Below are 115,343 nucleotides of genomic sequence, written 5' to 3'. Positions count from 1 at the left end.
GGTACTTCGTGCATTTCATTATATGAAAATTATGGATATGTGGGGAAATGTTCCTGTCGCTCTTGAAGTCTCTCAAAGTCCTTCCAATCTGGCGACTAAACCCCGTAAAGAGGTCTTTGATTTTATAAAGAAAGAGCTGGAAGAAAATGTACCTAAACTGCCGCTCACTTCCGAACAAAATATCGGACAGGTGTCCATGGCTGCCGGATACGCCATGATGGCCGAGCTGTATCTCAATGCGGAGAAATGGAATGGTACCCCTATGTGGGATGAATGTATTGCTGCATGTGATAAGATTATCTCCGGACAGGCGGGCGGTATCGGAGGTGCTCCGAAGTTGTCTCCGGATATTAATACATTATTTGCGAATACCAACAGTGCCAATCCGGAATCTTTATTCCAGTTTCAGTATAGCCGTAAAGCCGGATTTACATTTGACTGGGGAGGTTTCTTTATGGGGTATGATTATATGAAAGAAGCATTGGATGTAGGATATGGAGGCTGGAATGCATTTGTGGTCATTCCTACAGCATTTGATGCCTATGCAGCCAATGACATCCGAAAGAAAGACTGGTTTCTGTATGGACCACAATATAAGTATGGAACAACTACACCCGTGTTGGGCACAGAGGAATATTCCGGCAAGCCGCTATCATTTGTTAATTCTATTCGTAGAGAAAGTGAAGGAGATCTGACCAGTGAAGGAGGAATGGCTAAAGGGGAAGAGAATTCCGGAGCACGCTTTAATAAATACAAAAGCGGTCGTCTGAGCGATGTCAACTATCAGGAGAACGATTATATTCTGTATCGGCTTACCGAGATCTATTTTAATAAAGCGGAAGCATTGATGCGCAAAAATAACGGAACGGCAACAACAGAGGCTGTGTCGTTAATCAATGACTCGAAGAAAAGAGCATTTTCCGCTGCGGATTGGCCTGCAGTTCAGTATTCTGTAGCTACGCTTACATTGGACGAGTTGCTGGCGGAACGTGGAAGAGAGTTTATCTTTGAGGGTAAAAGACGTACAGATCTGATCCGCTTTGGTAAGTATACTACCGCTACCTGGTGGGATCATAAACCGGTAAACGATGTCAACAGAGAGTTATATCCTGTGCCTCAGGCACAATTGGCCATTAATCCCAATCTGCAACAAAATCCCGGATATTAGATAATCGGATCTGTTTTTATTAAAAAGAATCGGGTACCTGCGCAGTGATGCGGGTACCCGATTTTAGTTTATATTCTTATGCTCAAGTATGCAAAGCATTTGCTGCTTTCCTCACCCGGAATAGGATGTATACACCAATAGTATTCTTCTTACAAGCTTTTCTCGACAAGCGCTAATGCTTTATCCAATTGTTCTACTGTAACAGTCAGATGCGGACGGAAGCGTATACTTTTGTCACCACAACCCAGAATAAGAAGCTTATTGTTCATAGCACGCTTCACGAATTCATCTCTTTGCTGCTCTGTCTGGAAATCAAACGAAGCCAGAAGTCCTTTTCCTCTTACATTAGAGATTTGGCTGTGGCTCTTGGCGAGCTGTTCCAGTTTTTCCAGTAAATATTCACCCAGACTTTCGGCGTGCTGAACCAGATTTTCCTGTTCGATGACCTCCAGTATTAATTTGAAGCGCATCATGTCGACAAGATTTCCTCCGAAGGTGGAATTAATACGGCTGGATTCTTTGAATACATGCTTTTCGACACGGTCAAATTTCTCACGATGTGCCAATACACCACAGACCTGAGATTTTTTTCCAAACGAGATCAGATCCGGAATAATTCCGTAATGCTCATATGCCCACATTTTCCCCGTTAATGCAAGTCCTGTCTGTACTTCATCCAGAATCAATAAAATATCATGTTCATCACATATGCGTCTCAATTCCTGAAAGAACTCCGTACGGAAATGGTTATCACCGCCTTCAGCCTGAATAGGTTCCAGTATCAGACAGGCTATGGCATCCGGATTTTTGGCAATAGCGGCTTCTATTTCCTGAATAGCCTTTTGCTCTGTTTTTATCGTCTCAGCAATACTTTCTTCTACTAATGGGAAGTGAAGCTTAGGATTCGTAATCCTCGGCCAGTCAAATTTCGGGAAATACATGTATTTCCTTGGATCTTTTGTGTTAGTCAGGGATAAAGTATATCCGGTACGACCATGAAAAGCCTGTTTGAAATGTATCACCTGATTGCCTTCCTGTTGTATACCACGTGAGATGTTTAATCTGGTCTTCCAGTCAAAAGCAGCTTTCAGCGCATTTTCAACAGCAAGTGCACCTCCGTCAATAAAAAAGCAATAACTTAATTCCGCAGGAATGGCCACACGCTCGAAGGTGTCTACAAAATCCGCAAATTCTGTGGGATAGATATCCGAAAGAGCCAGCTTATTGATAGCAACTTTTTTTAACAGATCGCTATTCTTAACGATATGCGGATGGTTATAGCCGATAGGCGAAGAGGCAAACATGCTGAACATATCCAGATATTCATTACCCTCGATATCTACGATATAGGAGTCATGTGACTTTTCCAGATCTATCACTAACGGGAGTCCGTCGGCCAATATATGTTTTGCTAATCTCTCGTGTACTGTCGCTTCTTTTATCATAATCAGTATTTAAAATAGGGTTATTCGTTTATAGATCAAACTTGATGCCTTGTGCCAGCGGTAGTTCTGTTGTATAATTAATCGTATTTGTCTGTCTTCTCATGTAAAGTTTCCAGGCGTCCGAGCCGGACTCACGTCCTCCTCCTGTTTCTTTTTCACCTCCGAATGCACCCCCGATTTCGGCTCCCGAAGTTCCGATATTGACATTCGCAATACCACAGTCTGATCCTTTGTTGCTCAGGAATAATTCTGCTTCGCGCAAGTTGGAAGTCATGATAGCTGAAGAAAGACCCTGTGCAACATCATTTTGAAGCGCTATAGCATTTTCTACATCACCACTATATTTGATAAGATAAAGGATAGGAGCAAATGTTTCGGATTGTACAATATCAAAGTGATTTTCTACCTCTGCGATGACAGGCTTTACATAGCATCCACTTTCATATCCTTTGCCTGAAAGCACGGCGCCCTCTACCAATATTTTACCTCCCTGTTCCTTTACTTTGGCAATCGCTTGTGTATACATGTCTACAGCCTGCGTATCGATCAATGGTCCCATATGATTCTTCACATCCAATGGATCTCCGATTTTGATCTGTTTATAGGCTGCAACCAGAGCGTCTTTTACTTTTTTGTAGATATCTTCGTGGATAATCAGCCTTCTTGTGCTGGTACAACGCTGGCCTGCAGTTCCGACAGCTCCGAATACAGCACCTATAATAGTCATCTTCAAATCTGCATTCGGGGTTACGATAATTGCATTATTACCCCCAAGTTCCAGTAAAGATTTTCCAAGACGCTCTGCTACCGTTACCGCTACAGCTTTACCCATACGGGTAGATCCTGTTGCCGATACCAGTGCCACACGTTTGTCTGCACTGATCCATTTACCGATTTCAGCATCTCCGCTTACTACAGATGAAATGCCTTCAGGAAGATTATTCTTTTTCAGAATATCCGCAATGATATGCTGACAGGCGATAGCACATATCGGTGTTTTTTCACTCGGTTTCCACAGCACTACATCTCCGCATACCAGAGCCAGAGCCGCATTCCATGCCCATACTGCTACCGGAAAATTGAAGGCTGTAATAATTCCTACAATACCTAACGGATGATATTGATCATACATGCGGTGTCCCGGACGTTCTGAATGGATCGTATTGCCATATAGCTGACGGGACAATCCAACTGCAAAGTCACATATATCGATCATCTCCTGTACTTCTCCCATTCCTTCCTGGTATGATTTCCCCATTTCGTAGGAAACGAGCTTGCCCAAAGTCGGTTTTAAAATACGTAACTGCTCACCCAACTGGCGGACGATTTCCCCACGCTTTGGTGCCGGAATATCTTTCCAGGCCAATGCCGCTTTCTGTGCCGTTTCTATAACTTTATCGTATTCTTTACGTGTTGTACAAAGCACTGCAGCAATCTCTTTACCGTCTACAGGAGAGAAAGATGTGATTTTATCGCCTTTGGCAAACCATTTCGTCCCGGTAGAAGTGCCCGGATTTTCAGATTTAATGCCTAACAGGTCTAATTCTTTTTTGATCATGGATATAATTGTTATTCGTTTGTTTTTTAAAATTAGGGAATTATTTTCTGAATTTATAATGATTTCATGAATAATATTTGTTTCTAAAGAAGTCTTAATATTTCCTATCTTTAGTTTTATATTCATTTTTCAACATATGAAATATCCATGTAATGCAGACTGCACAAACACCAATGAATATAATTTGGATATTCCATATGGCCATTGAAAATCAAATTATAGACATATGAAAGAGGTCGATTATTTTCAGATAGACGAGTTACTGTCAGAAGAGCAGCTCATGATACGCAATACTGTTCGCGAATTTGTGAACAAGGAGATCCGCCCGGTCGTAGATGAGGCAGCACAGCAGCATAACGATATACCCGGCCTGATGCAAAAACTGGGCGTAATAGGTGCGCTCGGACCCTATATTCCACAAGAATACGGAGGAGCCGGACTGGATCAGCTTTCTTACGGACTGATTATGCAGGAGTTGGAAGCCGGAGATTCGGCTGTCCGCTCTGCTGCTTCTGTGCAGTCTTCTCTGGTTATGTTTCCGATCTACACCTATGGAAGCGAGGAACAGAGGCGTAAATTTCTGCCAAAACTTGCCACCGGAGAACTGATTGGAAGTTTTGGACTCACGGAGCCCAACCATGGTTCTGACCCCGGAGCAATGGAAACCCGTCTGTCCAAAGACGGGGACGGGTATATACTCAATGGAGCCAAGATGTGGATCACCAATGCTCCTGTGTGTGATCTGGCAGTCGTATGGGCACGGGATGATGAAGGAAAGGTAAAGGGCATTATTGTAGAAAGGGGGATGACTGGTTTTACCACACCCGAGACGCATAATAAATGGTCGCTGCGGGCTTCGAAGACAGGAGAGCTTATATTTGAAGATGTACGTATACCGCAAGCCAACATACTTCCCGAAGTCAGTTCTATGAAAGGGCCTTTGTCCTGTCTCAATTCAGCGCGTTACGGCATATCATGGGGAGTCATAGGTGCAGCAGTAGATTGCTATCAGACTGCTCTTCGCTATAGTCTGGAGCGACAACAATTCGGAAAACCTATTGCATCTTATCAGTTGCAACAAAAGAAACTGGCGGAATTCTTAACTGAAATTACAAAAGCACAGTTGCTGAGCTGGAGATTGGGTGTACTTAAGAATGAAGGAAAAGCGACCCCGCAACAAATATCTATGGCCAAACGTAATAATGTGAATATGGCACTGCAGATCGCCAGAGAATCCAGGCAGATGCTTGGAGCAATGGGCATCGTGGGTGAATTCCCGATCATGAGACATATGATGAATCTGGAGTCAGTTATTACCTATGAGGGCACACATGATATCCATCTGTTGATAACAGGGCAGGATATAACCGGGATCAGTGCTTTCTGAGAGTTGATAAAGTTTATAGGGTTGATAAAGTTTATAAGTGTAATATCTTAATTGTGCCAGTTGGCGTTCCCAGCCGACTGGTATTTGGGGCAAACCTACCCGGGTAGCCTGGTCTGAAAAGAAGTATAAATTAATATTAATACCCTGCGTCAGTTGGCGTCCCCGCCAACTCGTATCAGAGAGTGTTACGTGAATTGAAGACTGATTTATGAGTAGATGATATCTAATTTATCAGGATCAGTTCTGTTTTAAATTATATGAAAAGATCCTTAAAAAGTACGTTCTCCGGGGAGCTTATAAAGCTTGCGTCTGTTAATCCTGCTGATCTTTCATCTATTACAGAGAATATGGCTGATTCGGTTTATAATAAGTTCTATTGGGATTATGCTGCTCAGGAAAATAGGATAAACGGGTATCCGGCTATTCTGGTTCCAATAATTATGCAGGAAAATATAAATTCATCCTTAGTATCGTGTGGCTGTCTTTCAGCATAATTATGAAAAAGATGATATAATAGTCAGTTTCAGGGATTATCATCCGGAAGAACAAATGGTCATAGCCCGTATGGCTGCCCGGGAAATACCGGCTTATCCCAATAATTTTTTAGAGTTTTATGATCTTCTTGCGGGTGATTTTAGCGGACATATTTTACATTTAGATAAAGATCTCAAAGGTATACGTCTTGCCAAAGTAACGGATAATAAGATTGTAAAATACTTAAATACTCCTTTTTCCGATCCGGCAGACGAGAATCCTTTAATTGTCTATCCATATGAAGATATATTTACCGGAACTGACAAAGAATGTCAGGTGCAGATAGCGTATCCGGATCTTGAAATATCTTATACCAGAGAGCGCTTTACAGGTACTGATCCGGTTGGGCAGGTGGGTTCTAATCTGACAGGTATGGTCATATACGGTATGGCAATAGGTATGCGGATTACGGCTAATTACACTACTATCTGGCATACGCAGACTATTCCGGTTAGTTGTTCCCTGAGTTCGGGAGGTGAGGGCATCAGCGCAGGCGTTGGCTCCGGTGGTCTGCCCGCTCCGGCAAACCCTCTGGCAGGAGAAGATTGTTGGGCAAAGAAACGTATACAAAAAGCAATGAGTAATAAGCTCAAGCTGGATTCCGTCATGAATGCATTAGGATCTGATGGGAAATCTGTCGAAGCAGGTTATAATATGACCGTTAAAGACCTAAAGAAACGGGAGGAAAGTAAGATCTCCGGGATTTATAATGATGGTGATCGCAGGAATGTGCATGTCCCTTTTACCTGGGATGCCTTACAGGGCTATGTGCTGCACTCTACACATAGCCATCCGGGAGGAATGCCTCCTTCTATTCAGGATATTTTTATTGTGGGACATAATGCATTTAATGTATCCAAACATCCATTGGCAGCTGAACAAAGCTATAAGGCAATCTTTCAGGAAAACTATACGGATGTGATAGAGGCGGGTGAGGGTAAGTTTTATGCCATTACCATCTCAAATATTGATAATCTGATCAGTCGGACTTCGGGGTATTCCGTAAGTGCCCGCATAACTAATCTTGATGTAGCGCTCAGACATTATCGAATGTATCAAAATGGTAGATCCGAAACATCGGAACTTCGGTTAAATTTTCTGCTTAAAACGTATGGAGATGTGATCCGTATTTATGTGGGACAAAGGGATCATAATGGTGATCTGCAGGAACTAAACAGATTGGAGCGGATAGGTGATAGTATATCTTCGCAAGCAGTAAACTGTGATCCCTGATCGTAATGGAAATTAATTATTATATTACATATATGAAAAAACATTTTATTTTAATAATTCTTGCTTCATTCTTAAGTTCTGTAAAGGCTCAGGTTCAGCAGATTGAAGATTTTATACAGTTATATAAACCGGATCCGGAAACCTTTTTAACCGGTTTTATACCTGCAGGTTTTGTTCGTATTACTCCTGCACAGGCTCTTGGAGTGATTGATACATTTTTTATGGAAAATATGGGAGAAAAAACCGGTCCAGGTTATACTACATCAGAAGTTAGCTATTATAAAAAAGGTAATATTGTGATGTCTTGTGGCGTATATAATGATTCTATCAAATGGCATATTCAGGAGAATATCAGGGTTCAGGAAATGGAAGGCTCTCCGGGTACTACACAACCTGTATCTCCGACAAAGAAATACTGGAATCCTTATAATGGATTTAAAGACACAGGGGCATATCTGGTGGAAGATTACGTACTGGATGCTTTTGGCTTACTGGATCTGGAGGGCAAAATCTGGCCGGGGATGACGAGTGAAAAACGAACTAACAATACATTGGAGGTTGGCTACGCATATCCGACAATAAGTCCAATGTGGGCATACCCGGTACTGGTTGCTTTTGATAAAGGATATAGATATAAGATCGAAGTCCGGGTGTATACCGTCAACAGCAATCGGCAGGAAGCTGTAGATACACTAAAATGGATTGCCGGGCATATGGAGATTGAAGTAGATCTCCCCGAGTAGCCTGGTCTGATAAGATATAAATTAATATTAATACCCTGCGTCAGTTGGCGTCCCCACGAACTGTTTGGATAATAATTTAGCCATTGAGCGGATATAAAAAACATTTTTGATACCGAAAGTTTTCACAAGATGGCATCGGATCTACAGCAACAGCAACAGAAAACGGTTCAGTTTTTGTCTTAAAGTCTTTATCGCTTTACCAAGATGTGCTTCTACCGTCTTTTCTGATATATTCAGTGCTGCAGCAATATCCTTTTGAGACATGTACTGTTCACGGCTCATCCGGAAAACAAGCTGACACTTTTCGGGTAATTCACTGATACTCTTATTCAGAATTTCCTTCAAATCCAGAAAGGCTAACCACTCCTGAGTAGAATCATCGAGGTTACGGGAAGTGATACTGTCTGCATATTTCTGTTGATGGTAAAGCTTGTCCATTACCTTAATAATACGGTATTTGACAGATGTTGCCAGATAGGCATTAAGACTTGTGTTGATCTGAAGATTCTCTCTTCGGTTCCACATAGACACAAAAATCTGTTGTACAATTTCTTCTGCCTCTTCCGGATCATGAAGTTTCTTTGCGGCAATATAAAAAAGTCGTTTCCAATACCTCTTATAGATTTCTGTAAAAGCAGCATGCTCACCCCGCATCAGTGCATTGATCAGGTCAGAATCAGTATATGCAGAATAATTGGTCATGATCTTTGATGATCCATTTTCAATACAGTAGAAGTCACTGTGCAAATCTGCACAATATTTTGAAAATAATCTAAGAATATTATCCCAGGGATATATTAATTTTCTGAAAATTATATCCTCCATATCAAGAAAAAGATAAAATAATTTAAAACCGAGTAAGGGATTTGTATTTCACAGGATACATACTATTAAATAAGGCTAAATATGGAGACTCCGCAAGATCAGGACAAATATAAAAAACTCGCCTCAAAATGGTTGGATAAGACAATTACGGAAGAAGAAATCCGGCAATTCAACCAGTGGTACGAACGTGACCCGGATAAAGTCGTAGAAATTCCGGATTTTTTCGCGGAGCACGAGGAGCAGCTGGAAACCAGGATATTCGACCGTATAAATGCACAAATAAATACGGTACGTATCTATCCCTTGTGGAAACGTATCAGTATCGCAGCTGCTGTTGTACTGTTGCTGAGTGTCTGTCTGTATGTATACAATTACAGCGGATCTCAACATACAGATATTGCCCGGATTGCCCCACAGGACAGTATACTTCCGGGTAAGAACGGTGCAACACTGACCTTGGCCGATGGAAAGAAAATAAACCTTTCGGATGTAGGGACTGGAGAGCTTGCTATGGAAAATGGTACACGTATATCCCAAACAGAAGACGGTCAGCTTCTGTATGATGCCGGATCTGCAGATCAGCACGAAGCAGGGATGAATACGTTAACTACGACTAAAGGAGAAATGTATATGATGATATTACCGGACAAATCTAGGGTCTGGCTCAATGCAGCCTCATCTCTGACGTTCTCACCAACAATTAATAAGCACAGCTCGCGGGAAGTAACCCTGACAGGTGAAGCCTACTTTGAAGTGGCCAAGGATAAAAATCGACCATTTATCGTGACGACAAAACAGCAGAAGGTAACGGTACTGGGGACACATTTCAATATCAGCAGTTATCCGGATGAAAAAGAGGTTAAAACTACACTGATAGAAGGATCTGTTAAAGTCAATAATCTTTCTTCCAAAGCTTCTATCATACTCAAACCGGATCAACAATCCGTCGTAGTGGGAAGCAATATACAAGTTCAACACGCTGATGTAGGTGAAATACTGGCATGGAAAAACGGAGATTTTGTTTTTGGAGGAGAAAGTTTTGAAAAATCAATGCATAAAATAGAACGGTGGTATGATGTAGAATTTGTGTATAAGGACCCGGATATAAAAAATATAATATTAGATGGATGGGTTTCAAGAAAAAGCACACTTACTGAAGTGTTAAGGAAGATCGAACTTGCCGGAAATGTAAGGTTTAAGAGGACAGGAAGGAGGATTCTGATTGTAAAATAAAAACGAAAAAAGGAATAATAAAAGAGGTCAGAAGTGCAGCAAACACCCCTGACCAAAAGGTAGATATCAATTATAAATGCTAAAACACTTAAGCTTCGAACCTGTAAGTGCTTTTACTAACTAATACTTAAAGCAAATGTATAAAATTTACACCTATAAATTGATTTTTATGCGTCTTAGCACTGTCTTATTATTTCTGTCTTTTATGCAGATCTGTGCAGCAACATATGGGCAAAAGGTAAAATTGCGTGAAAAGAACAGCTCTGTAAAAGATGTCTTGTATAAAATAAGGCAACAGACCGGTTATGATTTTTTGTTTGACAGACATCTTGTCGAAGAGCTGGAAACTGTAAACATATCAGTTAAAAATACCGGTCTGGATGAAACTATGAAGAGGCTTCTGGCAAACACAGGACTGACATATACCATCGAAAATAAATTTGTGCTGATTAGAAAGAAGGTTACTCCGACGCTAAATAAAAATCTGCCAGATATACAGCAAATGGATGTACGTGGGCGGGTAGTAGACTCTCTGGGTAATCCTTTGCAAGGAGCGACTATAGCTGTATTTCATCAAACCTCTTCGGAAAATGCCCAAACAGGAGATTTTTCGATGACGGTTAAAGGACGCATGGCTGCTGCGGTTACAGATAAAAACGGGGAATTTGTGCTTCACAATGTGGCTGAAAATATGATGCTTTCCATTTCTTATATTGGTTATGAAAATTATGTCACCAAACCGGCGCCTAATGTGGGAACTATACGCCTGAAGTTAGCAGGAAGACTGGAGGAAGTGGTGATCAATACCGGCTATCAGCATATTTCGAAGGAACGTAGTGCGGGTTCGTTTGCAAAACCGGATATGGGAGTATTGGCCAACAGAGCTACAAGTACAAATGTGCTTCAGCGTATGGACGGTCTGGTACCGGGACTGGTGATTAATAACTCCCCTACAGATGGTAAACAACAGTTTCTGATCCGGGGATTAAGTACATTATCTACAACAGATAATTATACCAATGCCTCCCCTTTGTACGTCGTGGACGGAATAGCGGTAGCAGATGTGTCTTCTGTCAATCCACAGGATGTACAGGATATATCTGTACTGAAGGACGCTACAGCATCGTCTATCTGGGGAGCCAGGGCATCCAACGGAGTAATTGTGATTACCACCAAAAAAGGATCAAACAACCAGAAACTGCGAATCACATACGATGCTTTTGTCAATATACAGGGTAGACCGGATATCAGCTATTTTCCGGTACTGGACAGCCGGCAATATATACAGGCTTCCAGAGAAACCTTTGACCCGGAAAATCTTTTTTATAATCCAAATATCAACGTTTTCATAGAGGGGACAGGTTATACCCCTGATCGTCAGGTTCAGTGGGACGCTTTCCGCGGACTAATCTCTGCAGCGCAAAGAGATGCGAAGCTAGACAGTCTTGCAGGCATCAGCAACCTGAATCAGGTACAGGATATTTTTTATCGTCCGCAAATACTGACCAATCATACGCTTTCCTTGTCGGGGGGTACAGACATATACAGTAATTATACCTCTCTGGCTTATACCGGCAATCAGGACTATACACCAGGCCACAGGGACAATACATTTAAGATTAATACCCGTAATGATTTTAAAATTAACAGCCATATCAAAGCATTTTTCATTGCGGATCTGACCAACCAACGTACGGGTTCCAACCGGACGGTTTCACCAGATAACCGGTTCCTGCCGTATCAGCTGTTCCGGGATCCTTCAGGTAATAACATAGATATGTCTTATTTAGGCATTCTTCCCGGAGAAGCTATGCAGCCTATTGAAGATTTAACTGGCCGGAGTTTGCGATATAATCCGCTGACTAATGCGCTCACAGGCCGCAACACTGGTAATTTATTTATTGCCCGTATCATCTCTGGTCTTACAGTCGATCTGTACAAAGGACTGCGTTATGAAGGAGTATTTGGCTATATCAGAGGAATAAACCGAATGTCAAGCTACGATGATAATACCAATTATAGCCAGAATATACAGCTGCTACGTTTTGCTCAGAATACGGATGGAACGATCAGATACAACCTCCCCAATACCGGAGGCCGCTACGCTGTATCCAATAGGCTAGATGAAAACTGGACACTACGTAATCAGCTTGTTTATGCTTATACTTCCGGGAATCAGCTTCATCAGGTAGATGCATTGGCGGGTTATGAGGAACAGGAACAAAAGAATACCAATAGCAACAGTATAGTATACGGCTATGATGAAAATTCACAGGTATCAGCATTGTTGGATTACTATCTGTTGAAAACTACAGGAATAGCCGGAATAATACCTTCATTCGGTGGCAATGCCAAATTAAATGAAGAACCTTTCAGACAGTCTGAAGCTCTTTTCCGTTTTCGGTCTTATTACAGCAATGTGGGATACACTTTTGGCAAGCGATATACCGTCAATACCAGCTGGAGACAGGACAAAAGCAATCTTTTCGGGATCAATAAATCAGCACAGCGCAGGCCGGCATGGAGTGTGGGCGGAAAATGGACACTTAGTAATGAGGCATTTATGAAAAATGTCAGCTTTGTCAAGGAGCTGTCAGCCCGGATGACCTATGGCATCGGTGGCAACTCGCCTGTGCCAGGCAAAAGTGCAAATCAGGATATATTTCTGCCCGTATCCAACACGCTTGTCGCTGAGGGACAGGGGTATACATTGTTTACTGCAGGCAATAAAAACCTGACCTGGGAGCAGACCCGTACGCTGAATGCAGGTCTGGATTTCGCTATTTTTGACCACAGGCTGAGTGGTTCGCTGGATTACTATAAAAAAAAATCAACAGATCTGATCGGGCCGCTGGAAGTCAATCCGTTGACAGGTATTACAACTATTGTAGGCAATGTGGGTAGTATGTCCAATACGGGTATAGAAGCCGCTATACGTTCCGTAAATATCCGTAATGCAGATTTTCAGTGGAACAGCTCCCTGAGCCTTTCCTACAATAGAAATAAGGTTACGAAAGTAAGTTCACTAATCATTCTTAATACTGGGATAAATAAAATCATGACCCACTACTGGGCTGGTTCTCCTGCTTTTTCTGCATTCGCATTTGATTATGCCGGTCTGAATGCCGAAGGGAATCCCTTGGTCAGACTTGCAGATGGCAGTGCTTCGCCAGGTATGGACGATGCCGGGACGCCAAAGTCAGAGGATGTCGTGTTTATGGGCGTGTTCCAGCCAGCCTGGAGCGGAGGCTTATCCAATACTTTGGGTTATAAAGGTTTTTCCCTGAATATCAATATGGTGTACAATCTGGGACATGTCATGTTTCGGGATATGAACCGGACATACAGCGAATCTTTTTCAGGAAACGGCTTTATCGCAAGCCAGAATTTTCAGGCAGGAAATCTGCATGCTGATTTTGCAAACCGCTGGCAGAAGGCGCAACTACGATATATTGCTGCTTTACTTTTATCCGCCTTATTTGCGCAGAAAGGAATTGTTCTTAGAAGGGAAGCTGGACAGTCCGCACGAACTGCAGGATGCATATACAGATTACCAGATGATCCTTAAATATTATCCGGCAGGCAAAGTCAAAAGTGAAGCACTCGGCAAAACTATAGTGAAGGTGCTTGATCAGGCGAAAGACCTGCCGGTAGTAAAACCTCTTATGGAGGAACATATTGCTAAATATGCTGATGCCGCTACTGCAAAAATGCTTTTGGAGAAGTATGCGACAATGGATAAATTATCTTCCGGCAAAATGGCTCCGGAGTTTACTTTAAAAAGTCTGGAAGGCAAAGATGTATCCCTGAAGGATTTCAGAGGTAAGGTGGTGTATATTGATTTCTGGGCTAGCTGGTGTGCCCCGTGCAGAGGCGAGATGAAGAATGGTGCCCCTAAACTTCATTCACGGTTCAAGGACAATAAGGATGTAGTATTTCTGTATATAAGCCTCGATAGTAAAATCGATGCCTGGAAAAAAGCAATTGATGAAGATAAAATAGAAGGCGTTCATTTGCTTTCACAGGCTACTTCAGGAGTGAATACACCAATAGCTAAGGCATTTAATATTTCGGGTATTCCACGTTATGTGATTATTGATAAGGACGGTAGAGTATTTGACAATGATGCTCCAAGACCAAGTGAGGATATTACCTATGACAAAATAACGGAGGCGCTTAAAATTCAATAGCATAAAATAAAAGATAGGACTAGGAGCCGTTCCCACTTTGAAAAAAGGGGGGCGGTTTTAATTAAGCGTTGTCATGATGTATATAATAAGGGACTGATTAATTTTTCAGCCCTTTATGTATTGCAGATACATCCGGTATTTTTGTATTTTAGGACTTTCCATAAAAACAAAACCTGATGAAAAGAAAAGTATTCCTTTATATATGTACTGCTTTGTTAATGGCCGGAGGTTGTTCCGTAAAGAAAACCAAAGAAAATACGGATACATCGACACAGGAATGGAAGTCCCTGTTCAATGGCAAAGATATCAATGACTGGAATGTCAAGATTCACCATCATGATTATGGAGTCAATTATGGTCATACCTTTCGCGTTCAGGATGGTGCTATCCAGGTCCGATACGATGAATATGGAGATTTTAATGAGCAATATGGCCACCTTTATTATAAGACGCCTTATTCCTATTATCATCTTAAACTGGAATACCGGTTTGTAGGAGAGCTTCATCCCGGAGCACCTGATTATACCTTACGTAATAGCGGCGTCATGTTTCATTCGCAGGATCCGGCGACCATGCCCAAAGAGCAGGATTGGCCAATCTCGGTGGAGATGCAGTTTCTGGGCGGGCTGGGAGATGGAAATCCCAGACCGACCGGTAATATGTGTTCACCCGGAACGCATGTTATATATAAAGGAAAGATCGCTGCTTCCCATTGTCTCAATTCTACTTCTAAGACCTATGACGGAGATCAGTGGGTGAGTGCGGAACTGATTGTACTTGGAGATTCGCTGATTACCCATATTATTGAGGGCGATACTGTCTTGCAGTATTCCAAACCACAGATCGGAGGTGGAGTTGCCAATCGTTATGATCCCAAGATCAAAATTGACGGTCAGTTGTTAAAGAGTGGATTTATTGCCCTTCAAAGCGAAGGACAGCCGGTAGATTTCAGAAATATCCGTATAAAGGACCTTTCTGCTGAGTACAGGCATTAATCCGCTGTGACGAAAGCAAGAAGGCCTGCCGGAGCATTATATAAGCTGTTTTGATTGTTTGTAGATAGATTCTTTAATTTTATACTTCAAGTTATCAGATAGTTAAGATTATTATGAAAAAAAGCTTTGAAAAAGGTTTGGAAGTAATGTGTTTAAAGTTCTACCTTTGCACCACTCCGCAAGGGAGGGACGGTTGTTTCGCAAGGGACGACACTTGAAAAAAGGAAGTTTAGAATAACGGGAGGGCATATTTTTTATAAAAAAGATTTGTGTATACCGAAAAAGATTTCTACCTTTGCCATCCCTTACGGGAGCTAAGCTGAGCGGTTTCGGATAGAGATCGGGAGGTGGAAAAAAAGGGAAAGAAAGAGCCAGAAAATATTTTCACAAATATTTTGGAAGTTTAAAAAAGATTTCTACCTTTGCAGTCCCTTCAGAAACGAAGGAAAAAACAAGATCAAAACGGGCGCAATGCCTGCTTGAAATAGAAGCTGAAACGAGAGTGGAAGCGCGAAGTTCTTTAAAGAAATAATCATGTAGCGTAACGAGTAGTTGATTAGTCAACGAAAGTTAACAAACAATCAACCAAGTCAATTCAGGTTAGAAATTAACAAAGACAATTCTAATTATTTTTATTGATAAATAGTTAGGTGTCGAACAATTCATTATTACAATGGAGAGTTTGATCCTGGCTCAGGATGAACGCTAGCGGCAGGCCTAATACATGCAAGTCGAACGAGATTATCCAGCTTGCTGGATATGAAAGTGGCGCACGGGTGCGTAACGCGTGAGCAACCTACCTCTGTCAGGGGGATAGCCCGGCGAAAGTCGGATTAACACCGCATGACATTATAGATGTGGCATCACATTATAATCAAATATTTATAGGATAGAGATGGGCTCGCGTGACATTAGCTAGTTGGAGAGGTAACGGCTCACCAAGGCAACGATGTCTAGGGGCTCTGAGAGGAGAATCCCCCACACTGGTACTGAGACACGGACCAGACTCCTACGGGAGGCAGCAGTAAGGAATATTGGTCAATGGAGGGAACTCTGAACCAGCCATGCCGCGTGCAGGATGACTGCCCTATGGGTTGTAAACTGCTTTTATCGGGGAATAAACCTACGTTTGTAAACGTAGCTGAATGTACCCGAAGAATAAGGATCGGCTAACTCCGTGCCAGCAGCCGCGGTAATACGGAGGATCCAAGCGTTATCCGGATTTATTGGGTTTAAAGGGTGCGTAGGCGGTTCTTTAAGTCAGAGGTGAAAGACGGCAGCTTAACTGTCGCAGTGCCTTTGATACTGAAGAACTTGAATGCGGTTGAGGAATGCGGAATGAGACAAGTAGCGGTGAAATGCATAGATATGTCTCAGAACCCCGATTGCGAAGGCAGCATTCCAAGCCGTTATTGACGCTGATGCACGAAAGCGTGGGGATCGAACAGGATTAGATACCCTGGTAGTCCACGCCCTAAACGATGATAACTCGATGTTGGCGATAGACAGTCAGCGTCCCAGCGAAAGCGTTAAGTTATCCACCTGGGGAGTACGCCCGCAAGGGTGAAACTCAAAGGAATTGACGGGGGCCCGCACAAGCGGAGGAGCATGTGGTTTAATTCGATGATACGCGAGGAACCTTACCCGGGCTTGAAAGTTAGTGAATGATCCAGAGACGGATCAGTCCTTCGGGACACGAAACTAGGTGCTGCATGGCTGTCGTCAGCTCGTGCCGTGAGGTGTTGGGTTAAGTCCCGCAACGAGCGCAACCCCTATGTTTAGTTGCCAGCACATAATGGTGGGGACTCTAAACAGACTGCCTGCGCAAGCAGAGAGGAAGGTGGGGACGACGTCAAGTCATCATGGCCCTTACGTCCGGGGCTACACACGTGCTACAATGGTCGGTACAGCGGGCAGCTACACAGTAATGTGATGCCAATCTCTGAAAGCCGATCACAGTTCGGATTGAGGTCTGCAACTCGACCTCATGAAGTTGGATTCGCTAGTAATCGCGTATCAGCAATGACGCGGTGAATACGTTCCCGGGCCTTGTACACACCGCCCGTCAAGCCATGAAAGTTGGGGGTGCCTAAAGCATGTAACCGCAAGGAGCGTGTTAGGGCAAAACCGATAATTGGGGCTAAGTCGTAACAAGGTAGCCGTACCGGAAGGTGCGGCTGGAATACCTCCTTTCTAGAGTACTTGAATTGGTGCTCGTTACGTATACACATGATTAAAGAAAGACATTAAGAAGAAAGTACCCATCCCAAGAAAAAGGAATGGAGTTACCGAGAGAGATTAAGAAAAAGCTAGTCCCGTAGCTCAGTTGGTTAGAGCACTACACTGATAATGTAGGGGTCAGCAGTTCAAATCTGCTCGGGACTACCACACAAGCCGGGGAATTAGCTCAGCTGGCTAGAGCATCTGCCTTGCACGCAGAGGGTCAACGGTTCGACTCCGTTATTCTCCACTAAAGAAATGTGTTATCGAGTGATAGCATGGTAAGTTTCTTAACGAGTTCTTTGACATATTGAAAGAAAAAAATTACAAGAGAAGACAACAGTAGAGACGTTTTCCATTAATTTGGAGAACACAATACAAGCATCACCATAGTAGCAAAAGGGCTATGCGTGAGAAGAAAGTAAATAAGGGCACACGGGGGATGCCTAGGCTCTCAGAGGCGAAGAAGGACGTGATAAGCTGCGATAAGCATCGGGGATTGGCAAATGCGACTTGATCCGATGATTTCCGAATGGGGCAACCTAACATACTGAAGGTATGTTGTATAATACGCGAACGCGCTGAACTGAAACATCTAAGTAGGCGTAGGAGAAGAAAATAATAATGATTTCCCAAGTAGTGGCGAGCGAACGGGAAAGAGCCCAAACCATAATTGTTACGGCATTTATGGGGTTGTAGGACCACGACGTTGTATTGACCGTATGAAGTAGAAGCAGATGGGAAGCTGCACGATAAGGGTGATAGTCCCGTATACGTAAAGAGGGTCAGCATAGTGGTATCCTGAGTACCGCGGGGTCGGAGACGCCCTGTGGGAATCCGGCGGCACCATCCGCCAAGGCTAAATACTCCTGAGAGACCGATAGTGAACCAGTACCGTGAGGGAAAGGTGAAAAGAACCCCGAACAGGGGAGTGAAAAGAACCTGAAACCGTGTGCTTACAAGCGGTTGGAGCAGAGTGATTCTGTGACAGCGTGCCTTTTGCATAATGAGCCTACGAGTTACTCTTGTCTGGCAAGGTTAAGTGGTTCAGCCACGTATCCGAAGCGAAAGCGAGTCTTAATAGGGCGCATAGTCAGATGAGGTAGACGCGAAACCTTGTGATCTACCCTTGGGCAGGTTGAAGTTGCAGTAACATGTAATGGAGGACCGAACCGATAAACGTTGAAAAGTTTCCGGATGACCTGAGGGTAGGGGTGAAAGGCTAATCAAACTGGGAAATAGCTCGTACTCCCCGAAATGTTTTTAGGAACAGCGTGAGAGTTTAGTTTGATAGAGGTAGAGCTACCGATTGGGTGCGGGGGAGTCAAATCCTACCAAATCCAGACGAACTCCGAATGCTATCAAATATATCTTGCAGTGAGGCTTTGGGTGCTAAGGTCCAAGGCCGAGAGGGAAAGAACCCAGACCATCAGCTAAGGTCCCCAAATATACACTAAGTTGAACTAACGAGGTCCGGTTGCCCAGACAGCTAGGATGTTGGCTTGGAAGCAGCCATTCATTTAAAGAGTGCGTAACAGCTCACTAGTCGAGCGGCCGGGCGTGGATAATAAACGGGCATCAAGTGTATTACCGAAGCTATGGATTATATACAAGAGTATATACTGGTAGGGGAGCATTCTATAGGGGGCGAATCGTCATGGTAATGTGGCGTGGACTTTATAGAAAAGCAAATGTAGGCATAAGTAACGATAAGGCAGGTGGGAAACCTGCCCACCGAAAGACTAAGGTTTCCTGATCAACGCTAATCGGATCAGGGTTAGTCGGGGCCTAAGGTACACCCGAAGGGGGACAACCGATGGACAACTGGTTAATATTCCAGTACTTTTTATAACTGCGATGTGGTGACGGAGTAGTGACACTGCCGCGAACTGACGGAATAGTTCGTTAAAAGGCGTAGGTATTAGAGATGTAGGCAAATCCGCATTTTTAGCTGAAACCCAATAGTACAGCAAAGCTTCGGTGGCGCTGATAGAGCAGGTAAGCAGACTTCCAAGAAAACCCGCTAAGCTTCAGGTTATAAAAACCCGTACCGTAAACCGACACAGGTAGTCGAGGAGAGAATCCTAAGGTGCTCGAGTGAATCATGGCTAAGGAACTCGGCAAAATGGCCCTGTAACTTCGGGAGAAGGGGCGCTTCCTCACGAGAGTGAGAAGCCGCAGTGAAAAGGCCCAGGCGACTGTTTAACAAAAACATATGGCTTTGCAAAATCGAAAGATGAGGTATAAGGCCTGACACCTGCCCGGTGCTGGAAGGTTAAGAGGGGATGTCATCGCAAGAGAAGCATTGAATCGAAGCCCCAGTAAACGGCGGCCGTAACTATAACGGTCCTAAGGTAGCGAAATTCCTTGTCGGGTAAGTTCCGACCTGCACGAATGGTGTAACGATCTGGGCGCTGTCTCAGCCATGAGCTCGGTGAAATTGTGGTATCGGTGAAGACGCCGGTTACCCGCAACGGGACGGAAAGACCCCATGCACCTTCACTATAGCTTAACATTGGAATTGGGTACAGGATGTGTAGGATAGGCGGGAGATGTTGAAGCGGCTTCGCCAGGAGTCGTGGAATCAACCTTGAAATACCGCCCTTTCTGTATTCGGTTTCTAACTCGATCAAGTCGAGGACATTGTTTGGTGGGTAGTTTGACTGGGGTGGTCGCCTCCAAAAAGGTAACGGAGGCTTTCAAAGGTAAGCTCAGTACGCTTGGTAACCGTACGTGGAGTGCAATGGCATAAGCTTGCTTGACTGTGAGACCGACAAGTCGAACAGGGTCGAAAGACGGACATAGTGATCCGGTGGTTCTGTATGGAAGGGCCATCGCTCAAAGGATAAAAGGTACGCTGGGGATAACAGGCTGATCTCCCCCAAGAGCTCATATCGACGGGGAGGTTTGGCACCTCGATGTCGGCTCGTCACATCCTGGGGCTGGAGAAGGTCCCAAGGGTTGGGCTGTTCGCCCATTAAAGTGGCACGCGAGCTGGGTTCAGAACGTCGCGAGACAGTTCGGTCCCTATCTGTTGTGGGCGTTGGAAGTTTGAGTGGATCTGATCTTAGTACGAGAGGACCGGATTGGACAGACCGCTGGTGAACCTGTTATGCCGCCAGGTGTACGGCAGGGTAGCTACGTCTGGAATAGATAAGCGCTGAAAGCATCTAAGTGCGAAACTAGCCACGAGATGAGACTTCCTTATAGGGTCGTAGAAGATGACTACGTTGATAGGTTGTAGGTGTAAAGGTAGAAATACCATAGCCGAGCAATACTAATAGCCCGAAGCTTTCTCAAGCAGATAACACTGTTGTCTTCCTCTTTAATTATTTCTTTCAATATAATGTCATTGATGTTATTGTGGCTAATTAGAGTTAGTTATTATATAATATCAAAAAAGTATTCAGGTGCCTATATCGGCGGTGTCTACCTCTTCCCATTCCGAACAGAGCAGTCAAGCCCGCCAGAGCCGATGGTATTGCCGTAACAGGTGGGAGAGTAGGTCGGTGCCTTTTTTTATACGAAAGCCCTTTCTGGAAACAGATAAGGGCTTTTTTGTTTTCATAGGGTAGAACCAAACCAAATAGCCAACACAGCTTCAACAAAAGCTGGTGCGAACGTGTCGCTCGTACCCATGTAATACAGACACAAGCAACGCTACGCTTATGCTTGCGCCAGCGTTAGTGACAACAGTTTGTCCGAGATGTTGTTCTATCTCCTTTCGAGGGAGAGAGGTTAAGATCTGCTATTCTTCCTTCTGAGTTATGGAATATAATGTAAAGTAAAACGCAGAATGGAAATTAACGCAAACGATTGTGCGAATTAGTCAAACGATTGCATTCATTTTTTTGTTTTTAATTCATTTTCCGTCACGTATAATTGTATTGTCATTAAGCAAATGACACACGAACAACCATTATAAACATAACCTTCAATGTTTTCGGAAATTCGTTCATAAATTGACTGTTTAGTTTGTTTTAAAATAGGTGATTTTAAAGGGATTCTTCGGGATCCCTTTATTTTTTCAGTAATTTGAAAACATATTACTGTTATCTCCATAAATAATTCTGTATTTTGTAGTAATGAAATTGTCTGCCGGAATTCAACTGATCTTTTTAATAGCAAGCCCGCTTGTTTACTCCTGTGTTGGTAAGTCTAAACCTATGGACAAGCTTTCTTTTGAGAATGATGCACCACATTGTATTGTAGGTATTCCCTCCAGATTCTCAGCTGTAAGTGATACAGCTGCTGAAATCATTAGTATACGAGGAGCCGATGATGCGAAAATGGTTAAAATAGAAGGAGGTAGCTATGAAATGGGATCAGCTGATTTTGAAGATGCAAAGCCTGTTCATAAGGTAAATGTTAAATCTTTCTGGATGGATGAGCATGAAGTCACGAATGCTCAGTTTACCAAATTTGTACAGGCTACCGGATACATAACAGTAGCGGAGCGACCGTTGGATCCCCATGATTTTCCAGGCGTGGATCCGGAAATGCTGAAGCCGGGCTCTGCTGTATTTCATGCTCCTAAAGAGGTTCGCGGGTTGAATGATCCTTTGCAATGGTGGTCTTATATTGTAGGTGCCAATTGGAAACATCCGGAAGGACCTGAAAGTACTATTAAGGGAAAGGAGAACTATCCCGTTGTACATATCGCATATCAGGATGCCGAGGCTTACGCCAAATGGGCAGGCAAACGTCTTCCAACGGAAGCGGAGTGGGAATATGCTGCAAAAACGGCTAATTATAACAATGAGAAATATTATTGGGGTACTGAAAAAACGGAAAATGGGAAGTGGGCCGCAAATATCTACCAGGGAGAGTTTCCCATAAAGGATACCGGTGAAGACGGCTATGTGGGAGCAGCTCCTGTAAAATCTTATCCGGCTAATACTTCAGGACTGTATGATATGGAGGGAAATGTCTGGGAATGGTGTTCTGATTTTTATCGTCCGGATTATTATAAAAACAGTTCGGAAAGTAATCCGGCCGGACCTTCGGATTCTTACGACCCTCAGGAACCCGGAGCTGTAAAACGTGTACAGCGTGGCGGTTCTTTTCTGTGTAACGATATGTATTGTGAGCGCTACAAAGCGGGTAGCAGAGGTAAGGGAGAGGTGAATAGCCCTACTAATAATGTAGGATTCAGATTAGTGAAAGATATAGATTAGCTATTGAAAATTAACGCCAAAAAAAAAGGGTAGCTCATGCGAGTTACCCTTTTTTTGTATATATCCGTTCTTATTTACTTAAGAACATTGATTTTTTAGCATAAAGCTCTCTGAAGTAGGCATCATTCAGGTCTTTAATAAAGCGTATTGCTTCACCTGTAGACTTCATTTCAGGGCCTAATTGCTTATCTACTTCCGGGAATTTGGAGAAAGAGAATACCGGCTCTTTAATTGCATATCCTTCTAGCTTGCGTGTAATGGTAAAGTCTTTCAATTTGTTTACCCCCAGCATAACTTTTGTTGCAATATTGATATATGGTACATCGTAAGCTTTCGCAATAAAAGGTACTGTACGTGATGCGCGAGGGTTAGCTTCGATAACAAATACATTTTCATCTTTTACGGCAAACTGTATGTTTAATAAACCTTTTACATTCAATGCCTTTGCTAATTTCTTAGAGTACTCTTCCATTTTATCCTGTACATTCTGGGATAAGCTGAATGGAGGTAATACTGCAGAAGAGTCTCCTGAGTGGATTCCGGCAGGTTCGATGTGTTCCATCATACCGATGATGTGTACCTCTTCACCGTCACAGATTGAATCTGATTCTGCTTCTTCGGCACGATCCAGAAAGTGGTCAATCAATACACGGTTACCAGGTAAGTTTTTCAGCAGATTAACGACTGCTTTTTCAAGATCTTCATCATTGATAACGATACTCATTCCTTGTCCTCCTAATACATAAGACGGACGAACAAGTACCGGATAACCTACCTGATTTGCTACGATGATAGCTTCTTCTGCTGATTCCGCAACTCCGTATTTCGGGTAAGGAATATCCAATGATTTTAACAGGTCTGAGAAACGGCCACGATCTTCTGCAAGATCCATATCCTGGAATGAAGTTCCAATGATCTTAACACCAATAGCTTCTAATTTTTCTGCCATTTTCAATGCCGTCTGACCACCCAACTGTACGATTACCCCTTCAGGTTTTTCCAGTTCAATGATTTCACGCACATGTTCCCAGAAAACAGGCTCGAAATATAATTTATCAGCCATATTGAAGTCTGTAGAAACTGTTTCAGGGTTACAATTAACCATGATTGCTTCATAACCAGATTCTTTAGCTGCTAATAATCCATGTACACAAGAGTAATCAAATTCTATACCCTGACCGATACGGTTAGGACCTGAACCTAACACAACGATTTTTTTCTTGTCTGAAATAATGGATTCGTTTTCTTCTTCAAAAGTAGAGTAGTAGTATGGTGTCTGTGCCGGAAATTCTGCAGCACAGGTATCTACCATTTTATATACTCTGTTAATGCCTAGTTCTTTACGACGGGCATATACTTCATCTTCTGTAACATTTCCTAATAACCAGGAGATCTGAATATCAGAATATCCTTTTTGTTTCAGGGTCATGAAGAAATCCTTAGGGATATTGTTCAACTGGTAGCGGCGAAGCTCACCTTCCAGCTGTACTAATTCCTGAATCTGTACAAGGAACCATTTATCAATCAGCGTTGCTTTGCGGATAGACTCTAAAGGTACTCCTAATTCAAATGCATCTTTAATATGAAATAACCTGTCCGCGCTTGGGTGCTCCAGACTGTCCATAATCTCTTCAAGATTACGGCTTTGTCTGCCATCTGCACCAAGTCCTGCACGGTTGGTTTCCAGAGACTGTGCTGCTTTCTGAAGCGCTTCAATGAAGGTACGGCCTATTGCCATTACTTCACCTACCGCTTTCATCTGCAGACCAAGCTCTTTATTTGCTCCTTTGAATTTGTCAAAGTTGAAACGAGGTACTTTGACGATTACATAATCTAATGTCGGTTCAAAGTACGCTGAAGTTGTTTGTGTAATTTGATTTTGTAATTCATCCAGATTGTATCCGATCGCCAGTTTAGCTGCAATCTTAGCAATTGGATATCCTGTAGCTTTAGATGCCAGAGCGGAAGAACGGGATACACGAGGATTGATTTCAATCGCGATGATTTCTTCGTTTTCAGGATTTACAGAGAACTGTACGTTACATCCTCCGGCGAAGTTACCAATGGAACGCATCATTTTGATTGCCTGATTACGCATGTCCTGATAACAACGGTCACTCAGCGTCATAGCCGGAGCTACTGTGATAGAGTCTCCTGTATGGATACCCATCGGGTCAAAGTTTTCGATTGTACAGATAATGATTACATTATCGTTAGTATCACGAAGTAACTCTAATTCGAATTCTTTCCATCCTAATACGGCTTGTTCTACCAGTACTTCGTGTGTAGGAGAAGCATGAAGACCTCTGTTAAGGGCTGCATCAAAATCTTCTTTTTTGTGAACAAATCCACCTCCGGTACCGGCAAGTGTATAAGAAGGTCTGATAACCAGCGGGTAGCCAATTTCTTGTGCTGCTTCTTTTCCTTCTAAGAAGGAGTTTGCAATTTTGGATGTGGCAACACCTACACCGATATCAACCATCAACTGACGGAAAGCTTCACGATTTTCAGTTTTTTCAATTGCTGCAACGTCGACACCGATGACTTTGATATCGTACTTTTCCCAGATACCGCGCTCGGAAGCTTCGATACATAGGTTTAATGCTGTCTGTCCGCCCATAGTAGGCAATACAGCGTCGATGTTGTGTTTCTGAAGGACTTCTTCGATGCTTTCGCAGGTCAAAGGAAGCAAGTACACATTGTCTGCTACGACTTTGTCTGTCATGATCGTAGCAGGATTGGAGTTAATAATGGAAACCTCAATACCTTCTTCTTTCAAAGATAAAGCAGCTTGAGATCCGGAGTAGTCAAACTCACAAGCCTGACCGATAACGATAGGACCTGATCCAATAATTAAAACCGATTTGATGGAAGTGTTTCTTGGCATTTTTGTAGTTCAAAAAAATTATTTTCTAAAACGATCTTGAGCAAAACAATCAAAATGCTATCCGGAGAGAGGGGAGTATTCCGACTGCTTTGTCGGAGTGCAAAGTTACATTTTATATTTTAAAAAAGTTGATTTATTTTCAAGTTTAACTCCCTGATACAAAATACAAAAAAGGATGGAAATTTATTTCCATCCTTTTTTGTATTTAATATATAAGTACTTCGTCTGTAAAAAGATAGCCTTTCATACTGTTAGGGGCTTTTATACGCACAAATCTCGCAGCCTGGCTTTTGGGTAATTTTAATTCAAATTTTTTAAATTTCAATTTCGGATCATCTGTTCCCACATCATTTTTTACAGTTCCGATTTCCCGGAAAGTTTTTCCGTTATCGGAGATAAGTACGGTAAATTCTCCAGGGAAATAAACACCTGGTCCCGGAACCTGCATGAAATTCATGGCCACGCTTTTAATTTCCTCTCTTCGTTCAAAATCTACTGTAATGTCCAGATCTTTGGTAAAACCCTGCCACTCACCGTCCCCATAGCTTAATCCACCTTTTTTACCGTTGGTTAATGTCAACTCCTTTTGGGCCGGATAGCCGTCCCAGCTATTTTGATAAATAACTGTTTTCCCTATAGCTTTGTGCACGTCTACTTCTATGCTTTGTACCGGACCTACACGAACAGAATCGATAAACATAGCTGCCGTGAGTGTCGTCGGTATGGTAAGATCAATTGGTTGCGTATAGGTTGTCGATTGCGCTGTAGGAACTGAACCGTCGATTGTATAATGTATATCCGGATTGATCTGTTCTGTATTGATGCTGATCAGGTTACTGTATCTTTTGTTATTGAACTGCACATCAAACCCGACATTGTAGGACGGACGATAGTAGTTCACTTCCAGCTGTTGCAGAATTTTATAATGGTTTTGCAGTCTGGCTTTGAAATCTTCCCAGTTTTTATCCTCTTTTTTAGACCAGACAATTTCAGAAAGAGCTAATGCCCGTGGAAATGCCATATATTCTACATGCTGATAAGTCGGCATGTACTCCGCCCACAGATTGGCTTGCGCACCTAATACATGCTTTGCTTTATCGCCGCTGATGGTTGATGGTACAGGATCATAAGAGTAGACTTTTTCTATTGGCAAATAACCACCGATCGCTTCCGGCTGTGTACGCGGATCTGTCTGATAGCTGTCGAAATATAAGTAGCCACCCGGAGTCATAATAACATCATGACCGGCATTTGCAGCTTTAATACCTCCGTCTTCTCCACGCCAGCTCATCACTGTAGCTCCTTCGCTCAATCCTCCTTCCAAAATCTCGTCCCATCCTAAAAGCTTGCGGCCTTTCGATTGCAGATACTGATCCATCTGTCTGATGGCATAGCTTTGAAGTTCTTCCTCATTTTTCAGTCCCTCTTTTTTCATGAGCGCCTGATCTTTCGGACAATTTTTCCAGTGCTCTTTAGAAGCCTCATCGCCACCGATGTGTATATAGGTGGACGGAAATATCTGGATGACTTCGTCCAGTACATTTTTGAGGAAAGTGAATGTTTCCTCATTTCCTATACACAATTCTCCTTGTGTATAAGGCTTACCGGAACATGAAAGTTGTGGAAATACAGCCAGAACCTCTTCTGAGTGTCCCGGCATTTCTATTTCCGGAATAACCGTAATGCCTTTTCGGGCAGCATATGCGACCAGTTCACGAGCCTGATCTTGTGTGTAATATCCTCCGCTGGCATTTGCTGTCCCTTGCTCCACATACTGACGTCCGTTATTCCACCATTCTTTCCAGCTGGAATGTGTACGCCAGGCTGCTTTTTTTGTCAATTCGGGATATTTAAGGATTTCTAATCTCCAGCCTGCACCATCTGTAAGATGCCAGTGGAGTCGGTTAAATTTGTAAATGGCCATGACATCTACAAATTTCTTTAATGAGGCAAAAGGCATAAAATGACGTGAAACATCAAGCATTATTCCTCTGTATCCAAAGCGTGGGCTATCCTGGATTTCAACCGAAGGCACGATTTCAGGTTGATCCTGCAGGTAGGCCATTTGTATCAGCGTATAGATCGCATTTATCATCAGCGCAGGAGTCTTAGCCTTCAGCACAATTCCATTGTTATCAATATCGATGTGATACGTATTGTCACCGATCTGGTCTGTGCTAAGTCCCGTGATCAGTCTGATGCCGTTTTCAGGCGTTTTCTTTACTTTTTTGATTTTTTCTATGGTATATCCTTTTATTGCGGGATGTTCGGCTAATAAACCTGCGACTTCCTCAAATTCAGGAGATACATATAAGATAGGTTGACCCGGAATAGTATAGCTGCCTACGTGATATGTAATTCGATTCGGTTTGGGAATAATGTTCAGCGTTTTGTTTTGAGCTAAACCTGTGAGTGGCAATAAAAAGAATAAAAGAAGTGTATTAAGGATAATTCGAAACATGTCAGTAATAGCGTTTTTTGTTACAAATATCTTAAATTAGGTTCTAAAAAGCGACTTTGCGCATAAATAATTAACTGTAAAAGGAACTAATTGTTTTATGATATTATTCAAACAATTTGAAATCTCTGATTTATCCGAATATTCCTTAACTTTGTGCTATGATTGAACTTCCAGTTATTCCGGTAACCCCGACGCAGAGAAGACCGGATTGGTTACGTGTAAAGTTGCCTGTAGGCAAAGAATACAGACATGTACGAAGTCTTGTTGATGAGCATAAATTACATACGATCTGTGAAAGTGGTAACTGTCCTAATATGGGTGAATGTTGGGGAGCCGGTACAGCGACCTTTATGATTTTGGGAAATATTTGTACCCGTTCATGTTCTTTCTGTGCGGTGGCTACGGGCAGACCGTTGCCGGCAGATCTGGATGAACCTAATCGTGTAGCAGATTCGGTAAAACTGATGCAGGTGAAACATTGTGTTATTACATCTGTAGACCGTGACGATCTGAAAGATGGAGGGTCAACAATCTGGGCCGAAACAATCAATGCAATTCGCAGAGAAAGTCCTGAAACAACACTTGAAACTTTAATTCCTGATTTCAAGGGCCAGTGGGACAATCTGGACCGTGTGCTTGCAGTACGTCCTGAGGTTGTGTCTCACAATCTGGAAACTGTACGCAGACTGACAAGAGAAGTACGTATACAAGCTAAATATGACCGTTCACTGGAATGCCTGAGAAGAATATCTGAGGCTGGTTTACGGACTAAATCAGGCATCATGCTGGGACTGGGAGAGACGGAAGAAGATGTGATCGAAGCTATGCAGGATCTGTATGATGTAGGTGTTCATATTCTTACTTTGGGACAATACCTGCAACCTACAAAAGCGCATCACCCGGTTATCGATTGGATTACTCCGGCACAATTTGATAAATATAAAGAGATCGGACTGAAAATGGGATTCAAATATGTAGAATCAGGACCATTGGTTCGTTCATCATACCATGCTGAAAAGCATTTATTTGATATGCAATAAGATCTTGATCTGCAGATACAAAAATATACCCTCTCCTTAAACCGAGAGGGTATTTTATTTATATACAACACAACAATTTCTGTTAGAGGTTGAACAATACTTTTACTATCGCCATACGACCACGAAGATCGTATCTGTTATCCGACAACATATTGGATGAAACGGTATAGGTTTGAAAAGTTTTGATATTAGCCAGATTACTCATATCCAATTCCAGATCTGTTTTCCACTTTTGAATGCGGTATCGTGCAAAGAAATCTACAAATGTATAATTGATATCTCTCATCAAAGGCTGGTGAGTATAATGGTGTCTCATACTGAACCGTAAGTAGGCATTTTTGAAAGGATGAACAGGAAATCCTATCACTTGTGTAATTCCGGTAACCTGTCTGTCGAAACCATCTTCTGCCTCTCTTTGTCTGCTGATATTCCAGTTAATCGTACCGGAGTAAGACAGGTTGTAATTCTTCCATATCTTAGCTTCAAATCCAGGTTGAACTACATAACTGGTATTACGGAATGGTAAAAGTGCATCATTAAAAAGCTGATTATAATCTGAAAGATTCCATGATACTTTAACCTTGACAGTACTTGCCAGACGAAATAAGTACTTATCAAATCCAATATAACCTGAATATGCCAGTATCTTATTGTCCATAGGCACCAGTACCTCTTCCGTAATATTATTACTGACCCGTGAGGAAATAATTGTGTTGGATACAGATTGACTATAATTGAGTCCGGCATTGACAAAGAGTATTTTTGTGATTCTGTTAAAATTGTAATTCAATCCGATATTATGACTCTGACTTTCATTAATTTCAGATTGGTTCTGACTCAACATCCGGTAGTTCCGGACCAGCAACCCCCTGTATACATTTGTAATTCCACCAAAAGAATTGCTGAAGTTGTAATTTAGGCTGATTTCATCTTCCTGCATTACTTTCATTTTGAATTTAAAAACAGGATTGAATAGCACATCGTTTCTGTTTTTCTGAAGATCAAATCCGGGATCAGAAAAAGAGGTGATCTGATAGGCAAGGGGCAGAGAAAGCATTGCCTCCATTCGGTTCTGTTTCCATTCATATTGTGCATTGACATAAAATTTGTTGCGAAGCCATGTCATATTATTGCCCAGCTGCCCTTCGGATTGCATAGCCTCCGTTTCCGTCTGACGAAGCAAAAGATCGGATCGCAGATGTTGCCTGTCATTGGAAATTCCGGCTTCATAGAGTTGCCGGATTTTAGATTTGGATATCCGATAGCCTGCTGATAATGTATTATAGAGTGTTGGGACTTCGACTTTTTGATGAGTAGCACTGTAATGCTGACCAGAATTTAATACATCCGGAAATATTCCCGGCTGTATATTCAGAAACTGGGGTTTATTACCATAAGTAAAGGACCAGTTAAACTCTACGATATGTCTGTTTTTAAATTCCGGGACAAAACTTAGCTGATTGGATATTCCTCGTATAGTATGCTGCCGGTTCTGGTCTATAGACTGTGCATTGCTTAGTAATGCAGCAATGCCATTCTGTTTTTCATATTCAAAAGACAGGGTATTGTTGATATACTTTTTCTCTATATTTTTACTGAGTGTAAGCCGTATAGCACTCATAAATTTTTCGGTCTCTGTATGTTGTGACTCATCAAAAGATGCTGTCCCGGTTTCTGAATAGTATGCAGTCTGCCCTCTGAAAGATCTTCTTTCTTTATCATACAAAGCCTGAATGTTTGATTTGAGCTGCAGGTCATTTTTCAAATTAAACAGATTATTGGTGTTTAGGGCTCCGGTGTTATTGAAGTAATACTGTTGTTTCGATATCGGAGGAGGACCTATTGTGCCAAGAGACAATAAATTATTGACACTGGAATTTCCGAGTTTTGAAAATATGGATGCCTGATTATATCCAATCAGGTCTGCTGTGAGATCTTTACCGGTATTGTTGCCATTGAGAACATTCAGCATTTTATATTTCTTATTAAACAGAATACTGTTCAACTCAGAATCGTACTGTTTGGGAAATCCTCCCCCAAGTTTTGCCTGCCCGGTCAGTTTGAGTCTGGCGTCATCCTTTATCAACAGATTTATCGCAACCTGATCGGTAAATCTTTTGTTTTTTAATACTTTCAGGTGCTCATGGTTATTGAGCACCTGAATATCCTGTACCATTTTATACGGAATGGTACGTGTCCCGATTGCATATCTGTCATCAAGCAAATCGTCTCCGTCTATGTAAAAGTTGGAGATTGATTTCCCCTGATATTTGATCTGCCCCGATTCACTGACTTCCATTCCCGGTATACGTTTGATGACATCACCAATAGAACGGTCTTCTTCTTTCGCAAAAGATTCTACATTGTAGGAAAGTGTATCTCCTAATTTCCGGATTTGTGGCCGGCTTTTGACTTCTACATCCTCCAGTAAATGTATTTTCGGAATAAGAGTAACCATCAGATCAATAGCTCCTTTATGGAGCTTCTGTCTGAATTTATCATAACCCAAATGATTTATTTCCATGATCAGATCTTCCGGAGGACGGGTCGTTACGATCGTAAAATTACCTTCTGCATTTGTGGATTTGAATGCGATTATCTTATTTTCTGCAGATAGGAGATTTACGCTTGCATACGGTATTTTTTGCTTACTGTTCGCATCTGTAACTGTCCCTGATATCTTGTATTCCTGCGCCATACATCCCATACGAAGCAACCATAGAAATAACAAAAGAATGAGTTTTTTCATTTATGGAATCAGTTCGATAGGGTTGTTTGTGATTTTAGAAGGTTTATAATTATCATCCTGCTGAACATTTACACTTTTTATTTTGGACATATCCATTTCTCCGGATGCTTTTGCGCTTGTGGCGGATACGGAAATACTGTTGCCGGATACACTTACACCTGCAGAATTTTGCCTTTGCGCCTGTTTAGCTTGTATATATGCCTGTGGATTAGCCTGAAAAGCATCTTGAATTTTCTTAATTTCCTTGAGATTTGATTTGACCGCATTTGCCGGTAACTCTACATTCAAGAGACCGTTGTCTAATTTGTCAAAACCCGAATATTCAAATATGACCTCTTTTTTATCGTCATAGGCTTCCAGAATAAGCCCTGGTAATCCCTGTAATTTCCATGGACCGAATGAAAAGGGTAATTCTGTAGTGAACCAGGCTGTATAGTTTCTGCCTTTGTAACTAGTCTGTGCTTTCTGAGCCTTGTAACCACCAATTTCCCGTGTTTCATCCACTATATTCCAATCCATTTCCGGCCACTGGGTATCTACCAGAAATTTGTCACCTGCTACATCCTTAAGTTCAGTTATCTTGTGCTCATGAGGACGTAAATAATAAGATTCCTGAGTAGGAGAGGTATTGCGGACAATTTTCAGATTACCGTCAAATGCAGGATTATCCATTTGTTTTTTTATATCTTCCTGTGCCCGGTTTGAAGAATAAGAGGTGAAGTAACTCGAATTCTTACCGAGATATAAAACCATCTCATCACGCCGGAACTGTTCCCGATGGCTGGTATCATTGACGTGTTTAAAAAGATAGTGTGCTTTCGCAAGTGCAGGTTCTGTCTGTTGCGCATGGGCATAGCTTAGTAAAAATAACCCAATTAAAAATAAGTATGATTTTTTCATAATATTACATTTATATCGTAAATATACGAAATTATCGTAATTATGAAATTATTTTGAATTTCTTATTCATTTTGTCCAGACTGCACTTTTAGGAGTAGCAACGGATAGCTATTGGATAGTCTGTATATCTTGGATATATTTGAATGAATTAATGAATATGCTCTATGAAATTTAAAATAAGCTTTGCTCTTTTTCTTTCCCTGTGTTTTTTCACCATCAGCCAGGCGCAGTCAAAAAAAATACTTGTGCATACAAATTATGGTGATTTTAAGGTATTGCTATACGATTATACACCGCATCACCAGCAACTTCTTCTTGATGCTATACAAAGCGGAGTATATACAAATGCACAGTTTAATCGTGTAATCTCAGATTTTGTCGTGCAGGGTGGAGAGCTTGACGAAGATATTCTTGCAGAAGAAGCCAAATCTCCTTCAAAACTACCTGTTCGTCTGGCTCCCGAATTTGATACACGAGCTTTTCATAAAATTGGAGCATTAGGAGCGGGCAGAGATGACAACCCTTCAAAATCCTCATTTTTAAATCAGCTCTATTTTGTTGTAGGGAAGAAAGTAACTGTACAGGACCTTGATGCATTGGAGGCAAAAAAGGGAATTGTATATAGTAAAGAACAACGGGAAGAATACCTCAGGAATGGCGGACAGCCGAGGCTCGATCATGATTATACGGTATTCGGAGAGATATATGAAGGACTGGACGTCATCCTCAAGATCAGTAAAGTCAAAACCTCGTCTGCAAATCTGCCTGTAGATAAAGTAATATTTTCCCTTACTGTCATCGAATAACAGTTGTACTGAATTTATTAATCGCTAAAGTATTTACCTGTGTCCATGCCCAGAAGATGGTTTCAGATTAGTCTTTTTAATTTTGCAATTGCTGCAGGTATGGGACTGGTATTGCGCTATGCTGGTGTATTTCCGATTGGCAATATCAATTTTAAGTTTCTTTTGCACGGACATTCTCATGGTGCTATGCTGGGTTGGATTTACCTTGCATTGACTGCATTGATTTATGATCGTTTTGCAGAACAAAGTAAACAGTCTGAAAAATCCTTTAAGATACTGTTCATTGTATCCCAGATTGCTGTAATTGGAATGTTTATATTCTTTCCTGTTCAGGGATATGCTGTCTATTCTATCATTTTTTCTACTTTACAGCTGTTATGCAGCTATACATTTGTGTATCTGATCTGGAAGTTTCGAAAAAGAGAACATAATGCCGGATCAACGCTGTTGAAGACGGCATTGGCATTTATGCTGATTTCGACATTAGGCGTATGGTGCCTGGGACCTGCTGTTGGATTGATGGGGAATACTTCTGCGTTTTTTCAGATCGCAATACAATTTTTTCTACATTTTCAATTTAACGGATGGTTTGTGATAGCTGTATTGGCTATCGCTTTCTATTTCTTCAGGATAGCGTTTCAGGCAAAGGATTGGAAAGTTTTTTACATACTGTTGCTCTTGTCTGTAGTACTTACCTTTGCTTTGCCACTGAGTTGGTATCTCAAAAATCCACTGTTGTATTGGGTGCATACCGTTGGGATATTGGCACAATTAGCCGCATTTGTAATTCTCTATCGTTCGGTACGTTTTCAGGTGTATGGAATTTTAAAAACATATTCAGCAACAGAGCGTATTCTTTTTATTTATAGCGGACTGACATTGTTCATAAAAATACTCATTCCTTTCCTGTTGTTGTACCCTCCAATGATGGAGATTGTACATTATATAAGACATCTGGTTGTAGGTTTTATACATCTTCTGATGTTAGGGACGATCAGCGGAAGTCTGCTGTTATTCGCAATGAGATCCGGCTGGTTGAATATTTCTTCATATGGCGTCAGATTTTCAAGTTATCTGCTTATTATTGGCTTTACCTTAACAGAAATACTATTGCTGTTGCAGGGTTTAAGTATTTATATGGGCTGGCCTTTGGTGCCTTATTATCCTTTCCTTCTTTTCGGTGCCAGCATTGTTCTCTGTGTCGCTGTTTTACTACTTTTTATGTTTTCTTTTATTCCAAAAAGCCAATACAAAGAATCTAATGTTAAAGTTTAGTTAATTGCCTGTTTGTCAATGATCGGGGAGCTGTGTGTGGCATTTGTTTTGACCGGATTATTTCAGTTTAATTCTTAAAAATTAGAGTTATGAATCTCTCAAATTATTTCAAAAAAATGGCAGCAGTTGCTGCTATGGTTTCTGTGTTTGGAATTGCAACAAGTCAGGCACAACAGACTACCCCCGAGAAAGCGGTAAAAAAATCTGAGCAAAAGATAAAATCTGCCTCAGATAAATCAAAAGAAAAAGCAAAACAGACAGCAACAAAGGAAAAGGAAGCCGCAAAAAAGGTGACCGAAACAGCAAAGAAAGAACCGGCAAAAGAAAAGACTAAAGCTGTGAAAGCTGAAGAGTCTACAACAAAGAAGGCCACTACAAAAGCTAAAAAAGAAGTAGCCGCCGCTAAAAAAGAAACGGCATCTTCGACAGATAAGTTAAGTGGTGAAAAATATAATGGTCATCAGGTGTATGTAGGTCCTAAAGGTGGAAAATACTACATCAATAGTAATGGAAATAAAACATATATCAGCCAAAAGTAGTCTGATATACATACAGGAAAATGCGGCATGATCATATGCCGCATTTTTTATAAATAGCTATTTCCGGATGAATACAGTCTCTCCTGCAATTACCGTCTGTATAACCTTAGTTCCTCTTAGTTCCTGATTAGGAATCTGCATAATATCTTTATTCAGAATAACAAAATCTGCATCTTTTCCTTTTTCTATACTTCCACGCTGTTTTTCCTGAAAGCAGGAATAGGCTGCCCAGATGGTCATACCTCTTAAGGCCTGCTCACGGCTGATGGCATTTTCCATTTGAAATCCTCCCTGCGGGAAGCCTTTAGCATCCACACGTGCCACAGCAGCATGAAATCCATAAAGCGGATTAAAATGTTCTACAGGGAAGTCGCTTCCCAAGGCAAGCATGCCATACTCTTGCAGAAGATTTTTGTAAGCGTAGGCTCCTTTTAGTCTTTCCTCTCCTAAGCGGTCTTTAGCCCAGTACATATCTGATGTAGCATGTGTAGGCTGTACAGACGGAATAATATGGAATTGTCTGAATTTGTGAAAATCTCCGGGTGCAATGATCTGTGCATGCTCTATCCGCCAACGGCGGTTGATATTGTCTTTTAAATATTTTCCATACACATCTAATATAATCCGGTTAGCCGAATCTCCAATAGCATGTGTGTTGACCTGAAACGGGCTGTTTGCCAATTGATGGATCACTGTATCAAATGCCGCAGGACTATGTAACAGAAATCCTTTTGTAGGAGCATCATGATAATGCGCGAGGAGGCAGGCTCCTCTGGAACCCAAAGCTCCGTCTGCCAATAACTTAAAAGAACGGATTGTCAGCCGGTCTGTATCGTATACCCCGTCTTTCAGGTAATGGCTTATATTCTCCGGATTAGCTGCTATCATCGCATAGTCTCTGATCTTAAGTTCATTTCTCTTGTAGAAATCTTTCAGCATCCCGAGCTGTGTATGTGTGAGTCCGGCATCAACAATAGAGGTCAGCCCTACAGATAAGAGGGAGTCCTGAGCAACCTGTAATGTTTGCAGAACAGCAGATTCTTCCGCCTCCGGAATCTGCTTACTCACCAGATCCATGGCATTGTCCACGAGTATGCCATTCGGAATGCCGTTTTCTCCACCTATCAGTCCTCCTTCGATCGTGCGCACTTCTGTGACTTTTGCCATACGAAGAGCCTGCGTGTTAACTACAGCAGCATGATAGTCTACACGGGAAAGGTATACTGGGATATCAGGAAATGCTTTATCTAACAGTTCTTTCGTTGGAAACTTCTTATCCTTCCAAAGATTTTGATCCCATCCTCCTCCGATAATCCACTTTTTTTCGGGGCGTGCCTTATGATAAGCCTGTAGCCGGGTTATTACTTCTTCAAATGATTTACTTCCCATCAGATCTACCTGATCCAGCAATTCCCCAAGTAGGAAAAAGTGAGCATGAGCATCGTAAAATCCGGGATAAATGGCTTTGCCGTTTGCATCGATCTCTTCTTTTGCCGTATACTGCTGCCGGATAGTTGTACCTGATCCTATCGCTATAAACTTGCCGTCTTTTACGGCGAAAGCTTCTGCAACTGTAAATGCGGAATCTACAGTATAGATTCTGGCATTGTATACAATCAGATCCACCTGGTTGGTCTGTTTGCAACCGGACAGAAGGAATAAACTAAAGACACAATAAAGGTAAATGCTTCGCATATCATAAGGTTTGATCTTACTAAAATACAAATCATTGGGATACAATACGATGTGAATGGGAGTTTATTGCAATTAAAGTCCGGTTTTTTTTTAAGATACAGTATTAATGCACACTAAACCTTTTCAAAAAAACGTTGTCTATGATAAGCGCTGGTTTCTGTATAACCGGTTGGCCTTTAATGATTTCTTAATATATAAATGTAAGGATCAAGTTGTAAATTTATACAGTTAAAAACGCCTCCTATGAAAGTTATGATAAGAATTGCTGTAGTTCTGTTTATTTTTCTTTCTTTTCTTCCGGAAAGTTACGGTCAGGAAGTGAAAGTGAAAGGCAGTTTCCCATACAAACAACAGGGGCTTACTGAAAAGGAGGCAATAGTACATTTGCTTAGCCGGTTTACCTACGGTTTTGATGAGCAACAGATCGAAAAAGTAGAAAAGCAGGGATTGGAAAAATGGTTTAGACAACAGCTTGAGGGCAATATCAAGGACGATCGGCTGAATAATCTAATGGGTAATTATGCAGATGTATTATTAAGCAATCGTGCGATTGATTCGCTATACCCACGCTCAGCTCGTGTGAGAAGGCAGGCTGTCAATGAAGGTTTTATTTCAAAAGATTCTATAGATAACAGCAAGCAGTCTTACAAAGATGCGATTCGAAAATTTATGGAAGTCAAAGGTTACAGGCCTGAAAACGAATTAAACCGCCAGTTTCTGGCTTCTAAAATAGTACGTGCTGTATATAGTCAGAATCAGCTTCGAGAAGTAATGACCGATTTCTGGTTTAACCACTTTAATGTATCCTTTACCAAAGGACAGGCAGCTCCGTTTATTCCCAATTATGAAGCTTATGTTATCAGACCTAATGCCTTAGGTAATTTTCAGGATCTTCTTCTGGCGACAGCGAAAGCTCCCGCTATGCTGATGTATCTGGATAATTTTTCCAGCGTAGCTGATAATCCAAAGAGCAAAGGAAAAAAGGGACTTAATGAAAATTATGCACGCGAACTGATGGAACTACACACATTGGGTGTGGATGGAGGATATACGCAAAAAGATGTCACAGAAGCTGCACGTGTTCTGACAGGCTGGACGATCTATCCTATGCAAGGGTATGGAAACGTACAAAAAGAAAATATCGCTAACAATAAAAATAACATAGCAGATGGTGATTTTTTGTTTCTGGCTAACCGGCATGATAAGGGAACAAAAACAGTACTAGCGCATACTTTCAGTAATAGGGGGTATGAAGAGGGTGTGGAATTATTAAAAATGCTGGCATCAAAACCGCAGACTGCAGAATTTATCGTTCGTAAGCTTGCTGTTCGGTTTGTATCTGATATACCTTCTCCTGAATTGGTAAAGCGTATGAAAGATACTTTTCTGAAAAACAACGGTGATATTTCAGCTGTATTGACAATGATGGTGTATTCTCCGGAATTTTGGGATAAGAAAACTATTGATCAGAAAATAAAAACGCCTTTCGAGTTAGCAATCAGTGCGGTCAGAGGACTGGATGCAGATGTGAATAATCCTGTCAAGCTTAATAACTGGGTAACCCGAATGGGGGAACAGAAGTATCATTATATCGCACCGACAGGCTTTCCGGACAAATCAGACTATTGGATCAATACGGGTGCTTTATTGAACAGAATGAATTTCGGACTATCTTTTACTTCGGAAAATAATTCGGGAGTAGATGTTGATCTGATGCGAGTAACAGGTGGCAGAGAACCAGAAAGTGCTGAACAGGCACTGGAAGTATTTGGTCGTAAGCTTTTGCCGGAAGTGGATATGGATGTGCTGAAAAAGAGACTGACACCTTTACTGACACAACAGGATCTGCATGAGAAAGTATCAGCAGCCTCACAGAAAAACAGAGAGAAAAGCATGATGCAGGATGATCGTGCACAAGAACAGAAGATAAGTGCTAAGAGTAAGAATCAGACTAATGCTATGCTGGCACAGATTGTAGGACTTATTATAGGTTCTCCGGAGTTTCAGCGGCGATAATAATCGAAAAGAAGATGTTAAACAGACGGGCATTTTTAAAAAATTCAGGGTTGGGTCTATTTGGAATAGGTCTGATGGGGGGTATTCCGGCTTTTTTAGCGGAAGCAGTTGCCAGAGAAAAATTATTGAACCCCTACAGCAAGCGTAAGGTGATGGTCTGTATTTTTCAACGTGGAGCTATGGACGGCTTGATGGCTGTAACACCATTTCTGGATACACATTTGCAGGCTGCACGTCCTGATTTATTTTTATCGGCTGCAAAATCAGAAGGAGCATCAGCTCTGATTGATCTGGACGGAAGATACGGGCTGCACCCCGGGATGAAAGCATTTGAGGAAGTCTTCCGTGAAAACCGGCTGGCAATCGTTCACGGAATGGGATCACCTAATACCACACGTTCTCATTTTGATGCGCAGGATTATATGGAGTCCGGTACTCCTTTTGAGAAAAATACCAGCAGTGGATGGTTGAATCGTGCGGTTGGATTATTGGGACACGATAGTCTGACTCCTTTTTCAGCCGTCAGTATCACAGCAGCGCTACCCCGTTCATTATATGGTGAGCATGAAGCATTAGCCATCAGCGACATTAAAAATTTTAAGATACAGGGTAAAGGTGTGACCTTTAATCAGAATGCAAAGAGTTTTGAAGATCTGTATGATAATACGGTAAATGAGGTGTTACGTGATACCGGGAAGGAAAGCTTTGAAGCAATGAAGATGCTGCAAAGTAACGCGGTTAAAAATTATCAGCCTGCCAATAATGTAACTTATCCTGGAAGTAACCTGGGTAAGTCTTTGAAGCAAATTGCACAATTGATCAAAATGGATGTAGGGCTTGAAGTCGCCTTTACGGAAAGTAATGGTTGGGATACGCATTTCAATCAGGGAAAAGATACCGGTATTTTTGCCCGTAATGTTGCTGATCTTTCCAATTCTATAATGGCTTTCTGGAAAGATATCGAAGCATATCAGGATGATGTCACCGTCATGACAATGACTGAGTTTGGCCGGACCGTACATCAGAATGGAACAGGAGGAACCGATCATGGACGCGGATCCTGCAATTTTATTCTGGGGAATCAGGTGAATGGTGGAAAAGTGCACGGAAATATGGATGAGCTGGCAAAAGAAAATCTGGAAGATGGAAGAGACCTTAAAGTGACAACGGATTTCCGGGCTGTCTTTTCAGAGGTTGCCGACAGGCATCTGAAGTTAAATGATGATAAAATATTATTTCCCGATTGGAATGGACAATCTATCGGTCTAATGAAGGCATAATGTTTGCTTGGTCATGAGAAATAATATTAAATTATGATCAGATTTATTTTTTCTTCGATTCTTTTGATGATGAGTTTCACCTTACAGGTATCTGCCCAACAGACATTACCTGTAAAGCGGCCTTTGCTTGTCCCTTTTCAGGTAAATGGAGAATATGGGTTAATGGACACCCTGGGTAATGAAGTTAAAGCACCGGGTTTTTGTGTATCTGTTAAAGTGTACAGAGATTTTTCTTACTATGTCATTGTAGATAAAGACGCCAAAGACAACTATTTCTATTGGCTTATGGATACGCAGACTGGCAAGCCTGTTAATATGGGAACCCTCAAGGATAGCAGTCCGTTAATAATTGTCGGTGACATTGCCTATTACCATTTTGAAAAGGATAATAAGACTGTAATCGCTTCTCCGGTGAATCATCAAAGTTTTACACTGGATAAGATTTATTCCAGAATAGAAGCGTTTAGCATTTATGATTCGGCTAGAAAAAATAAGACACAATACCTTGCTGTATATGATACAGATAGAAAAGGGAGAATTATTTCAGTGGCAGATCAGTTTCGAAAAGTTGCAACAATCCCTCCATTTGAAAAATTAGAACTTATCAGTGCTACCCTTGATGAAGGTTATTCACGTTATACCTTTCCGGTAGGCTTTGCTGTAGACGAAATTGTTCCAAAAAAAGCTCCTGTTACACCCGTGAAAACTGCCGCAAAGGGTAAAGCTAAGAAGTCAGACAGGCTGGAACCTCCTGAAGCAATTAAACCACCGGAAATGTACAAGCCGATAAATATGGATGGGCAGGATGAAAACTGGAAAGCCGTTATCTATGATAATCAATTAGTCCGTAAAGGAGAAAGCTTAACGACTGATTCGGCATTAACTGCTCTTTTTGGAGCAAAAGTAAGATTGTCCCGCAATATTCCCGGAGATATATCTGCGGGCTCAGGTATAATAAAGGCCGGAATCGGAGGCAATCAGGGTGAAGAGCTCAATGATGAATTTGCAATCAGACAGCTTACAAAGGAAGTATCAGGCGGGGCATATCGTGAAATCCACTACTTCGGACATATAAATAAGGATAATACCTTTACTGAACTGATCTCTCAGGATGAGGCTCAGTTTAACTGGGCCTATCAGAACAATTCCCCGTTGCTTTCTATCCGTTACTATAAAGATGGAGGAAAGGTAACAGCCTATTTTGATTTCAATGGTGCGGTATTACCAAAAAATAAATTGATGGTGCCGGCAAAATATTATACGGGCAGCATGAGCCCTTACCTATTCTAAGAGAAACTAAAAAGAAACAAAAAAAGCTGTTCCACAATTGCGGAACAGCTTTTTTGTTTCAAAAATCAAAATAGATGATCTAGCAGTACTCGTCAAATGCAGCAACCAGATTGTCTGCAATCATTTGTGCCGGGCGACCTTCGATCATATGTCTTTCAATCATGTGCACCAATTTACCGTCTTTGAAAAGAGCCATTGCCGGTGAAGACGGCGGGTAAGGCAACATGTATTCACGTGCTTTATCTACAGCATCTTTTTCCATACCTGCAAATACAGTGACCAGTTTGTCAGGATGTTTTTCATTTTTTACAGCAGCTTTAGCAGCAGGTCTTGCATTTGCAGCAGCACAACCACATACGGAGTTTACAACTACAAAAACAGTTCCTTCAGAAGGAATTGCTGAATCTACTTCTGCAATGGTCTTTAACTCCTGGAAACCAGCATCCGTAAGCTCCTTACGCATGGGTTCAACTAAATATTCTGGATACATTTCTTCTCTTTTTAAATTAAATATCTACAAATATAAGGCACTTATACTCCCCCGTCAAGTTTATACTCTCAAATGAATGTCAGATTTGTAAATGCCAAAAAGCTAATGTTTTGAATTGACTGTCGTTAATGGTATTTTTGTATTCTAAATTTTAAAAGAGAAAATTATTATGTCATCAATAGAAAGCACGTACGTACCGTACAAAGTTAAAGATATCAGCCTTGCAGAATGGGGTCGTAAAGAGATTGAACTGGCAGAAGCTGAAATGCCGGGTTTGATGAGCTTGCGTGAGGAGTTTGGGGCTGCCAAACCACTTAAAGGAGCTCGTATTGCAGGATGTCTGCATATGACTATTCAGACAGCGGTATTAATAGAGACTTTGGTCGAGTTGGGAGCAGATGTGACCTGGTCATCCTGTAACATCTTTTCTACCCAGGATCATGCTGCGGCTGCTATTGCAGCAGCGGGTATCCCTGTGTATGCATGGAAAGGCATGAATACGGAAGAATTTGACTGGTGTATCGAACAAACCTTATATTTCGGAGAAGATCGTCAGCCCTTGAATATGATCCTGGATGATGGTGGTGACCTGACAAATATGGTTTTTGATAAATATCCTGAACTTATCAGCGAAATAAAGGGATTATCAGAAGAAACGACTACAGGTGTTCACCGTCTGTATGAGCGTATGAAAAACGGAACATTGCACCTGCCTGCAATCAATGTGAATGATTCGGTTACGAAATCCAAATTTGATAATAAATACGGTTGTCGTGAATCATTGGTAGATGCTATTCGTCGTGCAACAGATCTGATGCTGGCTGGTAAAGTTGCCGTAGTAGCTGGTTATGGAGATGTGGGTAAAGGATCTGCAGAATCTCTGCGTTCAGCGGGAGTACGCGTTATCGTAACGGAAATTGATCCGATCTGTGCACTTCAGGCTGCAATGGAAGGATTTGAGGTTAAGAAATTCGCAGATGCAGTAAAAGAAGCTAATATCGTGGTGACTACTACCGGAAATAAAGATATCGTTCGTGCTGAGCATTTCAAAACAATGAAGGATAAAACTGTAGTATGTAATATCGGACACTTTGATAATGAAATTGATGTAGCCTGGTTAAATACGAACTACGGTAATACCAAGATTGAGATCAAACCTCAGGTTGATAAATACACTATTGATGGTACTGACATTATTTTACTGGCAGAAGGTCGTTTAGTAAATCTGGGATGTGCTACAGGACACCCTTCCTTCGTGATGTCGAACTCGTTTACGAATCAGACGCTGGCCCAATTAGAATTGTGGACTAACACGGCTGCTTATGAAAATAAGGTGTATACGTTACCAAAACACCTGGATGAGAAGGTTGCACGTCTTCACCTGGCAAAAATCGGTGTGGAATTAGATACGTTAACGGAAGATCAGGCTGCCTATATCGGGGTTACGGTTGACGGCCCTTATAAAGCGGACGCTTATCGATACTAAGAGATTATCCTAATATAAAAAAGAGCTTCCTCCGAAAATTAAGATGAAGCTCTTTTTTTGTTAAGTATGTGATAGGATTACGTATTCTTCTATCGCTTTCAATGCATTTTGCAACCGGTCTTCTCCTAATCCTGAAATAAGTTTGTATCTGGCTCCTAAGCTGTTGAGCTCTTTTTTCCAGACCTCCAAGAAATGTTCCCGTTCATTTGGAAAATCACGCAGAGGATCATCCTCCCAGGGCAGATCTATATCCATAAGCAGGTACAGGTCGTACTCTCTGCATGTGATCTCATTTTTAACTTCATCCGGTGTCTCTCCAAACAGGTAATCGCACCATACTTTGACGGTCAGGATCGTAGTGTCGCAGATCAGGATATGATGTTGAGAAAGTGGAATAAGGCTGTCTTCAAGAGCAATCTGTCCATAATACATATTGACTTCATCCTGCAGCGTATATTCATTTTTTAGATTTTTACAATATTCGCGGGCATACTCCGGTACGCATACTGTATTGAAATGTCGGGCTATGGCTTGTGCAATGGTCGATTTTCCTGTAGATTCGGGGCCTACCACTGCTATTTTCTTTAAAATCTGATTCGCCATTCTTTATATTCCTCTTAATAGAGACAAATATATAAGAATAACTGTTCTTTATTGACCCTTTGACGGAATGCATATATATTTGATGAAAAATCTCAGACTAATATGCCTGTTAATTATTCAACCGACAAAAATATTATCGCTGTTTCAGATCCGGAGTATTCTGTTTTCGGATTTAGTATACTTCTCCTCCTGAGTGTAATTTCTGGTATAATTGTACTGATTCTGATTATTTCAGGCCTTGTAACTGGATTTGATATTATTTCTGTAATTGTTATATGTGTATTGCTGGGATGTAGTATCTATATGATTCGTATGTTATTATGGATACGTTACGGTAAAGAAATACTTGATATCTCTGATAAGCATCGACTGATTTACATTGCAGATTATCGTTACTTTAAGGATACACAGCCAGCTATTTCTTTACGTGATTTAAATATTGAATTTGTACCTGTAGCTGAGGATGAGAAGATAACCTTGCTTTTTCATAAGGATCAACAGAAGATACATACTGTTCATCCTCTTTCTTTAGCGGAAGCGCAGGAAGTGAAAACGGTCATATTATCCAGTTCAGGTAGTTAAATACGTCTTTTTCCAGTCTTTATAGCCTTTCCAGGCAATGAACGCGAAAGCAAGATACAGCACTGCTGTCAATAATAAATCCTTATGATAATAAAGCGGGATATAACAGATGTCTACAAATACCCACAATAACCAGTTTTGGAGTACTTTCCTGGTCATCAGGAATTGAGCTACAAAACTTACGGCCGTACAAAAGCCATCTATATAAGGTACATCGGAATTGGTCTGATAATCAAGGAAGGTTCCGAGAGCTGCTGTCAGAAGAATAATGATAGCCATTGTCTGTACCATCTGACGGTTCGTAAAACTTACAATAGGTTTGTCAGCTTCTCTTTTTCTTTTGATCCAGTAATACCAGCCGTATACAGCCGTTCCTAGAAAATAAATCTGTAATACCGCATCTCCGTAGAGTTTGCTATGGTAAAAAAGGTAGGCGTAGATAGTTACACTGATAATGCTGACAGGCCAGTTGAGGATATGTTGTCTGGCAGCAAGATAGACGCAGAGGAATCCGGTAATTGTGCCTATCCATTCGAGTAAAGAAGTCTGGACAAACTGCCGGGCAATTTGTTGAAAAAAGTCTTGCATACCTCTATTGCTTATCGCAGATAAAGATACAAAGTAAAGTTAGAAATCCTACTTTATACGTTACTGTACCAGTTTATTGGCACAATTTGTACTGGCGAAGGACTCCGGTTTTGCCTTAAACACAAATCCCATTCCCATAATATAGCCCATGGCTTCTTTGAGTGCAACGTTGGATTGGAAATTTGGATTGGTGTTGATGTCGGCGTGGACTTCGAGATCCACATGGTATTGATCGAGGAGGGGGCAGAGGTGGTAGGCGATTTCTATGGATTTCTGAACTTCAAGAAGCATCCGCTCTTTAATGCTCATGAGGTGGGTTCGCTTGTCTTTATGAATGAACATGAATCCGCCTTTGTGCTCTCGGAGGAAGACGATGACGGTAGCGAAGTCGATGGTTCCTCGTTTGACCTGAGAGTCGGTGCCGATGTAAACCTTGAGTTTGTTGCCAAGCCTCGTTTCCCGGGCTATGATTTCTTCAACGGCATCTGTAATAGGAATGCGAATATATTCGCCATTGTATTTTTGCCAATTCATAAAATATAAATTTTAGTGGTGAAAAAGAACGAATGATATAATAATATAAATGTAAGTGTTGTGTGTTGATTTTTAACATTTTAACTGCTAAATAATTGTTAATTAATTTCGTGCTTAACGTAAACTTCACGCTCTTGTTAGGATCAGTAGTTGCTGTGTTTTACTCTTTGTTTCCATACGCCAGGTCTCCTGCGTCTCCCAGTCCCGGTACTATATATGCTTTGCTCGTCAGTTCATTATCCACTGCTCCGATCCATAGTTGTGCTTCCGGAAGAAAGGCTCTGACGTGTTGTACTCCTTCTTCAGATGCAATCACCACGGCTATATGCAACTCTTTGATATTATAATCAGCAAGAAGGTCTTTGCAACACAGGACCAGACTACGGCCGGTGGCCAGCATGGGGTCTGCAATAATTACCACACGATCATCCAGATTCGGCGTATTGGTGTATTTTTTATGGATTTCGAACTCTCCGCTTTTCTTGGTGTGTCTGTATGCTGCAATAAATGCATTATCGGCCTGATCAAATACATTCAGAAATCCCTGATGAAAAGGAAGTCCTGCACGTATAATCGTTCCCAATACAGGATAATCTGAAGGAACATGTGTGTCAGCAACACCTAAGGGAGTATCTACAAAATGCTGACGGTATTCTAATGTCTTGCTGATCTCGTAAGCCATAACTTCACCTATACGTTCGAGATTGCGTCGGAAGCGCATTCTGTCCTGTTGGATTTTTACATCTCTGAGCTCTGCAATATATTGGTTGGCAATGCTGTTTTGCTTTGTAAGAATAGTCACCATAATAGTTGTGTTGTTTGTTACTCAATATACACAAAAAAATGAATTATTGTTTGCTACTGCTGGGATTTGGTACTTCGATAAGTTGAGAAAATTGCGTATTTTTATGTTTTATAGATGTACGGCAAATGAAATTCAAATTAACTTCCGAGTACCAACCAACCGGGGATCAGCCCCAGGCTATTAAAGAGTTAGTAGCAGGTGTGAATGATGGTGAAACATATCAGACTCTTCTCGGTGTTACAGGTTCGGGAAAGACGTTTACCATTGCAAATGTAATTCAGGAGACACAAAAGCCGGCACTGATTCTCAGCCATAATAAAACACTGGCGGCACAATTGTATGGAGAATTTAAACAGTTTTTTCCGGAAAACTCCGTGAATTACTTTGTGTCGTACTATGATTATTACCAGCCCGAAGCTTTTATTGCTTCTTCCAATACGTACATTGAAAAAGATCTTGCCATTAATGAAGAAATAGAAAAGTTGCGGTTAGCCACGACCTCTTCTTTAATGTCGGGCCGCAGAGATATTGTTGTTGTATCTTCTGTATCCTGTATTTATGGTATGGGGAATCCAGAGGATTTTTCCCGTTCTATTTTCCGCTTTGCAGTAGGAACAACTATCAGCAGAAATGCATTTCTTCACAAATTGGTGGAGATATTATATTCGCGTACAACTGCCGAATTTAAAAGAGGTACTTTCCGTGTAAAAGGAGATACTGTAGACGTATATCCTGCCTATCTGGATTATGCGATTCGGGTGTCCTTTTTTGGAGATGAGATTGATGAATTGAGTGCAATCGATCCGGTCTCTGCCAAGACAATTAATAAAATGGAAGATCTGGCCTTGTTTCCGGCCAATCTGTTTGTCACCCCTAAGGAAAAATTTACCCAATCAATCTGGGCTATTCAGGATGAATTGATGCAGCGTAAAACTCAACTGGAAGATGAAGGAAAGATGCTGGAAGCAAAGCGCCTGGAAGAGCGTGTCAACTATGATCTGGAAATGATGCGTGAACTGGGGTATTGCTCGGGGATTGAAAATTATTCCCGTTTCTTTGACGGCCGCCAGCCGGGAATGCGCCCCTTTACATTACTGGATTATTTCCCGGATGACTACTTATTAGTTATTGATGAAAGTCATGTTACTATTCCTCAACTTCGTGCTATGTATGGAGGTGACCGTTCCCGGAAAGTATCATTAGTAGAATATGGATTCCGTCTGCCGGCCGCGTTGGATAACAGACCGCTTAATTTTCCGGAATTTGAGTCGTTGACCAATCAGACCATATATGTTTCTGCTACTCCTGGTGATTATGAGTTACAGCAAACCGAAGGTGTGGTTGTGGAGCAAGTGATCAGACCTACTGGATTGTTAGATCCCGTTATTGAAGTACGTCCGGCTATTAACCAGGTGGATGATTTTCTGGAGCAGGTCGATAAAACAATTCAAGAAGGCGGACGTATACTGGCTACTACTTTAACGAAACGTATGGCGGAAGAACTGACCAAATATATGACTCGCCTGAATATTAAGGTACGCTATATCCACTCCGAGGTGAAAACCTTAGAACGTGTGGAAATCCTGCGTGGTCTCCGGCTTGGCGAGTTTGATGTATTAGTCGGCGTCAATTTGCTTCGTGAGGGACTGGATCTTCCGGAAGTGACTCTGGTAGCTATTCTGGATGCAGATAAGGAAGGTTTTTTACGTTCGGAGCGTTCTCTGATACAAACAATAGGGCGTGCTGCCCGTAACGATAAGGGACGTGTTATTATGTATGCAGATAAGATGACGGACAGTATGCGCATCACTATAGAGGAGACAAACCGACGTCGTGAAAAGCAGATGAAATATAATGAAGAGCATCATATTACTCCACGCACAGTAGGTAAGACAAGGGAAGAAATAATGGAACAGACTTCTGTTGCGGATTTCAACGGTATGGAACCTAAAATATATGTGGAACCTGATCCTACAGTAGCTGTGGCGGCTGATCCGGTGATGCAGTATCTGAGTGAGAAAGATCTTAAGAAAGCTATCGAAACAACTAAGAAACGTATGGAGAAAGCAGCAAAAGAAATGGATTTCCTTGAAGCCGCCAAGCTAAGAGACGAGATGTTCTCGCTGGAAAAGGCATATGATGACCGCTTTACTTCCTAATAGTTGTTTGTTGATATTTAATTTTTAATAGCGAAATAATTTGAAATTAAGATAAATTTTTAATACATTTAAATTATTATTGCTGTTGTATTCTTGAATAACTGTCGTTATTCTTTCAGGGTAATTCCCTTTTAAGCCAGGACTTTTTAATCAAAAATATGCTGTTATCTGATAGACATCAGATAACAGCATATCTGCACACCCTATTATTTTACTTTAAGTCTGTTTTGAATTATGAAAAGAAAAGCAAAACTTTATTTTGGACTATTTATCATATTGCATGTATGCTATTCATGCCGCAAATCGGGTCCTGTTCCGGAAGTAAGAGAAACCCATCGTGTAGATTTTGTACTGTCCGGTTTTACAGCCTCTGTTTCTTCTCTGGATAATGGACTGAAACTTCTGGCAAACTCCGGAAGCAACGTGCTATCAGAGCAAGCTTTATATTTCTGGTCCTTTAATAACGGTACTTTGAGACCTGATCTAGCATTAAATGAAGATGGAGTCCAATGGACTGTAACACCCAATAATGTTGATTTTGTAACGGGAAAGGCTTATGGGGAATATAATGCCGGACGTGCTGCGTCTTTTAGAGGTGTAACACAGATAGAGATCGCTATACCCTTGAAAGACGTAAAATCTTTAAATCAGTTAGCTTTTAATGCCTCGGGGTCAGATACTGGCCCTAAAGCATTGGATATCTTATATTCTGTGGATAATGGACTTACGTTTGTTGCGCTGCTTTCGGACTATGATATTAGCAGTATAAAGGGAACGGCCTGGGGAGATATTACTGCAGACCTGACCAAATTGCAGCGAACTGAAGAAATCCAGAAAATCATCTTCAGGCTTGTTTTGAAACGGGGTAACAACAGTCAATTCAATGAAAAAACGGGAACTATCCGAATTGATAATATGCGGCTTTCAGGATCTTATGATGGAAAGATTGTAACCGTAAACCCTCTTTTACGAAACTTATATTACCATATTTTCAACAGACAGGATCGCAAACTTGTAGCTGAAGGAAAGATAGAGCTTGAAAGAAATGCATTGGAAATGAACTTGCCTCTGACGCTGGCATCCGGAAGTTATGATGTCTCATTTATTTTGAGTCAGGCAGTTAAAACGCTGACTCTACCGCGCACGATCAAAACCGCGGATGATTATTATCTGTATAATACTTTTGATAATTCTGATAATGAGGTTTTCGGTGAAAGGATCATGAGCCTGGAAGTGGGGGAAGATCTGAAAGTTCCTCTGGTATTACAGCGTTATTATTCTCAGGTGAAATTTGAATTTACAGATAAAGCTGATCTTTCCGGAATCGGAAAAATAGAGATTGTACAGGAACACGAACTGCCCTATTATGTGCCTTTTAGTGAAGCCAGATTTCCGGATTTGTCCGATGGATCAGTTATTATATTTTATCCTGAATTTGGAAAAACACAACCTGAGCTGCAATTCAATCAGTTTCTTGGTTATCTTCCAGTTGCCAGGGACATAGGATATGCCCTGAAAGTATATAATAAGGATAATAAAATTATACGGGAATTTTCTGTTTCCTCTACATTAAAGCATAATATGAGATTGACGTTCAAGGGAATGTTACTGGAAGGCTTTTCATCTAATGCTAACTTTGCAATTCAGCTTAATGAGGAATGGGGAAAAGATGTGGAACAAAAATTTTGAGACTGGTTTCCGGATAAATACATAGGAGTTATGTAGCATTTGGCAGATGTTGTACGTTTTATGTAAAAAAACCTACTAATATGAAAGTGATCCAAAACCTATTTTTTGCTTTTCTGTCCTTGCTGTTATTCTCCTGTGAAAAAAGTGAAGAAAAACAGTCATCTGCTGAACCTGTTACTGTTTCGCTTATAGAACGAGCTGATGGATCTGCTAAAACTCTCCATTTAATTAATAAAACGGTAAAGATCTTTAATTGTGGTAATTATTACCTGCACAGCGATTTTAAACTGCAGAACGCAACAATTGTTCTAAATTATTATGATGTCAAGTCTCCGGATGTCTGCCTGACAAGTCTGGGACCTGCAGTTTCTCAGTTTGATTTGGTGAATCTGGAAAATAAAAGTTACCCTGTAGAGGTAAACATAGGCGGACAACAGATCAAGGGAAAACTGGAGGTGACAGCTTCTGATTATACATTGACCCTTCCTGAGCAGCAAATGGTAAAAGTGCTTTCTCCGAAACTGAATCGTCTTCCTGCTAATGTTATTTTTGGTTTTGTCAGAGCTACAAAAGAGAAAGCTGCGATTGTTGATCAGTTTTTAGCTGACTTGCAAAACAAAGGTGCTGTTGCTGTGCAATTACCTTCCGGAAAGTATACCATGTTTGAAGTGGATAATACAGGCAAAGTGATTATGGATCTCAGCGGATATAATTTAGCAAAACCATTTGCGTTGACTTACCAGGGTGATGTCGAGACATTAAAGACTTTGGTTAAAAGCTATAAAACAACTCATGGAACTGATTTTGATACTGAAATCCGTTTTTCGGATGGTACGGAGATTTATTCCTTTAAGCTGTAATTCTTCAGAAAATTTTATATTAACTGAACCTCACAGCCCTGCTGCTGGTATTCTTACCAACAGCAGGGCTGTGATTTATTTTATCCATTCTTTTACATATTTTGCTTGTTTTGTGTCTTTAACTTTTTAATTTTAGGGATTAATGTAAGGCAGAGATAAAAGAGCGGAGTAATAAAATGAAAAAACCTATACTGGTTGTCAAGTTTGGTTCAGCGGCAATCACATCAAAAGACGGTGAAATAGATGAACGAATTGTGTTGGAGATTGCACGGCAGTGTGCTGATTTGCAACAGAAATATAATATTGTACTGGTATCTTCGGGTGCTGTAGCTGCCGGTAAACGATTCTTGCCTAAATATTCCGGTACACTTTCTGAGCGTAAAGCTGCTGCAGCTATAGGAAATCCATTGCTGATCCGTACATACAGTACTTATTTCCGCCCATACAAAATTGCATTGGCTCAAAGCCTTTGTGAAAGGCAGCATTTTGCGAACCGGGATCAGTTTTTACAGTTGAAAAGTACGTATGAAGAACTCTGGAAAAATAATATTATTCCCATCGCCAATGAAAATGATGTCGTCAGTAATAAGGAGCTGAAGTTTTCCGACAATGATGAATTGGCCACATTGATTGCAGTCGGATTTGGGGCAGAACAGATTTTATTCAGTACTTCAGTGCCCGGAGTACTGGATGCCGATGGAAGAGTAATAGCGGAGATTAAAGTCGTTGATAAAGAAGCCTTGTCTCTTGCCAGAAAAGATAAATCTTCTGTAGGGCTTGGAGGAATGACTTCTAAGCTCAATTTTGCGCGCTTAGCGAGTCAGATGGGAATCCGTGCCGTTATTTTCAGCATGCAGACAGAAAATGGACTGCTGAAAGCTGTAAAAGGAGAGACAGGGACGGTCTGTCTTCCGCAGTCTAAGCGGGTGTCTTCTCGTAATAAGTGGATTGCCAGCGGCAGTCTGATCAAAGGCGAGGTACGTGTTGACGGCGGAGCGGTGGAAGCCCTTCAAAAACGTAAAAGTTTACTGGCAGTAGGTGTTAAAAATATTATTCAGGGGTTTGAAGCAGGAGAAGTATTTCATATCTCGGATGAAACGGGATTGAAAATCGCTGTGGCAAAAGCCCGGATAGATGCATCCGCTCTTACAAAACTGGATCAGAAAAAGAATGTAGAACTGGCGCATGCCAATGATATCGTACTCTTATAACGTGGAAAATATTACCTCACAGCTATTGGCTGCCCGTGCGGCAACCCAGGCTATTCAACATATTCCTGCTGAGAAAAGAGCGCAGGTACTTATTCAACTGGCAGAAGTGCTGGAACAGCATGTTTCCGAAATTTTAGAGGCCAATCAAACGGATCTGAATGCCATGGATAAAGAAGATCCTAAATATGATAGATTGCTCCTGACGGCAGAACGTATAAACGGATTATGCTCCTCTTTACGTGAAATAGCCTTATTGGAAGATCCTACAGGCAAGTTACTTTCTTCTAAAAGACTGGAAAACGGACTGTTAGTTGAAAAGAAGACAGTCGCTTTAGGTGTAGTCGCAGTAATCTATGAGTCCAGACCTAATGTATCTATAGATGTGGCAGCACTTTGTATCCACTCAGGTAATGTGTGTCTGTTGCGTGGCGGTAGTGATGCCTGGCATACCAATACGGTGCTGGTCAAACTTATCCGCAAGGTGCTGACTGATATGTCTGTTGATCCGGCGGTAGTACAACTTCTGCCGACCGACCGTAAATTTGTAACCGAACTGCTGGAAGCTACAAAATATGTGGATATTATTATTCCGAGAGGCTCGCAGTCACTTATTGATTTTGTGCGTAATCATGCTAAAGTACCCGTTATAGAAACCGGTGCGGGAGTGTGCCATACGTATGTGGAGACTACAGCAGATCTGGATAAAGCTGCAGCTATCGTTGCAAATGCGAAGATTAGTCGTCCTTCTGTCTGTAATGCTCTGGATACGGTATTGGTGGATCGGGAGATTGCAAATACGTTCTTACCTAAGCTGGTAGATGCTTTTTCAAAAGCGGAAGTAGAAGTTTTTGGTGACAATACTGCTTACGAAGTGTTAAAAAAGGAAAATTATCCATTTTTAAAGCATGCAGAAGAGTCGGATTTCGGTCGGGAATTTTTAGATTTGAAATGTTCAATTAAAGTATTGGATAACACGGAAGAGGCATTGGATCATATTGCTTTGTATTCTTCCCGGCATTCAGAATGTATTATCTCGAATGATGCGGAGAAAATTGAACGGTTTATGAATAGTGTCGATGCTGCGGCTGTGTATGCCAACGCCTCTACACGATTTACTGACGGTGGAGAATTCGGACTTGGAGCAGAGATCGGTATCTCTACTCAGAAACTTCATGCCAGAGGTCCTTTTGCTTTGGAAAAATTGGTTACGGAAAAATGGTTTGTGACCGGAGACGGACAGATCAGATAAGTTTAAAAGATAAATGGGAATTAGATTTGAGAAAGACTCGTTGATGAATTGGATGAACGAGATTGGTAAGTACCTTCGATTGATCAAAGATAAGTTTACAGCCTTTGACGAACCGGAAGATCCGGATTTTTTTGATAATGGATACAGTACGTTTTTCGGAAAAGACAGAGTTTTTTTTCTGAATCAGACTGCTGAATCCTTACAGGCTTATTTTCAGCAGGAGCTGGAAGTAGAACAACTTCGTCCACTGGCTCTTATTCTGATGAACGATGGTCTTCACACTGCAGATATAGAACAACAAAAGAATCTGCTGACTAAAGCGAAGCAAATATTGAATTATGTGATGTCACAGACTTCGAGTTTTGCTTTTGAGGATTATTCTTATTTGTCAACGATAGACAGTAAGCTCCGTTAAAGTTAGTTATGTCTTCCTGTTCTATCAGGAAGACATAACAAAAATCCAGGTTAAACCTACTTTGACCTGATTATTCAGCTGTTTTTACAAAACATCTGTACGTTTGCCATCCCAGCTGACAGCTTTGACTGCAGTTGCTCCCTCTGGTATATGTACAATAGTCTGCGTAGCGTCTGCTGATCCGGCTCCTACAAAAGCAATTTTAACTAATTTGTCTCCTGCGAAAGTTTCAAAGGCAACAGCATTCTTCCATTTGCTGTTATCAACGATTATCTTTTTATTTTCTTTTGTATACCCGGAACCTTTTGTGCCGGATAGGGCTAACTTATTTTTGTAGCTCAGTACACTATTGGCTGTAATGTAATGAAGCACGGGTGTGTTTGGTTTCGGATATTTGGCTGCGTAACTCTTCACTTGTTGAATATCATCTGGAGTAATGGTCATTTGCGCACAGGTATAATCATCTACCCACAGATCTATCGGGATCAAAAGTCCTGATTGTTCAAAGAAGTCTGTCAGATCAAGTTTTGCCGCATCACACGCATTCTTTATAAATTCAAGCTGATAATAAGCGTCTGGTTTATCTTTTGTTGTGGGCGCATTAATGGCTTTTGTGAAAATGTCACCGTAGAAGTTTTTGTTTTTCCATGCATTTCCTTCTCCTGCAACATTGAAGTATAATTGTAACTGCCAAAGAGGTACTAATTTAACAAAATGATCTCCCCCCCAATCACGCGGACGCTCTCTGTCCCAGCGGTCCGGGCCAGCCTGTGTCAGCCAGGGTTGGCGGTGTATAAAGGCCGACTCCATATAAGAAGTAATACGACCTCCGATCTTAGACTCATCATAATCTTTTAACTTTTCCCGTTCCAGCTTAGGTTGATTTTGATTATAGATATATTGTGTCCAGACAGAATAAATGTTATTTGTAACCTCGGTAGTTCCTACCCATTTCATATTTGGCCGAACCTGATTTACATGTCCAAATTCATGTGCTACACCCCAGGAATTTTTTCTGAGCCCTGCAACACTGGCAACATCTTTCATTGTATTGTTATGAAAAGCTGCTCCAATACCATCTGCATGCATAAATCCTTTCCATATAACACGTCCAAACATTCTGTTTTTCGGAATACGATTTGTTTGCTTAAGCCCCATCAGCTCATGTTGTATACCGATAATGGAGTCGTAAAGTTTAACCAGTTCAACACCCTGATGAGCAGCATTGGCTTGAAGGGATTCAACGGCATAAGCCAGTTGCACTTGTTTCCCGACAATATCCAGTACAGGCGCTGTCGCATTCGCCAGTAAGCTGTCCCAGTCTTCATTGCTGTGTTTACTGATATCAAAGATGCCATTCACTTTTCCGGAAAGGATATGTATTTTCACTTTGTTGTTACCAGCCTTGTCCGGAGTAAAATATTGAATGTAGGAATTTCCTTTATTTTCTATTTTAAAGGCATTATAGCCTTGTGTTAGGGGATAATCTTTTTGTTTAAATTCCTCATCATCCCAGTTGGTTACACGTAATGAAAGTTGGGTAGCATTTGTTTTTTCGACCCATAAAATGGCTGAATCTCCTGCTGAAAAGTAGATGCCTGTTGGATTTTCATATTGAGAGTAAGGGCTTGTCTTAAGTTTCTTTGCTAATGTCTGGGGAGATTCGTAATTGTTATATTCACGGTAGCGTTTATCCAGAGGATAGGTTTTAGTATACAATTGAGTGGCTACGTTTTTAAGCGCAGGATTCTGCAGCAGATCGATCTGTTTTTCGCCGATATTCTTTTTTAGCGTGGTCAAAGAAGCATCTTTGAAAATATCAGCTGGTCTGTTCTGTGCATAAGCGATACTGATCAGGGAGAGGCAAGTAATAAGTAGTCTTCTCATAATAGGTTTTGGAACTTTGAAAATCAAATATATCTAATCTGTTTTCAATTTTGTGCAGTCCGTTGCTGATCAATCGATTGCACTATTTTACTCCCGCAGAGAAAAGCATCTGAAGGCGCTGGTCTTCTATAAAAAGTAGTGTTCCAGTACAGATAGTAGTGCCGGAATACCCGGATTTCTGTTTTTTGGATTCCATATTAACGACAGTTGACTACGTTGCGGAATATCCTGCAGATCAATAAAATTGACGGGGACATCATAGCCAATCCGGAGAGAGCTGGGGACTATAGCTACACCCAGACCTTTTTCTACTAATTTGAATATACTAAGTGCGTTAACTGTTTTGTGATGTACATTGGGCACAAATCCATGATCCCCGAATATGCTCATAACCAATTCGTAATAAGCATTGCTGTAATCTCTCGAAAATAAAATAAAAGCTTCATCTCTGAACTGCTGCAGGGAATGGAAGTTGTCTTGTTGAATAGGATAATCTTTGGGAATAACCAGTGAAAAAGGTTCCTCTGTGATTTTTTTCAGAACTAATCCGCTGCTGGGGGTATCCATCCGAACAAAACCAAAATCAAGTTTATTATGCAGCAGGTATTCAACCTGTGTATTATTGGGAAGCTCATTCATGGCAACTTCAATCAAAGGATGTTCCTGATCCAGCTGATAAAGCAGGTCAGGCATGATGCTTTGAGCTGCTGAACCGATAAAACCAATGGATAGTTCTGTGATCTTGCCTTCTGCTCTCTTTTTAATTTGGGTTTTGATATTATCCAGTTGATTAAGCAGAATGTCAACCTCTGATTTGAGATATTGACCTGCATTTGTGAGTTGCACGGATCGTTTTCCTCTTTCAAATAAAACGGCGCCATATATTTCTTCCATCTGTTTGATCTGCCGGGTCAGCCCCGGCTGGGAAATAAATAAGCGTTCGGCAGCTTTCCTGAAATGCAATTCTTCCGCAAGTGTACGGAAATAGATAAGGTGTCTTAGTTCTATTTGATTACTCATGGTTATCAATTGTTGATAATATTGGTATTTCTAATTATCAAATATAGCAGGTAAATTTGATAAAGGACAATTTATAGTTATGCATATTTATTATACTGTATGCATATAATCTATTATAAAAACTACATAACGATATGATTAAGCCACTATTTCATTACGGAGAAGATCATCTAAAGGTTTCTACAGCCTTGGCGATAAGCAATGGACAATATACAGGTATACTTACTGAGGAAAGTCGTGAGCGTATCAGGAAGAGTGCGGGATTAGTAGAAAAGATCGTGTCTTCAGATCGTATTGTTTACGGTATTAACACCGGTTTCGGACCGCTTTGTACTACGTTGATCAGTCGTGATGATACCCGATTGCTGCAGGAAAATATTCTAAAGAGTCATGCTGTTGGAGTGGGGGAGCCTATTGATGTTGAATTATCTAAACTCATGCTGATTCTGAAAGCGCATGCTTTGGCCAAGGGATTCTCAGGAATTCAGGAAAGTACCATAGATCGTATTATCTGGCATATTGAACATGACGTAATTCCGGTTGTACCTAAGCAGGGATCTGTAGGTGCTTCAGGAGATCTGGCTCCTTTGTCACATTTGTTCCTGCCTCTGATCGGTTTAGGGAAGGTGCATTACAAAGGTGAGATACGTGCAACAGGAGAGGTGCTTGCTACATTTGGCGCAGAACCTTTGCACCTGGCTGCAAAAGAAGGTCTTGCACTGATCAACGGAACGCAATTTATTGCGGCTCATGCGGTCAAAGGGGTAGAAAAATTTCATCAGGTACTGATGCAGGCGGATTTGATAGCAGCTTTGATGCTGGAAGGATTGAATGCATCTATAAAACCATTTTTCAGTGAATTACACGAGCTAAGAGCTTATGCGGGTAATCAGTTTGTCGCAGATACCATTTATCATTTACTGGAAGGGTCTGAGATTGTCACCTCTCATGCCAATTGTTCGCGCGTACAGGATCCTTATTCCCTTCGCTGCATTCCTCAGGTTCATGGTGCTTCACGTACCGCCTGGCTACATCTGAAAGAACTGGTGGAAACGGAAATCAATTCTGTAACGGACAATCCTGTGCTGATTAATGAAGATCTGACCATCAGCGGTGGAAATTTTCACGGGCAGCCTTTGGCAATGGTCATAGACTATGCCTGTCTGGCAGCTTCCGAAATCGGAAATATTGCGGATAGAAGAGTATATTTATCATTGGAAGGCGATACGCCTAATGTTCCTAAGCTTCTGTTGCGTTCTACGGGACTGAACTCTGGTTTTATGATTTTGCAATATACTACAGCTGCTCTTGCAAGCGAAAATAAAGGACTTTGTTTCCCGTCAAGCGCAGATAGTATTCCGACATCTCTGGGCCAGGAGGATCATGTGAGTATGGGGTCTATAGGAGGCAGGAAATTGCTGCAAGTGCTGGATAATGTGCAAAAGATACAGAGTATAGAACTATTGTGTGCTGCACAGGCGCTGGATTTCCATCATCCGCTGAAACCTACACCTGTTGTGGAAGCTGTACACGCACATGTGCGGTCAGTAATTCCTCATCTGGAAGAAGATCAGGCTATGTCAGAAATTATGGAAACAGCACAGGCACTGACATACTCCGGCGAACTGGTAGCTGTAGCAAGAGCAGCAGCAAAACAGGAAAATAAACCTTATCCGGGTAAGGGAAGTAATTTATTTGATGAATTTTAAGGATATGAACTACGAAAATCAATATCGTCTTGTAGGGCCATTCAGAGAAGTGCTGACTATGACCGGTCTGCCGTTAAAAGGTGCCTTGCAAGATCAGCAACTTCATATTGAAAAAAATGCCGGTATTCTTATCCAAGGAGACAGGATAGCACGTATTGCTGATTTTGAATTGCTGCGGTCCGAATCGCAATATCCGGATCTGGAGCTAACGCTTATAGAAGAGGATACGGTCGTGATCCCCGGAATGATTGACGTGCATACACATATTGCATTTGCCGGTACCCGTGCGAACGATTTTGCCCTTCGCAATGCGGGAAGTTCTTACCTGGAAATTGCAGAGAGCGGAGGTGGTATCTGGAGTACAGTCAAGGATACGCGTGCAGCTTCTGCAGCTGATTTGGTAGATCTTATTCTGGAACGGGCAGCGGTCTTGATCCGTCAGGGTGTCACAACTATTGAAGTGAAGAGCGGATATGGGCTGAATGTGGAAGAAGAGCTTAAGATTTTACGTGCCATCAAGCAGGCTGCTAAAACCTGCAAAGCAAAGCTGATTCCTACCTGTCTGGCTGCACATACTTTACCAAAGGACTTTGAAGGGAGTCATGAAGCTTATTTAGAAATACTTGTCAATGAGTTATTCCCTGTTCTCCAGGAGGAGCAGCTGAGCAATCGAATTGATGCATTTGTTGAGAAAAGTGCTTTCTCTAAGGAGCAGATCAAGCCGTATTTTGAGACTGCCAAGGCTTTAGGTTTTGATATCACGGTACATGCGGATCAGTTCAGTACTTCAGGAAGTGAAGTCGCTGTTGCATTTGCAGCTAGGAGTGCCGATCATCTGGAGAGTTCGGGAACTCCCGAAATTGAGTTGCTGGCTGCTTCAGATGTTATTCCTGTTGCTTTACCGGGGGCATCTATGGGTATAGGCTGTGCCTTTACACCGGCAAGAAGATTGCTGGATGCAGGTGCAAGTCTGGCTATCGCCACAGACTGGAATCCCGGTTCAGCTCCAATGGGACATTTGCTGACTCAGGCATCTGTACTGGCTTGTTTTGAGAAACTTAGCAATGCAGAGGTGTTTGCAGGCGTAACATACAGAGCTGCAGCAGCTTTGGGATTGTCCGATCGGGGCATGTTGTCCAAAGGTGCTAAGGCGGATTTTGTGTTGTTCCCTACAGATAGCATTAAAGAAATTACATACCATCAGGGTCGTTTGGAACCTGTACAGGTGTGGATAGATGGAGCAGTTGTTTTTGATCATAAATAAAAACCAGAGAGATGACATTTCAGGAAGAGATCTTACAAGGTATTCCAGCGGAATTGCCGGTAGAAAGAAGCAGAAATAGTAAAGTGAGCCATGCGCCAAAGCGTAAGGATATACTGAATAAAGAAGAGAAGAAACTTGCTTTGCGGAATGCATTGCGCTATTTTCCAAAAGAATGGCATGCTGTATTGGGTAAAGAATTTTTAGAAGAACTTGAACACTACGGGCGTATTTATATGTATCGTTTTATGCCTTCTTATGATCTCTATGCAAGACCTGTAACGGAATATCCTGCTAAAAGCCGTCATGCGGCTGCTATTATGCTGATGATTCAGAATAATCTGGATCCTGCCGTGGCGCAGCATCCGGAGGAACTGATTACATACGGGGGTAACGGGGCTGTGTTTCAGAACTGGGCACAATACAGACTTACAATGCAATATCTGGCTAATATGGAAGATAATCAGACTCTGCATATGTATAGCGGACATCCGATGGGTTTGTTTCCTTCCTCTACTTTTGCTCCACGTGTCATCGTGACAAATGGTATGATGATACCTAATTATTCTAAACCGGATGATTGGGAACGTTATAATGCCTTAGGAGTCACGCAATACGGACAGATGACTGCAGGATCTTATATGTATATCGGTCCGCAGGGTATTGTGCACGGCACGACGATCACGGTAATGAATGCATTGCGTAAAAAGCTGAAAGCAGGCGAAGACACGAAAGGAAAAGTTTTTCTGACATCTGGTCTGGGAGGAATGAGCGGCGCACAGCCAAAGGCCGGAAATATTGCCCGCTGTATTACGGTGTGTGCAGAGGTAAATCCGGATGCTGCTCACAAGCGACATAAACAGGGTTGGGTGGATGAATTATATGAGGATATCGATACACTGGTTGTGCGATTAAAATCGGCAATAGCGCAGCAGGAGGTCGTTTCATTAGCCTATATTGGTAATGTGGTGGATCTGTGGGAACGATTTTATGAAGAAGAAATCTTTGTGACAGTTGGCAGTGATCAGACTTCTCTGCATAATCCCTGGTCGGGTGGTTATTATCCGGTGGAAATTAGTTTTGAAGATGCAAACCGTATGCTTGCAGAGGAACCGGAGCTGTTTAGGCAGAAGGTAAAAGAAACACTGGTAAGACATGTGGAAGCGATCAATAAGCATACCGGAAGAGGAACATATTTCTTCGACTATGGAAATGCGTTTCTTCTGGAATCCGGTCGGGCAGGTGCAGATGTATTTGCAGCAAATGGTACAGATTTCAGGTACTCTTCATATGTACAGGATATTTTGGGGCCTATGTGTTTTGATTATGGTTTCGGGCCATTCAGATGGGTGTGTACCTCAGGGCTTGAAGCTGATCTTCAATTGACGGATCAACTGGCACTTGAGGTTATGCAGGAGTTGCAGGCCGATGCTCCTCAGGATATCGTACAGCAGCTGGAAGATAATATACAATGGATTAAGGCTGCACAGGCGAATAAACTTGTGGTAGGTTCTCAGGCTCGTATATTGTATGCGGATGCGGAAGGAAGGATAAAAATTGCGCAGAAATTTAATGAGGCAGTGAGAATCGGGCGGTTGTCTGCTCCGGTAGTTCTTGGACGGGACCATCACGATGTGAGCGGTACGGATTCTCCTTACAGAGAGACGAGCAATATCTATGATGGCAGTAAATTTACTGCAGATATGGCGATACATAATGTGATTGGTGATAGTTTCCGTGGCGCAAGCTGGGTTTCTATTCACAATGGCGGAGGTGTCGGTTGGGGAGAAGTGATCAATGGCGGATTCGGAATGGTTCTTGACGGAACTTCTGAGGCTGATGAAAAATTAGTACAGATGTTATTTTTTGATGTAAATAACGGTATCGCCAGACGTGCCTGGGCTCGCAATCCGGAAGCCTTATCTGCGATAGAACGTGAATTGCAACGTTCCAAGCAGTTGCAGATTACACGCGCTTCCCTGGTGGATGATGCTGTTATTGATCATTTATTCTAAAGGTCAGGTAGTATGGGATATTTACAGAACGAAGATTACCAGCCCGGGAATGCCCTTTTGTGGCAGGGAAGGACTGATGGCTCTGATGATGCTTATCTGCGTTGGCATCAGGTTGTTCAATGTATTGATCTTTCGGGTGAAGTGAAGCTGTCACCAGGAAGCTATGTCTTGCTTGGATTCTGTAGTGATGAGGGTGTAAGACGTAATTCAGGCCGGGTGGGTGCTGCACAGGGACCAAAATCTATCCGCGAGGTACTGCGTAATCTTCCTGTACATCATGATGCAGAAGTAACTGTATATGATGGAGGGGATATCTTGTGTACAGCAGGTAATCTGGAGCGGGCGCAGCAACAGCTCAGTTTAGTGATTCGACAGGTTTTGGAGCTTGGTTGTTTTGCGATTGTACTTGGAGGTGGACATGAAGTCACCTACGCACATTTTCAGGGTGTATCTCAATCTGTCGGAAAATTGAAGGAAATCGGTATTATTAATTTTGATGCACATTTTGATTTACGTGAACCTGTAGACGGGATTGCAACTTCGGGCACAGGTTTCTTTCAGATAGCTGAGGATTTGCACAAGCAGGGTAAACAATTACATTATCTGGCACTTGGCATTCAGAAAATCAGCAATACAAAGGTTTTGTTTGAGACAGCAAATGAGTTTGGTGCCACTTATATCACTGCTGATGAGATGGGGAATTCTTTTCAACAGGAACATATACTTCTTCAGTTGGAACAGTTTATAGCAAAAGTAGATTGTATTTATATGACGATCGATCTGGATGTGTTTGCTGCAGCGTATGCTCCGGGAGTAAGTGCTACTGCTTTTTGTGGGATTTTACCGGATCAGCATTTTTTTAAGCTGTTTAATACTATTCTGAACAGTGGCAAGTTAAGATCCTATGATATTGCTGAACTTAATCCTGTATTTGATGTGGATAACAGGACGGCGAAACTGGCCGCTGACCTGATCTTTAAATCAGTATCGGGATAAGGAAGACTTTATTATAACAGAAAAAGCCACTACATCTAGTGGCTTTTTCTGTTATAAATTTATGTAAATGGTTATACATTTACTGTTGCATCCATCTGGAAGTCTTCATTCATCAAGTGTACGATTTCAGTTGCTTTCTCGTAATTCGTTGATTTTTTAGAGAAGAAGTCATGTTGTGTTGTTTCTGTATTCAAACCATTCAGAACGATTGGGTTGACTTGTTTTACTTCAAAAATCGGATCGAAACCTAAGTTCATCAACGCTTTGTTACCATTGTAACGTACATATTCTTTTACTTCTGCTGTTAATCCTACAACTGTATAGATTTCTTCTGTGTATTTTAATTCATTTTCATAGAGCTCGTTTAATAGGGTAAGGAAACGGGCTTTAACTTCTTCTTTATTCGGAATACGTCTGAAAATATCCTGTGCAATTAATCCTACGAATACACCGTGGATAGATTCGTCTGCAATGATCTTCTTGATGATATCTGCTGAAGCTACCATCTGACCTTGTCCACATAACCAAAGTGGCAGGAAGAAACCGGAGTAGAACAGGAATGATTCTAATAGTACGGAAGCTCCCAGAGCCATGAACAATTCTTCGTCAGTAGGATCTTCTTTATCAATAGAACGGTAATATTTGTCGATAGTCTGCGCTTTAAACTGAAGATGCTTATTCTGCTCTACCCATCCGAACACATCATTGATTTCATTTGTCGTAGATACGGTCGTGAAAATAGTAGAATATGATTTGGCATGGATTGCTTCCATCATACACATATAAGACAATACAGCTTTATTCTGCAAAGAATCGATATGATCAATGATTTTCGGCATTCCGGTGTGACTTTGTAATGTATCTAATAATGTCAGTCCGCCTAATGCTTTTTTGTAACATTCTTTCATATCCCAGCTCAGACCTTTCCAGCTGTCAATATCTTTTGAAGGAATGTATTCGGTATCGATCCAGAACTGTTTTATATTCTGCTCCCAGAACATTAATGCATAATCATTGTCCGGGGTATTCCAGTTTACCGCTCTAATTTTTCTGTTCATGGTGGTATTCGTTAAAAGAAGCCGAATACTAACGACTGTTGTCGTTGATATTCAGCTTCTGTATGAGTTAAGTACTTTTTAAACTTTTATGCTGAACATGATACACACTCATCAATAGTAGATTTACGTGTACGTGTATAATAAAGGGATTTCAATCCTAATTTATGTGCATAGATATAATATTTTGCCAGATCACGTGTCGAATCTTTCGAGTTCGTGTGAAGGATAGTAGATACTCCCTGATCAATATGACGCTGGATAACCGAGATCAGACGCAATACTTTCATCTGGTCCATATCGTATGCCGATTTGAAGTAGAAGTAGTTGTCGTTTGTCAGGTATGGCATCGGATAGTAGGTTGTACTGTCTCCGTATTCACGTACTTCAATAATATCTACAATCGGCATTACTGATGCAGTCGCATTCATGATATATGATGTAGACTGGTTAGGTGCGATTGCCAGACGGTAAGCGTGGTATACACCATGTTCTTTTACCTGTTCTTTCAGTTGTGCCCAATCTTCAATAGTAGGGATATGCATACCTTCGAATAGTTCTTTGACTTTGTCCGATTTAGGCATATAGTCTCTGTTCAGGTATTTGTCGAAATAAGTACCGTCTGCATATGCTGATTTTTCACATCCTACAAATGTTCTCTGACGTTCTTTGGCAATTTCCATAGAGGCTTCCAAAGAATAGTAGTTCATCATCATAAAGAACGTATTCGCAAAATCTAATGCTTCATCAGATTCGTACATGATAAAGCTTTTTGCCAGGAATCCGTGCAGATTCATTGCTCCCAGACCTACCGAATGTAATTCGCGGTTTGCTTTGGCAATGGACGGAACCATTTCGATATCTGTTACATCAGATACAACTGTCAGGGCGCGCATTGCTGTTTTAACAGTTTCTTTGATGCGTTTGTTGTCCATTACTGTTGCTACGTTCAACGAGCCCAGGTTACAGGAAATGCCATAACGGATGGTATCTTCTTTACCATAGATGTTGATATCTGAAACTTCTGATACCTGCATGATCTCTGTACACAGGTTAGAGAATTTCACTTTACCCAATCCGTTCAGGGCATGCTCACGATTTGCATTTTCCTTGAAGAAGATATAAGGATATCCGGATTCTTTTTGCGTTTGTGCAATTTTCACCAGTAAGTGACGTGCATTGATTTTTTTCTTCTTGATGTTTGGATTGGTAATCAGTTCCTCGTACATCAGATCCATATCTAATTCGTCCAGATACTGACCATACTCCTGCATTACGGTATGCGGATAGATCAGGTAAGCTGCTTCGTCTTTTTCAGCCAGTTCCATGAATTTATCAGGAACGATGATACCGATAGACAGCGATTTGATACGTACTTTTTCGTCAACGTTGATCTTTTTACAATCCAGAAACTCTTCAATATCCGAGTGGAAGATATTCAGGTATACGGCTCCGGCACCAGGACGTTGTCCTAACTGGTTAGCGTATGAGAACGTGTCTTCCATGATCTTCATGATCGGAAGTACACCTCCTGCTCTTCCTTCCACACCTTTGATCGCTTCACCACGAGCACGGATTTTGGAAATATTGAAAGAGACACCACCACCGATTGATGATAATTTCATTGCAGAATCTACAGCATAACCGATACCGTTAAGGTTGTCACCGATTTCATCAAGGAAACAGGATACCAGCTCTCCGGAACGTTTTTTACCGGCATTCAGGAAAGTCGGGGTAGCAGGTTGATATTCCTGATTGATAAATATCTCGGCATATTCGATCGCTTTAGCGACACCTTCTTCACGTGCTAAGAATAGCGCTACCGCCACTACGCGGTCTTCGTAACGCTCCAGGAATTTTTCACCTGAATCATCACGCAGTGCATAACTCTGAAAGAATTTGAATGCACTCATGAAGGATTGAAAGCGGAATTTCTTAGCGTATACAAAATTAAACACCTCTTCCATTTGTTCGAATGTGAACCATTCGTAAAAATTGATGTAGTAATTCTGTTCAATCAGATAATCAATCTTCTCTTTCAATGTATAGAAGAATACCGTATTCTTGTTTACATATTCCAAGAAATAGGCGCGTACAGCTTCTTTGTCTTTATCTAAGCTATACTCGTCATCATGTTTGATCATGATTTCATTATTAAGCAATATCCAGCTTTTTGCTACCTCGTTCGCTATCATAGTTATGATTCTTTATGATGTCAATAAATTGATTAATATCTTCCATCGTTCCTGACAATTCAAATTTGAATGCCAGTGGGATGTCAAAGTCTGCAGCTATTTTGTCTGCTGCAAGACCGAAATTTCTACCCCAATTGCGGTTTCCGCTAGATGTAACGGAGTTGATCATTGCAGATGCTCTTTTCATAAATAACAGCGTCTGCTCCGGGACTTGTCCGAAATTGGTGGTAAACGTGACCAGATGTCCGGGTTCTTTTACTTCCAGATCTTCTGAGATCTTATGTCCCTGCCAACCGGTGATCTGGGTCAGCTTGTCCATAAAACGTTGTACGTTGCCGGTTTTAGAGTCGTAGTAGATGTGTACCATAGCAGTATGTGGTTTAGATTATACCTGCTATTTATTGTGCAATAGACGCTAATTCTTCCGGCTTAAATCCAATGATACGGCTTTTAATCTCTTCGTCTTCCAATACGATGACGGTAGGAACAGTACGAACTTTAAACTTGACAGCTAACTCTGGCTGATCAAAAGGATTGATAGTCTCGTACTGAATACCTTTCTGATCGAGGTATGCCGATACTTGTGCACATGGTGCACAGTCATTTTTTTCAAATTTGATGATTCTTGCCATGATATTAAAGTTAAAAGCCAGACCTTCACTTCAGGTGATAAGTTAGTGTCTGAAGATGATGAAAACGTATAGTCAGGAGGGTATTTCCTCTTGACCTGAACAAATATCAACTATTTTAAATAGGAGGGGTAATGATACTTTTCCACACTAGATCAAAACAAACTGTATAAACTGCGTTCCTGTGTTTGTTTTTTGTAGTAACCGTTTGTTTTTCAGTATATATATAGAATGTGGATAACTTTAAAATTAATTTTGTGGAGTAATTTCTACAGGTAAAACTTGTAAAAATTGATGACAAAATATAGACAAAAAAACGCAGTTAAAATTCGGTTTTTTGCTGTTTTTTTTGAATACTAAATTTAAGATGAGATTTGCAATACTTTTATTTAGAAAAGTACTTTTTTGATGATTTTTTCAGGCGATCTGAAAAGTTTCCCGAAGAGGTTGAGAAAAAGTACAGAAGAGAAGAAAATGAACAGCAGGCAAAAAGATATCAAGATTTTTTTGCCTGCTGCTTTTATTCATGTGAGTCAGATTATTTGACGGCTTTTACTGTAAACGGAACGGCGTGCTCGCCCCAGATTAACTGTACTTTTCCGGATTTATCTGCGCTGATCTTAAACTGTTCCTGTGCCGCATCTGCCGCGGTAGGCGTAACATCTACACGGAGCGCATCTTCACTCTGCTCATATTTAGTACCCCACTGATTCCAGGTTTTGTTAAAGATCAATGTGATCTGCTGTTCTCCGGGAATGCTGTAAAGGCTGTATTTTCCGGCAGGGAGTTCCTGACCTTCTATGGATACATCTTTATTGACTTCAAAAGTGGTGGCTTCATTCGCTCCTGTGCGCCATACTTTGCCTATTGGTGCCACATCGACACCGATCTGACGACCTTTCAGTGAAGGCCGACTGTAATTTACAGCTATTGTAACGCCGTCGTCTGTCGTGATTCTGACACTGTCCGGAGGACTTGGACGTTTGCTCTTGTCTGTCTGCCCGAATGCTGTAGCACCCAGTAATACGAAGAATAATAAGATTGCTTGTGTTTTCATAGTGTTCTAATATACAGTTTGATAGGTTGAAGTTAAGAAAATATTTTTAAGATCAGATCATTAAATTTTTGTACACGAAAGAAACATATGGCTGTGTTACTTTGTTATAACTTTTTTCTCCTTTAGAAGGAGAGATGCCTGAAGGGCAGAGAGGTTAATTATAAAACTGCAAAAACCTCACCCTAACCCTCTCCTTAAAAAGGAGAGGGAATTGGTTTATCCAATAATAAAAAGAGAATTGTATGAAATGGAGCTATCCAACTGGACAGCCTCAATTCTATTGTATTGGCCTTGTTATAACTTTTCTCTCCTTTTAAAGGAGAGATGCCTGAAGGGCAGAGAGGTTAATTATAAAACTGCAAAACCTAACCCTAACCCTTCCGACATGTCGGAACAGGTTCTCCTTAAAAATGAGAGGGAATTGGTTTATGAAATAATAAAAAGAGCGTGTATAAAAAGTCAAGTCAAACTTTTTGAGAATCGCATAAAATGGGGCTATCCAATTTTGGACAGCCCCATTATTTATTAACAAAATGTCTATTGTGGATCAAACGAGATATTCGAACAATGTCTGGTCTTTATTGACTTCTATAACATCAAACTTATATTCTTTCATCCTGTCAATAAGCGATTGATAATCTTCAGGTTTGTTGAGTTCTATACCTACAAGAGCAGGCCCTCTTTCACGTTCTGTTTTCTTAATAAATTCGAAACGTGTAATGTCATCTTTCGGACCTAAAACCTCGGAAACAAAGAGTTTCAGTGCTCCCGGACGTTGCGGGAATCTGACAATAAAGTAGTGTTTATATCCTTCATAAAGCAGAGAAAGTTCTTTAATTTCACTCATCCTGTCAATATCATTATTCCCTCCTGAGATAATGCAAACTACTTTTTTGCCTTTTATTTCTTCTTTATGAAATTCTAATGCTGCTACGGAAAGGGCTCCTGCAGGCTCTACTACAATGGCGTCTTTGTTGTAAAGTTCAAGTATACAGGTGCAGATTTTTCCTTCCGGTATAGAACGCGTATCATCAAGTAGCTGACGGGCTATTTCGAATGTTGTCGCCCCAATTTTTTTGACTGCGGCTCCATCAACGAATTTGTTGATCTGACCTAGTTCCACCGGCTCTCCGGCGCTTAATGCGGCTTGCATAGAAGGAGCTCCTTCGGGCTCAACCCCAAAGCATTTGATCGCATTGTTCTTTCCTTTGAGGTAGTGACTCACACCTGCTGCAAGTCCTCCGCCACCTATAGGAATAAAAACAACATCCAGATCAGGAAGCTCCTGAAGTACTTCTACGGCTACGGTACCTTGCCCCTCTATTACTTTGAGATCATCAAAAGGCGGAATAAAGGTCATGCCATGCTCTTCTGCATAGGTCAATGCTGATTTTTGACAATCATCAAAGGTATCTCCAGTTAATACAATCTCTACATTGCCATTTCCCCACATTTCAGTTTGTGATATTTTCTGCTTCGGAGTAGGTCCGGGCATGAATATTACGCCTTTAATATTGAGTTTCCGACAGGAGAAGGCAACGCCCTGCGCATGATTGCCGGCGCTTGCACATACGACACCACGGTTTCTTTCGTCTTCCGAAAGGCTGACGATCTTATTGTAAGCACCACGTAATTTGTAGGAACGGACGATCTGCAGATCTTCACGTTTTAAATAGACTTCGGCTTGGTATTTTTCAGAAAGATGTTGATTGTATTGTAATGGGGTTCTGTTAACCACATCTTTTATCTGTTCTAACGTCTGTTCTGAGTTTATGTTTAGGGTTGATAGATCGAAACTCATTGTATAGGTGAAAAGTAAAAAATAAAAAGTCAAGGTTGACGGATTGTAAAGATTACCGTCATTGTGCATGTACTCCGGCAACTGTTTAAAGTAAGTTCTTTAAGGAGGTTGTCGTATATGTTACACAATGACGATTATAGTTTCATCTGTTTTTAACCTTGCTTGGAAGTGACCAGTGTGACTAAATCTTCATCACAAATGTCTTTTTTTGCATCAGCCAGCACTAAAAAACGTTGGTAAGTAAGTGCTAATTCTTCTTTTTCCAGTTGATAGCCAAGGCGTTCCAGGTGGTGTTTCAAGGCGTGACGACCTGAGCGAGCTGTCAGGATAATGTCGGCCTCTAAAAGTCCTACATCTTCCGGACGGATAATCTCATATGTTTCTCTGTGTTTAAGGAAACCGTCCTGGTGAATACCTGAACTGTGTGCAAATGCATTACGTCCTACGATAGCTTTATTCGGCTGTACAGGCATGTTCATCATTTCACTTACCTTTCTGCTGATGTAGGTAAACATCTGGCTATTAATGTTGGAAGTCAGCCCTCCAAACACCTGGTTGTGCACTTTCAGTATCATGGCTACCTCTTCCAGAGAAGTGTTTCCGGCACGTTCACCTATACCGTTGATGGTACATTCTACCTGACGGGCACCGTTTTGTACAGCAGCGATAGAATTGGCGGTAGCGAGGCCTAAATCGTTGTGACAATGTGCAGAAATAATGGCCTGATCAATATTCTTTACATTTTCTTTTAAGAATTTGATCTTCGCGCCATACTGATCAGGCAGACAATATCCGTTTGTATCCGGTATATTGACGACAGTAGCACCTGCAGCAATCACGGCTTCTACCATTTTTGCTAAGTATTCCAGGTCTGCACGTCCTGCATCTTCCGCATAGAATTCTACATCTTCCACATAGGATTTGGCATGTTTGACTGCAGATACCGCGCGTTCCAGAATTTCTTCACGTGTGCTGTTGAATTTATATTGGATATGCAGATCTGATGAGCCGATACCTGTATGAATACGTGGTCTTTTTGCAAATTTCAGCGCCTCAGCAGCCACATCGATATCGTTTTTATTGGCACGGGTCAGTGCACATATAATGACATCGTTTACTGCTTTTGACAACTCGACTACGGATTGAAAATCACCGGGACTGGATACTGGAAAACCGGCTTCGATAACATCGACGCCTAGTTTTTCCAAATCTTTGGCAATTTCAATCTTTTCAGGTGTCGTTAACTGACATCCCGGTACCTGTTCGCCATCGCGAAGAGTCGTATCGAAAATGTATAAATGATTTGGATCGTGTAACATACTTTTAAGTTTTTATGTTTGACCTTGATTAATTCTATTTAATAAACTCTAATACCTTTGCACCCATTTCTTTCGTGCCCAATAGTTTGTCTGCAGGCGTGGAAGCATTTGCAATATCTCCTGTTCTCCATCCCGCTTTGAGGGTGTCAGCTACAGCCTGTGTCAGCTCTTTCGCTTCTGTCTGAAGACCAAAACTGATGTCTAGCATGAGCGCTGCAGAGAGAATAGAAGCCAGGGGATTCGCTTTGTTTTGTCCGGCGATGTCATGTGCCGAGCCATGTATAGGTTCGAAGAAGCCAGTGCCGTCTCCTACAGATGCAGATGCCAGCATGCCCATTGATCCTGCGATCTGAGAAGCTTCGTCTGTCAGAATATCTCCGAAAAGATTAGCTGTAAGTACAACATCAAATTTTTTCGGATTTTTGACAAGCTGCATCGCTGCATTATCGATAAACATATGTTCAGTCTCTACGTCCGAATATTCTTTTGCCAGCTCCTGTACGACTTCTCTCCACAGACGGGAGGTTTCCAATACGTTGGCTTTGTCTACGGAGCACAACTTTTTGCTACGGGTACGCGCTGCTTCGTACGCTTTACGTGCTATACGTTCTACTTCGTAGCGATGGTAATTCATCAGATCTGATGCAAATGTGTTGTCTTCGTTTCTTTTTTTCTCTCCGAAATACACATCTCCCGTCAATTCTCTGAAAAACAGAATGTCTGTTCCGCGTAACACTTCAGGTTTCAGACTGGAAGCATCTAACAGTTCGTCGAACAGAAGGATAGGTCGTAAATTGGCATACAGACCCAATTCTTTTCTGATCTTTAACAGCCCTTGTTCAGGACGCACTTTTGCTGAAGGGTCATTATCGTATTTAGCATGACCGATAGCTCCGAAAAGAATAGCATCACTGGATTTTGCTTTTTCCAGAGTTTCTGCCGGCAGTGGATCGCCAGTTGCTTCAATTGCTGTATGACCCATAATGGCTTCATCGAAGACGAAATCGTGTCCATACTTTTGTGCAACTTTCTCTAATGCTTTCTTACCCCAGGTCGTGACTTCCTGACCAATCCCGTCTCCAGGGATAATCAATATATTTTTTTTCATGTTATGCGTTTTCTAATGCTGTTTCTACAGCTTTTACTTTTCCGTTTTCTAAAATTATTCTGTTGTCAATACAGGAAGGCAGTTGTGTCTCAAAATGCCCGACATAGATCAGTGTATTGCCATGCGAACAGAGTTCATCTACAATTGCATTGAATTGTTTGGTCTGTTCATAATCCAGACCCTGACAAGGTTCATCCAGAATCAGCAGTTCGGGATTCTTGATGATGGTTCGTGCCAGCAATACTAACCGTTGTTTGCCTAACGGGAGCGTAGACAGCAGCTGATTTTTGTATTCTTTTAAATCAAAAAAAGCTAAAATCTCATCTACTTTTCTTTGTTTTTCGAAGCTCAGATCCCGAAATAATCCTACACTATCAAAAAATCCGGATGCTATGCTTTGCCATACTTTTGCGGTTGCGTCAAAGTACCAATGCACCTCAGGAGAAATAATCCCTAAGTGTTCTTTAATTTCCCAGATGCTTTCACCTGAGCCTCTTTTTTTACCAAAGAGGGTGATATCATTGGCATAGGCCTGCGGGTGGTCACCATTGATCAGACTGAGCAGTGTTGATTTTCCGGAACCGTTATGTCCCTGCAACAGCCATTTTTCTCCTGTGCGGACTTCCCAATCTATATTTTTGAGAACTTCTTTTTCGTCGTACCGGATGGTCACATTGCGCATGCTTACCATGATGTCTGATGTGACTTTAGGAGGTTGTTGCAAAAATCCTGGTAGAGGTTTGCTGATACGTTCAGCCTCTCTGGAGATTTCTGAAGCGCTGCTTCGACTTTCTAACTTTCCTTCTTGTATTTCGGCGAAACGATTGATACAGTCCGGATGTTCTTCATCGTTGGAGATCAGGATCAGCGTGACTCCCTTAGAAGCCAGCTGATTGAATACATTATTCAGTTCATGGCGGGACTGTTTGTCCAGACCAGTATAAGGCTGATCTATAATCAATATCTGCGGTTGCAGCCACAGAGCTTTTATCAATTGGAGTTTTTTGTGTTCTCCGCTCGATAATTCGATTAATTGTGTGTTTTTCTGGTTTTGAAAACCAAATTTACGGAGGTAAACTTCCAGATCTTCAGGATTCAGATTTTCCTGTTTTCCGTAATGCATAAATTCGGCATATACGGTCAGTGTATCGTTGCCCTGATGTTTGTTGTATCGTTGCTGATAGTAAAAATTACGGTCTCCTTCTAGATTGGTAAACTGGTACCAGTTAGAGACGTATAGTGTTTTTGCAGGAAGGAGGCTGGCGCTGTCAAAATGAATGTTGACATTTCCGCTGAATTGTACCTGATCAGCAATAGCTAATGCTAAGGTTGTCTTACCGGATCCGCTTTTTCCTCCTATTAACCAATTTTCGCCCTGTTCAATTTGCCAATTCAAACGCTGCAATACCGATTGATTAGGGTATTGGACAGTTAAATTGGCAATATGGACGACAGGATTTGACATCATTATTTTGATAATTCGTATTTTTCGATCAATTCTTTTTGGTTAAGGATAAAGTCAATATCATCGTAACCGTTGATCAGGCAGGACTTTTTGTAAGGATTAATTTCAAAAGAAGTCTGTGCTCCGTTTTCTACTAATGTGACGGTCTGATTTTCAAGATCTACAATGACTTCTGTATCCGGATTTTTGGTTACTGTTTCAAAAATCGTTTCCAGAAACTCATCGGATACCTGAATCGGCAGTACCCCATTGTTCAGCGCATTTCCTTTGAAAATGTCGGCAAAGAATGAACTGATGACAACATCAAATCCATAATCTTGTATAGCCCATGCTGCGTGTTCACGGCTGGAACCGCAACCGAAGTTCTTACCTGCAACCAGAATTTTTCCTTTATAAGTCGGATTATTCATCACAAAATCTGCTTTTGGCTGATTATCGCTGTCGAATCTCCAGTCGCGGAATAAGTTATTTCCAAAACCTTCTCTGGTCGTTGCTTTCAAAAAGCGGGCAGGGATGATCTGGTCTGTATCGATATTTTCAATAGGCAGAGGAACTACCGTTGAATTTAGTTTTTCAAATTTTTTCATCTGTTTTTTATTTTCCAGCCTTAAATTAATTCCCGGACATCACTTATTTTTCCTGTTACTGCTGCTGCTGCTGCTGTAAGAGGGGATACGAGCATAGTGCGGGCATTCGGTCCCTGACGACCTTCGAAATTACGGTTGGAGGTAGATACACAGTATTTTCCGGCAGGAATTTTATCTTCATTCATTCCCAGACAGGCACTGCATCCCGGTTCACGTAACTGGAAACCTGCAGCTTCAAAAATTTTATCCAAACCTTCTTCGATGGCTTGTTTTTCTACTTGTTTTGAGCCCGGTACAATCCATACTTCCACACCTTGCGCTTTTTGTTTTCCTTTTACAAATGACGCTACTTCACGCAGGTCTTCTATACGGGAATTGGTACAGCTTCCGATAAATACATAATCTACAGGTTTGCCTAATACCGGAGCATCATCTGCAAATCCCATATATTCCAGCGCTTTTTTGTATGAAGGTTGTTCTGTTTCCGGCTGTGCTGTAGTAGGAGGAATGCTTTCACGGATACCCATACCCATGCCCGGATTTGTACCGTAGGTAATCATAGGGGCAATATCTTCTGCTTTGAAGGTCAATACGCTGTCGAATTGGGCATCTTCATCGCTGTATAAGGTCTGCCAGTAGGCTAATGATTTGTCCCATTCTTCACCTTTAGGCGCAAATTCACGACCTTTTATATAATCAAAAGTAGTCTGGTCCGGGGCTATAAGTCCGCCACGTGCTCCCATTTCTATACTCATGTTACAGATGGTCATCCGTGCTTCCATGCTTAATTCACGGATTGCAGAACCAGCATACTCGATAAAGTAACCTGTTCCACCTGCAGCAGAGATTTTAGAAATGATGTAGAGGATGATATCTTTTGCACCAACACCGTTTTGCAAGGTTCCGTTCACCTCGATTTTCATCGTTTTTGGTTTTTGCTGTAACAGACATTGTGTTGCAAATACCTGCTCCACCTGAGAAGTTCCGATACCAAATGCAATTGCTCCGAAAGCTCCGTGCGTAGAGGTGTGACTATCTCCACAAACCATTGTCTTGCCCGGAAGGGTAATACCCAGTTCCGGTCCGATCACATGGACGATTCCCTGAAAAGGATGTCCCAGTCCGTAAAGCTGAATTCCAAATTCTGCACAATTTTTGGATAGCATATCCACCTGATAGCGGGATAATTCTTCTTGTATAGGCAGATGCTGATTGAGTGTTGGGACATTGTGGTCGGCAGTAGCTACCGTTTGTTGTGGCCTAAAGACAGGAATACCTCTTTTGCGCAAGCCGTCAAAAGCCTGAGGAGAGGTAACCTCGTGGATCAAATGGGTATCTATGTATAGAATATCCGGAAATCCTTCTTCACGCTTGACGACATGTGCGTCCCAAATCTTTTCTACTAATGTTTTTGACATTTCTCGTTCTCTCTTTAATTTTATCAATTTAATAAGGGGTGAAATTCGAATTTTGTAATTTCACCCCTTATTTAATAGTCTAAATTACAAAAATTTAAACAGTTTTAATTGTTTTCATCGCCGTCATTGCTTTTCTTAGCACTGCACCGACGATTTCTACAGGGTGCGTACGGATCGCTTCGTTCACTGCGATCAGCTCTCTGTTGTCTACTGCACCATCTTTACCTTCATTGTAATTCTTTCCAATAATGTCTGTATTAACTGTTTTCATGAAATCAGCTAATAATGGTTTACAAGCATGATCGAATAAATAACAACCATATTCTGCTGTATCAGAGATTACTCTGTTCATTTCGAATAATTTTTTACGTGCAATTGTATTAGCGATCAAAGGAGTTTCGTGTAAAGACTCGTAGTATGCAGATTCAGGTTTGATTCCGGCTTCTACCATTGTTTCAAAGGCCAGTTCAACACCGGCTTTGATGTATGCTACCATAAATACAGCATTATCAAAGTACTCCTGCTCTCCGATTTTGACATCTCCTGCAGGTGTTTTTTCGAATGCAGTTTCACCTGTGGCTGCTCTCCATCCTAATAGATTTTTGTCATTGTTAGCCCAGTCTTCCATCATGACACGGCTGAATTCTCCGGACATAATATCATCCTGATGTTTCTGGAACAACGGGCGCATGATTGTTTTCAACTCTTCAGCAATATCAAATGCTTTGATCTTAGCCACGTTACTCAATCTGTCCATCATCGCTGTAACACCACCTTGTTTTAAGGCTTCTGTGATGACTTCTACTCCATATTGTACCAGTTTGGATGCGTATCCTGCATCAATGCCTTTTTCGATCATTTTGTCGAATGAAAGGATAGAACCTGTCTGTAGCAAACCACAAAGAATCGTTTGCTCACCCATAAGGTCAGATTTTACTTCTGCAACAAATGAAGAACGTAATACTCCGGCACGGTGACCTCCTGTACCTACACAGTATGCTTTTGCTTCAGCAAGACCTTTTCCCTGCGGATCATTTTCCGGGTGAACGGCGATTAATGTAGGAACACCAAATCCTCTCAGGTATTCTGCACGTACTTCTGATCCCGGGCATTTAGGAGCGACCATAATAACAGTGATGTCTTTACGGATCTGAGTTCCTTCTTCTACGATGTTAAAGCCGTGAGAATAAGATAATGTTGCTCCTTGTTTCATCAATGGCATTACTGCTTTGATAACAGAAGTATGTTGCTTGTCTGGTGTAAGGTTAATGACAACATCAGCTGTAGGGATCAGTTCTTCATAAGTTCCTACAGTGAAGTTATTGTCCGTTGCATTTTTCCAGGAGTCTCTTTTTTGCTCAATTGCTTCTTTACGTAATGTGTAAGAAACATCTAAACCGCTGTCTCTCAGATTCAGTCCTTGGTTTAAACCTTGAGCACCACATCCCACAATTACCAATTTTTTACCTTTTAAAGCCTCTACACCATCAGCGAATTCTGTGCTGTCCATGAATTCGGCTACGCCCAATTGGTTCAATTGTTCTCTAAGTGGTAATGTGTTGAAATAATTTGCCATTGTTTTAATTCTTTAATATTTTGTTATTAGGTTGTTTACTTATTTTTGATCATTCGGCGTTGAGCCATTGCATATCCCCAATGAAGATTGTCATGTGCAAGTGTCACCGTCAGTACTTCTTCTATTGTACTCATTTCGGTGCCATATGTACTTGTCGAGAAAGGTTGTATACTGGAAAATACACCATCATGGTAATCTTTTTCCAGTTTGGAAATGGTTTCCAAGGCATACAGTTTTAACGCTTCGATTTCTTCTTTGGATACAGGATGCGTAGGTTTTGTATCTTTTTTGTAATCCTCATTGTATGCTATAGAAGAAGCGTCAGGCAGTATCCCGGTTCTGACATAGCATAGGGATTGTGTGCTGACTACGATGTGACCAAAGTTCCAGATGATATTATTATTGAATCCCTGAGGAATAAAGTTTAGTTCTTCGGTTGTCAGGGAATCAATAAGGGCTAAAAATAGCTTACGGGTCTGAATGATATAGTGAAAAGTATGTGCTATCATGATTACATAGTAAATACGTTGTCTCTCTGATCCAGATATTCGTTCTCCACGATTTCTTCAGAAGGCTGTTTCTTTTCGAATTGTAATAGTTTGGAGTGGAATCCTGCACTATCTTTAATAATTGCAATGCGGGCTCCCCGTACAAACTCGATCAAACCGTATTTGGTAAGCTCTTCCGTTAATTTGTCAATTTCTTCACGGTGACCTGCTGTCTCGAATACTGTATAATCATTTCGGATAACCACAGCAGAAGCACCGTACTGTCTGAGCAGCCTCTCGACTGGTGCTTTTTCAGCAACGATATCTGTCGGTACTTTATAAAGAGCCTGTTCCTGCCAGATCACTTCATCATTAGTATTATAGTATGCCTTTAAGACATCTACCTGTTTTTCCAGTTGACGGCATAATTTGCGTAATACTTCTTCTGTTTCTGTAATGACGATTGTAAACCGGTGAATACCTTCTACTTCTGAAGGAGAAGTGTTAAGGCTTTCGATATTGATTTTTCTTCTCGAAAAGATGGTCGAAATTCTACCGATAAGACCGATAGAATTTTCTGTGTATAAGGTGATGGTAAATTCTTGTTTTTCCATTTTATTTCAATCGAATTTCGGAAACTGATGTTCCTTGTGCAACCATTGGGAATACGTTGTTTTCTTTTCCCACCATTACTTCTAATAGGTATGCTCCATCATGATTAAGCATTGTTTCAAGAGCCTGACGCAGATCTTTTCGTTCGGAAATCTTTTGCCCGTCGATATAATATCCTTTTGCTACTGCCACAAAATCAGGGCTGGTGATATTGACAAAAGAGTAGCGTTTATCGTGGAACAGCTGTTGCCATTGTCTTACCATTCCCAGGAACTCATTATTCAAGATCATAATCTTCACTTTGGCTCCGAATTGCATGATGGTACCCAATTCCTGTAGAGTCATCTGGAAACCTCCGTCTCCTATAATAGCGACCACAGTCTTTTCAGGGGCACCATACCATGCGCCTATTGCTGCAGGCAGTCCGAATCCCATTGTTCCTAATCCGCCTGATGTCACACTCGACTTTGAATTGTTGAATTTGGCATATCGGCAGGCTACCATCTGGTGCTGGCCTACATCTGTTGTGATAATGGCATCACCTCCTGTCAATTCGTTAAGGATATTTATCACTTCACCCATTGTCATTACATCTGTTGTCGGATGTAATTCATTTTGAATGACTTCTTTTATTTCTTCCTGCTCCAGTTGTCTGAATTTTTGCAACCATTCATCATGACGTTTTGTTTCCTGAATCTTTGCGGTTAATAAAGGCAGGCTGACTTTACAGTCTCCCCATACCGGCACCGTGGTTTGTACATTTTTGTCGATTTCGGCAGGATCAATATCCAGATGGACTACTTTGGCCTGTTTTGCATATTTGTCCAGACGTCCGGTTACGCGGTCATCAAAGCGCATGCCTATGGCAATCAGGACATCACACTCATTTGTCATCACGTTAGGCGCATAGTTACCGTGCATTCCCAACATGCCTACATGCAAAGGGTGGTCTGTTTCCAACGCACTTAATCCCATTACAGTAGCCGCGGAAGGAATACCTGCTTTTTCGATAAAGGTTTTGAATTCCTGTTCTGCTTTTCCAAGAATCACTCCCTGTCCGAATAATACGAAAGGTTTCTCTGCACTGTTTATTAATTCAGCTGCTTTTTCGATGTATTCGTTTCTGACTTCCGGTGCAGGACGATAGCTGCGGACATGATTACATTTTTCATATCCTTCATAATCGAATAATTGTAACTGAGCATTTTTGGTAATATCAATCAATACGGGACCTGGACGGCCTGTACTGGCAATATAGAAAGCTTTAGCCAGTGCGTGAGGAATCTCAGTCGCATCTGTTACCTGATAGTTCCACTTAGTGACGGGTGCAGTAATGTTAATGACATCTGTTTCCTGGAATGCGTCAGTTCCCAGTAATGACGCAAATACCTGGCCTGTAATACAGACGACAGGATTACTGTCAATCATGGCATCAGCCAAACCTGTTACTAGATTGGTTGCACCCGGTCCGCTTGTAGCAAATACCACACCTGTACGACCTGAAGTACGTGCAAAACCTTGAGCGGCGTGAATACCTCCTTGTTCGTGGCGTACCAAAATGTGCTTCAAACGATCATTATAATCGTATAGTGCATCATAAATTGGCATAATTGCCCCTCCCGGATATCCGAATACGGTGTCAACACCTTCACATAATAAAGCTTCCAGCACCGCCTGAGAACCTGACATCTGTACCGATTCTTTTGGTGTTGCAGCAGGAGCTTTATTCTCTGTTTTTTCAAGTGTACTCATTACTTATTCGATTAGTTTAAAAGTTTTTAGTTGTTGATTATTCGATCTTCCTGTTGTATTACTGATCTGTAACACAACCTTCGGACGCGTCCGAAACAGTTTTTGCGTATTTGTACAGAACACCTTTGGTTACTTTCAATACAGGCTGTACCCATTTTTCTCTACGCTTAGCTATTGTGGCATCGTCTACTTTCAGATTGATGGTATTATTGACAGCATCTATTTCGATGATATCATCATTTTCTACTAATCCGATCAGACCTCCCTGATAAGATTCCGGTGTAATGTGTCCCACTACAAATCCGTGTGTACCTCCGGAGAAGCGTCCGTCTGTGATGAGGGCTACAGATTTTCCGAGTCCTGCTCCGATAATAGCAGATGTAGGCTTTAACATTTCCGGCATACCAGGAGCTCCTACAGGACCTTCGTTGATGATAACGACTACGTCACCTTTTTTTACAGTACCATCCTGAATTCCGCGGATCAGATTCTGCTCTCCGTCAAAAACACGGGCAGGACCGGTGAATTTCTCACCTTCTTTACCTGAGATCTTGGCTACAGAACCTTTTTCTGCCAGATTACCGTATAGAATCTGAAGGTGACCGCTTGGTTTGATCGGATTGCTCAATGGCTGAATGATCTTTTGATCATAGTCCATGATGGATTTTACGTCCGCAAGATTCTCTGCTAATGTTTTCCCAGTAACAGTCAGACAATCTCCGTGTAATAATCCCTCATCCAGTAAATATTTCAATACTGCAGGCGTACCTCCATATTGATGGAGATCCTGCATCAGATATTTTCCTGATGGTTTGAAATCCGCCAGTACAGGAGTTTCATCACTCATGCGTTGAAAATCATCCTGTGTGATATCGACTCCTACGGCTTTTCCGATCGCGATAAAGTGTAATACGGCATTGGTACTGCCGCCTAAGATTACAATTGCTCTAAGCGCATTTTCAAAAGCTTTACGCGTCATGATATCTGAAGGCTTGATATCTTTTTCCAACAGTGTACGAATGTATTTCCCTGCCTGAAGGCATTCCTCTTTTTTATCTGATGAAACTGCCGGATTAGAAGATGAATAGGGTAAACTCATCCCTAAGGCTTCAATGGCAGATGCCATTGTATTTGCGGTGTACATTCCTCCGCAGGCTCCTGCGCCCGGACAGGTATGCTTGATGATTCCTTCATAGTCCTCATCAGACAGATTTCCACAGATTTTTTGTCCTAATGCCTCAAATGCCGACACAATATTCAGTTCTTCCCCTTTATAATGTCCCGGAGCTATTGTTCCTCCGTATACCATTATAGAAGGACGGTTCAGGCGACCCATAGCGATAACAGCACCCGGCATGTTCTTGTCACAACCCGGGATAGCAATCAATCCGTCATAGTACTGTCCGCCACAGATTGTTTCTATACTGTCGGCTATGACATCACGGCTTACTAACGAGTAGCGCATACCTTCTGTACCATTACTCATACCGTCACTCACACCTATTGTTCCAAAAGTCAATCCTACCAGTTCGCTTTCCCAGACTCCTTTTTTGACCACTTGTGCCAGATCATTCAGGTGCATATTACAAGTATTTCCATCATATCCCATGCTTGCAATGCCGACCTGAGCTTTATCCATATCTGCATCGGTAAGACCGATTCCGTATAGCATAGCTTTGGCTGCTGGTTGTGTTTCGTCTTGTGTAAACGTACGGCTGTATTTATTCATTTGATTCTCGCCGTTAGATGATGACTTCATAGTTTTCGTTCTCTAATACTAGGTTTTTATATCTTCTTTGTATGGAAGCACCGATTGTATGCTCCCAATCTTCTTTATATTCTATGTGATCAACTTGTCTGATGCCTATGATCTCGGCAGCAGTACCGCAGAGGAAGGCGCTGTCTGCAGCATATACTTCTTCTACAGTAAGTGATTTTTCAATGATTTCGAAATTCAGATTTTTACAGATATTAATTACTGTCTGACGGGTTATTCCCGGGAAGGCATCCTGTTGAGGAGCTGTATAGATCCTGAAATCTTTTTCAATAAACAGATTCTCACTTGATGCCTGTACTACGAAACCATTCTGATCCAATAATAGCGCTTCATCAAATCCTTTTTTGATGGCTTCACTGCTGGCCATGATCGAGTTGATATACTGACCGCTGATCTTTGAATTCACAGGGAAAGCTTTCGGATTTGGGCGTTGGATATTGGAAATACACACTTTCAACAGGTTTTGTCCCAGATAAGGTCCCCATTCCCATGCTGCAATAAGTATTTTTGAATCTGTAGCTGAGGTAAGGTGCATATTGGCCCCCGAAAGAACCAACGGACGGATATAGGCTTCCCGCAGATTATTCAGGGCAAGCAGTTCGTAGGTCTTGTCAACCAGTTCCCGATTATTCCAGGTGTACGGGATATTGATGGCTTCACAGGACTGCTGTAGTCTTTCAAAGTGCTGCTCAGCTTTGAAGATCCGGGTTCCGTTATGGGTGTTGTATGCGCGTAAACCTTCGAATGCACCATATCCATAATGTAATGCCTGACCATAGAAATCAACACCTGCCTGGGACGCTTTTACAAAGTCCCCATCTAAGTAGATAAGTGTATTGTTATTATAATATTGCATACCTTATGATTTGCTGTTGTGTTGAATTAAAATACCTATGGATTTATTCCTCATTTTTATCTGTCAAAGGAAGGTACAGAAGATCCCCTCAATTTGATAATTGTAAGATAGGACGAATAAAAATACTAACCAATAGGGTAACTCATTATTTTGAAATAGTTTTTTATTTTGTAATATATGTTTTTACAAAATATAATTTTATTAAAATTTAATTTTTCGATATTATTTAATATTCAAAGTAGACCAAAATTAAAATCGGTATACTTTATGGTTTTTTGCAAAATTTTGATTTTGGTCAATTTTCTTCCTGAAATCGTCATTTTGCTGAATAAACTTCAAAAAAATAAGCCCTTAAAACGACTTGTTTTAAGGGCTTATAAAGTGATTAAAAAATCTTAATTACTATTCTTGTATAATGCCCTCTGCCAGGACAATAATGACATTATTTTTTACTTCAATTACTCCACCTTTAATGTTAAGGACCTCTTCATTGTTTCCAGCCTTAATAATAACCGGACCATCCTCTAAAGTAGAGACAATAGGTGCGTGGTTTTTTAATATTTGAAATGAGCCGGCAGAGCCAGGGACAGTTACTGCTGTAACGTCGCCTTCATAAGCCAACTTGTCTGGAGTAATAATTGTGAGTTTCATTTATTTTAATAGTATTTAGTAGTAAGTATTACGTATTTAGACTTTTTTACATAGTAATTAGCAGCAATTGACTGTTTGTCGGTCGTCTGACTACTAATTACTAAATACTAACTACTTATTTATACTGCTTCTGCTAATAATTTTTTACCTTTTTCAATAGCTTCTTCTATGCTACCTACTAAGTTGAAAGCTGCTTCAGGGTATTCATCGACTTCACCGTCAATGATCATGTTAAATCCTTTGATGGTATCTTTGATGTCTACTAATACACCTTTTAAGCCTGTAAACTGCTCTGCTACGTGGAATGGCTGAGACAAGAAACGTTGTACACGACGTGCACGGTGAACTGTCTGCTTATCTTCTTCAGATAATTCATCCATACCTAAGATAGCGATGATATCCTGAAGTTCTTTATAACGTTGCAAAATTTCTTTTACGCGCTGAGCTGTATTGTAGTGCTCATCTCCTAATACTGCCGGAGAAAGGATACGTGAAGTAGAATCCAATGGATCCACTGCCGGATAGATACCTAACTCTGCAATTTTTCGGGATAATACTGTTGTTGCATCCAGGTGGGCAAATGTTGTCGCCGGAGCAGGGTCAGTTAAGTCATCGGCAGGTACGTATACTGCCTGTACAGAAGTGATTGATCCGTTTTTAGTAGAAGTGATACGCTCTTGCATCAGACCCATCTCTGTTGCCAGAGTTGGCTGGTAACCTACCGCTGAAGGCATACGGCCTAATAATGCTGATACCTCAGATCCTGCCTGTGTAAAACGGAAGATGTTATCGATAAAGAAAAGAACGTCTTTTCCTTGTCCGTCACCTTCACCATCACGGAAGTATTCCGCAACAGTCAGTCCTGATAATGCTACACGAGCACGAGCACCCGGAGGCTCATTCATCTGACCGAATACAAACGTACATTTTGATTCTTTCATCAATTCCTGATCAACAGTTTCCAAAGGCCATTCACCTTTTTCCATGCCTTCCATGAAATGATCACCATATTTGATAATACCAGACTCCAACATCTCGCGAAGCAAGTCATTCCCTTCACGGGTACGCTCACCTACACCAGCAAATACGGAAAGACCACCGTGACCTTTAGCGATGTTGTTGATAAGTTCCTGGATCAATACTGTTTTACCTACACCGGCACCACCGAATAATCCGATTTTACCACCTTTAGCATAAGGCTCTAATAAATCGATTACTTTGATACCTGTGAAAAGAACTTCTGATTCTGTTGACAGGTCTTCAAATTTAGGAGGTACATTGTGAATAGGACGACCATTTGTTTTGTCTAGATTTTTGATCCCGTCAATGGCGTCACCAACAACGTTAAATACACGTCCTTTGATTTCTTCACCAATCGGCATTTTGATAGGAGCTCCTGTGTCTACAACTTTCATTCCACGCACCAATCCTTCGGTAGCGTCCATGGCAATAGTACGAACACAATCCTCACCTAAGTGTTGTTGTACCTCTAAAACGATACGTTGTCCATTCTCTTTCTCGATGTACAATGCATCATAGATTTTAGGAAGATTTTCATTGCCGGCGAAGTTGACGTCAACAACTGGGCCGATAATCTGCGCTATTTTACCAATTTGGGGCATATTATAGGGACTAAATATTTAATAATCAATTACAAAACTCTAAATGAGTCCTATTTTGGACTGCAAAAATAAACTATATCTGCTTAAAAGCAAAACGTTACGCTAATAAAATTCACTTTTTTTTCACAGTTGGTAGATTTGAATATGATTATGACTGAATAGGTTATACAAAAGCCGTTTTCCTGTTATTCGTTCTCTGCCTGTCAGACTTATAAAGCATAGTAGGTAGCACGAATCTTTACATGCATGTGCTAATATAAAAAGTGCGAATAGACTATCATAAAGCTGGTTTCGATCCCCTTTGTCTATTATTTTGTTACAATTTATACTAAAACGTGTAATAAATCTGTTATATAAGGGTTGGTCTGGTTCCGGAAGGAGCCTCTAAACCTGATGCTGATTTACACTTTTTGTATTTATACTATGCTATTTATGATTTCTAAGAAAAACAATCCGAAAAGGAGGTATTCCCACTCTCCAACGATCATGACTTCTGATTTTGTAACTATTGCCCGTACAGGTAGACACCTGTTAAGATTAGGTATCGTAATGAGTTCCAAGCCTCCAAGCGATCTGTTTCTGTGACGTTACCTTTATAAAGGTGTTTCCATTTGTTTTAACGTATTATTTCATTTCAGATTCTTATAAAAATATTTAACGTAATGATTCACTATTTCTATCATGCGCTCTTTTTGACATGTGGTTTTCTTTTTTTTTGTCAAACAGGACGCGCAGACCTTATTGAAAACAAGTATCACAGCCATTATTCTCTCCCGTATTCCTCCTTTGCTGCTGACTCTATTGAGATTCGAGGCAAGGTTACTGACTCCGCCGGAATGGCAATTGAAGGGGTGGTCATTACTGAAAAAGGCACATCAAACACGGGATTAACAGATCCTAACGGCGAATTTAAAATTTCAGCTGATCCTAACGGGATTCTGGTTGTTATAAAATCCGGCTTTAAAAATCAAGAGGTCCACGTAAACAATCAGAGGCTTCTAGAAGTCTCTTTATCCAGTGGTAAGGCTGAGGCCGAAACGGAGGCTGCAACGGATTCGGTACCGCCACAGCAGGACTCTGCTAAGGTCGTTGTCACCCCTGATTCTACCGGAACAGTAAAACCAAATGTAACAGACAGCAGTGCTGTTAAACAGGATAGCAGTAGCCAGGTTGTATCTGGCAAACAGGCTTCGGTATCCGGAATTGTGAATGGCCCGAAAGGACCTTTGCCGGGCGTGACGGTTACTATAGTCGGAACTAATCAGGCTACGAATACAGACGAAAGTGGTAAATTCCAGATCGCTGCCGGCCCTAAGAATAAAATAAAGTTCTCATCGATTGGTTATAAAGCCCTGACGCAAACAGTTGGCAACAGAAAAGACATACAGGTCGTAATGAGCAGTGAAACGAATGTGCTTGACTCTGTACAAGTGGTAGCAGTAGGATATGGTACAATGAATCGTGCTACATTACCCAGTGCGGTATCGAGTATCGGAGCCAATGAAATTAAAGATGAGGTGCTTCCTAGTATTACACAGGCTATACAAGGTAAGGCCGGAGGTGTTCAGGTGACGCAGAAGTCGGGTTCACCCGGAGGCGGAATCAGTATACGGGTAAGGGGAACGACATCCATTAATGCCAGTTCGGATCCGTTGTATGTGGTTGACGGGATTCCGGTTAACAGTACAACAAATTTTACAGGTGGTTCTACCTTTGATTTTGGAGGAGGAACTCAGGGCATAAATGTGCTTTCATCTATCAATCCTTCCGACGTTCAGTCTATTGAAATTTTGAAAGATGCTGCATCTTCCTCTATCTATGGTTCAAGAGCAGCGAATGGTGTTGTCCTCATTACGACCAAAAAAGGTGTAGCCGGACAAAGTGAATTTAACTTCAACATGTATGAAGGTTTTTCCCAGGTACCACGTGAAAGGTATTATGATTTCATGAATACAGAACAGTATCAGGATTATATGAAAGACTATTACAAAATCCTGCAGGAGAAGGATCCGAAAGCAGTTATCCCTGATCAAATATTTTCCAATTCCAATGTGAACACGGATTGGCAGGATGCTATTTTTAGAAATGCAGGTACCCGTAGCTACGAACTTTCTGCAAGAGGAGGAAGCGAGAAGACACAATATTATACTTCAGTTGGTTATATGAAACAGGGGGGTGTACTGCTGGGCTCAGATTTCAATCGCTTAAGTGGTCGTATAAATCTGAATCATCAGCACAGTGACAAACTTAGGTTTTCTACCGCAATCAATCTTACAAGAGCGGTTAACAAACGTGTTCAGGAAGAAAATTCAAAGGAAGGGGCAACCAAAAGCGGAATCTTTTCTCCGCCAAACTTAACGGTGTATGATGCTTCCGGTAATTTTGCATATGATCAGGTGCGCTTAACCCGTGAGAATCCTGTAGCTATGTTAACCCTTCCTACCAATGAAGCTCAAACTTTTCGTGTATTGGCTAACGTGGGAGCAGAATATAATATCATCCCAGAATTATTACTGAAAACCAGTTTTGGTACAGATATTAGCTTTATTGATGAGACATTCTTTATGCCACCGGTAGGACTTCGTTCTTATGCCAGCCAGGGTGGTATAGGTGCCCGCCGCAATACGCGGGATCAGCTTTGGATCAATGAGACTACTCTGACCTATGATAAAGTGTTTGGTGATCATGCCATTAATGCATTGGCTGGATTCTCGGTTCAGGAATCGAGACTGGAGTTTGTGCACGGACAGCGTTCTAACTTCCCGAATAATGATATTCCTTATATTACAGCAGGAGGTGTTGTGACAGGTGCAAATTCTTATCCTGAAGAATGGGCTATCGCATCCGGGTTTGCCCGTGCAACTTATATTTATAAGGACAAATATATCCTGAATGCAAATGTTCGTTCGGATGGATCATCCCGTTTCGGGGCTGACAATCGTTGGGCAATATTTCCATCCTTTGCGGGAGCCTGGAGACTTTCTGAAGAGGAGTTCTTGAAAGATTCCAAAATATTGAATGACCTGAAACTTCGGGCGAGTTGGGGAATTACAGGTAATCAAAATATTGGTAACTATGCCAGTCGCTCCTTATACTCCGGAAACAGCAATTACCTGGGTATGGCTGGTTTTATACCCAATGTACTGGGAGACCGGGATCTGAAATGGGAAACTACACGCCAATGGAATGTGGGTATTGATGCAGGCTTCCTGAATAACAGGATATCGCTGTTAGCTGACTATTATTACAAGAAAACTTCCGACTTGTTAATTGGATTACCCATCCTGACCAGTTCCGGTTACATCAATAGATTTACGAATTCGGGAGATATAGAAAATAAGGGTTTTGAGTTTGAGTTGACAACTAAAAATCTGGTTGGTGAATTTAAGTGGACTACCTCTCTGAATATGACTTTTAACCGAAATAAAGTTTTGGCATTACCAGAGGGACTGAAAGAAATGAGAGGTGGTGTTGGTGATTTAAATCGTGCAATAGTAGGACAGCCTCTAGGTGTATTTTATGGCTGGCAGGCAAACGGTGTAAATCCGCAAACGGGTATGATTGATTATCTGGGACAGGATGGTTCTGCTGTATCTCCTACAGATTATAAGGATCACTGGATGATTGGTGACCCCAATCCTTCATTTTTCGGAGGTATTACCAATAATTTCGCCTACAAAAACTTTGACTTAAGTATTCAGGGGCAGTTTACTTACGGTAATGATATTTTCAATTATAATCTGGCTTCCGGATTGGAAGGCTTTAATCCCAGTTCAAATCAGTTTGTTGACTTTGTAGACAGATGGCGTGCTCCCGGCGATATTACGGATGTTCCGAGACCAGCTCCGGGTGATCTGAGTAACGGAGCAGTATCTTCCAGATTTGTTGAAGATGGTTCCTTTTTCAGACTTCGTAATATCACATTTGGTTACACATTGCCGCCTGCAGTAGCAGAGAAGATCAAGATGAAAAAGCTTAGATGGTATGTCACTGTACAAAATGCATATGTATTTACCAAATACAGAGGTTATGATCCGGAGGTAAGTTCAAGTCATGGAGGAGCAAATACAGGATTAATCTATGGATATGACTACGGAAGTTACCCGCAGCCGCGTATATTCACTACTGGTATTAACATGACTTTTTAATTTCCCAAAGCTATAAATCTGAAATTATTGCAGATCGTAATGCCAGTATCGGTAATAAGCCGGACAGCGTGAAGAAGAGATAACTGCGATAGATTTTGACTAAAAAGTATAATGATGAAAAATAAAATAATATTAATCTGTTTGGTTGCGGTGATAGTCACTTTGAATACATCGTGTAATAAGTTTTTAGATCGGGATCCGATGGGGCAGATCGCACAGGATCAATTCTTTAATTCAGAGACCAATGCAAATGCTGCCGTGTTAGGGACCTACCGCACAATGATGAATTCCTTTTCATTTGGTCAGTCGATTGTGATCGTACCGGAATTTTCGGCCGGACATGTCAGACATTCTGCGAGTTTTCCTGAATATCAGAACTTCGCAGAACATAAGATACAGGCTATAAATCCCTGGACGGCCAATATGTGGCAGGCGATCTATGCGACTATAAATGCGGCTAACCAAATTATTGAAGAAGTTCCGAACATGACTACTGCGATGATCACCGAGGAGAAGAAAAATATATTTGTTGGTGAAGCTAAATTTATCAGGGCATTGAATTACTTTTTTCTGGTTCGGGCTTTTAATAAAGTTCCCTTAAAGCTGACTTATACCAAAGAAGGTGATAATTTTGATATCCCTGAATCCGGAAAAGAGGAGCTGTACACTCAGATTGTTAAAGATTTAACAGAAGCTGTAGCAGTACTTCCCCAAGTTAATCCCAACACGGGTGATGCTGCCAAAGGAAGAGCCTCCTACTGGGGAGCGAAAGCTTTACTGGCAAAGGTATATTTATATCAGGCCGCTATTACCAATGACTATAAGAAATCTGCAGATCTCGCTAATGAAATTCTGACAACTGCCGGATTTGGTTTAGTAACGGATTTCAGTACGATCTGGACAACACAAAATACGAATGAGGCTATTTTCGAGATTCAATTTGATGATCAGGCTACAAACCCTCTTGCTGCTGTGGCCAACGATAATGCCAGTGTGCTGTTTTTTGCCAAAGATTCGACCATTCAGGATCTGTACACAGAGCAAGATAAGCGGAGAGCTTTCACAGTAAAAAAGGGGAGCAAGAATAATTATTTTATGGGAAAGTTTCCAAATTTCTCTCCGGCAAGTCAGAATCTGACGGTTATCCGTCTTGCTGAAATTTATTTAATACATGCAGAAGCGCAGGCAAGGGTAGATAATAGTGTCAGTACCGCTGCGTATAATTCGCTGAAAGCTGTACAGGATCGTGCAGGTGTCACTGTACCCATTAGCACGTATAGCAATCTGGAAACATTTATTACAGCTGTACAAGAAGAAAAGGAGAAAGAGCTTATGTTTGAAGGTGAAACCTGGTTTGATTTTAGCCGGACCAAGCTGGCTCTTAAAAAGTATGATACGCTGACTGATGAAAGGTATCTTCTGTATCCGATTCCTTCCGCTCAGATCGCTTTGGGAACAGGACTTACACAAAATCCCGGCTATTAACCGATAATATAAAGGATAAAAAGAGTATAAAAAAAGCGGGATTACCCGCTTTTTTTATACTCTTTTATTTATTTCGTCCTGTAACTGACGACGTAATTTCTGTTCATTTTCCATTGATTTTTTACGCAGTGTCTGCAATTCATCCTGCAATTGATCTGTGGTCTTTTTGTGGTCTACCGTATCTACTTTTGCTTTTCTGAATGAAGCCAGCGTGATCAGGAATAACAAAGCCAATACAATTATAATTGCCCACACCATAGTATGATATGTGGCTTTTGAAAAAGGGATTCCGATAAAAGATATGCTATCTGTTTTAGATCTTTCTTTTTCCAGTTCCAGTGATACATTTTTTACAGAGTCCTGGAGAGCTTTGGTATTGGAAGCAAAATTGGTAGAAGAAGACTTTAGGGTGTTGATCTCCTGCGACAGGCGGGCAATACTATCCTGTACATTTTTCTTGATGATATCCAGATTTTCCTTCCTTATCAGTTTGTAAGGGTCTTGGGTACGGGAAATATAATTGAGGTGTTGAAACTGACTTTCTATCGTTCCTTTTTTTAATCCGTCATTACTGTATTTAAAAGTAGAAGTCTGAGCAGTACTCCCCGACGGGAAAGATAGAATGGCAAATAGTAGAGTTGCCGAAATATAACAAAATAGTTTTTTGAAATTCATACAATCTGTTGTGTTATAGATAAGTTTCATATTCATATTTGGTAAAGATGACGCCTATATTTAGTTGCGAGTGCCACTAATATACAAATAAAACAATAAACCTTAATTTAAAATCAAGAGAAGCATTATTTTGCTTTTTCCGATATACCTTTTTCTCAGCAGTATTGTGTATTTATATCTGTAGCGCATACATGACAGCGCATAACAGTTCGCGAAGTAAAAAGTTATAATTTGCGGTATCTAATAGTATCAATATAACCCTATAAATTGTATGAGCTGGATTGCCGGTGTTTTTTTTCATTTTATTGGCGGATTTGCGTCCGGGAGTTTTTATGTACCCTATAAGCGGGTCAAAGGATGGTCCTGGGAGGCGATGTGGATTCTGGGAGGAATATTCTCCTGGGTACTTGTGCCACCTGTAGCCGCTTATCTGACGATTCCTGATTTTTTTCAGATTATTACAGACACGTCTTCTTCGATTATCGGATATACCTATTTGTTTGGTTTGCTGTGGGGAATTGGCGGACTGACGTATGGTCTTGGCGTACGCTATCTGGGTGTATCTCTGGGGAGCAGTATTATATTGGGCTTGAGTATGGTATTTGGAGCACTGATGCCTTCGATCTATTATTTTTTTAATTCTGTTCCGGGTAAACACGGTATCGATTTCTTTTTTACTACCAATTCAGGGATTTGTGTAATGATCGGACTTTTGATCTGTGTCGTGGGTATTTATCTATGTGGCAGGGCAGGAGTATTGAAAGAAAAAGGGCTGATGAATCTGTCAGGTGCTGCACAGTCTGAATATAAATTCGGATTAGGAATTACTGTCGCTATTGTTTCCGGAATTCTGAGTGCTTGTTTCAATTTTGGAATCGAAGCGGGTAAACCAATGGCTGATGTGGCCAATCAACTTTGGAAAGCTGCAAATCCCGGTCAGGGAGAATTTCTGTACCAGAATAATGTGACGTATATCGTTATTCTTTGGGGAGGATTTACTACCAATTTTATATGGTGTCTGTACCTGTTGGCTAAGAATAAAACATTTTCTGATTATACGAAATCTTCAGCACCACTTGGCAAGAATCTGCTGTTGTGCGCGCTTGCCGGTACAACCTGGTACCTGCAGTTTTTCTTCTATGGAATGGGAGAAAGCAGATTGGGTAACGGAGCCAGCTCCTGGATACTGCATATGGCATTTATCATTCTTATTTCTAACGCATGGGGCGTTATTCTGAAAGAATGGAAAGGTGTCAGCAAACCTACTTACCGTGCTATTATTGCAGGTATTGTGACTATAATCCTATCGATCTGTATCGTTGGATTTGCTAAAACTTTAGAATAATAACTATAAAAAATATATAAAAAGTGAAAACATATAAGCACGTTAATTACTTGTGGGATGATGAAAAGGCTAAATCTCTGGAAGGAGATGAAGTTGGATTATTACTGTATCGTTCCAATTTATTAGGATCCGATCTTAGAATTACCAACTATGGGGGCGGGAATACCTCATGTAAAGTCGTTGTGAATGATCCGTTGACAGGATCTGCGACAGAGGTCATGTGGATCAAAGGTTCGGGAGGTGACATTGGCACATTGACTAAAAGTGGTCTTGCTGCCTTATATGTAGAGCGACTGAGAGGACTGAAGAGTGTATACCGGGGGATCGAGCATGAGGATGAGATGGTAGAGCTTTTCAATCACTGCATTTATGATCTGGCTTCTAAAGCACCCTCTATAGATACACCTTTGCATGGATTTCTTCCCTTCAAACATATCGATCACTTACATCCCGATGCGGCTATAGCGATAGCAGCGGCTAAAGATGGTGAAAAGATCACGCAGGAATTGTTTGACGGCACGATTGGCTGGGTAGACTGGCAAAAGCCAGGATTTGATCTGGGGCTTCAGTTGAAAGAATGTCTGGATAAGAATCCTTCTATACGCGGTATTATGCTGGGTTCTCACGGTTTATTTATCTGGGGAGATACAGCTTATGAAAGTTATGTCAATACCTTAGATGTTATTGAGCGCTGTGCGGCCTATTTAGAAGATAATTATGGTAAAAAGGGACCTGTATTCGGAGGTCAGCAAATAGAAAGTCTGGCTGCTGATGAACGTGTGAAACAAGCTGCAAAACTGGCTCCGGTATTAAGGGGATTCTGCTCGAGTAAGCGCCATATGATCGGTCATTTTACGGATGATGAACGCGTACTCGAATTTATAAATTCCAGTGATCTGAAACGCCTCGCGCCCTTGGGTACAAGTTGTCCAGATCATTTTTTACGCACTAAAATTTCGCCTCTGGTACTGGATCTGGGAAAAGATGAAGATCTGTCCGATACAGAGGCTCTCAAAGCACGGCTTGCTCCGACTTTTGAAGCTTACAGAGCAATGTATACTGCGTATTATGAGTCCTGTAAACATCCAAACAGTCCTGCCATACGGGATGAGAATCCTGTAATTATACTTTATCCGGGCGTAGGTATGTTTTCATTCTCAAAGGATAAGCAGACTGCACGGGTGGCCGCTGAGTTTTACATCAATGCAATCAATGTGATGAAAGGAGCGGAAGCAATTTCATCGTATACTTCTCTGCCCCGTCAGGAAGCATTTAATATCGAATACTGGTTGCTGGAAGAAGCTAAATTGCAACGTATGCCGAAGCCTAAAGCACTATCGGGTAAGATCGCTTTGGTGACTGGCAGTGCCGGTGGAATAGGCAAAGCTATAGCTAAGAAATTTGTCAATGAAGGCGCTGTTGTCGTCCTTAATGATATGAATGCAGAGCGTTTGGCAGCTGTTGCAGAAGAATTCCAATCCACCTATGGAAAAGATGCTTTTTCGACAGTGGTACTGGATGTAACCCGTGAAGATCAGATTGAGCAGGCCTTGAGTCAGTGTGCACTGGCATTCGGAGGTGTAGATATAGTGGTTAACAATGCAGGTTTATCTATTTCCAAAACCATAGAAGACCATACAGAGAAAGATTGGGATCTGTTGTATAATGTATTGGTCAAAGGACAATTTTTTGTAACCCGGGAGGCTGTCAAAACAATGAAAAAACAGGCCATTGGTGGTGATATTATTAATATTGTAAGCAAAAATGCATTGGTAAGCGGGCCAAATAATGCCGGATATGGAAGTGCAAAATCAGCACAGCTTCATCTGAGCCGCTTAAATGCTGCTGAACTTGGATCCGCTGGTATCCGTGTCAATGTAGTCAATCCTGATGCTGTTATTTCAGATAGCAATATCTGGGCGAATGGCTGGGCAGAAGGCCGCGCTAAAGCATACGGGATAACTGTGGATGAATTGCCGGCATACTATGCAAATCGTACCCTGCTAAAAGAAATTATTCTTCCGGAAGATATTGCTAATGCCTGTTTTGCTTTTGCAGGAGGATTACTGAATAAATCTACCGGTAATGTGCTCAATGTTGACGGGGGAGTCGCCATGGCATTTGTAAGATAAGTATGACATTAAAGGATTTGGGGGAGAGGTATGAGAATCCTTTAATATATTTGATTTTGCAAGAATTACTGATTATAAACAAACAAACCGAACCATGTTAATTAAAGATAGTTTAATTGAGGAGTATAATAACCTGCATTTGGATGCACATAAACGCAGGTTTACATTTTTAGCCGAAACGCTTTCCAATACGGAAGAAATAATACAAAAATTAGGCGTCTTTCAGATCGCTATTCCAAGCTGGGCTTTAGGTACCGGGGGGACACGTTTTGGCCGTTTCTCCGGACAGGGAGAGCCCGGGACACTGGAACAGAAAATAGAGGATGTGGGATTACTGCATAAACTGAACCGTTCAAGCGGAGCAATCTCATTACATATCCTCTGGGATATTCCTCAGGATGCAGAAGCTATCAAGCAGCTGGCTAGCTATCACGGACTGGTATTTGATGCGGTCAATTCCAATACTTTCCAGGATCAGAAAGATCAGAAATACAGTTATAAATTTGGTTCTCTTCATCATGTAGATCCCCATGTACGGCAGCAGGCTATCGATCATAATGTGGAAGTGATCCGTCATGGTATTGCTTTAGGATCGAAAGCACTGACTGTATGGCTGGCAGACGGATCATCATTTCCGGGACAGTTGAACTTTAGAGAAGCATTTCAAAATACACTTTCTTCGTTGAAAGAAATCTATAAGCATCTTCCGGCAGACTGGAAACTGTTTGTTGAGTACAAAGGTTTTGAACCGTTTTTTTATTCGACAACTATTGCAGATTGGGGACAGTCACTGCTATTGGCCAATAAACTGGGGGACCAGGCCTATACATTAGTAGATCTGGGACATCATCTTCCAAATGCTAATATCGAACAGATCGTATCCCTGCTGTTAATGGAAGGTAAGCTGGGTGGGTTCCATTTCAACGATTCCAAATATGCGGATGATGATCTGACAGCCGGAAGTATAAAACCTTATCAGTTGTTTTTGATTTTCAATGAACTGGTCGAAGGTATGGATGCAAGAGGAATGGATCATGCTACTGGTTTAGGCTGGATGATTGATGCATCCCATAATCAAAAAGATCCGCTGGTGGATCTGCTGCAGTCTGTGGAGGCGATTAAGATTGCATATGCACAGGCATTGTTAGTAGATCGTGCAGCGTTAAAGGAAGCACAGCAGCAGAATGACGTTGTGAAGGCTCAGGAGATTTTGCAGGATGCATTCCGTACGGATGTGAGAAGTATTGTTGCCGAATCCAGACTCCGTGAAGGCGGCGCATTGAATCCGGTCGAGTTATATCGTCAATTGGGTGTTCGTGATATACTGACACAAGAGCGTGGTACCGGTAGTGTCGCTACAGGATTGTAAGAACAGTAATTTCATAAACTCAACCGTATGAAACCCATACCCGTTATAGCCGTATTTGATGTGGGTAAGACGAACAAAAAACTATTTCTATTCGATGAGAATTACAGAATAGTATTTGAGCGGTCTGCCCGGTTTTTAGAAACTGAAGATGAAGATGGCGACCCCTGTGAAAATCTGGAAAGCCTCAGACTCGCTGTTTTTGATTCGTTGCACGAAGTATTCCGTAAACCTCAGTTTGAGGTAAAGGCCATTAATTTTTCATCCTATGGAGCAAGCTTTGTCTACCTGGATGAAGATGGCCGGCCGTTGACGCCTTTGTATAATTATTTAAAGAATTATCCGGATGCATTAGCACAAAAGATATATGACCAATATGGAGGTGAAGAGACTTTTTCCAAAGAGACCGCTTCTCCTGCATTAGGAAGTTTAAATTCGGGGTTACAACTCTACCGTATGAAGGAAGAGAAGCCTGAGATTTTTAAGAAAATCAAGCATGCCCTGCATTTACCACAGTATCTGAGTTTTCTGTTGTCAGGACAATATTACGCAGACAAGACAAGTATAGGTTGCCATACCACGTTGTGGAACTTTAAAGATAACGGTTATCATAGATGGGTTAGTAGAGATGGTGTCATCGATAAGATGGCACCTATTTGTAACTCTGATGAAGTATTCAAGTCTGCATTTCCGGGTAGCCCCTATGTGATCGGAACAGGCTTACATGATAGTTCTGCTGCTCTGATCCCTTATCTGTTCAATTTTCAGGATCCCTTTATTCTGATTTCTACCGGAACCTGGAGTATTTCATTCAATCCGTTTAATCACAGTGAGCTTACTTTAGAAGAGTTGCGGGCAGATTGTCTCTTCTATCTGAGTTATAAGGGAACGCCGGTGAAAGCTTCCCGCCTGTTTGCCGGATATGAGCATGAGTTGCAAAGCAAAAGAATTGCCGCCCATTTTCAGGTATCTACAGCCAAATTCAGAACAGTGACGACCAACTGGAAAACCATAAAGCACTTGAAGTCTGTAGATTCTGTTAAAAAATTTTCAATTAAGACTTTTTCTGAACGAGATTTGAGTATCTTTGAGGACTATGAAACTGCTTATCATCAGTTGATCATGGATATTGTCGAGGTTCAGTATATTGCCACAAAAAGAGTAATGGATGAGACAAATATTCATCGGATATTTGTAGATGGTGGTTTCAGTAAAAACCCCATATATATGAGCCTTTTATCTGAAAAGTTTGAACACCAGGAGGTGTTTGCAGCTTCTATGGCACAAGCCACAGCTATCGGTACGGCATTGTCCATTCATCGCCACTGGAATAGCAACCCTATTCCTAATGATCTGATAGAACTGAAATTTTACGCAAAAAATAACTTTAAAACTGTCAGCTAATCCATGGAAAGTCCTAATTTACTAAAATACGATCCTAGATATCCTTCAGTTGCCGATTTAAAGAAAAGAGCAAAACAACGTATTCCTAAATTCGCCTTTGATTATCTGGAGGGAGGATGTAATGAAGAAGTCAATCTGAGAAGAAACGAACGTGATTTTGAGGATATCCTCTTAAAACCAAGTTATCTGCAGAAGTACAACGGAATCGATATGTCTACCACTATTTTCGGACATAAATACGATGCTCCTTTTGGTATTTCGCCAATCGGTCTGCAGGGATTGATGTGGCCCAATGCCCCGGAAATTCTGGCGAAAGCTGCGGCTAAACACAATGTCCCTTACATCCTCAGTACCGTTTCAACAAGCAGTATAGAGCGTATTGCGGAAGTATCGGGTGGTAAAGCCTGGTTCCAATTGTACCATCCGACGGAGAACAGATTACGGGATGATATTATTAAAAGATTACAGGATGTAGAATGTCCTGTGTTGGTTGTCCTTATCGATGTGCCTTCTTTTGGTTTGCGTTACAGAGAGATCAAAAGTGGTCTTTCGATGCCGCCTAAAATGAATATCAGTAATATATTTCAGGCGTCTATCCGTCCGGTGTGGGGTATAGAAACCCTGAGACATGGTATTCCGAGTTTTGCAACCTTACAGCCTTATATGGAAAAAGGGCTTAACATGAGTCAGCTGGGTCAGTTTATGAATCGTACATTCACAGGACGTGTAGATATTGAAAAGATCAAAGCGATACGGGATATGTGGAAAGGTAAGCTCGTGTTGAAGGGAGTTGTGACGGAAGAAGATATGAGAGCCTGTATAGAGATAGGAGTAGACGGAGTTATTGTTTCGAATCATGGCGGACGTCAGGTTGATGCAGGTGAATCATCGATTGCATCATTACAGCGGTTAGCTAAAGATCCTGAATTTACAAATAAGATCACTATCATGATGGATGGAGGGCTTCGCTCAGGACCGGATATCGGTCGTGCTTTGGCAAGCGGTGCCGAATTTGCTTTTATGGGCAGACCATTTATGTATGGTGTGGGAGCTTTAGGAACCAAAGGAGGTGATCATACTATTGCGATGTTTAAAGCGCAGCTTAAGCAAGTAATGGAGCAAGTCTCTTGTGAAAAAATTGTAGATTTTCCGAACGCCCTCATTAAATAGTTTTATAGCTACTATAAAGTATAAGAAGGCTGATTCATCATTTGAATCAGCCTTTTTTAGTGGAATATCTTTCTTCTGTAAAAGTAATGTGACGTAGATCGAAATTCAGGATGGTGCAGGATGCTGTTTTATGGAAGGTGGGTTATCTTGCGGTAAATAACCAATCAAAAAATTGATACAGCAAATGAAAAATGGAAACATTTTTTTTTGCTAACAACTGGTAAACCGGATTTTCTAATGATTTACAACAGAAAGAAATTTTTAACACTTTTTGCACAGACACTTGGGTTGATCGCTTGTCATTCGACAGTGCTTGGGCAGATCTCTGTTTTAAAATTGCGGGAATCAGCGTTTTCAAAAGGATTGAAATATATTGGCCGTGCATTAGAACTGGAAGGTTATTTTGTGTGGTGCAGTTCACCAATCTATGACAGCCAGGGCCAGGTACATGTATTCTTCTCCAGATGGAAGCAGGAATTGGGTATGGGGGGCTGGCTCAAAGGATCAGAGATAGTACATGCTGTTGCACCTTCACCGGATCAGCCTTTTGTGGTTAAAGAAACGGTACTTGCTCCGCGTGGAGCCGGTTACTGGGATGCCACCACTTGTCATAATCCGTCAATAACCCGGTTCAATAATACGTATTACCTCTATTATATGGGCAATTCTAACGGTAAGACCAATACCAAAAGAATTGGTCTGGCAACCGCTGAATCATTGGACGGACCCTGGAAGCGGACAGATCAGCCTATCCTGGAAGCAGGTGAAGAAGGGAGCTGGGATGACCATTGTACAACGAACCCTACAGTAATACAAACAGCGGATAAGGCATATTACCTTTTTTACAAATCCTGGAATACAGCCGACTATCTGGCAGAGAAAGGTGCCATACGTGGTAATCGTAAATATGGATTAGCCGTTTCATCTTCTCCAGAGGGGCCTTTTAAAAAATATGTGCAGAATCCTGTTATTGATTTTTCTGCAAAAGGAGGGAATGCGCAGTTTGAAGATGCCTTTGTGTGGATCGAAAAGGGTATGTTTTATATGATTGCCCGGGATATGGGTGTTCAGAGTCACGAAGACGGGTTATTGATGCGGTCTGCTGATGGTAAGAAGTGGTCTGAACCTGAGCTGGCTTTCCAGGCTATATCTGCATACACCAAAGAAGGGCCTTACCCGACATCTCTCAAACGTATTGGCCGGCTGGAACGTCCTATGTTGCTTTTAAATAAAAAAAATCAGCCTGAATGGCTGTTCGGAGCTTCTCAGGGAGGAAAATATAATACTTCTTCAGCAATGGTTTTCCGTTGTAATCCAAACCAGATTTGGTAATTTTTTTAAATTGTAACCTATTAAAACAACTATATCATGAACGTATTCAAATGTAATCCAAGAGCCTTCGCCCCCAAAGCCATGTTGATGGGCATCCTTTTGGTATTTGTTTCATTCACAGCTTTTGCTGCGTCAGACCCAAGCTGGGTAGGCAAGGTAGGCGCAAGAAATTTTAAGATCGGTAAGGCAGTCGTATATGCCAACGATTTTGGGGCCAGGGAAGATGGAAAGACCATAAGCACAAAAGCTATTCAGCAGGCAATAGATGCCTGTGCAAAAAAAGGCGGAGGTAAGGTGCAATTCCGGCCGGGCAAATACCTAACGGGTTCTATTTTTATCAAATCTGGTGTATTTCTGCATGTGGATGAAGGAGTAGAGCTCTTAGGTAGCCAGTCTTTGGAAGATTATCCACAAATCAATACCCGTGTGGCAGGCATAGAAATGGTCTGGCCTGCAGCTCTTGTGAATATTAACGGCCAGCAAAAAGCCGGAATTTCCGGAAAGGGAATCATTAACGGACAAGGCAAGCCTTTTTGGGATGCGTACTGGAAGTTAAGATCTGAATATGATAAGAAAGGATTGAGATGGATTGTGGATTACGATGCACAACGTCCACGCACTGTGATCGTAGACGGAAGTGAGGATATTATTATCAGAGACGTGACTCTGAAGCAGGCAGGTTTCTGGACGGTTCATTTACTTTATTCTTCCTATGTTACTGTAGATGGGATTATTATTAAGAATAATATTAATGGCATCGGTCCGAGTACAGACGGTATTGATATTGATTCATCTAAGTGGATCCGTATACAAAATGCAGATATAGATTGTAATGATGATAATTTCTGTATTAAATCCGGTCGCGACTGGGATGGTCTGCGTGTCAACAGACCGACAGAGTATGTCCTTATCACCGACTGTATATCCCGTAAGGGAGATGGTCTGATTACCTTTGGAAGTGAAACTTCCGGAGGGATGCGCCACATTATCGCGCGTAATCTCAAAGCACATGGTACTAAAGTTGGAATTCGTCTCAAATCAGCACGTAACCGGGGTGGAGTTGTAGAAGATATTCTTCTTGAAAATATACAGATGGACAGCGTCAGGACAGCATTTGAGATAACGCCAAACTGGAATCCGGCTTACAGTTATTCTAAACTGCCGTCAGGATATGATATAGATAAAGTGCCTGACCATTGGAAGAAAATGGTGACACCTGTAGAACCTGCAAGTAAAGGAATCCCAACATTTCAGAATATACAGATCAAAAATGTCTTTGTGAAATTTGCACAACGTGCTATCCATGTGGATGGTTTGCAGGAAAACCCCTTACAAAAATTCAGCCTTGAAAATGTTGCTATCACGGCAAAGACGGCAGGCGTAATCCGTCATGCTAAAAACTGGCAGTTGAACAATGTAAAAGTAACGTCTCAGGATGGAACAGAAGTCGTACTTGAAGATACTGAAAATATTAACCTATAAGCCCGTAAACTAACATGAAGAAGATCTTTAATCTCAATACTATAGCAGTTGCAGTCTGCATGCTGATCATGTGCTCAGCATCTGCGCAGGAAAAAGTGTGGACCGATGTTTCGCAGCCTTTACAGGAAATCGAAGCCTTGCGAAAAGTTATTGTCAGACCTACATTCAAAAATAAGGATTACAATATTGCCGACTTCGGAGCGAAAGGAGATGGCGTCACCAAGAATACAGAAGCTTTCCGCCTGGCTATAGAAAAATGCCATGCTGAAGGTGGTGGCCGGGTTGTGGTTCCTCACGGAGTTTTTCTGACGGGTGCTATTTACCTCAAAAGCAATGTCAACCTGCATCTTACCGATGGTACTACTATTTTGTTTAGTCGTGACAGTTCGGATTATCCTATTGTATTTACGCGTTGGGAAGGTATGGAATGTATGAACTATTCTTCCTTTATCTATGCTTATGGAGAAGAAAATATCGCCATCACTGGTAAAGGAACATTAGATGGGAATTCAGATAATGATAATTGGTGGTGGTGGTGCGGAGCCCGCAAATATGGATGGAACGAATCCAGGAGCGGAGAACAAAAGCCTGCCAGAGCCAGACTGCATACGATGATGCATCAGGAAGTCGATGCTAAACAACGGGTATTCGGAGACGGACAGTACCTGAGACCCAACTTTGTACAGCCTTACAACTGTAAAAATATCCTTATTGAAGATATCAGGATGATCAATTCGCCCATGTGGAATCTGAATCCTGTATTGTGTGAAAACGTAACTATAGAGCGGGTTAAAGTGATTAGTCACGGACCAAACAATGACGGTTGTGATCCGGAAGCCTGTAAAAATGTACTTATAAAAGATTGTTATTTCGACACCGGAGATGATTGTATTGCGATCAAATCGGGCAGAGATGAGGACGGACGCAACATCGGCCGTCCTGCTGAGAATCATATCATTGAAAATTGTATTATGAAAGACGGACACGGCGGTGTCGTTATCGGTAGCGAAATCGCTGGCGGAGCACGTAATATTTATGCGCTGAATAATAAGATGGATAGTCCTAATCTGGACCGTATCCTTCGGTTAAAAACAAGCTCGAGCCGTGGAGGTATTATTGAAAATGTCTTTATGAAAGATGTAGAAGTCGGCACATACAAGGAAGCAGCTGTCAAATTCAATATGTTCTACGAAAAACCAGGCGATCATATTCCTACTATCCGCAATGTATGGGTAGAGAATATGCATGTTAAAAAAGGCGGAAAATACGCGCTGATGTCAGCCGCTTATGAAAGTTCACCCATTAAAAATTTCCGCATGGTCAATTGTGAAATCAATGGTGTGAAAGAACCTTATATGGTGGATTATCTGGACAATATCATATTTGAAAATGTAATTATTAACGGTGTAAAAACAGAGGCTCCTGCAGGAAAGTAGAGATGAGATTCAGAAAGATACATATTGTTGGATTATTGGTGACGGGGGCTTCCTTGTGGGCTCCTGTTGCCTTTAGTCAAACAGCAGATTACTGGCATGGAAAAGAGCGGACCTTACATTACCGTCCTGACGGCCAGGATATCGTACTGGTAAAAGGTGTGCGTAAATTTAATCGTGCCCTGTATGGTACGAATACAGCCTTTCGTGTTGAAGCCGGGGACCGTCCTGAATTTGCATTATATATGCCCGGAATGGGGGGCAATCTGCAGTTTGTACTTCAATCGGGTAAGAAAATGATCCGGTTTGATGACCTTACACTGGCAGATGTTCGCTATACTTCCGGAAGTATGGTCTATACAATCAATGACAAAGTATTGGGCGGAGGGGAATTGCAGATTACCGTGTTGGCTCAGGCGGATGAAGAGGGGATGATCGTAGAAGTTAAATCAAAAAATGTTCCGGACGGAATAGCCTTGATCGCTGTATACGGAGGTGCAAGTGGAAAAACATTCAGTCGTGCCGGAGATATAGGAGCAGATCCGGAATCCAGTTTTTATCTGTTGCCGGAGTACTGTGAACATAATACCTACCAGATCAATAAAAGTAATTTTCAGGTATCCTACCCCAATAAAAAGGGAGAACTGCAATATCTGGCGGGATCATTTTCCGGAAAACCGGAGGTCAGACTGATCAATGCCTCTGCGTTGAAAGATGTAGATCAGTTGTGGACCAGTACTGCCACAACAACTCCGGCAATAGCCGCAAAATATAAACTGAATCAAACTGCAACTGCCTATGTTGCTATTCAACGAGGACAAGGCAAAGGAGCAAAAGCACCTCAGCTCTCTCTCCAGAAACTGTTTGATCAAAGTAAAAATAAAGTACAGACCTTAGCCGGACGTATACGTATACATACACCGGATGAACATATCAATACGGTCGGAAGTGCGCTTGCGCTTGCTGCAGACGGAATATGGGAATCGCCTACCTATTTGCATGGTGCTGTCGCCTGGCGTATGCGGCTGAATGCCTGGAGAGGTGCATATGTGGCCAATCCGTTGGGGTGGAATGACCGGGCAGAAGCCCATTTCAGAAGTTATGTCCATTCACAGGTTACAGATCCTCCCGAGGGAAAAGTCATAGCAGACACCGCACTTAATATTGCCAGGCATCTGGAAAAAATGGGTACAGCCATGTTCTCAAGTGGTTATATCTCCCGGAATCCGAACAACAATACAGTACCGCATCATTATGATATGAATCTGGTCTTTTTCGATCAGCTGTTTACACATTTTCAGTATACCGGAGACCGGACCTTTCTGAAAGAAGTCTGGCCGGCTATCAAGAGACATCTCGCCTGGGAAAAGCGGAATTTTGATATGGATGGAGATGGACTGTATGATGCCTACTGTGCTATCTGGGCCAGTGACGGTTTACAATATTCTGGAGGAGGCGTTACCCATACTTCTGCTTACAATTACCGGGGAAATATGATGGCTGCCCGACTGGCAAAAGTAATGGAAGAAGATCCAACTCCATATGAACGGGAAGCGGAGAAAATCAGACAGGCTTTGCTGGCAAAACTTTGGATCAAAGACAAAGGTTATTTTGCGGAATTTAAGGATTTATTAGGTGAACAATTGCTACACGATCAGCCCGGAGTATGGACGATCTATCATGCATTGGATGGACGTTTTATGGATTCATTTCAGGCTTATCAGGCATTACGTTATATAGACGATTATATCCCGCATATTCCTGTCCGCGTGGCTGATGCGAAAGATCAGGGCTTGTATACCTTATCCACAACAAACTGGCAACCCTATACCTGGTCAGTCAACAATGTGGCTCTGGCAGAGAATCTGCAGACAGCACTGGCGTACTGGCAGGCGGGAAGAGAGATGAAAGCTTTTGAACTCTGGAAAAGTAACCTTATTGAAAGCATGTTTTACGGAGCCAGTCCGGGTAATTTTCAACAGCTTTCGTTCTATGATGCAGAGCGGGGTGAATTATACCGTGACTTTGCAGATCCAATCGGAGTAGCTTCCAGAACTCTTTTTGAAGGTTTATACGGAATTCTACCAGATGCCTTAGCAGATACACTGACCATTCAGCCCGGATTACCTGTAAGCTGGGAGTACAGTACATTAGAAAGTCCGAATATTGATTTTGACTTTAAGCTCCATAACAATATAGAGCACTATACGATCAAACCTAAGTTTCAGCAGAAGATGAACTTAAAACTGGTTCTCAAAGCCAGAAAGGCAGGTGTCCAGTCGCTATCTGTTAACGGAACTCCGGCATCATGGAAAATTGTTGAAAATGCTGTGGGAGCAGCTAAAATAGAAATCTATGCGGCAAAAGCGGATCATTATGATGTTCAGATCCGATGGGCAGACCAGGAATTAGAAAAGATCAGTTATGTGCAGACCACTCCTGCAGATACACACCTTTCTATACAATCCGGTAAAGCACAGATTCAGGCTGTAAATGATCCGCAGGGACTGCTCGAAAGTCAGGATATAAGTAAAGGCACATTCCAGCTTAAAGACAAGCGCAACCGGGGAACTTTCTTTGTCAAAGTCAGACAACAGGATTTCAGCTGGTGGCAACCTGTAGATTTACGTATTGCAGAACCTCTGGAGCTGTCTGTAAAAGAAAGTCCGGATCAAACATCTGTAACGCTGACGATGAAAAATCAGTCCGGAAAACTGATTCAGGGAAGTTTGTTTATCGATCAAAAACAAGTACAGTCTGTTCAGCTGGCACAGCAGGAAACACGAGATCTAGTATTGCCGATGACCTTATTTCAATCAGGGACAAATACCCTTCAGATAGTGGAAAAAACAGGTACACTCGGAACCGTTCAGTATAGCAATTGGACATTACCCTTAGCGGCTAAAGTCGAGATAGTTAATCTGAAACCTTATTTTAATGATGCTGTTACACAGATTTTCCAGAATAAATACTGGAGTCCGCGTCCGGCATCACCGACATTGCAATTGCCTGTTCAGGGGATTGGAAACTGGTGCTATCCGAATACAACAGCGACTATTGATGATACCGGATTACGAGCTGCATCTGTCAACGGAGTATTTAACCTGCCAAATGGATTGTCTTTCGGCATCTCAGCTGCTAAAGGAAATAATATCGTCTTTACTTCTCAATGGGATAATTTTCCGACAGAAAAGGATATTCCGCTATCAGGCAAAGCCAGACATGCCTATTTCCTGATGGCAGGCTCAACCAATCCTATGCAAAGTCAGCTGATCAATGCCGTCATACAGATACAGTATACAGATGGAACGACAGCAGAACTGACCTTACGTAATCCCGAAAACTGGTGGCCAATAGAACAGGATTTTTCAGAAGATCCATATGCGTTCGTATTGAAGCAGGATCGTCCGCTCCGGGTACATCTGAAAACGGGAAAAGTAGTAAAAGGTGGCGAAGCGAAATATGTAGAAATAAAGGGATTTACAAAACGTGGTATTGACGGAGGAGCTGCAACAGTACTGGATCTGCCATTAGATGCTAAGAAAGAACTTAAAAGCTTGAAACTGAAGTCGGTTGCCAATGATGTTGTTGTGGGATTGATGGGCTTAAGTCTGTTGCGATAAGGTATTGTAAACCAATAATTACGCAGCAGGAGATAAAAATAAAACTAAAAATGTTAAAGATAAAAGCTATGAAAATCAATTTGGGGACAATGCTGTCAAGACTGACTACAGCAGTCGTTTTGATGACGGTACCTTTTGCTGTACAACATACCGATGCGCAGCAAAAGGATACCAAAATTGATCGTAAGAAAGTGGTTATGCGCCACAATGTTCAGAATACACAGTTAGATACGTTATCTTCTCTTACTATCGGTAACGGTAAATTTGCCTTTACTGTGGATGCTACAGGATTACAGACCTTTCCGGAATTGTATAAAGGGGGTGTGTCATTAGGGACGCAGTCAGAATGGGGATGGGATACTTTTCCGAATAAGGGGAATTATAAATTTGAGGAAACGCTAAAAGCCTATGACTTTAATAATGAAGGCAGACAGGCGCTCTATAGTATCCAATGGAAAGATGGCGGAAGAAACAGTGAAGCCACTAGTTATTTCCGGGAAAATCAGCATCGTCTGCAACTGGGGAATATCGGATTAGAGATCACAAAGAAAAACGGACAACCTGTGCAATCCTCCGATATCACAGCGATCCGGCAGGAGCTGGATATGTGGACAGGTATTGTTTCCAGTTCGTTTGAGGTAGAAGGGGAGCCTGTGAAAGTATCCACTGCAGCACATCAGGATCTGGATCAGATCGCTGTAAAAGTCACTTCTGACCTCGTTAAACAAGGCCGGTTGAAAGTATTTATCCGCTATCCGTATCCAACCGCTAAATTTCTGGACGAGGGCGCATATTACGGACAGGAAGACCAGCACCAGACCAGCATTACCCATAGCAATAATACCAGCGGAGAAATTCGCCATCAACTTCAGGGAACTGTATACCAGACCGTATTAGCCTATTCTAAAGGAACGGTTAAAAAGGGTAAGCAGGCACATTACTTTGTGTATGAACCCGTAAATACGAGCAACACTTTTGAGTTCAGTGCAGCATTTGCCCCACAGACGATTAAACATGTCCCGCTCTATAAGGCTACAGAAGAAAGCAGTGTAAAAGGCTGGAATGCTTTCTGGAAAAGCGGTGCGGCTATAGATTTTGAAGGTAGTACGGACACGCGGGCCTTTGAATTAGAAAGAAGAGTAATACTGTCCCAGTATCTGACTAAAGTGCAGTGTGCCGGCAACTATCCGCCTCAGGAAACCGGACTGACATTCAACAGCTGGTATGGTAAACCGCATACAGAGATGCATTGGTGGCATGCCGTTCACTTTGCCCTGTGGGGACGTGTGGATCTTATGGAAAAGAGTTTTGGATATTACCAGAATACATTAGAAAAGGCACGTGAAATAGCCAAAAGACAAGGGTATGAAGGTGTAAGATGGCAAAAAATGTCTGATAACGAAGGTAATGAAAGCCCTTCATCCGTAGCCGCTTTCCTTATCTGGCAGCAGCCCCATATTATCTACATGGCTGAGCTGGCTTACCGGGATAAAAAGAATCCGGAAATCCTTGAAAAATATAAAAATCTGGTTTTTGAAACAGCAGAGTTTATGGCTTCTTATCCGACCTACGATAAGCAGAAGGATCAATATAATCTTGGAAAAGGAGTGATTCCGGCGCAGGAAGTATTCCGGGCAGCAGATACACAGAATCCTACCTATGAATTAGCCTATTGGGACTGGGCGCTGCGGATAGCACAGGAATGGAAAGTAAGACTTGGACAGCCCAGAAATCCGAAATGGGATACAGTCATTCAAAAACTGGCACCTCTGCCGGTACAGGGAGATGTATATCTCGCAAATGAGAGCGCTACTGACTCCTATACAAATCCACGTTGGCTGACCGATCATCCTGCAGTCCTGGGCGGACTGGGAATGGTTCCCGAATCGGCAAAGTTGAATAAGGTTATTATGAAAAATACCTTGGATACAGTGTGGAAAGTCTGGTCATGGTCAGATACCTGGGGTTGGGATTTTCCGATGACAGCTATGAATGCTGCTCGGTTAAATCTGCCTGAAAAGGCTCTGGAAGCTTTATTTATGCCAATACGTACCAATACCTATTTACGTAACGGGCATAACTTTCAGGATGGCAGACTGCGTATTTATCTGCCTGGAAATGGTGGGGTACTGACTACTGTGGCGATGATGGCCGAAGGATGGGATGCTAGTACCGGTGAATTACCCGGATTTCCGAAAGACGGGACATGGAAAATTAAGAAAGAAGGTTTTCATAAGATGCCTTAATCAGTAACCAACGATCAGAAAAAGTGTTATGAAAGGTTATAAAGTTGCATTACTGTTATTACTATTTGTTAATAGCGGGCATGTAATGGCACAACGTGCTATGGAGTATCTGGATCGAGGATTGTCTCTGACAAATGTCGATCCCCAGCATGTATTGCTGAGTTGGAGATTGCTGGGAACAGATCATCCCAACACCGGATTCAATGTGTTTCAAAAACAAACAAACGGGAAAGATATACTACTCAATCCGACACCGATCACAAACAGCACTAATCTGTTAGTTACAGTGGCAGCAGATTCTGCTACATTCTATGTCGAGACCCTAGGTGACAATAAACCTAATCAATACTCCGGAACGATTACCTTCCATCCCGATGACCGAAAGAATTATACGAGTATAGCACTGCAGCCTCTGGATGGCTATCGGGTGAATGATGCCAGTGCTGCAGATCTGGATGGTGACGGAATTTACGAATTGGTTCTTCATCGTACCGGAAGAAGTAAGGATAACTCGCAGGAAGGATTGACAGATCGTCCTGTCTTGGAAGCGTATAAACTGAATGGCACTTTTCTATGGCGGATCGATCTGGGTATCAATATCCGGGAAGGAGCACATTATACCCAATTTATGGTGTATGATCTTGACGGAGACGGGCGGGCGGAACTTGTTTGCAAGACAGCTGACGGAACGAAAGACGGAAAGGGCAAGATAATAGGAGATGAAAAAAAAGACTGGCGCAATGAAGTAGGCAGAATATTGGACGGACCTGAGTACCTTACCGTATTCGATGGTCTCACCGGTGCAGAGCGGCATACTGTCGGTTATATCCCGGATCGTTATCCGGTAGACGGATGGGGAATCGGTAGCCATAATGATAGTAAGGGAAATCGTGCGGATCGTTTTTTGGCTGCGGTAGCTTATCTGGATGGCGAACATCCAAGCGTATTGATGTGCAGAGGATATTATGGCCGTGCTGCGATTGTGGCCTGGGATTTTGTAGATGGAAAACTCCGCCCACGCTGGAAATTTGATTCTCAGAATGGGGACAGCCCCTATTCCGGACAAGGATTTCATAATCTGAGTATTGCTGATGTAGATAATGATGGTCGGGACGAGATTGTATATGGCTCAATGACTATTGATGATGATGGCAAAGCTTTATACAGCAGTGGGTTTGGACATGGTGATGCGAATCACGTCGGAGACTTGGATCCGGACAGTCCGGGGCTGGAGATCTTTACGATTCACGAACATCCGAAAGAAGATAAACCCGGTGCAGTACTAAGAAGAGCTTCTGATGGAAAAGTGTTGTGGGCAAAAGCTTATGGTGTAGATATAGGACGTGGAGCAGCGGATAATATCGACGATTCGAATCCGGGAGCAGAAATGTGGTTTTCAGGAGACAAAAATTTATATAACAGTGCCGGCAAGCGGATCGGCCGGGCACCTAATTCTGCCAACTTTCTGATCTGGTGGGATGGCGATCTGGAAAGAGAATTGTTAAATGGTATCTCAGTTTCCAAATATGGGAAAGGAGAGATTTTCAGAGCGCAGGGATGTGTATCGAACAACGGAACTAAATCAACTCCGGTTTTAAGCGCAGACCTGTTCGGGGACTGGAGAGAAGAAGTTATTTTTGCCAGCGAAGATCAAACCGAACTGCGCATATATGCAACACCACATCTAACCCATCACAGGTTGTATACGTTGATGCATGATCCGCAGTACAGACTCAGTATTGCCTGGCAAAATGTAGGATATAATCAGCCACCTCATACCAGTTATTTTGTTGGTAAAGATATGGCACCTATCCGACAGCCAAATATTACAATTGTAAAACCTGTATACCCGAAAGATGAAACGATCAGGCCTTAATATCTGCTTTTTAGCAGTCTTCCTCATGGCTGTATCTTTTACAGCTCCGCAGCGCAAACCGGTTATCTTTTTGATCGGAGACTCTACTGTAAAAAATGGTAAAGGAAAAGGAGATGGAGGACAATGGGGTTGGGGAAGCGTTTTGGAACAATATTTTGATACGACGAGGATAGATATTCAAAACCGGGCATTAGGAGGCACAAGTACACGTACATTTATCAGTAAGGGATTATGGAAAAATGTGCTCGACCAGCTTAGTAAAGGTGATTATTTAATGGTACAGTTTGGCCACAACGACGGCAGTCCTTTGGATGATACAGCAAGAGCAAGAGGTACGATCAAGGGAATCGGAGATGAAGTAAAGACCATTTATAACCCTATAAGCAGACAGGAAGAAATTGTCCATACCTATGGCTGGTATCTGACAAAGATGATACAGGAGGCAAAGCAGAAAGGTGTACACGTCATCATCTGTTCACCTGTACCACGAGACAGATGGAAAGATCATAAAGTAGAGCGGGCTGAAGGAAGTTATCCTTCCTGGGCTGAGCAGGTGGCACAAAATAATAAGGTTCCTTTTATTGATCTTCATCATCTCATAGCGGATGAATTTGATAAAATTGGTAAAGAAAAAGTTGTTGCTTATTTCACTGCGGCAGATCATACCCATACCAGTTATGAAGGTGCTCAAAAAAATGCACAGATTGTTGTTCAGGCAATAAAAGAATTAACACAAACAGAATTGAAGAATTACCTCCTGCCTTAATACACAAAAAATAAAACAGAAGAACTAAACATATGAAGACGAATTCATTGAAGAGCCTATTTACTATTTTATCCGTTTTTTTTCTGACGGTTCAGGTTAGCGGGCAAAATTTCACGAGCAAAAAACAAGTTGTTAAAGATCTGCGACTGGCCAATGATTATTTTATGAAAAAATGGCCTGATCCAACCAAAAATATTATTACCAATAAAGAACGTACTTCTAATATCTGGACAAGGGGAGTATACTATGAAGGATTACTGGCATTCTATGGTATTGATCAGCAAAAGCGTTATTATGACTATGCTGTAGAGTGGGCGGACTTTCATAAATGGCTTCCGGTAAGAGGAGAACGATACACACGTCATGCAGACAATCAGAATTGCGGACAATCTTATATTGATCTGTACAGAATTGACCCTCAGCCTGTACGTATAGCTGGTATTAAAGAGAATATCGATTCTGTGATACGGAGTGGTCGTGTCAATGACTGGACATGGATCGATGCTATACAAATGGCAATGCCCATTTTTGTCAAATTGGGAGTGACCTATAATGATCCCTCTTACTTTGATGCCATGTACAAATTTTATCATCATATTAAATACAAAGAAGCACAACACGGACTTTATAATCCGAAAGATCAGTTGTGGTGGAGAGATAAGGATTTTGTACCTCCATATAAAGAACCAAACGGAGAAGATTGTTATTGGTCCAGAGGTAATGGCTGGATCGCAGCCGCTCTGGTACGTGTACTGGAAGAACTTCCTAAATCAGACCCACACTATCAGGAATATGAATCGGATCTGAAAAATCTTTTGGCAGCTCTTGTTCCTTTACAACGAAAAGATGGATTCTGGAATGTAAGTTTGCACGATCCTAATCATTTCGGAGGGAAAGAAGCTTCAGGTACAGCTTTATTTGTCTATGGTATGGCCTGGGGAATTAATAATGGTATTCTGGATAAGAAAATATATCTGCCGGTAGTAGAGAAGGCCTGGACAGCATTGCGTAAAGAATCTTTACATAAAAACGGATTTTTAGGCTATCTGCAGGCAACCGGAAAGGAACCAAAAGATGGTCAGCCTGTCACTTATACCAGTGTGCCGGACTTTGAAGACTATGGATTAGGATGTTTCTTATTGGCCGGAACCGAAATATATAAGTTAGTTAATAAATAGACTGTTTATGAGTTCCCGACCAGGGAATTAGATGATTTTATCAGTAGCTGAGATATGATTTTTAAGAAGATAATTACTGCAGCAATCATGCTGGGCACATTTTCTCTGACGCAGGCACAGGTATCAGACTGGCCTGTATTGAAAAGCAGTATGAAGCCCTGGGTAAGATGGTGGTGGATGGGAAGTGCAGTCTCTGATACAGAAATATCGGCATTACTCCGACAGTATCATCATGCAGGATTAGGAGGGGTGGAGATCGCACCTATCTATGGTCCCAAAGGAGCCGAATCTGCATTTATTCCACATCTTTCACCGACATGGGTAGATCGTCTTCAGCATACCTTAGTTACCGCTGATGAAATCGGTATGGGCGTAGACCTGACAAATGGTACCGGCTGGCCATTCGGAGGTCCTCAGGTCACGGAAGAATACGCGGCCAGTAATATCATAGTCAACACTTTTAGCCTAAGCAAAGGCAGGAATAATCTGGAGATTACCTGTAAAGATCCGAAACAAAAAGATCCGCCATTAATTTCGTTACTCGCTTACGGTCCTAAAAATCAAAAAACCGATCTTCTGAAACAGGTCAAAGAAGGAAAACAATTGAACTGGACAGCTCCTTCAGCCGGATGGACAGTCTATGCCGGATTTTTAGGTAAGACCCGCCAAAAAGTCAAACGCGCAGCTCCGGGTGGAGAAGGCTATACCCTGGATCATTTTTCAGGGAAAGCACTGGAAGCCTATTTAAAACCCTATCAGGAAGCACTAAAGACACAACCTCGTCATCCCAGAGCGTATTACAACGATAGCTACGAAGTGTACGGGGCGAACTGGACAGCAGAGCTTTTTGATTATTTCCAAAGGATAAAAGGATATGACCTTCGTCAGTACATCGGAGAAGTATTCGGAGATGTGAAGCATCCGAATCGGGACAGACTCAAAGCGGATTATCGGGATGTAGTATCACAGCTGTTATTGGAGAACTTTACTAAAAGCTGGACCTCATGGTCTCATACAATGGGGTCTGTTACGAAAAATCAGGCGCACGGATCACCGGGTAATTTGCTTGATCTGTACGCAGCTGTAGATATACCCGAAACAGAAACATTCGGATCCAGTTATTTTCCGATTCAGGGATTAAGAAGAGACAGTGCAGATGTACGTAAAGTAGACCCGGATCCCATGATGCTGAAATTTGCCTCTTCAGGGGCACATGTATTGGGGAAAACGCTTGTCTCGGCAGAAACATTCACCTGGCTGACCGAGCATTTCAAAACATCATGGGCACAATGTAAACCTGAAGTTGAACAACTTTTTTTGTCGGGGATCAATCATGTATTCTATCATGGTACGACGTATTCTCCGGCTGATCAGCAGTGGCCGGGATGGCTTTTCTATGCATCAGTCAATTTTGTTCCTGCGAATAGTCTCTGGTCACATCTGGACGGATTGAATTCATATGTAACCCGAACACAGTCCATACTGCAATCCACAGTTAATGATAATGAAGTGTTGCTGTACTGGCCTGCCCATGATATCTGGAACGATGATAAGGGAACCCTTAAATCGTTGACTATACATAATATAGATAAATGGTTACATCCATCTGATTTTTATAAGGAAGCAGTACATCTGCAAACGAGCGGCTATTCCCTCGATTTTGTTTCGGATGAGCTTCTGAAAGGAATGATAATAGATGGAGATAAGTGGAAGTTAAAGAATAGCAATACAGATTTATCGTATAAAGTACTGATTGTACCCAAGGTTGCCTATATGCCGGTAGAAACATTGGAAAAAATAATGGAAATAGCCAGACAGGGAGGAAAAGTAATATTCCATCAGCTGCCGGCAGATATTCCCGGGTTTAAAGATCTGGATAAACGGCGTCTGATCTTTCAGAAAATAGTAAATCCCTTGAAAAATAAGCGCCGGATAGTAGTCGGCAAAGGAGAGATTGTGATTGGAAATGATATCGTAAACAGTCTGTCCGGGATGAATATCATGGGCGAATCTATTATTCAAAAAGGGTTAAAATTTATAAAACGTAAAAAAGGAGATCAGACCTACTATTATGTAGTCAATCATTCGGATCATACCATCGATGAGCAAATCATCTTTCAGACAAAAGGTTCATCATGGAAAATAATGGATCCGCTGACCGGTCAGACGGGCAAAGCGCAGTCTGATAAGGCAAAACCAAATCAGGTCAGAGTGAAAGTCAGATCCGGTGAAGCGCTGTTCTTTGTAGCGGAAAAGACAGCTGAGCCTGCTCTTCCGGATTGGAACTATATGGATCATCAAAAAGATGAAGTACGACTGAATACGAGCTGGTCACTGAAATTTGTAGAAGGAGGTCCGGTTATTCCGCAACCAAAGCAACTCGATAAATTACAGACATGGACCTCTCTTTCGGATTCTATTGCGGATAACTTTTCAGGAAAAGCAGTATACAGTACCCAGTTTGAAATCCGGGAAGTACTTCCTGATAAGCATTATGTATTACAGTTAG

At 41.6% G+C, this 115,343-nt stretch carries 81 protein-coding genes, 2 tRNA genes and 3 rRNA genes (2 of these 86 only partly in view); 51 read left to right on the top strand and 35 right to left on the bottom strand.

Features of this window, described 5'->3' with window-relative positions:
- Positions 1-1,168, top strand: partial view of a RagB/SusD family nutrient uptake outer membrane protein gene (locus I6J02_RS05180; protein ID WP_201680738.1) — the 3' portion only. The gene continues 467 nt to the left of window position 1, outside the view; 1,168 of the gene's 1,635 nt are visible here — the last part of the coding sequence; the start codon falls outside the window, past its left edge; its stop codon occupies positions 1,166-1,168.
- A gap of 149 nt (positions 1,169-1,317) precedes the next feature.
- Here I6J02_RS05180 and lat read toward each other — a convergent pair whose 3' ends face one another.
- Both lat and I6J02_RS05170 read right to left on the bottom strand, forming a co-directional pair.
- Positions 1,318-2,613 carry an L-lysine 6-transaminase gene (gene lat / locus I6J02_RS05175; protein WP_201680737.1) on the bottom strand — a complete coding sequence of 432 codons (1,296 nt, stop codon included), beginning with the start codon at positions 2,611-2,613 and terminating at the stop codon, positions 1,318-1,320.
- Between the two features lie 28 nt (positions 2,614-2,641).
- Complete coding sequence (locus tag I6J02_RS05170) at positions 2,642-4,171, bottom strand: aldehyde dehydrogenase family protein (protein ID WP_201680736.1); 1,530 nt, start codon at positions 4,169-4,171, stop codon at positions 2,642-2,644.
- Positions 4,172-4,397: 226 nt separating this feature from the next.
- Here I6J02_RS05170 and I6J02_RS05165 point away from each other — a divergent pair, with 226 nt between their 5' ends.
- The 4 genes from I6J02_RS05165 (at position 4,398) to I6J02_RS05150 (ending at position 8,068) form a co-directional block, all read left to right on the top strand.
- Positions 4,398-5,558, top strand: a complete 1,161-nt coding sequence (locus I6J02_RS05165; protein ID WP_201680735.1) for an acyl-CoA dehydrogenase family protein — start codon at positions 4,398-4,400, stop codon at positions 5,556-5,558.
- 257 nt (positions 5,559-5,815) lie between these two features.
- Positions 5,816-6,052, top strand: coding sequence for a hypothetical protein (locus tag I6J02_RS05160; RefSeq protein WP_201680734.1), 237 nt, complete (start codon positions 5,816-5,818; stop codon positions 6,050-6,052).
- The gene (locus I6J02_RS05155) at positions 6,033-7,325 is read left to right on the top strand and encodes a hypothetical protein (RefSeq protein WP_201680733.1); all 1,293 of its coding nucleotides are present in this window, start codon (positions 6,033-6,035) and stop codon (positions 7,323-7,325) included. Before I6J02_RS05160 ends, I6J02_RS05155 begins: the two co-directional genes overlap by 20 nt.
- A gap of 32 nt (positions 7,326-7,357) precedes the next feature.
- Positions 7,358-8,068, top strand: a complete 711-nt coding sequence (locus I6J02_RS05150; RefSeq protein WP_201680732.1) for a hypothetical protein — start codon at positions 7,358-7,360, stop codon at positions 8,066-8,068.
- Positions 8,069-8,209: 141 nt separating this feature from the next.
- Here I6J02_RS05150 and I6J02_RS05145 read toward each other — a convergent pair whose 3' ends face one another.
- On the bottom strand, positions 8,210-8,770 hold the full coding sequence (locus tag I6J02_RS05145) for an RNA polymerase sigma-70 factor (RefSeq protein ID WP_201680731.1): 561 nt from the start codon (positions 8,768-8,770) through the stop codon (positions 8,210-8,212).
- Positions 8,771-8,974: 204 nt separating this feature from the next.
- On the opposite strand from I6J02_RS05145, the gene I6J02_RS05140 reads away from it, so the two are divergent.
- The 10 genes from I6J02_RS05140 to I6J02_RS05095 all read left to right on the top strand — a co-directional run bounded on the left by I6J02_RS05140 (position 8,975) and on the right by I6J02_RS05095 (position 22,708).
- Positions 8,975-10,126: a FecR family protein gene (locus I6J02_RS05140; protein WP_201680730.1), complete on the top strand. Its 1,152-nt coding sequence runs from the start codon at positions 8,975-8,977 to the stop codon at positions 10,124-10,126.
- 169 nt (positions 10,127-10,295) lie between these two features.
- Positions 10,296-13,694 (top strand): SusC/RagA family TonB-linked outer membrane protein, encoded by a 3,399-nt coding sequence (locus tag I6J02_RS05135; RefSeq protein ID WP_201680729.1) that lies wholly within the window; start codon positions 10,296-10,298, stop codon positions 13,692-13,694.
- Positions 13,621-14,316, top strand: coding sequence for a TlpA family protein disulfide reductase (locus I6J02_RS05130; protein ID WP_236582302.1), 696 nt, complete (start codon positions 13,621-13,623; stop codon positions 14,314-14,316). The genes I6J02_RS05135 and I6J02_RS05130 overlap by 74 nt, the downstream gene beginning before the upstream one ends.
- A 176-nt stretch (positions 14,317-14,492) precedes the next feature.
- Complete coding sequence (locus I6J02_RS05125; protein WP_201680728.1) at positions 14,493-15,311, top strand: DUF1080 domain-containing protein; 819 nt, start codon at positions 14,493-14,495, stop codon at positions 15,309-15,311.
- A gap of 670 nt (positions 15,312-15,981) precedes the next feature.
- Positions 15,982-17,504: ribosomal RNA gene (locus I6J02_RS05120) — 16S ribosomal RNA — on the top strand.
- Between the two features lie 118 nt (positions 17,505-17,622).
- Positions 17,623-17,699 (top strand) — tRNA-Ile (locus I6J02_RS05115).
- An 8-nt stretch (positions 17,700-17,707) separates the two neighbouring features.
- Positions 17,708-17,781 (top strand) — tRNA-Ala (locus I6J02_RS05110).
- A 165-nt stretch (positions 17,782-17,946) separates the two neighbouring features.
- Positions 17,947-20,831: ribosomal RNA gene (locus I6J02_RS05105) — 23S ribosomal RNA — on the top strand.
- Between the two features lie 106 nt (positions 20,832-20,937).
- A 5S ribosomal RNA gene (gene rrf, locus I6J02_RS05100) occupies positions 20,938-21,049 on the top strand.
- Together the 16S, 23S and 5S rRNA genes with 2 tRNA genes alongside form the textbook arrangement of a ribosomal RNA operon.
- Before the next feature lie 648 nt (positions 21,050-21,697).
- Positions 21,698-22,708: a formylglycine-generating enzyme family protein gene (locus I6J02_RS05095; RefSeq protein ID WP_236582301.1), complete on the top strand. Its 1,011-nt coding sequence runs from the start codon at positions 21,698-21,700 to the stop codon at positions 22,706-22,708.
- A gap of 70 nt (positions 22,709-22,778) precedes the next feature.
- Here I6J02_RS05095 and carB read toward each other — a convergent pair whose 3' ends face one another.
- Together carB and I6J02_RS05085 are read right to left on the bottom strand one after the other, a co-directional pair.
- The gene (carB, locus tag I6J02_RS05090; RefSeq protein WP_201680726.1) at positions 22,779-25,595 is read right to left on the bottom strand and encodes a carbamoyl-phosphate synthase large subunit; all 2,817 of its coding nucleotides are present in this window, start codon (positions 25,593-25,595) and stop codon (positions 22,779-22,781) included.
- A 205-nt stretch (positions 25,596-25,800) separates the two neighbouring features.
- Positions 25,801-28,056 carry a family 20 glycosylhydrolase gene (locus tag I6J02_RS05085; protein WP_201680725.1) on the bottom strand — a complete coding sequence of 752 codons (2,256 nt, stop codon included), beginning with the start codon at positions 28,054-28,056 and terminating at the stop codon, positions 25,801-25,803.
- A gap of 158 nt (positions 28,057-28,214) precedes the next feature.
- Between I6J02_RS05085 and lipA the strand changes: the two genes are divergently transcribed.
- The gene (gene lipA, locus I6J02_RS05080; RefSeq protein WP_003000906.1) at positions 28,215-29,096 is read left to right on the top strand and encodes a lipoyl synthase; all 882 of its coding nucleotides are present in this window, start codon (positions 28,215-28,217) and stop codon (positions 29,094-29,096) included.
- Between the two features lie 82 nt (positions 29,097-29,178).
- Here the strand turns inward: lipA and I6J02_RS05075 are convergent, their stop codons facing one another.
- Positions 29,179-31,845, bottom strand: a complete 2,667-nt coding sequence (locus I6J02_RS05075) for a carboxypeptidase regulatory-like domain-containing protein (RefSeq protein WP_201680724.1) — start codon at positions 31,843-31,845, stop codon at positions 29,179-29,181.
- Positions 31,846-32,745, bottom strand: a complete 900-nt coding sequence (locus I6J02_RS05070) for a GLPGLI family protein (RefSeq protein ID WP_201680723.1) — start codon at positions 32,743-32,745, stop codon at positions 31,846-31,848. It abuts the gene before it with no gap.
- A gap of 164 nt (positions 32,746-32,909) precedes the next feature.
- Between I6J02_RS05070 and I6J02_RS05065 the strand changes: the two genes are divergently transcribed.
- The 3 genes from I6J02_RS05065 (at position 32,910) to I6J02_RS05055 (ending at position 35,365) form a co-directional block, all read left to right on the top strand.
- Complete coding sequence (locus I6J02_RS05065; protein WP_201680722.1) at positions 32,910-33,551, top strand: peptidylprolyl isomerase; 642 nt, start codon at positions 32,910-32,912, stop codon at positions 33,549-33,551.
- 45 nt (positions 33,552-33,596) lie between these two features.
- Positions 33,597-34,826, top strand: a complete 1,230-nt coding sequence (locus I6J02_RS05060; protein ID WP_201680721.1) for a beta-carotene 15,15'-monooxygenase — start codon at positions 33,597-33,599, stop codon at positions 34,824-34,826.
- Between the two features lie 89 nt (positions 34,827-34,915).
- Positions 34,916-35,365 carry a hypothetical protein gene (locus I6J02_RS05055; RefSeq protein ID WP_201680720.1) on the top strand — a complete coding sequence of 150 codons (450 nt, stop codon included), beginning with the start codon at positions 34,916-34,918 and terminating at the stop codon, positions 35,363-35,365.
- Positions 35,366-35,422: 57 nt separating this feature from the next.
- On the opposite strand, the gene I6J02_RS05050 is transcribed toward I6J02_RS05055, so the two are convergent.
- The gene (locus tag I6J02_RS05050; protein ID WP_201680719.1) at positions 35,423-37,060 is read right to left on the bottom strand and encodes an amidohydrolase; all 1,638 of its coding nucleotides are present in this window, start codon (positions 37,058-37,060) and stop codon (positions 35,423-35,425) included.
- Positions 37,061-37,303: 243 nt separating this feature from the next.
- Between I6J02_RS05050 and I6J02_RS05045 the strand changes: the two genes are divergently transcribed.
- Genes I6J02_RS05045 through I6J02_RS05035 form a run of 3 tightly spaced genes read left to right on the top strand, consistent with a single transcriptional unit; the run spans position 37,304 to position 41,646 of the window.
- Positions 37,304-39,076 (top strand): DUF1800 domain-containing protein, encoded by a 1,773-nt coding sequence (locus tag I6J02_RS05045; protein WP_201680718.1) that lies wholly within the window; start codon positions 37,304-37,306, stop codon positions 39,074-39,076.
- Between the two features lie 14 nt (positions 39,077-39,090).
- The gene (locus I6J02_RS05040; protein ID WP_201680717.1) at positions 39,091-40,356 is read left to right on the top strand and encodes a DUF1501 domain-containing protein; all 1,266 of its coding nucleotides are present in this window, start codon (positions 39,091-39,093) and stop codon (positions 40,354-40,356) included.
- A 33-nt stretch (positions 40,357-40,389) separates the two neighbouring features.
- Entirely contained in the window at positions 40,390-41,646 is a 1,257-nt protein-coding gene (locus tag I6J02_RS05035; RefSeq protein WP_236582300.1) for a hypothetical protein, read from the top strand.
- Between the two features lie 79 nt (positions 41,647-41,725).
- On the opposite strand, the gene I6J02_RS05030 is transcribed toward I6J02_RS05035, so the two are convergent.
- Entirely contained in the window at positions 41,726-42,136 is a 411-nt protein-coding gene (locus I6J02_RS05030) for a BrxA/BrxB family bacilliredoxin (RefSeq protein WP_003000873.1), read from the bottom strand.
- A 169-nt stretch (positions 42,137-42,305) separates the two neighbouring features.
- Here I6J02_RS05030 and ahcY point away from each other — a divergent pair, with 169 nt between their 5' ends.
- A complete protein-coding gene (gene ahcY, locus I6J02_RS05025) occupies positions 42,306-43,622 on the top strand; it encodes an adenosylhomocysteinase (RefSeq protein WP_201680716.1) in 1,317 nt (438 codons plus the stop codon).
- A gap of 60 nt (positions 43,623-43,682) precedes the next feature.
- Here ahcY and I6J02_RS05020 read toward each other — a convergent pair whose 3' ends face one another.
- On the bottom strand, positions 43,683-44,225 hold the full coding sequence (locus I6J02_RS05020; protein ID WP_201680715.1) for an AAA family ATPase: 543 nt from the start codon (positions 44,223-44,225) through the stop codon (positions 43,683-43,685).
- Between the two features lie 102 nt (positions 44,226-44,327).
- Here I6J02_RS05020 and I6J02_RS05015 point away from each other — a divergent pair, with 102 nt between their 5' ends.
- Entirely contained in the window at positions 44,328-44,807 is a 480-nt protein-coding gene (locus I6J02_RS05015) for a hypothetical protein (protein WP_201680714.1), read from the top strand.
- Here I6J02_RS05015 and pnuC read toward each other — a convergent pair.
- The 3 genes from pnuC to upp all read right to left on the bottom strand — a co-directional run bounded on the left by pnuC (position 44,796) and on the right by upp (position 46,734).
- Positions 44,796-45,395 (bottom strand): nicotinamide riboside transporter PnuC, encoded by a 600-nt coding sequence (pnuC, locus tag I6J02_RS05010; protein WP_201680713.1) that lies wholly within the window; start codon positions 45,393-45,395, stop codon positions 44,796-44,798. The genes I6J02_RS05015 and pnuC overlap by 12 nt on opposite strands.
- A 60-nt stretch (positions 45,396-45,455) precedes the next feature.
- Complete coding sequence (locus tag I6J02_RS05005; protein ID WP_003000862.1) at positions 45,456-45,929, bottom strand: ribonuclease H-like YkuK family protein; 474 nt, start codon at positions 45,927-45,929, stop codon at positions 45,456-45,458.
- A 160-nt stretch (positions 45,930-46,089) separates the two neighbouring features.
- The gene (gene upp, locus I6J02_RS05000; RefSeq protein ID WP_003011495.1) at positions 46,090-46,734 is read right to left on the bottom strand and encodes a uracil phosphoribosyltransferase; all 645 of its coding nucleotides are present in this window, start codon (positions 46,732-46,734) and stop codon (positions 46,090-46,092) included.
- Positions 46,735-46,859: 125 nt separating this feature from the next.
- Between upp and uvrB the strand changes: the two genes are divergently transcribed.
- From uvrB to I6J02_RS04970, 6 genes are all read left to right on the top strand, one after another.
- The gene (gene uvrB / locus I6J02_RS04995) at positions 46,860-48,893 is read left to right on the top strand and encodes an excinuclease ABC subunit UvrB (protein WP_201680712.1); all 2,034 of its coding nucleotides are present in this window, start codon (positions 46,860-46,862) and stop codon (positions 48,891-48,893) included.
- Between the two features lie 234 nt (positions 48,894-49,127).
- Entirely contained in the window at positions 49,128-50,582 is a 1,455-nt protein-coding gene (locus tag I6J02_RS04990) for a hypothetical protein (protein WP_201680711.1), read from the top strand.
- A gap of 80 nt (positions 50,583-50,662) precedes the next feature.
- Positions 50,663-51,442, top strand: a complete 780-nt coding sequence (locus I6J02_RS04985; RefSeq protein ID WP_236582299.1) for a hypothetical protein — start codon at positions 50,663-50,665, stop codon at positions 51,440-51,442.
- A gap of 176 nt (positions 51,443-51,618) precedes the next feature.
- Entirely contained in the window at positions 51,619-52,653 is a 1,035-nt protein-coding gene (proB, locus tag I6J02_RS04980; RefSeq protein ID WP_201680710.1) for a glutamate 5-kinase, read from the top strand.
- The gene (locus I6J02_RS04975) at positions 52,634-53,902 is read left to right on the top strand and encodes a glutamate-5-semialdehyde dehydrogenase (protein WP_201680709.1); all 1,269 of its coding nucleotides are present in this window, start codon (positions 52,634-52,636) and stop codon (positions 53,900-53,902) included. The genes proB and I6J02_RS04975 overlap by 20 nt, the downstream gene beginning before the upstream one ends.
- Before the next feature lie 13 nt (positions 53,903-53,915).
- Positions 53,916-54,317: a hypothetical protein gene (locus I6J02_RS04970; protein WP_201680708.1), complete on the top strand. Its 402-nt coding sequence runs from the start codon at positions 53,916-53,918 to the stop codon at positions 54,315-54,317.
- An 84-nt stretch (positions 54,318-54,401) separates the two neighbouring features.
- On the opposite strand, the gene I6J02_RS04965 is transcribed toward I6J02_RS04970, so the two are convergent.
- Both I6J02_RS04965 and I6J02_RS04960 read right to left on the bottom strand, forming a co-directional pair.
- Positions 54,402-56,204: a M60 family metallopeptidase gene (locus I6J02_RS04965; protein ID WP_201680707.1), complete on the bottom strand. Its 1,803-nt coding sequence runs from the start codon at positions 56,202-56,204 to the stop codon at positions 54,402-54,404.
- A 126-nt stretch (positions 56,205-56,330) separates the two neighbouring features.
- Positions 56,331-57,224: a LysR family transcriptional regulator gene (locus I6J02_RS04960; protein WP_201680706.1), complete on the bottom strand. Its 894-nt coding sequence runs from the start codon at positions 57,222-57,224 to the stop codon at positions 56,331-56,333.
- 134 nt (positions 57,225-57,358) lie between these two features.
- Between I6J02_RS04960 and hutH the strand changes: the two genes are divergently transcribed.
- From hutH to hutG, 4 genes are read left to right on the top strand one after another with little or no spacing between them, the layout of a single operon-like run.
- A complete protein-coding gene (hutH, locus tag I6J02_RS04955; RefSeq protein ID WP_201680705.1) occupies positions 57,359-58,933 on the top strand; it encodes a histidine ammonia-lyase in 1,575 nt (524 codons plus the stop codon).
- 4 nt (positions 58,934-58,937) lie between these two features.
- Positions 58,938-60,197 carry an imidazolonepropionase gene (gene hutI / locus I6J02_RS04950; protein ID WP_236582298.1) on the top strand — a complete coding sequence of 420 codons (1,260 nt, stop codon included), beginning with the start codon at positions 58,938-58,940 and terminating at the stop codon, positions 60,195-60,197.
- Positions 60,198-60,208: 11 nt separating this feature from the next.
- Complete coding sequence (locus tag I6J02_RS04945; RefSeq protein ID WP_201680703.1) at positions 60,209-62,209, top strand: urocanate hydratase; 2,001 nt, start codon at positions 60,209-60,211, stop codon at positions 62,207-62,209.
- 12 nt (positions 62,210-62,221) lie between these two features.
- Positions 62,222-63,205: a formimidoylglutamase gene (gene hutG, locus I6J02_RS04940; RefSeq protein ID WP_201680702.1), complete on the top strand. Its 984-nt coding sequence runs from the start codon at positions 62,222-62,224 to the stop codon at positions 63,203-63,205.
- 71 nt (positions 63,206-63,276) lie between these two features.
- Here hutG and nrdF read toward each other — a convergent pair whose 3' ends face one another.
- From nrdF to atpD, 19 genes are all read right to left on the bottom strand, one after another.
- Positions 63,277-64,263 carry a class 1b ribonucleoside-diphosphate reductase subunit beta gene (nrdF, locus tag I6J02_RS04935; protein WP_003000821.1) on the bottom strand — a complete coding sequence of 329 codons (987 nt, stop codon included), beginning with the start codon at positions 64,261-64,263 and terminating at the stop codon, positions 63,277-63,279.
- A gap of 86 nt (positions 64,264-64,349) precedes the next feature.
- A complete protein-coding gene (nrdE, locus tag I6J02_RS04930; RefSeq protein ID WP_201680701.1) occupies positions 64,350-66,455 on the bottom strand; it encodes a class 1b ribonucleoside-diphosphate reductase subunit alpha in 2,106 nt (701 codons plus the stop codon).
- Complete coding sequence (nrdI, locus tag I6J02_RS04925) at positions 66,415-66,822, bottom strand: class Ib ribonucleoside-diphosphate reductase assembly flavoprotein NrdI (protein ID WP_201680700.1); 408 nt, start codon at positions 66,820-66,822, stop codon at positions 66,415-66,417. The genes nrdE and nrdI overlap by 41 nt, the downstream gene beginning before the upstream one ends.
- Positions 66,823-66,853: 31 nt before the next feature.
- A complete protein-coding gene (locus I6J02_RS04920) occupies positions 66,854-67,087 on the bottom strand; it encodes a glutaredoxin family protein (protein WP_003000813.1) in 234 nt (77 codons plus the stop codon).
- 535 nt (positions 67,088-67,622) lie between these two features.
- Positions 67,623-68,141, bottom strand: a complete 519-nt coding sequence (locus tag I6J02_RS04915) for a DUF2911 domain-containing protein (protein WP_201680699.1) — start codon at positions 68,139-68,141, stop codon at positions 67,623-67,625.
- Positions 68,142-68,688: 547 nt separating this feature from the next.
- On the bottom strand, positions 68,689-70,011 hold the full coding sequence (ilvA, locus tag I6J02_RS04910; protein ID WP_236582297.1) for a threonine ammonia-lyase IlvA: 1,323 nt from the start codon (positions 70,009-70,011) through the stop codon (positions 68,689-68,691).
- A gap of 83 nt (positions 70,012-70,094) precedes the next feature.
- Complete coding sequence (locus I6J02_RS04905) at positions 70,095-71,261, bottom strand: 2-isopropylmalate synthase (RefSeq protein ID WP_115168656.1); 1,167 nt, start codon at positions 71,259-71,261, stop codon at positions 70,095-70,097.
- A 34-nt stretch (positions 71,262-71,295) separates the two neighbouring features.
- On the bottom strand, positions 71,296-72,369 hold the full coding sequence (leuB, locus tag I6J02_RS04900) for a 3-isopropylmalate dehydrogenase (RefSeq protein ID WP_201680698.1): 1,074 nt from the start codon (positions 72,367-72,369) through the stop codon (positions 71,296-71,298).
- A 1-nt stretch (position 72,370) separates the two neighbouring features.
- The gene (locus I6J02_RS04895; RefSeq protein WP_201680697.1) at positions 72,371-73,837 is read right to left on the bottom strand and encodes an ATP-binding cassette domain-containing protein; all 1,467 of its coding nucleotides are present in this window, start codon (positions 73,835-73,837) and stop codon (positions 72,371-72,373) included.
- Positions 73,837-74,421, bottom strand: a complete 585-nt coding sequence (leuD, locus tag I6J02_RS04890) for a 3-isopropylmalate dehydratase small subunit (RefSeq protein ID WP_003011456.1) — start codon at positions 74,419-74,421, stop codon at positions 73,837-73,839. Before leuD ends, I6J02_RS04895 begins: the two co-directional genes overlap by 1 nt.
- A 20-nt stretch (positions 74,422-74,441) precedes the next feature.
- Complete coding sequence (leuC, locus tag I6J02_RS04885; protein ID WP_201680696.1) at positions 74,442-75,839, bottom strand: 3-isopropylmalate dehydratase large subunit; 1,398 nt, start codon at positions 75,837-75,839, stop codon at positions 74,442-74,444.
- A 94-nt stretch (positions 75,840-75,933) separates the two neighbouring features.
- Positions 75,934-77,415, bottom strand: a complete 1,482-nt coding sequence (ilvC, locus tag I6J02_RS04880; protein ID WP_115168659.1) for a ketol-acid reductoisomerase — start codon at positions 77,413-77,415, stop codon at positions 75,934-75,936.
- A 35-nt stretch (positions 77,416-77,450) separates the two neighbouring features.
- Complete coding sequence (locus I6J02_RS04875) at positions 77,451-77,924, bottom strand: DinB family protein (RefSeq protein WP_201680695.1); 474 nt, start codon at positions 77,922-77,924, stop codon at positions 77,451-77,453.
- Positions 77,925-77,926: 2 nt separating this feature from the next.
- Positions 77,927-78,517 (bottom strand): acetolactate synthase small subunit, encoded by a 591-nt coding sequence (gene ilvN / locus I6J02_RS04870; protein ID WP_003000779.1) that lies wholly within the window; start codon positions 78,515-78,517, stop codon positions 77,927-77,929.
- A 1-nt stretch (position 78,518) separates the two neighbouring features.
- On the bottom strand, positions 78,519-80,267 hold the full coding sequence (gene ilvB, locus I6J02_RS04865) for a biosynthetic-type acetolactate synthase large subunit (protein WP_201680694.1): 1,749 nt from the start codon (positions 80,265-80,267) through the stop codon (positions 78,519-78,521).
- A 58-nt stretch (positions 80,268-80,325) separates the two neighbouring features.
- Positions 80,326-82,026: a dihydroxy-acid dehydratase gene (ilvD, locus tag I6J02_RS04860; protein WP_201680693.1), complete on the bottom strand. Its 1,701-nt coding sequence runs from the start codon at positions 82,024-82,026 to the stop codon at positions 80,326-80,328.
- On the bottom strand, positions 82,010-82,900 hold the full coding sequence (locus I6J02_RS04855) for a branched-chain amino acid transaminase (RefSeq protein ID WP_201680692.1): 891 nt from the start codon (positions 82,898-82,900) through the stop codon (positions 82,010-82,012). The genes ilvD and I6J02_RS04855 overlap by 17 nt, the downstream gene beginning before the upstream one ends.
- A gap of 402 nt (positions 82,901-83,302) precedes the next feature.
- Positions 83,303-83,551: an ATP synthase F1 subunit epsilon gene (gene atpC, locus I6J02_RS04850; protein ID WP_003011440.1), complete on the bottom strand. Its 249-nt coding sequence runs from the start codon at positions 83,549-83,551 to the stop codon at positions 83,303-83,305.
- A 119-nt stretch (positions 83,552-83,670) separates the two neighbouring features.
- Positions 83,671-85,173 (bottom strand): F0F1 ATP synthase subunit beta, encoded by a 1,503-nt coding sequence (gene atpD, locus I6J02_RS04845; RefSeq protein WP_115168662.1) that lies wholly within the window; start codon positions 85,171-85,173, stop codon positions 83,671-83,673.
- 432 nt (positions 85,174-85,605) lie between these two features.
- On the opposite strand from atpD, the gene I6J02_RS04840 reads away from it, so the two are divergent.
- From I6J02_RS04840 to I6J02_RS04830, 3 genes are all read left to right on the top strand, one after another.
- Positions 85,606-85,758, top strand: a complete 153-nt coding sequence (locus I6J02_RS04840) for a hypothetical protein (RefSeq protein WP_201680691.1) — start codon at positions 85,606-85,608, stop codon at positions 85,756-85,758.
- Between the two features lie 251 nt (positions 85,759-86,009).
- Positions 86,010-89,321 (top strand): SusC/RagA family TonB-linked outer membrane protein, encoded by a 3,312-nt coding sequence (locus tag I6J02_RS04835; protein WP_236582296.1) that lies wholly within the window; start codon positions 86,010-86,012, stop codon positions 89,319-89,321.
- Positions 89,322-89,435: 114 nt separating this feature from the next.
- The gene (locus tag I6J02_RS04830) at positions 89,436-90,806 is read left to right on the top strand and encodes a RagB/SusD family nutrient uptake outer membrane protein (RefSeq protein ID WP_201680689.1); all 1,371 of its coding nucleotides are present in this window, start codon (positions 89,436-89,438) and stop codon (positions 90,804-90,806) included.
- A gap of 54 nt (positions 90,807-90,860) precedes the next feature.
- Here the strand turns inward: I6J02_RS04830 and I6J02_RS04825 are convergent, their stop codons facing one another.
- Positions 90,861-91,511 carry a hypothetical protein gene (locus I6J02_RS04825; RefSeq protein ID WP_201680688.1) on the bottom strand — a complete coding sequence of 217 codons (651 nt, stop codon included), beginning with the start codon at positions 91,509-91,511 and terminating at the stop codon, positions 90,861-90,863.
- Between the two features lie 241 nt (positions 91,512-91,752).
- Between I6J02_RS04825 and rhaT the strand changes: the two genes are divergently transcribed.
- From rhaT to I6J02_RS04755, 14 genes are all read left to right on the top strand, one after another.
- On the top strand, positions 91,753-92,826 hold the full coding sequence (gene rhaT / locus I6J02_RS04820) for an L-rhamnose/proton symporter RhaT (RefSeq protein WP_201680687.1): 1,074 nt from the start codon (positions 91,753-91,755) through the stop codon (positions 92,824-92,826).
- Positions 92,827-92,849: 23 nt separating this feature from the next.
- Positions 92,850-94,958 carry a bifunctional aldolase/short-chain dehydrogenase gene (locus I6J02_RS04815; protein WP_201680686.1) on the top strand — a complete coding sequence of 703 codons (2,109 nt, stop codon included), beginning with the start codon at positions 92,850-92,852 and terminating at the stop codon, positions 94,956-94,958.
- 94 nt (positions 94,959-95,052) lie between these two features.
- Positions 95,053-96,327 (top strand): TIM barrel protein, encoded by a 1,275-nt coding sequence (locus I6J02_RS04810; protein WP_201680685.1) that lies wholly within the window; start codon positions 95,053-95,055, stop codon positions 96,325-96,327.
- 27 nt (positions 96,328-96,354) lie between these two features.
- On the top strand, positions 96,355-97,728 hold the full coding sequence (locus I6J02_RS04805) for an FGGY-family carbohydrate kinase (RefSeq protein ID WP_201680684.1): 1,374 nt from the start codon (positions 96,355-96,357) through the stop codon (positions 97,726-97,728).
- Positions 97,729-97,731: 3 nt separating this feature from the next.
- On the top strand, positions 97,732-98,898 hold the full coding sequence (locus I6J02_RS04800) for an alpha-hydroxy acid oxidase (protein WP_201680683.1): 1,167 nt from the start codon (positions 97,732-97,734) through the stop codon (positions 98,896-98,898).
- Between the two features lie 237 nt (positions 98,899-99,135).
- Positions 99,136-100,230 (top strand): glycoside hydrolase family protein, encoded by a 1,095-nt coding sequence (locus tag I6J02_RS04795; RefSeq protein ID WP_201680682.1) that lies wholly within the window; start codon positions 99,136-99,138, stop codon positions 100,228-100,230.
- A 36-nt stretch (positions 100,231-100,266) separates the two neighbouring features.
- Entirely contained in the window at positions 100,267-101,712 is a 1,446-nt protein-coding gene (locus I6J02_RS04790; RefSeq protein WP_201680681.1) for a glycoside hydrolase family 28 protein, read from the top strand.
- A 14-nt stretch (positions 101,713-101,726) separates the two neighbouring features.
- Positions 101,727-103,148, top strand: a complete 1,422-nt coding sequence (locus I6J02_RS04785; RefSeq protein ID WP_201680680.1) for a glycoside hydrolase family 28 protein — start codon at positions 101,727-101,729, stop codon at positions 103,146-103,148.
- A 2-nt stretch (positions 103,149-103,150) separates the two neighbouring features.
- Complete coding sequence (locus I6J02_RS04780; RefSeq protein ID WP_201680679.1) at positions 103,151-106,768, top strand: DUF4450 domain-containing protein; 3,618 nt, start codon at positions 103,151-103,153, stop codon at positions 106,766-106,768.
- A 68-nt stretch (positions 106,769-106,836) separates the two neighbouring features.
- Positions 106,837-109,014 (top strand): hypothetical protein, encoded by a 2,178-nt coding sequence (locus I6J02_RS04775; RefSeq protein WP_236582295.1) that lies wholly within the window; start codon positions 106,837-106,839, stop codon positions 109,012-109,014.
- A 28-nt stretch (positions 109,015-109,042) separates the two neighbouring features.
- Positions 109,043-110,890 (top strand): rhamnogalacturonan lyase, encoded by a 1,848-nt coding sequence (locus I6J02_RS04770; protein WP_201680677.1) that lies wholly within the window; start codon positions 109,043-109,045, stop codon positions 110,888-110,890.
- Positions 110,871-111,656 (top strand): rhamnogalacturonan acetylesterase, encoded by a 786-nt coding sequence (locus I6J02_RS04765; protein ID WP_236582294.1) that lies wholly within the window; start codon positions 110,871-110,873, stop codon positions 111,654-111,656. The genes I6J02_RS04770 and I6J02_RS04765 overlap by 20 nt, the downstream gene beginning before the upstream one ends.
- A 32-nt stretch (positions 111,657-111,688) precedes the next feature.
- Positions 111,689-112,834 (top strand): glycoside hydrolase family 88 protein, encoded by a 1,146-nt coding sequence (locus tag I6J02_RS04760; protein ID WP_201680675.1) that lies wholly within the window; start codon positions 111,689-111,691, stop codon positions 112,832-112,834.
- A 54-nt stretch (positions 112,835-112,888) separates the two neighbouring features.
- A protein-coding gene (locus I6J02_RS04755; protein WP_201680674.1) for a glycosyl hydrolase crosses the window boundary here: on the top strand, positions 112,889-115,343 show its 5' portion. It continues 299 nt past the right edge of the window; only the first 2,455 of its 2,754 coding nucleotides appear in the window; its start codon is at positions 112,889-112,891; the stop codon falls past the right edge of the window.

The organism is Sphingobacterium spiritivorum (genome assembly GCF_016725325.1).
Taxonomy (GTDB): Bacteria; Bacteroidota; Bacteroidia; order Sphingobacteriales; family Sphingobacteriaceae; genus Sphingobacterium.
This window is presented reverse-complemented; position numbering and strand designations above follow the sequence as displayed.

Coding starts and splice junctions, on each gene's coding strand:
- I6J02_RS04875 (WP_201680695.1), bottom strand. CDS start 77,924: ATGATAGCACATACTTTTCACTATATCATTCAGACCCGTAAGCTATTT.
- I6J02_RS04920 (WP_003000813.1), bottom strand. CDS start 67,087: ATGGCAAGAATCATCAAATTTGAAAAAAATGACTGTGCACCATGTGCA.
- I6J02_RS05170 (WP_201680736.1), bottom strand. CDS start 4,171: ATGATCAAAAAAGAATTAGACCTGTTAGGCATTAAATCTGAAAATCCG.
- I6J02_RS04830 (WP_201680689.1), top strand. CDS start 89,436: ATGAAAAATAAAATAATATTAATCTGTTTGGTTGCGGTGATAGTCACT.
- I6J02_RS04825 (WP_201680688.1), bottom strand. CDS start 91,511: ATGAAACTTATCTATAACACAACAGATTGTATGAATTTCAAAAAACTA.
- I6J02_RS04765 (WP_236582294.1), top strand. CDS start 110,871: ATGAAACGATCAGGCCTTAATATCTGCTTTTTAGCAGTCTTCCTCATG.
- I6J02_RS04855 (WP_201680692.1), bottom strand. CDS start 82,900: ATGCAATATTATAATAACAATACACTTATCTACTTAGATGGGGACTTT.
- I6J02_RS04770 (WP_201680677.1), top strand. CDS start 109,043: ATGAAAGGTTATAAAGTTGCATTACTGTTATTACTATTTGTTAATAGC.
- I6J02_RS05060 (WP_201680721.1), top strand. CDS start 33,597: ATGCCCAGAAGATGGTTTCAGATTAGTCTTTTTAATTTTGCAATTGCT.
- hutH (WP_201680705.1), top strand. CDS start 57,359: ATGATTAAGCCACTATTTCATTACGGAGAAGATCATCTAAAGGTTTCT.
- I6J02_RS05145 (WP_201680731.1), bottom strand. CDS start 8,770: ATGACCAATTATTCTGCATATACTGATTCTGACCTGATCAATGCACTG.
- lipA (WP_003000906.1), top strand. CDS start 28,215: ATGATTGAACTTCCAGTTATTCCGGTAACCCCGACGCAGAGAAGACCG.
- I6J02_RS04805 (WP_201680684.1), top strand. CDS start 96,355: ATGAAACCCATACCCGTTATAGCCGTATTTGATGTGGGTAAGACGAAC.
- I6J02_RS04945 (WP_201680703.1), top strand. CDS start 60,209: ATGACATTTCAGGAAGAGATCTTACAAGGTATTCCAGCGGAATTGCCG.
- I6J02_RS05020 (WP_201680715.1), bottom strand. CDS start 44,225: ATGGCGAATCAGATTTTAAAGAAAATAGCAGTGGTAGGCCCCGAATCT.
- I6J02_RS05070 (WP_201680723.1), bottom strand. CDS start 32,745: ATGAAAAAATCATACTTATTTTTAATTGGGTTATTTTTACTAAGCTAT.
- I6J02_RS05150 (WP_201680732.1), top strand. CDS start 7,358: ATGAAAAAACATTTTATTTTAATAATTCTTGCTTCATTCTTAAGTTCT.
- ilvA (WP_236582297.1), bottom strand. CDS start 70,011: ATGCACAATGACGGTAATCTTTACAATCCGTCAACCTTGACTTTTTAT.
- I6J02_RS04780 (WP_201680679.1), top strand. CDS start 103,151: ATGAGATTCAGAAAGATACATATTGTTGGATTATTGGTGACGGGGGCT.
- I6J02_RS05015 (WP_201680714.1), top strand. CDS start 44,328: ATGCCTGTTAATTATTCAACCGACAAAAATATTATCGCTGTTTCAGAT.
- I6J02_RS05165 (WP_201680735.1), top strand. CDS start 4,398: ATGAAAGAGGTCGATTATTTTCAGATAGACGAGTTACTGTCAGAAGAG.
- I6J02_RS04775 (WP_236582295.1), top strand. CDS start 106,837: ATGAAAATCAATTTGGGGACAATGCTGTCAAGACTGACTACAGCAGTC.
- leuD (WP_003011456.1), bottom strand. CDS start 74,421: ATGAAAAAATTTGAAAAACTAAATTCAACGGTAGTTCCTCTGCCTATT.
- I6J02_RS05005 (WP_003000862.1), bottom strand. CDS start 45,929: ATGAATTGGCAAAAATACAATGGCGAATATATTCGCATTCCTATTACA.
- nrdE (WP_201680701.1), bottom strand. CDS start 66,455: ATGATAGCGAACGAGGTAGCAAAAAGCTGGATATTGCTTAATAATGAA.
- carB (WP_201680726.1), bottom strand. CDS start 25,595: ATGCCAAGAAACACTTCCATCAAATCGGTTTTAATTATTGGATCAGGT.
- I6J02_RS05140 (WP_201680730.1), top strand. CDS start 8,975: ATGGAGACTCCGCAAGATCAGGACAAATATAAAAAACTCGCCTCAAAA.
- leuC (WP_201680696.1), bottom strand. CDS start 75,839: ATGTCAAAAACATTAGTAGAAAAGATTTGGGACGCACATGTCGTCAAG.
- ahcY (WP_201680716.1), top strand. CDS start 42,306: ATGTCATCAATAGAAAGCACGTACGTACCGTACAAAGTTAAAGATATC.
- I6J02_RS05045 (WP_201680718.1), top strand. CDS start 37,304: ATGAAAGTTATGATAAGAATTGCTGTAGTTCTGTTTATTTTTCTTTCT.
- proB (WP_201680710.1), top strand. CDS start 51,619: ATGAAAAAACCTATACTGGTTGTCAAGTTTGGTTCAGCGGCAATCACA.
- I6J02_RS04810 (WP_201680685.1), top strand. CDS start 95,053: ATGTTAATTAAAGATAGTTTAATTGAGGAGTATAATAACCTGCATTTG.
- I6J02_RS04790 (WP_201680681.1), top strand. CDS start 100,267: ATGAACGTATTCAAATGTAATCCAAGAGCCTTCGCCCCCAAAGCCATG.
- I6J02_RS04960 (WP_201680706.1), bottom strand. CDS start 57,224: ATGAGTAATCAAATAGAACTAAGACACCTTATCTATTTCCGTACACTT.
- atpC (WP_003011440.1), bottom strand. CDS start 83,551: ATGAAACTCACAATTATTACTCCAGACAAGTTGGCTTATGAAGGCGAC.
- I6J02_RS04785 (WP_201680680.1), top strand. CDS start 101,727: ATGAAGAAGATCTTTAATCTCAATACTATAGCAGTTGCAGTCTGCATG.
- I6J02_RS05160 (WP_201680734.1), top strand. CDS start 5,816: ATGAAAAGATCCTTAAAAAGTACGTTCTCCGGGGAGCTTATAAAGCTT.
- ilvB (WP_201680694.1), bottom strand. CDS start 80,267: ATGAGTACACTTGAAAAAACAGAGAATAAAGCTCCTGCTGCAACACCA.
- I6J02_RS04795 (WP_201680682.1), top strand. CDS start 99,136: ATGATTTACAACAGAAAGAAATTTTTAACACTTTTTGCACAGACACTT.
- ilvN (WP_003000779.1), bottom strand. CDS start 78,517: ATGGAAAAACAAGAATTTACCATCACCTTATACACAGAAAATTCTATC.
- I6J02_RS05030 (WP_003000873.1), bottom strand. CDS start 42,136: ATGTATCCAGAATATTTAGTTGAACCCATGCGTAAGGAGCTTACGGAT.
- I6J02_RS05040 (WP_201680717.1), top strand. CDS start 39,091: ATGTTAAACAGACGGGCATTTTTAAAAAATTCAGGGTTGGGTCTATTT.
- I6J02_RS05125 (WP_201680728.1), top strand. CDS start 14,493: ATGAAAAGAAAAGTATTCCTTTATATATGTACTGCTTTGTTAATGGCC.
- I6J02_RS04835 (WP_236582296.1), top strand. CDS start 86,010: ATGGCAATTGAAGGGGTGGTCATTACTGAAAAAGGCACATCAAACACG.
- I6J02_RS05055 (WP_201680720.1), top strand. CDS start 34,916: ATGAATCTCTCAAATTATTTCAAAAAAATGGCAGCAGTTGCTGCTATG.
- leuB (WP_201680698.1), bottom strand. CDS start 72,369: ATGAAAAAAAATATATTGATTATCCCTGGAGACGGGATTGGTCAGGAA.
- I6J02_RS04760 (WP_201680675.1), top strand. CDS start 111,689: ATGAAGACGAATTCATTGAAGAGCCTATTTACTATTTTATCCGTTTTT.
- I6J02_RS05075 (WP_201680724.1), bottom strand. CDS start 31,845: ATGAAAAAACTCATTCTTTTGTTATTTCTATGGTTGCTTCGTATGGGA.
- rhaT (WP_201680687.1), top strand. CDS start 91,753: ATGAGCTGGATTGCCGGTGTTTTTTTTCATTTTATTGGCGGATTTGCG.
- lat (WP_201680737.1), bottom strand. CDS start 2,613: ATGATAAAAGAAGCGACAGTACACGAGAGATTAGCAAAACATATATTG.
- I6J02_RS04965 (WP_201680707.1), bottom strand. CDS start 56,204: ATGAGAAGACTACTTATTACTTGCCTCTCCCTGATCAGTATCGCTTAT.
- atpD (WP_115168662.1), bottom strand. CDS start 85,173: ATGCCCCAAATTGGTAAAATAGCGCAGATTATCGGCCCAGTTGTTGAC.
- I6J02_RS04985 (WP_236582299.1), top strand. CDS start 50,663: ATGAAAGTGATCCAAAACCTATTTTTTGCTTTTCTGTCCTTGCTGTTA.
- I6J02_RS05135 (WP_201680729.1), top strand. CDS start 10,296: ATGCGTCTTAGCACTGTCTTATTATTTCTGTCTTTTATGCAGATCTGT.
- I6J02_RS04990 (WP_201680711.1), top strand. CDS start 49,128: ATGAAAAGAAAAGCAAAACTTTATTTTGGACTATTTATCATATTGCAT.
- I6J02_RS04975 (WP_201680709.1), top strand. CDS start 52,634: ATGATATCGTACTCTTATAACGTGGAAAATATTACCTCACAGCTATTG.
- ilvC (WP_115168659.1), bottom strand. CDS start 77,415: ATGGCAAATTATTTCAACACATTACCACTTAGAGAACAATTGAACCAA.
- I6J02_RS05065 (WP_201680722.1), top strand. CDS start 32,910: ATGAAATTTAAAATAAGCTTTGCTCTTTTTCTTTCCCTGTGTTTTTTC.
- nrdF (WP_003000821.1), bottom strand. CDS start 64,263: ATGAACAGAAAAATTAGAGCGGTAAACTGGAATACCCCGGACAATGAT.
- I6J02_RS04800 (WP_201680683.1), top strand. CDS start 97,732: ATGGAAAGTCCTAATTTACTAAAATACGATCCTAGATATCCTTCAGTT.
- hutG (WP_201680702.1), top strand. CDS start 62,222: ATGGGATATTTACAGAACGAAGATTACCAGCCCGGGAATGCCCTTTTG.
- nrdI (WP_201680700.1), bottom strand. CDS start 66,822: ATGGTACACATCTACTACGACTCTAAAACCGGCAACGTACAACGTTTT.
- I6J02_RS04840 (WP_201680691.1), top strand. CDS start 85,606: ATGATTTCTAAGAAAAACAATCCGAAAAGGAGGTATTCCCACTCTCCA.
- pnuC (WP_201680713.1), bottom strand. CDS start 45,395: ATGCAAGACTTTTTTCAACAAATTGCCCGGCAGTTTGTCCAGACTTCT.
- I6J02_RS04905 (WP_115168656.1), bottom strand. CDS start 71,261: ATGTTACACGATCCAAATCATTTATACATTTTCGATACGACTCTTCGC.
- hutI (WP_236582298.1), top strand. CDS start 58,938: ATGAACTACGAAAATCAATATCGTCTTGTAGGGCCATTCAGAGAAGTG.
- upp (WP_003011495.1), bottom strand. CDS start 46,734: ATGGTGACTATTCTTACAAAGCAAAACAGCATTGCCAACCAATATATT.
- I6J02_RS04915 (WP_201680699.1), bottom strand. CDS start 68,141: ATGAAAACACAAGCAATCTTATTATTCTTCGTATTACTGGGTGCTACA.
- I6J02_RS04895 (WP_201680697.1), bottom strand. CDS start 73,837: ATGATGTCAAATCCTGTCGTCCATATTGCCAATTTAACTGTCCAATAC.
- I6J02_RS05085 (WP_201680725.1), bottom strand. CDS start 28,056: ATGTTTCGAATTATCCTTAATACACTTCTTTTATTCTTTTTATTGCCA.
- I6J02_RS05035 (WP_236582300.1), top strand. CDS start 40,390: ATGATCAGATTTATTTTTTCTTCGATTCTTTTGATGATGAGTTTCACC.
- I6J02_RS05050 (WP_201680719.1), bottom strand. CDS start 37,060: ATGCGAAGCATTTACCTTTATTGTGTCTTTAGTTTATTCCTTCTGTCC.
- I6J02_RS05095 (WP_236582301.1), top strand. CDS start 21,698: ATGGACAAGCTTTCTTTTGAGAATGATGCACCACATTGTATTGTAGGT.
- I6J02_RS04970 (WP_201680708.1), top strand. CDS start 53,916: ATGGGAATTAGATTTGAGAAAGACTCGTTGATGAATTGGATGAACGAG.
- ilvD (WP_201680693.1), bottom strand. CDS start 82,026: ATGAAGTCATCATCTAACGGCGAGAATCAAATGAATAAATACAGCCGT.
- uvrB (WP_201680712.1), top strand. CDS start 46,860: ATGAAATTCAAATTAACTTCCGAGTACCAACCAACCGGGGATCAGCCC.